Source organism: Rhodococcus sp. NPDC057135 (genome assembly GCF_042670865.1).
GTDB lineage: Bacteria > Actinomycetota > Actinomycetes > Mycobacteriales > Mycobacteriaceae > Rhodococcus_F.
The window spans coordinates 1-114,768 of the sequence record NZ_JBHUUU010000013.1 but is presented as its reverse complement, the minus strand read 5'-3'; the positions used below and the strand labels follow the sequence as shown (position 1 = coordinate 114,768).

Annotated in this window: 110 protein-coding genes and 1 pseudogene (1 of these 111 only partly in view); 69 read left to right on the top strand and 42 right to left on the bottom strand. The window is 62.1% G+C overall.

The genetic code is table 11. From position 1 onward, the window contains the following. The 5 genes in view from ACFT1A_RS23335 to ACFT1A_RS23315 are tightly spaced (at most 46 nt apart) and all read right to left on the bottom strand, a layout consistent with a single transcriptional unit that may run on beyond the window. Positions 1-767 carry the 5' portion of an ROK family protein gene (locus ACFT1A_RS23335; RefSeq protein ID WP_378448963.1) on the bottom strand. The gene continues 163 nt to the left of window position 1, outside the view, so only the first 767 of its 930 coding nucleotides appear in the window; the start codon lies at positions 765-767; the stop codon falls past the left edge of the window. Between the two features lies 1 nt (position 768). Further along, positions 769-1,698 carry a dihydrodipicolinate synthase family protein gene (locus ACFT1A_RS23330; protein ID WP_378448962.1) on the bottom strand — a complete coding sequence of 310 codons (930 nt, stop codon included), beginning with the start codon at positions 1,696-1,698 and terminating at the stop codon, positions 769-771. Positions 1,699-1,744: 46 nt separating this feature from the next. Continuing rightward, positions 1,745-2,803: a Gfo/Idh/MocA family protein gene (locus tag ACFT1A_RS23325; protein WP_378448961.1), complete on the bottom strand. Its 1,059-nt coding sequence runs from the start codon at positions 2,801-2,803 to the stop codon at positions 1,745-1,747. Beyond that, positions 2,800-3,795 carry a Gfo/Idh/MocA family protein gene (locus ACFT1A_RS23320; protein ID WP_378448960.1) on the bottom strand — a complete coding sequence of 332 codons (996 nt, stop codon included), beginning with the start codon at positions 3,793-3,795 and terminating at the stop codon, positions 2,800-2,802. Before ACFT1A_RS23320 ends, ACFT1A_RS23325 begins: the two co-directional genes overlap by 4 nt. After that, positions 3,792-4,850, bottom strand: coding sequence for a Gfo/Idh/MocA family protein (locus ACFT1A_RS23315; RefSeq protein ID WP_378448959.1), 1,059 nt, complete (start codon positions 4,848-4,850; stop codon positions 3,792-3,794). The genes ACFT1A_RS23320 and ACFT1A_RS23315 overlap by 4 nt, the downstream gene beginning before the upstream one ends. Before the next feature lie 275 nt (positions 4,851-5,125). Between ACFT1A_RS23315 and ACFT1A_RS23310 the strand changes: the two genes are divergently transcribed. The 6 genes from ACFT1A_RS23310 (at position 5,126) to ACFT1A_RS23285 (ending at position 11,668) form a co-directional block, all read left to right on the top strand. Beyond that, the gene (locus ACFT1A_RS23310) at positions 5,126-6,751 is read left to right on the top strand and encodes an ABC transporter substrate-binding protein (RefSeq protein WP_378448958.1); all 1,626 of its coding nucleotides are present in this window, start codon (positions 5,126-5,128) and stop codon (positions 6,749-6,751) included. 43 nt (positions 6,752-6,794) lie between these two features. After that, complete coding sequence (locus ACFT1A_RS23305) at positions 6,795-7,754, top strand: ABC transporter permease (protein ID WP_020906304.1); 960 nt, start codon at positions 6,795-6,797, stop codon at positions 7,752-7,754. After that, a complete protein-coding gene (locus tag ACFT1A_RS23300; RefSeq protein ID WP_378448996.1) occupies positions 7,754-9,832 on the top strand; it encodes a dipeptide/oligopeptide/nickel ABC transporter permease/ATP-binding protein in 2,079 nt (692 codons plus the stop codon). Before ACFT1A_RS23305 ends, ACFT1A_RS23300 begins: the two co-directional genes overlap by 1 nt. Then, positions 9,829-10,647, top strand: a complete 819-nt coding sequence (locus ACFT1A_RS23295; protein ID WP_378448957.1) for an ABC transporter ATP-binding protein — start codon at positions 9,829-9,831, stop codon at positions 10,645-10,647. The genes ACFT1A_RS23300 and ACFT1A_RS23295 overlap by 4 nt, the downstream gene beginning before the upstream one ends. A gap of 60 nt (positions 10,648-10,707) precedes the next feature. Then, a complete protein-coding gene (locus tag ACFT1A_RS23290; protein WP_007734278.1) occupies positions 10,708-11,445 on the top strand; it encodes a FadR/GntR family transcriptional regulator in 738 nt (245 codons plus the stop codon). A 67-nt stretch (positions 11,446-11,512) separates the two neighbouring features. After that, on the top strand, positions 11,513-11,668 hold the full coding sequence (locus ACFT1A_RS23285; RefSeq protein WP_230814877.1) for a hypothetical protein: 156 nt from the start codon (positions 11,513-11,515) through the stop codon (positions 11,666-11,668). A 55-nt stretch (positions 11,669-11,723) separates the two neighbouring features. On the opposite strand, the gene ACFT1A_RS23280 is transcribed toward ACFT1A_RS23285, so the two are convergent. Together ACFT1A_RS23280 and ACFT1A_RS23275 are read right to left on the bottom strand one after the other, a co-directional pair. Further along, positions 11,724-12,839: a nitronate monooxygenase family protein gene (locus tag ACFT1A_RS23280; protein WP_003945863.1), complete on the bottom strand. Its 1,116-nt coding sequence runs from the start codon at positions 12,837-12,839 to the stop codon at positions 11,724-11,726. Further along, entirely contained in the window at positions 12,839-14,512 is a 1,674-nt protein-coding gene (locus ACFT1A_RS23275; RefSeq protein WP_378448956.1) for an acyl-CoA synthetase, read from the bottom strand. The genes ACFT1A_RS23280 and ACFT1A_RS23275 overlap by 1 nt, the downstream gene beginning before the upstream one ends. Positions 14,513-14,591: 79 nt before the next feature. Here ACFT1A_RS23275 and ACFT1A_RS23270 point away from each other — a divergent pair, with 79 nt between their 5' ends. Continuing rightward, positions 14,592-15,416, top strand: a complete 825-nt coding sequence (locus ACFT1A_RS23270; RefSeq protein ID WP_007734275.1) for a crotonase/enoyl-CoA hydratase family protein — start codon at positions 14,592-14,594, stop codon at positions 15,414-15,416. Between the two features lie 120 nt (positions 15,417-15,536). Here ACFT1A_RS23270 and ACFT1A_RS23265 read toward each other — a convergent pair whose 3' ends face one another. Both ACFT1A_RS23265 and ACFT1A_RS23260 read right to left on the bottom strand, forming a co-directional pair. Beyond that, positions 15,537-16,511, bottom strand: coding sequence for a hypothetical protein (locus tag ACFT1A_RS23265; protein ID WP_378448955.1), 975 nt, complete (start codon positions 16,509-16,511; stop codon positions 15,537-15,539). Between the two features lie 169 nt (positions 16,512-16,680). Continuing rightward, positions 16,681-17,718, bottom strand: coding sequence for an LLM class F420-dependent oxidoreductase (locus tag ACFT1A_RS23260; protein ID WP_378448954.1), 1,038 nt, complete (start codon positions 17,716-17,718; stop codon positions 16,681-16,683). Positions 17,719-17,791: 73 nt separating this feature from the next. Between ACFT1A_RS23260 and ACFT1A_RS23255 the strand changes: the two genes are divergently transcribed. The 6 genes from ACFT1A_RS23255 to ACFT1A_RS23230 all read left to right on the top strand — a co-directional run bounded on the left by ACFT1A_RS23255 (position 17,792) and on the right by ACFT1A_RS23230 (position 22,903). Continuing rightward, positions 17,792-18,769: a Zn-ribbon domain-containing OB-fold protein gene (locus ACFT1A_RS23255; RefSeq protein ID WP_378448953.1), complete on the top strand. Its 978-nt coding sequence runs from the start codon at positions 17,792-17,794 to the stop codon at positions 18,767-18,769. Between the two features lie 10 nt (positions 18,770-18,779). Next, the gene (locus ACFT1A_RS23250; RefSeq protein WP_317551508.1) at positions 18,780-19,850 is read left to right on the top strand and encodes a thiolase domain-containing protein; all 1,071 of its coding nucleotides are present in this window, start codon (positions 18,780-18,782) and stop codon (positions 19,848-19,850) included. Continuing rightward, on the top strand, positions 19,850-21,031 hold the full coding sequence (locus ACFT1A_RS23245) for a thiolase domain-containing protein (protein WP_378448952.1): 1,182 nt from the start codon (positions 19,850-19,852) through the stop codon (positions 21,029-21,031). The genes ACFT1A_RS23250 and ACFT1A_RS23245 overlap by 1 nt, the downstream gene beginning before the upstream one ends. Before the next feature lie 35 nt (positions 21,032-21,066). Further along, complete coding sequence (locus tag ACFT1A_RS23240; protein WP_283307026.1) at positions 21,067-21,930, top strand: TIGR03619 family F420-dependent LLM class oxidoreductase; 864 nt, start codon at positions 21,067-21,069, stop codon at positions 21,928-21,930. A 9-nt stretch (positions 21,931-21,939) separates the two neighbouring features. Beyond that, positions 21,940-22,350: a nuclear transport factor 2 family protein gene (locus ACFT1A_RS23235; RefSeq protein ID WP_007734269.1), complete on the top strand. Its 411-nt coding sequence runs from the start codon at positions 21,940-21,942 to the stop codon at positions 22,348-22,350. A 172-nt stretch (positions 22,351-22,522) separates the two neighbouring features. Beyond that, positions 22,523-22,903, top strand: coding sequence for a VOC family protein (locus ACFT1A_RS23230; protein WP_378448951.1), 381 nt, complete (start codon positions 22,523-22,525; stop codon positions 22,901-22,903). 194 nt (positions 22,904-23,097) lie between these two features. On the opposite strand, the gene ACFT1A_RS23225 is transcribed toward ACFT1A_RS23230, so the two are convergent. Beyond that, positions 23,098-24,348 (bottom strand): cytochrome P450, encoded by a 1,251-nt coding sequence (locus ACFT1A_RS23225; RefSeq protein ID WP_003945573.1) that lies wholly within the window; start codon positions 24,346-24,348, stop codon positions 23,098-23,100. A gap of 174 nt (positions 24,349-24,522) precedes the next feature. On the opposite strand from ACFT1A_RS23225, the gene ACFT1A_RS23220 reads away from it, so the two are divergent. From ACFT1A_RS23220 to ACFT1A_RS23205, 4 genes are all read left to right on the top strand, one after another. Then, entirely contained in the window at positions 24,523-25,686 is a 1,164-nt protein-coding gene (locus ACFT1A_RS23220; protein WP_095970996.1) for a steroid 3-ketoacyl-CoA thiolase, read from the top strand. 1 nt (position 25,687) lies between these two features. Continuing rightward, positions 25,688-26,176, top strand: coding sequence for a nitroreductase family deazaflavin-dependent oxidoreductase (locus ACFT1A_RS23215; protein ID WP_378448950.1), 489 nt, complete (start codon positions 25,688-25,690; stop codon positions 26,174-26,176). 57 nt (positions 26,177-26,233) lie between these two features. Next, on the top strand, positions 26,234-26,647 hold the full coding sequence (locus ACFT1A_RS23210) for a DNA-binding protein (RefSeq protein WP_378448949.1): 414 nt from the start codon (positions 26,234-26,236) through the stop codon (positions 26,645-26,647). A 94-nt stretch (positions 26,648-26,741) separates the two neighbouring features. Further along, the gene (locus tag ACFT1A_RS23205; protein ID WP_378448948.1) at positions 26,742-27,413 is read left to right on the top strand and encodes a GNAT family N-acetyltransferase; all 672 of its coding nucleotides are present in this window, start codon (positions 26,742-26,744) and stop codon (positions 27,411-27,413) included. A gap of 67 nt (positions 27,414-27,480) precedes the next feature. Here ACFT1A_RS23205 and ACFT1A_RS23200 read toward each other — a convergent pair whose 3' ends face one another. Continuing rightward, positions 27,481-28,395 carry an SDR family oxidoreductase gene (locus ACFT1A_RS23200; protein ID WP_378448947.1) on the bottom strand — a complete coding sequence of 305 codons (915 nt, stop codon included), beginning with the start codon at positions 28,393-28,395 and terminating at the stop codon, positions 27,481-27,483. A 102-nt stretch (positions 28,396-28,497) separates the two neighbouring features. Here ACFT1A_RS23200 and echA20 point away from each other — a divergent pair, with 102 nt between their 5' ends. From echA20 to ACFT1A_RS23180, 4 genes are read left to right on the top strand one after another with little or no spacing between them, the layout of a single operon-like run. Beyond that, positions 28,498-29,274: a (7aS)-7a-methyl-1,5-dioxo-2,3,5,6,7,7a-hexahydro-1H-indene-carboxyl-CoA hydrolase gene (gene echA20, locus ACFT1A_RS23195; RefSeq protein WP_003945611.1), complete on the top strand. Its 777-nt coding sequence runs from the start codon at positions 28,498-28,500 to the stop codon at positions 29,272-29,274. A 7-nt stretch (positions 29,275-29,281) separates the two neighbouring features. Next, on the top strand, positions 29,282-30,190 hold the full coding sequence (gene ipdA / locus ACFT1A_RS23190) for a cholesterol ring-cleaving hydrolase subunit IpdA (protein ID WP_378448946.1): 909 nt from the start codon (positions 29,282-29,284) through the stop codon (positions 30,188-30,190). Continuing rightward, complete coding sequence (locus tag ACFT1A_RS23185; RefSeq protein ID WP_378448945.1) at positions 30,187-30,942, top strand: CoA-transferase subunit beta; 756 nt, start codon at positions 30,187-30,189, stop codon at positions 30,940-30,942. Before ipdA ends, ACFT1A_RS23185 begins: the two co-directional genes overlap by 4 nt. Beyond that, positions 30,939-32,000, top strand: a complete 1,062-nt coding sequence (locus ACFT1A_RS23180; protein ID WP_378448944.1) for an NAD(P)H-dependent flavin oxidoreductase — start codon at positions 30,939-30,941, stop codon at positions 31,998-32,000. Before ACFT1A_RS23185 ends, ACFT1A_RS23180 begins: the two co-directional genes overlap by 4 nt. A 77-nt stretch (positions 32,001-32,077) precedes the next feature. Here the strand turns inward: ACFT1A_RS23180 and ACFT1A_RS23175 are convergent, their stop codons facing one another. Continuing rightward, the gene (locus ACFT1A_RS23175; protein ID WP_378448943.1) at positions 32,078-32,743 is read right to left on the bottom strand and encodes an IclR family transcriptional regulator; all 666 of its coding nucleotides are present in this window, start codon (positions 32,741-32,743) and stop codon (positions 32,078-32,080) included. Positions 32,744-33,038: 295 nt separating this feature from the next. Between ACFT1A_RS23175 and ACFT1A_RS23170 the strand changes: the two genes are divergently transcribed. After that, complete coding sequence (locus ACFT1A_RS23170; protein ID WP_378448942.1) at positions 33,039-34,193, top strand: Rieske 2Fe-2S domain-containing protein; 1,155 nt, start codon at positions 33,039-33,041, stop codon at positions 34,191-34,193. A 246-nt stretch (positions 34,194-34,439) separates the two neighbouring features. Here the strand turns inward: ACFT1A_RS23170 and ACFT1A_RS23165 are convergent, their stop codons facing one another. Both ACFT1A_RS23165 and ACFT1A_RS23160 read right to left on the bottom strand, forming a co-directional pair. Next, positions 34,440-35,645 (bottom strand): winged helix-turn-helix domain-containing protein, encoded by a 1,206-nt coding sequence (locus ACFT1A_RS23165; protein ID WP_378448941.1) that lies wholly within the window; start codon positions 35,643-35,645, stop codon positions 34,440-34,442. Between the two features lie 34 nt (positions 35,646-35,679). Continuing rightward, positions 35,680-36,942, bottom strand: a complete 1,263-nt coding sequence (locus ACFT1A_RS23160) for a TetR/AcrR family transcriptional regulator (protein WP_378448940.1) — start codon at positions 36,940-36,942, stop codon at positions 35,680-35,682. A gap of 538 nt (positions 36,943-37,480) precedes the next feature. Between ACFT1A_RS23160 and ACFT1A_RS23155 the strand changes: the two genes are divergently transcribed. The 11 genes and pseudogenes from ACFT1A_RS23155 to ACFT1A_RS23105 all read left to right on the top strand — a co-directional run. After that, on the top strand, positions 37,481-38,290 hold the full coding sequence (locus tag ACFT1A_RS23155; protein WP_230814857.1) for an ABC transporter permease: 810 nt from the start codon (positions 37,481-37,483) through the stop codon (positions 38,288-38,290). After that, positions 38,290-39,147, top strand: a complete 858-nt coding sequence (locus ACFT1A_RS23150; protein ID WP_095970985.1) for an ABC transporter permease — start codon at positions 38,290-38,292, stop codon at positions 39,145-39,147. Before ACFT1A_RS23155 ends, ACFT1A_RS23150 begins: the two co-directional genes overlap by 1 nt. Positions 39,148-39,150: 3 nt before the next feature. Next, positions 39,151-40,374 (top strand): MCE family protein, encoded by a 1,224-nt coding sequence (locus ACFT1A_RS23145; RefSeq protein WP_378448939.1) that lies wholly within the window; start codon positions 39,151-39,153, stop codon positions 40,372-40,374. Next, positions 40,371-41,402, top strand: coding sequence for an MCE family protein (locus ACFT1A_RS23140; protein WP_378448938.1), 1,032 nt, complete (start codon positions 40,371-40,373; stop codon positions 41,400-41,402). The genes ACFT1A_RS23145 and ACFT1A_RS23140 overlap by 4 nt, the downstream gene beginning before the upstream one ends. Next, positions 41,402-42,457 (top strand): MCE family protein, encoded by a 1,056-nt coding sequence (locus ACFT1A_RS23135; protein WP_378448995.1) that lies wholly within the window; start codon positions 41,402-41,404, stop codon positions 42,455-42,457. Before ACFT1A_RS23140 ends, ACFT1A_RS23135 begins: the two co-directional genes overlap by 1 nt. After that, on the top strand, positions 42,454-43,551 hold the full coding sequence (locus ACFT1A_RS23130; RefSeq protein WP_378448937.1) for an MCE family protein: 1,098 nt from the start codon (positions 42,454-42,456) through the stop codon (positions 43,549-43,551). Before ACFT1A_RS23135 ends, ACFT1A_RS23130 begins: the two co-directional genes overlap by 4 nt. Then, entirely contained in the window at positions 43,548-44,612 is a 1,065-nt protein-coding gene (locus ACFT1A_RS23125; protein ID WP_378448936.1) for an MCE family protein, read from the top strand. The genes ACFT1A_RS23130 and ACFT1A_RS23125 overlap by 4 nt, the downstream gene beginning before the upstream one ends. Next, positions 44,609-45,829, top strand: coding sequence for an MlaD family protein (locus tag ACFT1A_RS23120; RefSeq protein ID WP_378448935.1), 1,221 nt, complete (start codon positions 44,609-44,611; stop codon positions 45,827-45,829). The genes ACFT1A_RS23125 and ACFT1A_RS23120 overlap by 4 nt, the downstream gene beginning before the upstream one ends. Then, entirely contained in the window at positions 45,816-46,373 is a 558-nt protein-coding gene (locus tag ACFT1A_RS23115) for a mce associated protein mas1a (protein WP_378448934.1), read from the top strand. The genes ACFT1A_RS23120 and ACFT1A_RS23115 overlap by 14 nt, the downstream gene beginning before the upstream one ends. 24 nt (positions 46,374-46,397) lie before the next feature. Next, positions 46,398-47,303 carry an oxygenase MpaB family protein gene (locus tag ACFT1A_RS23110; RefSeq protein WP_378448933.1) on the top strand — a complete coding sequence of 302 codons (906 nt, stop codon included), beginning with the start codon at positions 46,398-46,400 and terminating at the stop codon, positions 47,301-47,303. A gap of 489 nt (positions 47,304-47,792) precedes the next feature. Further along, positions 47,793-48,119, top strand: a pseudogene (locus ACFT1A_RS23105) (transglycosylase family protein); the annotation flags it as partial. Positions 48,120-48,486: 367 nt separating this feature from the next. Here ACFT1A_RS23105 and ACFT1A_RS23100 read toward each other — a convergent pair. After that, a complete protein-coding gene (locus tag ACFT1A_RS23100) occupies positions 48,487-48,978 on the bottom strand; it encodes an NUDIX domain-containing protein (RefSeq protein WP_378448932.1) in 492 nt (163 codons plus the stop codon). Between the two features lie 101 nt (positions 48,979-49,079). Further along, the gene (locus tag ACFT1A_RS23095) at positions 49,080-49,667 is read right to left on the bottom strand and encodes a hypothetical protein (RefSeq protein ID WP_378448931.1); all 588 of its coding nucleotides are present in this window, start codon (positions 49,665-49,667) and stop codon (positions 49,080-49,082) included. Between the two features lie 89 nt (positions 49,668-49,756). On the opposite strand from ACFT1A_RS23095, the gene ACFT1A_RS23090 reads away from it, so the two are divergent. Next, on the top strand, positions 49,757-50,713 hold the full coding sequence (locus ACFT1A_RS23090; protein ID WP_378448930.1) for an SMI1/KNR4 family protein: 957 nt from the start codon (positions 49,757-49,759) through the stop codon (positions 50,711-50,713). Positions 50,714-50,947: 234 nt separating this feature from the next. Here the strand turns inward: ACFT1A_RS23090 and ACFT1A_RS23085 are convergent, their stop codons facing one another. Both ACFT1A_RS23085 and ACFT1A_RS23080 read right to left on the bottom strand, forming a co-directional pair. Beyond that, positions 50,948-52,369, bottom strand: a complete 1,422-nt coding sequence (locus ACFT1A_RS23085) for an alpha/beta hydrolase (protein WP_378448929.1) — start codon at positions 52,367-52,369, stop codon at positions 50,948-50,950. A 5-nt stretch (positions 52,370-52,374) separates the two neighbouring features. After that, entirely contained in the window at positions 52,375-52,647 is a 273-nt protein-coding gene (locus tag ACFT1A_RS23080) for a DUF2277 domain-containing protein (RefSeq protein ID WP_003945457.1), read from the bottom strand. Between the two features lie 132 nt (positions 52,648-52,779). On the opposite strand from ACFT1A_RS23080, the gene ACFT1A_RS23075 reads away from it, so the two are divergent. Together ACFT1A_RS23075 and ACFT1A_RS23070 are read left to right on the top strand one after the other, a co-directional pair. Next, a complete protein-coding gene (locus ACFT1A_RS23075; protein ID WP_378448928.1) occupies positions 52,780-53,658 on the top strand; it encodes a bile acid:sodium symporter family protein in 879 nt (292 codons plus the stop codon). Positions 53,659-53,739: 81 nt separating this feature from the next. Next, positions 53,740-54,750, top strand: a complete 1,011-nt coding sequence (locus tag ACFT1A_RS23070; RefSeq protein WP_378448927.1) for an ABC transporter substrate-binding protein — start codon at positions 53,740-53,742, stop codon at positions 54,748-54,750. Positions 54,751-54,798: 48 nt separating this feature from the next. On the opposite strand, the gene ACFT1A_RS23065 is transcribed toward ACFT1A_RS23070, so the two are convergent. Beyond that, the gene (locus ACFT1A_RS23065; RefSeq protein WP_214886909.1) at positions 54,799-55,386 is read right to left on the bottom strand and encodes a TetR/AcrR family transcriptional regulator; all 588 of its coding nucleotides are present in this window, start codon (positions 55,384-55,386) and stop codon (positions 54,799-54,801) included. Positions 55,387-55,481: 95 nt separating this feature from the next. On the opposite strand from ACFT1A_RS23065, the gene ACFT1A_RS23060 reads away from it, so the two are divergent. Together ACFT1A_RS23060 and ACFT1A_RS23055 are read left to right on the top strand one after the other, a co-directional pair. After that, positions 55,482-56,882 carry a cytochrome P450 gene (locus ACFT1A_RS23060; RefSeq protein WP_378448926.1) on the top strand — a complete coding sequence of 467 codons (1,401 nt, stop codon included), beginning with the start codon at positions 55,482-55,484 and terminating at the stop codon, positions 56,880-56,882. A gap of 97 nt (positions 56,883-56,979) precedes the next feature. Continuing rightward, positions 56,980-57,297: a DUF4333 domain-containing protein gene (locus tag ACFT1A_RS23055; protein WP_378448925.1), complete on the top strand. Its 318-nt coding sequence runs from the start codon at positions 56,980-56,982 to the stop codon at positions 57,295-57,297. 54 nt (positions 57,298-57,351) lie between these two features. Here the strand turns inward: ACFT1A_RS23055 and ACFT1A_RS23050 are convergent, their stop codons facing one another. The 4 genes from ACFT1A_RS23050 to ACFT1A_RS23035 all read right to left on the bottom strand — a co-directional run bounded on the left by ACFT1A_RS23050 (position 57,352) and on the right by ACFT1A_RS23035 (position 61,284). Then, entirely contained in the window at positions 57,352-58,500 is a 1,149-nt protein-coding gene (locus tag ACFT1A_RS23050) for an acetyl-CoA C-acetyltransferase (protein ID WP_378448924.1), read from the bottom strand. Positions 58,501-58,511: 11 nt separating this feature from the next. Further along, positions 58,512-59,168: a TetR/AcrR family transcriptional regulator gene (locus ACFT1A_RS23045; protein ID WP_378448923.1), complete on the bottom strand. Its 657-nt coding sequence runs from the start codon at positions 59,166-59,168 to the stop codon at positions 58,512-58,514. A 74-nt stretch (positions 59,169-59,242) separates the two neighbouring features. Then, positions 59,243-60,055, bottom strand: coding sequence for an SDR family oxidoreductase (locus ACFT1A_RS23040; RefSeq protein ID WP_003945582.1), 813 nt, complete (start codon positions 60,053-60,055; stop codon positions 59,243-59,245). Continuing rightward, positions 60,055-61,284 carry an acyl-CoA dehydrogenase family protein gene (locus ACFT1A_RS23035; RefSeq protein ID WP_378448922.1) on the bottom strand — a complete coding sequence of 410 codons (1,230 nt, stop codon included), beginning with the start codon at positions 61,282-61,284 and terminating at the stop codon, positions 60,055-60,057. Before ACFT1A_RS23035 ends, ACFT1A_RS23040 begins: the two co-directional genes overlap by 1 nt. A gap of 55 nt (positions 61,285-61,339) precedes the next feature. On the opposite strand from ACFT1A_RS23035, the gene ACFT1A_RS23030 reads away from it, so the two are divergent. From ACFT1A_RS23030 to ACFT1A_RS23010, 5 genes are read left to right on the top strand one after another with little or no spacing between them, the layout of a single operon-like run. Beyond that, a complete protein-coding gene (locus ACFT1A_RS23030; protein WP_378448921.1) occupies positions 61,340-62,881 on the top strand; it encodes a FadD3 family acyl-CoA ligase in 1,542 nt (513 codons plus the stop codon). Then, positions 62,878-63,750, top strand: coding sequence for an enoyl-CoA hydratase (locus ACFT1A_RS23025; protein WP_230814834.1), 873 nt, complete (start codon positions 62,878-62,880; stop codon positions 63,748-63,750). The genes ACFT1A_RS23030 and ACFT1A_RS23025 overlap by 4 nt, the downstream gene beginning before the upstream one ends. Then, positions 63,750-64,910: an acyl-CoA dehydrogenase family protein gene (locus ACFT1A_RS23020; RefSeq protein WP_378448920.1), complete on the top strand. Its 1,161-nt coding sequence runs from the start codon at positions 63,750-63,752 to the stop codon at positions 64,908-64,910. The genes ACFT1A_RS23025 and ACFT1A_RS23020 overlap by 1 nt, the downstream gene beginning before the upstream one ends. Beyond that, positions 64,907-65,872: an acyl-CoA dehydrogenase family protein gene (locus ACFT1A_RS23015; protein ID WP_378448919.1), complete on the top strand. Its 966-nt coding sequence runs from the start codon at positions 64,907-64,909 to the stop codon at positions 65,870-65,872. Before ACFT1A_RS23020 ends, ACFT1A_RS23015 begins: the two co-directional genes overlap by 4 nt. Next, complete coding sequence (locus tag ACFT1A_RS23010; RefSeq protein ID WP_378448918.1) at positions 65,869-66,921, top strand: acyl-CoA dehydrogenase family protein; 1,053 nt, start codon at positions 65,869-65,871, stop codon at positions 66,919-66,921. The genes ACFT1A_RS23015 and ACFT1A_RS23010 overlap by 4 nt, the downstream gene beginning before the upstream one ends. A 70-nt stretch (positions 66,922-66,991) precedes the next feature. Here ACFT1A_RS23010 and ACFT1A_RS23005 read toward each other — a convergent pair whose 3' ends face one another. After that, positions 66,992-67,861, bottom strand: coding sequence for a hypothetical protein (locus tag ACFT1A_RS23005; protein ID WP_378448917.1), 870 nt, complete (start codon positions 67,859-67,861; stop codon positions 66,992-66,994). Between the two features lie 194 nt (positions 67,862-68,055). Between ACFT1A_RS23005 and ACFT1A_RS23000 the strand changes: the two genes are divergently transcribed. The 3 genes from ACFT1A_RS23000 (at position 68,056) to ACFT1A_RS22990 (ending at position 70,665) form a co-directional block, all read left to right on the top strand. Next, positions 68,056-68,820: an SDR family NAD(P)-dependent oxidoreductase gene (locus tag ACFT1A_RS23000; protein WP_003945543.1), complete on the top strand. Its 765-nt coding sequence runs from the start codon at positions 68,056-68,058 to the stop codon at positions 68,818-68,820. Positions 68,821-68,887: 67 nt separating this feature from the next. Then, the gene (locus tag ACFT1A_RS22995; RefSeq protein WP_378448916.1) at positions 68,888-69,553 is read left to right on the top strand and encodes a hypothetical protein; all 666 of its coding nucleotides are present in this window, start codon (positions 68,888-68,890) and stop codon (positions 69,551-69,553) included. Between the two features lie 224 nt (positions 69,554-69,777). After that, complete coding sequence (locus tag ACFT1A_RS22990) at positions 69,778-70,665, top strand: alpha/beta fold hydrolase (RefSeq protein WP_003945464.1); 888 nt, start codon at positions 69,778-69,780, stop codon at positions 70,663-70,665. Position 70,666: 1 nt separating this feature from the next. Here ACFT1A_RS22990 and ACFT1A_RS22985 read toward each other — a convergent pair whose 3' ends face one another. Both ACFT1A_RS22985 and ACFT1A_RS22980 read right to left on the bottom strand, forming a co-directional pair. Continuing rightward, positions 70,667-71,485 (bottom strand): HAD family hydrolase, encoded by an 819-nt coding sequence (locus ACFT1A_RS22985; RefSeq protein WP_378448915.1) that lies wholly within the window; start codon positions 71,483-71,485, stop codon positions 70,667-70,669. Positions 71,486-71,547: 62 nt separating this feature from the next. After that, positions 71,548-72,018 carry a MarR family winged helix-turn-helix transcriptional regulator gene (locus ACFT1A_RS22980; protein ID WP_378448914.1) on the bottom strand — a complete coding sequence of 157 codons (471 nt, stop codon included), beginning with the start codon at positions 72,016-72,018 and terminating at the stop codon, positions 71,548-71,550. A 147-nt stretch (positions 72,019-72,165) separates the two neighbouring features. Here ACFT1A_RS22980 and ACFT1A_RS22975 point away from each other — a divergent pair, with 147 nt between their 5' ends. From ACFT1A_RS22975 to ACFT1A_RS22965, 3 genes are read left to right on the top strand one after another with little or no spacing between them, the layout of a single operon-like run. Beyond that, a complete protein-coding gene (locus ACFT1A_RS22975) occupies positions 72,166-72,663 on the top strand; it encodes a VOC family protein (RefSeq protein WP_378448994.1) in 498 nt (165 codons plus the stop codon). A 36-nt stretch (positions 72,664-72,699) separates the two neighbouring features. Continuing rightward, the gene (locus tag ACFT1A_RS22970; protein ID WP_378448913.1) at positions 72,700-73,488 is read left to right on the top strand and encodes a pirin family protein; all 789 of its coding nucleotides are present in this window, start codon (positions 72,700-72,702) and stop codon (positions 73,486-73,488) included. A gap of 1 nt (position 73,489) precedes the next feature. Continuing rightward, the gene (locus tag ACFT1A_RS22965) at positions 73,490-74,554 is read left to right on the top strand and encodes a maleylacetate reductase (RefSeq protein ID WP_378448912.1); all 1,065 of its coding nucleotides are present in this window, start codon (positions 73,490-73,492) and stop codon (positions 74,552-74,554) included. Positions 74,555-74,573: 19 nt separating this feature from the next. On the opposite strand, the gene ACFT1A_RS22960 is transcribed toward ACFT1A_RS22965, so the two are convergent. Next, a complete protein-coding gene (locus ACFT1A_RS22960; RefSeq protein ID WP_378448911.1) occupies positions 74,574-75,095 on the bottom strand; it encodes an Lrp/AsnC family transcriptional regulator in 522 nt (173 codons plus the stop codon). Between the two features lie 109 nt (positions 75,096-75,204). Here ACFT1A_RS22960 and ald point away from each other — a divergent pair, with 109 nt between their 5' ends. Both ald and ACFT1A_RS22950 read left to right on the top strand, forming a co-directional pair. Beyond that, positions 75,205-76,305, top strand: coding sequence for an alanine dehydrogenase (gene ald / locus ACFT1A_RS22955; RefSeq protein ID WP_378448910.1), 1,101 nt, complete (start codon positions 75,205-75,207; stop codon positions 76,303-76,305). A gap of 38 nt (positions 76,306-76,343) precedes the next feature. Beyond that, on the top strand, positions 76,344-77,219 hold the full coding sequence (locus tag ACFT1A_RS22950) for an aldo/keto reductase (protein WP_378448909.1): 876 nt from the start codon (positions 76,344-76,346) through the stop codon (positions 77,217-77,219). On the opposite strand, the gene ACFT1A_RS22945 is transcribed toward ACFT1A_RS22950, so the two are convergent. From ACFT1A_RS22945 to ACFT1A_RS22935, 3 genes are all read right to left on the bottom strand, one after another. Continuing rightward, complete coding sequence (locus ACFT1A_RS22945; RefSeq protein WP_378448908.1) at positions 77,220-78,470, bottom strand: NADH:flavin oxidoreductase/NADH oxidase family protein; 1,251 nt, start codon at positions 78,468-78,470, stop codon at positions 77,220-77,222. It abuts the gene before it with no gap. Positions 78,471-78,501: 31 nt separating this feature from the next. Continuing rightward, positions 78,502-79,005 (bottom strand): SRPBCC family protein, encoded by a 504-nt coding sequence (locus ACFT1A_RS22940; RefSeq protein ID WP_378448907.1) that lies wholly within the window; start codon positions 79,003-79,005, stop codon positions 78,502-78,504. 72 nt (positions 79,006-79,077) lie between these two features. Further along, positions 79,078-79,653, bottom strand: coding sequence for a TetR/AcrR family transcriptional regulator (locus ACFT1A_RS22935; protein WP_378448906.1), 576 nt, complete (start codon positions 79,651-79,653; stop codon positions 79,078-79,080). 85 nt (positions 79,654-79,738) lie between these two features. Between ACFT1A_RS22935 and ACFT1A_RS22930 the strand changes: the two genes are divergently transcribed. Beyond that, on the top strand, positions 79,739-80,197 hold the full coding sequence (locus tag ACFT1A_RS22930; protein ID WP_378448905.1) for a PaaI family thioesterase: 459 nt from the start codon (positions 79,739-79,741) through the stop codon (positions 80,195-80,197). Between the two features lie 257 nt (positions 80,198-80,454). Next, positions 80,455-81,756, top strand: coding sequence for a TrpB-like pyridoxal phosphate-dependent enzyme (locus tag ACFT1A_RS22925; protein WP_378448904.1), 1,302 nt, complete (start codon positions 80,455-80,457; stop codon positions 81,754-81,756). Between the two features lie 64 nt (positions 81,757-81,820). Here the strand turns inward: ACFT1A_RS22925 and ACFT1A_RS22920 are convergent, their stop codons facing one another. Together ACFT1A_RS22920 and ACFT1A_RS22915 are read right to left on the bottom strand one after the other, a co-directional pair. Further along, positions 81,821-82,942, bottom strand: a complete 1,122-nt coding sequence (locus tag ACFT1A_RS22920; protein ID WP_378448903.1) for a CU044_5270 family protein — start codon at positions 82,940-82,942, stop codon at positions 81,821-81,823. After that, positions 82,942-83,541, bottom strand: a complete 600-nt coding sequence (locus ACFT1A_RS22915; protein ID WP_378448902.1) for an RNA polymerase sigma factor — start codon at positions 83,539-83,541, stop codon at positions 82,942-82,944. The genes ACFT1A_RS22920 and ACFT1A_RS22915 overlap by 1 nt, the downstream gene beginning before the upstream one ends. A gap of 252 nt (positions 83,542-83,793) precedes the next feature. On the opposite strand from ACFT1A_RS22915, the gene ACFT1A_RS22910 reads away from it, so the two are divergent. The 3 genes from ACFT1A_RS22910 to ACFT1A_RS22900 all read left to right on the top strand — a co-directional run bounded on the left by ACFT1A_RS22910 (position 83,794) and on the right by ACFT1A_RS22900 (position 85,821). Continuing rightward, on the top strand, positions 83,794-84,213 hold the full coding sequence (locus ACFT1A_RS22910; protein WP_378448901.1) for a hypothetical protein: 420 nt from the start codon (positions 83,794-83,796) through the stop codon (positions 84,211-84,213). 81 nt (positions 84,214-84,294) lie between these two features. Next, complete coding sequence (locus ACFT1A_RS22905; protein ID WP_378448900.1) at positions 84,295-85,218, top strand: PQQ-binding-like beta-propeller repeat protein; 924 nt, start codon at positions 84,295-84,297, stop codon at positions 85,216-85,218. A 258-nt stretch (positions 85,219-85,476) separates the two neighbouring features. Next, entirely contained in the window at positions 85,477-85,821 is a 345-nt protein-coding gene (locus tag ACFT1A_RS22900; protein WP_378448899.1) for a hypothetical protein, read from the top strand. A gap of 40 nt (positions 85,822-85,861) precedes the next feature. Here ACFT1A_RS22900 and ACFT1A_RS22895 read toward each other — a convergent pair whose 3' ends face one another. Then, positions 85,862-87,079 (bottom strand): PucR family transcriptional regulator, encoded by a 1,218-nt coding sequence (locus ACFT1A_RS22895; RefSeq protein WP_378448898.1) that lies wholly within the window; start codon positions 87,077-87,079, stop codon positions 85,862-85,864. Positions 87,080-87,497: 418 nt separating this feature from the next. Here ACFT1A_RS22895 and ACFT1A_RS22890 point away from each other — a divergent pair, with 418 nt between their 5' ends. Next, complete coding sequence (locus ACFT1A_RS22890; RefSeq protein WP_378448897.1) at positions 87,498-88,838, top strand: MFS transporter; 1,341 nt, start codon at positions 87,498-87,500, stop codon at positions 88,836-88,838. A 252-nt stretch (positions 88,839-89,090) separates the two neighbouring features. Beyond that, a complete protein-coding gene (locus tag ACFT1A_RS22885; protein ID WP_378448896.1) occupies positions 89,091-90,401 on the top strand; it encodes an NAD(P)/FAD-dependent oxidoreductase in 1,311 nt (436 codons plus the stop codon). 165 nt (positions 90,402-90,566) lie between these two features. On the opposite strand, the gene ACFT1A_RS22880 is transcribed toward ACFT1A_RS22885, so the two are convergent. Beyond that, on the bottom strand, positions 90,567-91,439 hold the full coding sequence (locus tag ACFT1A_RS22880; protein ID WP_378448895.1) for an alpha/beta hydrolase: 873 nt from the start codon (positions 91,437-91,439) through the stop codon (positions 90,567-90,569). Next, positions 91,436-92,662: an amidohydrolase family protein gene (locus tag ACFT1A_RS22875; RefSeq protein ID WP_378448894.1), complete on the bottom strand. Its 1,227-nt coding sequence runs from the start codon at positions 92,660-92,662 to the stop codon at positions 91,436-91,438. The genes ACFT1A_RS22880 and ACFT1A_RS22875 overlap by 4 nt, the downstream gene beginning before the upstream one ends. Positions 92,663-92,760: 98 nt before the next feature. On the opposite strand from ACFT1A_RS22875, the gene ACFT1A_RS22870 reads away from it, so the two are divergent. Together ACFT1A_RS22870 and ACFT1A_RS22865 are read left to right on the top strand one after the other, a co-directional pair. Next, positions 92,761-93,324, top strand: coding sequence for a TetR/AcrR family transcriptional regulator (locus ACFT1A_RS22870; protein ID WP_378448893.1), 564 nt, complete (start codon positions 92,761-92,763; stop codon positions 93,322-93,324). A 250-nt stretch (positions 93,325-93,574) separates the two neighbouring features. Next, positions 93,575-93,943, top strand: a complete 369-nt coding sequence (locus ACFT1A_RS22865) for a cupin domain-containing protein (protein WP_378448892.1) — start codon at positions 93,575-93,577, stop codon at positions 93,941-93,943. Positions 93,944-93,969: 26 nt separating this feature from the next. Here the strand turns inward: ACFT1A_RS22865 and recD are convergent, their stop codons facing one another. Genes recD through recC form a run of 3 tightly spaced genes read right to left on the bottom strand, consistent with a single transcriptional unit; the run spans position 93,970 to position 102,437 of the window. Next, the gene (gene recD / locus ACFT1A_RS22860) at positions 93,970-95,838 is read right to left on the bottom strand and encodes an exodeoxyribonuclease V subunit alpha (RefSeq protein ID WP_378448891.1); all 1,869 of its coding nucleotides are present in this window, start codon (positions 95,836-95,838) and stop codon (positions 93,970-93,972) included. Next, the gene (locus ACFT1A_RS22855; protein ID WP_378448890.1) at positions 95,835-99,152 is read right to left on the bottom strand and encodes a UvrD-helicase domain-containing protein; all 3,318 of its coding nucleotides are present in this window, start codon (positions 99,150-99,152) and stop codon (positions 95,835-95,837) included. The genes recD and ACFT1A_RS22855 overlap by 4 nt, the downstream gene beginning before the upstream one ends. Before the next feature lie 3 nt (positions 99,153-99,155). Continuing rightward, positions 99,156-102,437: an exodeoxyribonuclease V subunit gamma gene (recC, locus tag ACFT1A_RS22850; protein ID WP_378448889.1), complete on the bottom strand. Its 3,282-nt coding sequence runs from the start codon at positions 102,435-102,437 to the stop codon at positions 99,156-99,158. A gap of 97 nt (positions 102,438-102,534) precedes the next feature. On the opposite strand from recC, the gene ACFT1A_RS22845 reads away from it, so the two are divergent. The 4 genes from ACFT1A_RS22845 to ACFT1A_RS22830 all read left to right on the top strand — a co-directional run bounded on the left by ACFT1A_RS22845 (position 102,535) and on the right by ACFT1A_RS22830 (position 106,150). Further along, positions 102,535-103,368: an ABC transporter ATP-binding protein gene (locus tag ACFT1A_RS22845; RefSeq protein ID WP_378448888.1), complete on the top strand. Its 834-nt coding sequence runs from the start codon at positions 102,535-102,537 to the stop codon at positions 103,366-103,368. Beyond that, entirely contained in the window at positions 103,365-104,195 is an 831-nt protein-coding gene (locus ACFT1A_RS22840) for an ABC transporter permease (RefSeq protein ID WP_378448887.1), read from the top strand. The genes ACFT1A_RS22845 and ACFT1A_RS22840 overlap by 4 nt, the downstream gene beginning before the upstream one ends. Further along, positions 104,192-104,989, top strand: coding sequence for an ABC transporter permease (locus tag ACFT1A_RS22835; RefSeq protein WP_378448886.1), 798 nt, complete (start codon positions 104,192-104,194; stop codon positions 104,987-104,989). Before ACFT1A_RS22840 ends, ACFT1A_RS22835 begins: the two co-directional genes overlap by 4 nt. Before the next feature lie 78 nt (positions 104,990-105,067). Beyond that, complete coding sequence (locus ACFT1A_RS22830) at positions 105,068-106,150, top strand: ABC transporter substrate-binding protein (protein WP_020968444.1); 1,083 nt, start codon at positions 105,068-105,070, stop codon at positions 106,148-106,150. Between the two features lie 12 nt (positions 106,151-106,162). Here ACFT1A_RS22830 and ACFT1A_RS22825 read toward each other — a convergent pair whose 3' ends face one another. Beyond that, complete coding sequence (locus tag ACFT1A_RS22825; protein WP_378448885.1) at positions 106,163-106,762, bottom strand: TetR/AcrR family transcriptional regulator; 600 nt, start codon at positions 106,760-106,762, stop codon at positions 106,163-106,165. Positions 106,763-106,880: 118 nt separating this feature from the next. Here ACFT1A_RS22825 and ACFT1A_RS22820 point away from each other — a divergent pair, with 118 nt between their 5' ends. Continuing rightward, a complete protein-coding gene (locus ACFT1A_RS22820) occupies positions 106,881-107,825 on the top strand; it encodes an alpha/beta hydrolase family protein (RefSeq protein WP_378448884.1) in 945 nt (314 codons plus the stop codon). Positions 107,826-107,842: 17 nt separating this feature from the next. On the opposite strand, the gene ACFT1A_RS22815 is transcribed toward ACFT1A_RS22820, so the two are convergent. Next, positions 107,843-108,199 carry a hypothetical protein gene (locus tag ACFT1A_RS22815; RefSeq protein ID WP_039973407.1) on the bottom strand — a complete coding sequence of 119 codons (357 nt, stop codon included), beginning with the start codon at positions 108,197-108,199 and terminating at the stop codon, positions 107,843-107,845. Between the two features lie 125 nt (positions 108,200-108,324). On the opposite strand from ACFT1A_RS22815, the gene ACFT1A_RS22810 reads away from it, so the two are divergent. Further along, positions 108,325-108,759, top strand: a complete 435-nt coding sequence (locus ACFT1A_RS22810; RefSeq protein ID WP_230814803.1) for a cupin — start codon at positions 108,325-108,327, stop codon at positions 108,757-108,759. On the opposite strand, the gene ACFT1A_RS22805 is transcribed toward ACFT1A_RS22810, so the two are convergent. Then, positions 108,748-109,953 carry a cytochrome P450 gene (locus ACFT1A_RS22805; RefSeq protein WP_378448883.1) on the bottom strand — a complete coding sequence of 402 codons (1,206 nt, stop codon included), beginning with the start codon at positions 109,951-109,953 and terminating at the stop codon, positions 108,748-108,750. The two genes, ACFT1A_RS22810 and ACFT1A_RS22805, sit on opposite strands and share 12 nt — an antisense overlap. A gap of 139 nt (positions 109,954-110,092) precedes the next feature. Here ACFT1A_RS22805 and ACFT1A_RS22800 point away from each other — a divergent pair, with 139 nt between their 5' ends. The 3 genes from ACFT1A_RS22800 to ACFT1A_RS22790 all read left to right on the top strand — a co-directional run bounded on the left by ACFT1A_RS22800 (position 110,093) and on the right by ACFT1A_RS22790 (position 113,831). After that, a complete protein-coding gene (locus tag ACFT1A_RS22800) occupies positions 110,093-110,953 on the top strand; it encodes an SDR family oxidoreductase (RefSeq protein ID WP_214886874.1) in 861 nt (286 codons plus the stop codon). Continuing rightward, positions 110,950-111,678, top strand: a complete 729-nt coding sequence (locus ACFT1A_RS22795) for an acetoacetate decarboxylase family protein (protein WP_378448882.1) — start codon at positions 110,950-110,952, stop codon at positions 111,676-111,678. Before ACFT1A_RS22800 ends, ACFT1A_RS22795 begins: the two co-directional genes overlap by 4 nt. Positions 111,679-111,773: 95 nt before the next feature. After that, the gene (locus ACFT1A_RS22790) at positions 111,774-113,831 is read left to right on the top strand and encodes a neutral/alkaline ceramidase (protein ID WP_378448881.1); all 2,058 of its coding nucleotides are present in this window, start codon (positions 111,774-111,776) and stop codon (positions 113,829-113,831) included. An 81-nt stretch (positions 113,832-113,912) separates the two neighbouring features. Here ACFT1A_RS22790 and ACFT1A_RS22785 read toward each other — a convergent pair. Next, a partial coding sequence (locus tag ACFT1A_RS22785; RefSeq protein ID WP_378448880.1) for an MFS transporter occupies positions 113,913-114,768 on the bottom strand: 856 nt, incomplete at its 5' end.

Below are 114,768 nucleotides of genomic sequence, written 5' to 3'. Positions count from 1 at the left end.
TGAGCTGCGCCGCCGCCGACGACGATCACCTCGGGATCGAATGCAGTGGCGACCCCGGCCAGAACGCGACCCAGCAGAGTACCGGCGTCGGTGATCACGGCACGGGCGATCGGATCGCCGGAGTGCATGAGTGCCACTACTTTCTGCAACGGTTGAATGGGCACACCCGCCCGCGCTGCGTACTCGGCTGCCATCGCCGGGCCAGACGCGACTGCCTCGAGGTGATCGGTTCGGCCGCAACCGCAACCTATCGCCCCGGAGACCGGAACCAACAGATGGGCAAGCTCTCCGGCTGTTCCGTGGGCACCGTGGTACAGCTGACCGCCCACGGTCAACGCGCCACCGATTCCGGTACCGATCGAGACGAACAGTGCAGAAGTTCGACCGCGACCGGCGCCGATCATGTTCTCGCCGTGGGCCATCGCGCGCACGTCGTTGTCCACCGTCACCGGTAGGCCTGAGTGCGCCTCGAGTTCGCCGCGAACCTCGGCGCCACTCCATCCGGACAGAATGTCGGAGGCGAAGACGACGCGGCCACGCACCCGATCGATGATTCCCGGTGCACCGACTCCGATTCCGGCTACCGTGTGATTCGCCCTCAGGCGATCGACCAAGGCGGTGGCGGTCCCGAGAACGGCTTCCCTACCCGCTGTCGGTGTTGCCGCACGAACCGTGTCGATCACGTCTCCGTCGGACGTCACCACCGCAGCAGCGACTTTGGTGCCGCCGATGTCGATGCCGATCCATCGCTTCTGCCCAGATGTCATGTCAGAGGAGCCCGGACCGTTCGAGAACGACCTTGATCGTTGCGGTCTCGGACTCGTCGAGCGAAAGCATCGGGGCGCACATCGTGTTGCCGGTGATGACGCCGCGCAGGGCCAGAGCCGTCTTGAATGCGCCCAGACCGGCGGCACCGGCGCTGACGCGACCCGGCGTCGGCGCCTCGACGATGGAGAACAGATCGGTGAGTCGATCCTGTTCGGCCTTCGCTGCGGCCCAGTCTCCTGCCTGCGCAGCGCGCCACAGTCGCACGTAGCCGTGCGGGTCCACGTTGGCCAGGCCGGGTACAGCGCCCGAAGCACCCATCAGCAGGCATCCGTCGACGACTACCTCGTGCCCGGTGAAGACGGCGAAGTTCTCGAGCCCGGCCGACTGACGAAGCAACATACGGAAACTGACGTCGTCGCCGCTCGAATCCTTCACGCCGGCGATGACTCCCTCGCGGCCGAGCTCGACCAGCATTGCCGGGTTGAGCTTGCTGTGGACGCGAACCGGAACGTCGTAGGCGAACAGCGGAAGATCCACTGCGGCATGGATGGAGCGGAAATGTGTTGCTGTCTCGGCTGCGTCGGTGATCGCGTAGAAGGGCGCCGTCGCGACGATGGCATCCGCGCCCGCTTCACGCGCCTGCTCGGCAACGGCGATGACCCGGTTGGTGGTCATGTCGTTCACTCCGACGAGGACCGGTACCTGGCCGCCGACATGCCCGATCGCAGTCTGCACCACCTGGGCACGCTGAGCGTCGGTGAGGTAACCGACCTCGCCCGAGGAACCGAGGACGAACAAGCCGTCGACTCCGGCTTCGATCTGCAGTGAGAGCAGACGTTCGAGAGACTTGGTGTCGACCTCGCCCTCGAGCGTCAGGGGTGTGACGATCGGAGGGATGATTCCGCTGAAAGTGGTGGTATCCGTGCTCATGGGGTCTCCATTTGTTGGTTGTCGGATTGAGTTGTGGGTGCGGCGGTCAGAGAGAAACGGATACCGGTTGCCCACACGAGGCAGACCGATAAGCAGCGTCGATCACGCGCATCGACGCACGAGCGTCTGCCACGGTGTAGTCGGGTTCGGTCCGTGTCGGAAGTCGATCGAGCACATGAGAGAGGAAACTCGACACCGCGTTGTCCGATCCATAGCCGCCGATGGGTAGTGCTGTCACGTCTCCCGAGGCCGCGAAGTGTGTCACCGCGGGTTTGTCGTCGTCCGAACTCGCGTATCCGTGGGAGCCGAGGACCCGAACCGTCGCGGTGTTTGCGCCGAAACCCGGTGCTGCGGAGATTCTTCCGACGGTCACCGTCGCGGTAACGCCGTTTTCCAGGGCGAGCGAGATCAATGCTGTGTCTTCGACACCGAACTGCTCGTGGGCCCCGCCGTAGAGAGTGCTCGTCTCGGCGTACACCTCGGTGACATCCAAGCCGGTGAGGTACCTGAGGTAGTCGGCAGCGTAACCGGCGAAGTTCACTACTTCTCCCCCACCGGACAGCGCGGGATCCACCACCAGTTCGGGACGCTCCACCGAGGTGGCGAAATGTGTTCCGCTTGCGAGGAACTCGATGTCCACGTGGCGCGGCAGTCCGAGGTTCCCGGCATCGATCCAGCGGCGCAGTCGCCGTAACGCAGGTGAATGAGTGCGGTTCACCACCGTACAGACTCGTCCGTTCGACCGTGCAGCTTCCTGAACCGCCGCGGCCTCCGCCTCGTCGACACCCACCGGCTTGTCCACCAGGACGTCGAGCCCTGCGTTCAAAGCTGCAATCGCAAGCCGCGCATGCCTGGTCGGCTCACTGCAGATGATCGCCAGGTCTATCCGTTCGGGATCGAGTAGCTCGCCGAATTCGTCGAACCACTCGATGTCTGCGGCCTTTGCCATTGCGATTCCGTCCTCACGAATCCAATCGGGGACCGAGGATTCGTCGGAGGCGCCGACTAGGTGCACTCGTGGGTCGGAGCGCAATAGCTCCGCATAGGAGCCGGCATGCCTTACGCCGCTGACAAATCCGACGCGGATCGAACCGGTGCCGGTCATCGGTGCTCTCCGATCGCGATCGCGCGGCCCGTGTCGAGTGATTGTTGTGCAGCGACGGCAGTCGCAAGAGCTGCACGAACCTGCCAGTTCTCGACTATCGGGGTCGCGGAACCGTCGAGAGTGGCGATCCAGTGGCGCATCTGATGCGCCATCGCATCTTCGATCGACGACGGCGGCGCGTTGGTCGTGTCCGTCATCAGTCCCGGGTCGTCGCCGGTGTCGTGCGCGAGCGTGCCGGTAGTCCCGGACACCACGATCCGGCGCACCATCTTTCCCGATTGTGGTAGTGCGTATGCCAATTCGATGAGCGCCAGTGATCCGTCCTCGAAGCGGACAGTCAGATGGAAGCTGTCGTGCACGGGCATCCCCGCCGCGAAAGTCGGGAAACTACGAGCGAAAACGCGGATCGGACGACGACCGATCAGCCACGTCACCAAGTCGAGTGCGTGAGTTCCGTTGTGAACGGGGTGACCACCCGAGCGTGCCTTGTCGTGTTGCCAGCCTCGCCACCCTCCGGGCCAGACGTGGCCGGTGTACCAACTGAGGTGGATCAACCGGGGGTCGCCGATGGCGCCTCGAGCAACCGAGTTTCCGATCGAGGTGATCGACGGCTGGAATCGTACGGTCTGTCCGACCATCAGTGAGGTGCCGCCACCTTCGGTGGCCTCGACCATGGCGTCGAAGTCCGCGACTGTCAGCGCGGCCGGTTTCTCCACGTGTACATGCTTTCCCGCGCGACCGGCGGCGATCGTCACCGGCGCGTGGTCGGGAGTGGCCCCGACGACGTTGACCGCGTGGACCGTCGGGTCTGCGAGAATCTTCGCCAGATCGGTACTGGCCTTCGCGCCTGGAGCCAACGCCGCGACCGATGCCGCCCGGTCCATGTCACTGCCGAATACGTAGGCGAGCTCGACCGACGGAATGCGCGCCAGAGCGCTGACGTGGTCCCGCGCGATTCCTCCGCTGCCGATGACGGCTACGCGCACGGTCACTTCGCACGTCCCGACAACGCTGCCGGTTCGCCGCCACCGAGTCGTACCTGTTCGGCGACGACGAGTGCGCGTTCGCGTGCGTATGTCAACGGTGAGTGGGGATCAGCCTTGCCGTCGAGAACTGCTGCCATCTCGTCGATTTCGTGGCGAATCGCAGCCTGCATCCACAGCGAGGATCCGCCGTTGCCCGAGTTGTACTTTTGCGTCCTGCTGGCGGAGTCGATCAAGGATTGGTTCTCGGCGTCGACGTCGAAGATCGGCCACGACTCTTCGACCTGTCCCCCGCGCAGTCGGCTGACCCGGCCGGTGTGGAAGTCCGCGTGGACCGAGCCTTCGGCGGCATTGACCGTCAGCTCCCAGGACGAGGTGTGTGAACGCGTGGAGATGGTGTGTCTGCCGATCGCGCCGCCGGCAAACGAGACCACAGTGTTGCGGAAGCCGTCATCCGCCGTGGCGATGCTCGACACGGCAGTCACCTCGCCGCCGAGCCAGCACATCAGGTCCAGTTCGTGAATTTCGTGAGTCAGTTCTCCACCTGTTCGACTCTTGTCGAGCTTCCACCACTGTGGATCTGCGCCGCCGGTGTCGATCCATCGTGAGCGCGACGTTTCGATGGCAGCGACCTCCCCGAGTTCCCCCGAAGTCAGCAGGTCCGCCAGCCGTCGTACACCCGGCATCATCCGCATGATGTGCCCGACCATCAACGGTGAACCGCTCGCATCGGCGCTCGCGATCATGTTGTGCGCATCGACCAGTTCGACGGCGAGTGGCTTTTCGACAAAAACTGCCTTGCCGTGTTCGAGTGCTGCGATGGCAGGTTCTGCGTGCGCGTGATTGGGCGTCGCGACGACAACGAGGTCCACGTCCGGGTGGGCAGCCACCGCGTCGTGATCGTCTGTCGGGATTGCCGAGAACTCCGCGGCGACGTCCTTTGCCCGCTCGAAGTCGCGGTCACACAGCATCGCCAGTTCGAAACGTGGATGGGCAGCAAGCTCGCGAGCGAGGGAACTACCGAAGAATCCGCAACCGACCACACCGACTTTGTATCGGGTCATGAAGTCTCCAAAGATTGGATGAGGGATGTCCTATGTTATACGGCCAGCGTCATCGGCCGTCAATTCGAGGCCAGTAACACAGTCTTCATCTATGCAGGTAGAAGCAGTATTTCCGCGTCGAAACCCACCGAAAGGCGAAGTTGGACGACGCGAGTTCCGAAGATTCTCTAGACGCTTTCTGATCCACAATGTAAGTTACGCAACATCGGACGTCGAACATAGGACATCCCCTATCCACTCCCCTTGATGTCCCGCTCCCCGCCTTGGAGGCCGCCTTGAAGAACGAACGACCGCTGAGCTCCGCGTTCACCCGCCGAGACCTGTTCCGGTACACCGGGCTGTTGGGAGCTGCAGCAGGTATCACCGCGACTCTCGCAGCCTGTGGCGGCGGCCCGTCGTCGACTTCGGTTGTCGGCGGTTCCGCGAGCACCGGCGATCTGACCACCGCCATCGGATACGGAAACGACCAGAGCTTCGACCCGATGCAGACTGCATCCGGTTTCCTCATGGCAGCCGTCAACCACGTCTACGAGGGCTTGCTCGAAAACGATCCCGGCACCGGTGAGACGTATGCGGCGCTCGCACAGGCAGTCCCGACCGACGCCACCGCCTCGAGCTGGACCATGAAGATCCGCGAAGGCGCAACCTGGCACGACGGCACTCCCGTCACCTCGGACGACGTCGTCTTCACCTTCGATCGCATCCTCGATCCGCAGCAGAACGTACTGATCCGCTCCTTCTTCTCCTCCTGGTTGCAGTCCGTCACCAAGGTCGACGACCAGACGGTGACCCTGAACTTCAACTATCCGTTCAGCGCTGCCGCACAGCGTCTCTCGATCGCCAAGATCATGCCCAAGCACGTCTTCGACGGGCATTGGGACGAGGCCAAGTCCGGGGCGCTGGTCGTCGGTTCCGGTCCGTACAAGCTCAAGAGCCATACCCCCAAGAGCAACACCGCTTTCGAGGCTTTCGAGGCGTACAACGGGCCGCGTCCGGCCAACTTCGCGACCATGAACTGGCTGTCCATCGTCGACACCTCCTCACGCATCGCACGAGTCTCGGGCAACAATGCCGGTGCACAACTCGCCGACAACATTCCTGTCGCCAACGTCCCCACCCTCACCTCCGGTGGGCGCACCGTCGAGGGCAACCCGGGCATGAACCTCATGTACCTGCTCTTCGACACCACCCAGGCACCGTTCGACGACGTTCGCGTTCGCCAGGCGATGTTCTACGCGATCAACACCCCGAAGATGATCGAGATCGCCCTCGGCGGCAAGGCAGCACCGGCCTCGAGCTACCTGTACGAGCGCAACCCCGACTACGCGCGTGCGTCGACGGTCTACTCCTACGATCCGGACAAGGCGCGCTCGCTCCTCGCTGCCGCCGGCGTCAGTGGTCTCGACCTGACACTGCTCTCCACCAACGTCAGCTGGCTGGCCGACTGCTTGCCGACCATCAAAGAGTCTTGGGACGCAGTCGGATTCAACACGACGCTCGAACCGCAGGACACCAGCGCCATGGTCAGCAAGCTCAACAGCGGCCAGAAGTTCCAGATCGCCGCCGGTACGTCCAACCCGCAGGCATTCGGCAGCGACGTCGACCTGCTGGTCCGCTACACGTACAGCAAGGGCGGCCTGTGGACGAAGACCTACGCCAAGTGGGACGACACCCCCGAGGCGCAGAAGATCTACGCCACCATGGACGAGGCCACCCGCGAGACCGACCCGGCCAAGCGCAGCACACTCGTGCAGTCGTACCTGAACCAGATCGCCGAAAACGCTGTCTACTACCCGGTTCTCCATCAGGAACTCCTGACGGCGTGGGATCCGAAGAAGATCGCCGACGTCACTCCGCTGCCGTATCCCGGCGTCAACTTGCTTCAGGCGAAGCCGGCCTGACACCCGTGCGCTCGGCCGTTTCCCACAACTGAGAGATCCCCCGATGGCAAGAGTCCTCCCCATGCTGATCAGGCGATTACTGATACTGATCCCCCTGATCCTCGGCATCATCGCTTTCGTCTTCATCGTGATGCAGTTCGCGCCTACCGATCCCGCAACCGCGGCGTTCAACGGCGGCAACCCGACTGCGGAGCAGTTGCAGCAGTTCAAAGAAGAGAACGGTCTGCTCGATCCGCTTCCGCTGCAATACGTTCACTTCGTGACCGATCTGGTCAGCGGCAACATGGGTGACAGTCTGATTTCCGGTACCCCGGTGTTGGATTCGATCTCCACCGCTCTGCCACTGACCATTCAGCTCACGGTTCTCGGACTGGTGATCGCCATCGTGCTCTCACTGATCTTCGGTGTCACCAGTGCACTGTTCCGCGATCGTTGGCCGGATCAGGTCATCCGAGTGATCTCACTCGGTGGTGTGGCTGCACCGTCATTCTGGTTGGCACTGCTGATGATTCAGTATCTGGCCGTCCAGCTCGGATGGTTCCCCACCGGTGGCTACGTCAATCCGAGCGACTCCGTCACCGACTGGCTCTGGTACATGGCACTCCCCGCCCTGTCCCTGTCACTGCCCGTCGCAGCACAACTCACGCGCATCATCCGTACGTCCATGGTCGAGGAGTTGGACAAGGACTACGTCCGAACCGCGATCGGCAGCGGCCTGCCCTATCACGTGGTGATCGGCCGAAACGTGTTGCGTAACGCGCTGATCAACCCGCTCACCGTCCTGGGTCTACGGGTCGGATACCTCCTCGGCGGCGCTGTGGTCATCGAGCAGATCTTCGGCCTACCCGGCATGGGTCAGCTCATGATCAACGGCGTCACCAACGGTGACCCCGCAGTCGTTCAGGGTGTTGTGATCGTCATCGCGGTCGGCTTCGTCGTCGTCAACCTCGCCGTCGACATCCTCTACCTGCTCGTCAATCCACGACTTCGGAGCGCAGCATGATGAGAAGAAAACTCACCGAGAAGCTTTCGCGACCCGGCATCACCTTTTCTCGCTTCCCCCTCTCGGCTTGGCTCTCGATGGCCGTTCTCGCGATCATCGTGCTCGCCTGCCTGTTCGCGCCGCTGATCACGCAGTACACGCCGCTCGAACAGGCGGTCGGTACCTCCGGCCCCAGCTCCGCACACTGGTTCGGACAGGACAGTCTCGGCCGAGATCTGTTCAGCCGCTTGCTCTACGGCGGACGCTGGTCACTGACCATCGGTCTCGGTTCCACTTTCCTCGCACTGTGCGCCGGCGCTCTCATCGGATCGGTGGCCGCAACGAGCCGAAAAGGCGTCGACGAGACCATCATGCGTGTGCTCGACGTGGTCATGGCGTTCCCGGGCATCGCGCTCGCTGCCGTACTCGTCGCAGCATTCGGTGGTTCCATCCCGGTTCTGATCGTCACTATCGCGTTCCTGTACACGCCGATGGTTGCCCGCGTCGTTCGGGCGAACGTTCTCGCTCAGTACGGCGAGGATTACGTCGCGGCCGAAAAGGTCATCGGCGCAAGAACTTCGCACATCGTCGTCAAGCACGTCGTGGCCAACTGTGCTGCGCCCGTTCTCGTCTTCTGCACTGTCATGGTCGCCGACGCCATCGTGCTCGAGGCCAGTCTGTCGTTCATCGGCGCCGGTGTCCGTCCCCCGGATCCGTCGTGGGGCTCGGTGATCGCCGACGGCAAGAACATGGTCCTTCTCGGTGGTTGGTGGGCAACGGTGTTCCCCGGACTGCTCATTCTGCTGACGGTGCTCTCCCTCAACGTGCTCGCCGAGGGGCTCACCGACGCGATGGCCGACCCGAGCCTGAAGAAGACCAAGAAGACGCCCTCTGCACTGGAAGCAGCGCAGACCGCCGCAGCGGAGGAGACCTCCAACGAACTCATTCTGGAGGACGAAGCGGCACTGAGCGCCGACAGCGCGGAGTCGTCCGACGACTTCGCCGACCCGAGCGTCGTGAAAGATGCTCTCGAGCCGGCCGCCGAGCCGACGCCTCTCGAAACTCACCTGAAGATCCTGGCGGAAACCGAGCGGTCTCGCTCCGATCGTCTTGTGTACGAGGGCGATGCAGCGCCACTCCTCGAGGTCCGCAATCTCACGATCCGGTTCCCGGAACGCTACGGAGACACGGCGATCGTCGACAACGTGAGCTTCACCGTCCGCCCGAACGAGACGATGGCGCTCGTCGGCGAGTCCGGTTGCGGAAAGTCGCTCACCTCGCTGGCGATCATGGGCCTGCTACCCAAGACGGCAGTGGTGACCGGCGAGATCCTGTTCGACGGAGTCAACGTCCTCGAGCTGAACAACCGGGAGCGAAACAAGCTGCGCGGGCACGACATGGCCATGATCTACCAGGATGCGCTGAGTTCGCTCAATCCCGCGATGCTGATCCGCGCCCAGTTCAAGCAGCTCACCAAGCGTGGCGGTACCCGCACGGCCGAGGAACTGCTCGAACTCGTCGGACTCGATCCGGTACGCACTCTCGCCAGCTACCCGCACGAGTTGTCCGGCGGTCAGCGTCAGCGCGTCCTGATCGCCATGTCGCTCACCCGTAGTCCGCGGTTGATCGTCGCGGACGAGCCCACCACTGCTCTCGACGTCACCGTCCAGGCCCAGGTCGTGGACTTGCTCAACGACCTTCGGGAAAAGCTGGGTTTTGCGATGGTCTTCGTCAGCCACGACCTGGCACTGGTTGCCTCGCTGGCCCACAAGATCACGGTGATGTATGCCGGTCAGGTCGTCGAATCGGCCCCGACAAGCGATCTGCTCGTCGATCCCCGCCACGAATACACCCAGGGCCTTCTCGGTGCCGTTCTCTCGATCGAGGACGAAGCGCCGCGACTGCATCAGATTCAGGGAACTGTGCCCTCACCCGGAAACTTCGCGCCGGGAGACCGTTTCGCCGAGCGTTCCACTCGCCCGGACTCCGATCCCCTGCGAAAGCCGGAGATGGTCCGTATCGACGGGACCGAGCATTGGTTCGCCAACCAGTCCGCGACTCCCGCACATGCAGAATCGGAATTGGAGAGCGTGCGATGACTACAACTGAAGCACCCATCCTGGAACTGAAGAACATTCACGTCGTCCACAAGACCCGTTCGGGATCACTTTTCAAACCCGGCACGGTTCACGCGGTCAACGATGTCAGTATCGACGTACGACGAGGGACGACGATCGGCATCGTGGGCGAGTCGGGTTGTGGCAAGTCCACTCTGGCGAAAGTCATGGTCGGACTGCAGAAACCGACGTCGGGCGACGTGGTCTTCCGCGGCCGAAGCGCTCTGACCCGGTCGGCGGGCGTGCGCAAAGAGTTCGGGCGGGCGATCTCGATAGTCTTCCAGGATCCGGCTACCGCGCTCAATCCGCGAATGACGGTGGCCGACATCCTCACCGATCCGCTCGACGTCCACGGCATCGGGAACCGCGCGAGCCGGACCGCCCGAGTTCGCGAGCTGGTCGGTTTGGTCGGGCTCCCCCAATCTGCACTCGAAGTCATCCCGAGCCAGATCTCCGGCGGTCAGCGTCAACGTGTCGCGATCGCACGGGCACTCGCGCTCGAACCTGACGTGATCGTGGCCGACGAGCCGACGTCGGCTCTCGACGTCTCGGTGCGCGCGCAGATCCTGAACCTGCTCAGCGACATCAAGGCTCGGTTGGGGCTCGGCATGGTGTTCATCTCGCACGACATACAGACGGTGCGGTACGTCTCCGACACCATCGTCGTCATGAACGCCGGGCGGATCGTCGAGCAGGGAACGGCGCAGGAAGTATTCGACAACCCGTCGGATGCGTACACGGCCAAACTGCTGGGTGCGGCGCCCAGTCTCCTGCAACGCACCGTTGACGTGGGTTGACCAATGGAGCGGATGACCGGACATAGGATGAAGGACGTTCGTATCAGAAAAGGGGAATCGATGTCTGTCCGGAGTGGCACACAGGGCGCTCGTTTCAGCGCGCAAAACCGCATGCGCGCACTTCAGACGGACATCATGAACTTGATCCTCGAACGCAGACTCTCCCCCGGCGACCCGATGCCCACCGAGGCCGAACTGTCCGAGGAATTGGGAATCGGCCGGAACACGCTCCGGGAGGCGCTCAAGGTTCTGCAGGCCTTGGGCGTCGTCGAGATCCGTCACGGCTTCGGAATGTTCGTCGCCCCGAGCAACTTCGACGCTCTCGCCGACGGTCTGACCTTCCGTGGCCGGTTGTCCTTGCAGGGCACCGGGCACGAGGCGATGGAACTGGTCGACATTCGTCAAGCACTCGAGACCGGACTGATCGGTGCGGCGATGGCCGAGATGACGTCGGCCGACCATGCTGACCTCGACGAACTCGTCACCGGTATGGAGGTCCGTGCCGCCGCGGGGAAGAACTTCTCCGACATCGACGCGACCTTCCACTCCCGCCTGTACTCCCCGCTCGACAACCAGGTCCTCGCTCAGTTGATGGACGTCTTCTGGCAGGTGTACAGCGAGATCCAGCAGGCCATCGGGCATTCGGATACGCCACTGATCGACATCGCGTCGAAGCATCGTGCGATTCTCGACGCGATCCGTACGGGTGATGCAGTCGAGGCGGCGCACACTCTCGATGTGCACTTCGGTGGCCTGCGCGAGCGGATCGCCAGTCTTCATGCGTCCGAAGCGCAGTAATCTCGAAACACGTGATTTTGCTCCGCTGTCTCACCATCGCGCCCGTTCTTCCGGCAAAATTACGGGTATGAAGAACCCGAACCTGACGCCTTCGCGCGTTCTCGCAGTTGTCCTCGCTGCCGCCTTGGTCATTTTCGTGATCGCACGTCGCCGCGACGACGGCGTTCTCAGCCGCGGAGAATGGTTGTCGGACAGCGTCGGACCGGACGACCTCGCCGGCTGAAACGACGTATGCCCTCGACCGAAACTCGGCCGAGGGCATACGTACGTGTCATCTACTACTTCATCGAATCCAGTCGGGTTCGCGCGTCCTCGAACCCTGACACCAGCTCGGCCATCACCTCGGCGACCGGGCGGATTTCGTTCATCCGTCCCACGATCTGACCGACGGGCATTGCCACAACTTCCGGGTTCTCCGATGCAGCGATTCTCTGATGAGCGTCGCTGACCAGTAGGTTCTGCAGCGGCATCGGCAAGGGCGCCGGTGCTCCCGGGTTCGACCAGGCTTCCGTCCACTTGGTCTTGAGCAACCGAGCGGGCTTACCCGAGTAGATGCGCGAACGTACGGTGTCGGCCGACGTCGCGCCCAACAGTGCACGCTGAATAGCGGACGGGCCTTCGCCCGACGCACTGCCGAGTTTGTATTCGGACGTGGTGAGCCAGTACGAGCCCATCCACACTCCGGACGCACCGAGCGCGAGTGCAGCAGCCACCTGACGGCCGCTGCCGATACCGCCGGCAGCCAGCACGGCAGCCGAATCGCCTAGTGCGTCAACGATTTCCGGAACCAGAACCATCGACGCAATCTCGCCGGTGTGACCGCCGGCCTCGTAGCCCTGCGCAATCACGATGTCGACGCCGTTCTCGACGTGACGACGTGCATGCTCGACGGCGCCGGCCAGTGCTGCTACCGGCACGCCCTTCTCGTGTGCCTGATCGATCACGTCCTTCGGCGGCGATCCCAGTGCATTCGCGATCAACGCAATCCGATGTCCCAGAGCAACATCGACGTGAGATCGCGCCACCGAGTGAAGCCATCCCAGTACGCCGGTCGCATGCTCGACGTCGTCGGAAAGCGGCGGCACACCCAACTCGTCGAGTGTGCGATTGACGAAGGCGCGGTGCTCCTCCGGAATGAGCTTGTCGAGGTCGACGGCACCGCCCTCGGTCGGCACCTTGGCCGGCATGACGATGTCGACGCCGTACGGCTTACCGTCGGTGTTCTCGTCCATCCACGTCAGCGCGGCTTCGAGTTCTTCCGGGTCGTTGAACCGGACGCAACCGAGAACACCAAGACCGCCCGCGCGACTGATGGCGGCCGCGACGTGCTCGGAGGGAGTGAATCCGAAGATCGGGTATTCGATGCCGAACTTGTCGGCGAGATCCGAACGCATCAGGCTTCCACGCTTTCTGCCGGTGACGCCACAGGAGCGCCGTTTCCGTTGTGATCGTCAGCCTCGCGCGATTCCGTCTCGGCTTTCGCCCAGCGGTAGTCGGGCTTGCCTGCCGGGTTGCGCTTGATCTGGTCCACGAACCACACGCTGCGCGGAACCTTGTATCCGGCAATCTCTTTGCGCGCTGCGGTCGCGATGTCGTGCAGCGTCGGCGACGTGCCTTCGCGTACCTGAACCACTGCGGCAACGCGCTGACCGAACCGGTCGTCGGGGATACCGACCACCAGCACGTCGAAGATGTCCGGGTGCGCCTTCAAAGCGCCCTCGACCTCTTCCGGGTACACCTTCTCGCCGCCGCTGTTGATGGACACGGAACCGCGGCCGAGCATCGTGACTGTGCCGTCGGCTTCGACCTGCGCGTAGTCGCCGGGGATCGAGTAACGAACACCGTTGATCGTGCGGAAGGTTTCGGCCGTCTTGACCTCGTCCTTGTAGTAACCGAGCGGGATGTTGCCCCTGCGAGCGAGCATGCCGCGCTTGCCCGAACCTGGCTCGACCTCGTTACCGTCGTCGTCGAGAACCGTTGTGGAGGCGTCGATCTTGACCGTCGGACCGCCGGTGTGCTTCTGGCCCTTGCTCAGCACGGCGAGTCCGCCGAAGCCGGTCTCGGACGCGCCGATGGAGTCCGTCAGCAGGCGGTTGGGCAGCAGTTCGAGGAACTGCTCCTGGATGCTCGGCGAGAAGAGGGCAGCACTGCTGGCCATCACGTAGAGCGTCGAAAGATCGTACGGCTCACCGGTCTCCGGGTTTCCGGCGATCAGTGCGTCGAGCATCGGGCGGCCCATTGCATCGCCCGTGATGAAGATCAGATTGACCTTGTGCTTGTCGATGTTCTGCCACACCTCGTGGGCGTCGAACTCCGGGTGCATCAAACAGGTTCCGCCGCCGAAGAGGCTGTGGAACACCGCCGACTGGGAGCCGCCGTGAATCATCGGGGGGATCGGGTAGCGGATCATGCTCGGGTTGGCAGCGCCGACCTTCGCCATCTCGTACTCGTCCTCGACCGGGACTCCGGTGACGAAGTTGATGCCGCCGCCGAGCACACGCCACCAGTCCTCGTGACGCCACATGACGCCCTTGGGGCTACCGGTCGTGCCGCCGGTGTAGAGCATGAAGATGTCGTCGTTGCTGCGATCTTCGAAATCGCGCTCACCCGAACTCTGTGCGAGTGCGTCCTCGTAGCCGATGCCGAAAGCACTGAAGTCCAGATCGGTGCCGTCCTCGACCACGATGACGGACTTGACCTTGGGAGTGTTCGGCAGGACGTTCGCGACCTTGTCCGAGTAGCGGCGCTCGTGAATGAGCGCAACCATGTCGGAGTTGTCGAAGATGTACTGCAACTCGTTCTCGACGTACCGGTAGTTGATGTTGACCATCACGGCCCGGACTTTGAAAACGGCGACCATGGCCTCGATCGCCTCGATGACGTTCCGGCAGTAGATGCCGACCTTGTCACCCGGCTGAACGCCATGTTCACGCAGGTAGTGACCGAGGCGATTCGCCCGGTCCTCCAACTGCGCATAAGTCGACTCGCGATTGTCCGAGACCAGCGCAACGCGGTCCGGAACGAGGTCGATTGCGTGCTCTACGAAGTCTGCGATGTTAAGGGCCACGAGATCAAAGTAGAACGTGTTACCGTTTCTGGCAAGACCCAATTTGAGAGCCAGCTCACAGACCCGCCAGGAGCCATCAGTGTCCACTTCGACGACCGAAAAATCAGACATTTCGGAAACCGCGCCGCATTGCCTCGTGGAGAAGCGCGGTCACGTCCTCATCGTGACCATGAACCGCCCCGAGCGTAAGAACGCCATCACCGGCGAGATGATGGCGATCATGGTCGATGCCTGGGACCAGGTCGACAACGACCCCGAGATCCGCGTCGCCATCCTCACCGGGGCGGGCGGCGACTTCTGCGCCGGCGCCGACCTCAAGAACATGTCCGCCAAGCCGCCGGGAGATTCCTTCGCGGGCGGTGGCGTCGACATGTCCAAGATCGAAGGCCTCCTCAAGGGTCGTAGGTTGACCAAGCCGCTGATCGCCGCCGTCGAGGGTGCAGCCATCGCCGGCGGAACCGAAATCCTGCAGGGAACCGACATTCGCGTTGCGGGTGAGAGCGCCAAGTTCGGCGTCTCCGAAGCCAAGTGGGGGCTCTTCCCGCTCGGTGGATCCGCAGTGCGTCTGGTGCGCCAGATTCCGTACACGATCGCAGCCGACATCCTGCTCACCGGCCGTCACATCAAGGCTCCGGAGGCCAAGGAGATCGGACTCATCGGCCACGTCGTCCCGGACGGCCAAGCACTCGACAAGGCACTGGAGCTCGCCGACCTGATCAGTGCCAACGGCCCTCTCGCCGTCCAGGCGATCCTCAAGACCATCCGCGACACCGAGGGCATGCACGAGGAAGAGGCCTTCCAGATCGACGCACAACTCGGCATGAAGGTGTTCATGAGCGCCGACGCCAAGGAGGGCCCGCGGGCATTCGGAGAGAAGCGAGCGCCCCAGTTCAAGGGCGTCTGACCCACCCCTTCCCTCCCCCTTCTCGGCACACCCTCTCGGTGCACCCTCTCGGTCCCACCCACCCCCTTTCCGAGCGAACGTACCTTTCGGCGCCTTCAGTGCGCCGAAAGGCACTTTCGCTCAGCCGGTTTCGTCCAGTTTCACCCACCTAGACCTCACCGACACCTGCGGCCGGGGCCGTGACTGCGCCAATCTGTAGTGCGCACGAAGGTCCTCGATCACGCGATCGGGGTCCGTTCGAAGTGCACTGGGCACCGTCGGCAACACGATGATTCCCGCGTTCTGCATACGCGTCCGGCGTTCCACCGTGCGTTTGTAGTCCGTCGGCGCCGCATGCCATTCCAATGAGTCGATGTCCCACGCGAAGGCAACCGAATCGATCCATCCGTCCGGAATTGCGATGAAGTCTCCCTTCGCATCCCGGATCTCATGGTTGAACAACATTTCCGGCAGCCCGCTCCGCTGCCACAGTTTTCGCGCGTGAACCTCAGGCACCGAATGGACGTTCGCGTTCACTTCGCGCAACACGACCCGAGGTAGCGCGGAACCCCGACTGCTACCGGCGTCGAGTTCCTTCGCAAGTTCGCGCACCGAGACATCGCCGCGCTGAACAGCCTCGGCGACGAGTGCCCGTGTGGGATCGAGCGCCTTGCATCGCCTCGCAGCGTCGAGTAACGCTCGCGGCAGCGGCGCACAGCGCAGACCGTTCCGAATCTCCGGCTCAGGCAATCGAACTGTGCGCTCTACCGTGACGAACCCGACCGATTGAACTCGACGGTCGATGGGGATGAGCACTCGCACATCCCCCGAGTGCGTGCGATATCCGTACTCCGACATGGCAGATCGCCCAGTCAGCAGGGACTCGTCACCGCTCAACATGAGCGCCGCGATCGAGCGTTGACGTGGCGTCGGTTGACCGTTCCTGAGCAGGATGACCCCCGGCAATATGCGCTGCCACGGTCCACCCACCCGACACCGGGTGTGCACTGCGGAGTTGGATACGCCCAATCGCGCCAACTCCGCCGTTCGGATCACTCCGCTTCGACTGACGCGGTATATCGCGTCCAGATCATCGCCCCACGTTCCACGCCGCATGGTTGCAGCATGGCTCGAGCAGCAGCGCGGGCCCTGGCGGCGACCTGGGGTTTCGGTGTGCCTGTGGATAACTTTGGGCGAGCGAAAGGTACGTTGATCGCCTCAGATGCGCTGAACGTGCCGTTCGCTCGAAAAAAGGGGGGACCGCTCGAGAAAGGGCAGGCCCCGCTCAACCACCCACCGCAGCCGCGAGCTCACGCACATGGTCGGCGTCGCGGCAGGTCACCAGCAGCATCGTGACTCCGGCTTCCTCCCAACGCTTCACGTCGGCGCGCACCTCGTCGACGTTGCCGATGATCATGGTCTCGGTGACCATCTCGTCGGGGACGACGGCAGCGGCTTCGTCCTTGCGGCCCGACATGAAGAGCCGGCCGATCTCGTCGACCTCCTTCTCGTAACCCATCCGCTTGTAGACCTGCGCGTGAAAGTTCAACTCCGGGGCACCCATTCCGCCGACGTAGAGGGCGGTCATCGGCTTGAGAGCGGCGATGGCGGCAGCACGGTCGTCGGTCACGATGACCTGACACGTGGCGGCCACCTCGAAGTCTTCGCGGCTACGACGGGCCCCGGCGCGCGCGAACCCTTCGTCGAGCCACTTGTTGTACATCGGGGCCAGGCGCGGGGTGTAGTAGATCGCCAGCCATCCGTCTGCGATTTCGCCGGCGAGCGCGACGTTCTTCGGCCCTTCGGCGCCGAGCCAGATCGGAATGTCCGCACGCAACGGGTGCGTAATGGCCTTGAGCGGCTTGCCAAGTCCCGAACTGCCCGGTCCCGCATACGGCAGAGGGTAGTGCGGTCCGGGGCTGGTGACGGGCGCTTCACGGGCAAGAACCTGGCGCACGATCGAGACGTACTCGCGAGTGCGAGCCAGCGGCTTCTCGAAAGGCTGCCCGTACCAACCTTCGACGACCTGGGGTCCGGATACGCCGAGTCCGAGGATCGTTCGTCCGCCGTTGAGGTGGTCGAGAGTGAGCGCGTGCATGGCGCAACTGGTCGGTGTTCGCGCGGAAATCTGTACGACGGACGTACCGAGCCGAACCTTCTCGGTGCGCGATCCCCACCAGGCGAGCGGGGTGAATGCGTCCGAGCCCCACGACTCCGCCGCGAAGACCGCGTCGAATCCCGCACCTTCGGCGGCTTCGATCAGTTCCGGGGCGTTTGCCGGCGGCTGCGCGCCCCAGTATCCGAGTTGCAACCCAAGCTTCATCGCACGCCTCCACATTGCCGGTGATCAGAAGTGACTCTTGCCACAATCTCTAGAACCTGTTCTACTCGATCTTGTGACCATCGGAAAGAGCGGGGTGGCCGACAAGCCCCTGAGCGCACCATTGAATCTCCATTTCGACTACACCAGATCGACGGGACCGACCATCGGCGCGTTCGTGACTGCCCTGCGTGATCGCAAGGTGATCGGCGCCCGTGGGTCGAACGGTCGTGTCTTCGTGCCGCCACCGGAATTCGATCCGGACACGGCCGAACCACTGACCGACTTCGTCGGGGTCTCCGACGGCGGAACGGTCGTGAGTTGGACGTGGATGCCCGAACCCATCGAGGGGCAACCCCTGACGAAACCCTTCGCGTGGGCCCTGATCAAACTCGACGGCGCGGACACGTCCATGCTCCACGCGGTCGACGTCGACTCCCCCGACGACATCAGCACCGGCCTGCGGGTCCGTGCTCGCTGGGCGTCGGAGCGGATCGGGCAGATCAAGGACATCGAGTGCTTCGAACCAGGTGAGAGCGAAAATGGAATCGCGACAGTCGATTCCAACGCCGATCCTGTCACCATGATCACGACGCCCGTCGACCTGCACTTCATGCATTCCGCTTCGGCCGAGGAGAGTTTCTACCTCCGTGGTCTCGCACAGGGCAAGCTGATCGGTGGTCGCAGCGGACCCGAAGACAAGATCTACATCCCTCCGCGCGGCGCCAATCCCACCAACGGGAAGCCGACGAGCGAGCAGATCGAACTGCCGGACAAGGGAATTGTCACCACCTTCTGCATCGTCAACGTCCCGTTCCTCGGGCAGCGGATCAAACCTCCCTACGTTGCCGCCTATGTGCTCCTCGACGGGGCCGACATTCCGTTCCTGCACTTGATCCTCGAATGTGATGCCGCGGACGTACGGATGGGCATGCGTGTCGAAGCCAAGTGGAAGCCTCGCGAAGAGTGGGGTTACACCCTCGAGAACATCGAATACTTCCGGCCGACAGGTGAACCCGACGCCGAGTACTCCACCTTCCAACACCACCTGTGAGGCTCCTGAAATGACTTCTGCAGACATCGCAGTCGTGGGCTTTGCTCAGGCACCCCACGTCCGCGAAACCAACGGCACCACCAACGGCGTCGAGATGCTCGTCCCGTGCTTCCAGCAGCTCTACAGCGATCTGGGAATCACCAAGTCCGACATCGGCTTCTGGTGCTCCGGATCTTCCGACTACCTGGCCGGACGTGCGTTCTCCTTCATCTCGGCCATCGACTCCATCGGAGCGGTACCGCCGATCAACGAATCTCACGTCGAGATGGACGCCGCGTGGGCGTTCTACGAAGCGTGGATCAAGATCTTGACCGGCGAAGTCGAGACCGCGCTGGTGTACGGCTTCGGCAAATCCTCCGCCGGGCACCTGCGCAAGATCCTGTCCATGCAGCTCGATCCGTACCTCGTCACGCCGCTGTGGCCGGACTCCGTCTCGATCGCCGGACTTCAAGCCCGGCTCGGACTCGACGCGGGTAAATGGACGCAAGAGGACATGGCGGAGGTTGCCGCTCGTAGCCGTCGCCACGCGCTGAGCAATCCGAAGGCTCAGCTCGCAGGCGAGGTCGACATCGAGGCCCTGCTTGCAAGTCCATTCCTTGCAGATCCGTTGCGCGCACACGATTGTGCGCCCATCACCGACGGCGCGGCAGCAATCGTCCTGGCCTCGGGTACCCGTGCGCGAGACCTGTGCGAGCGGCCGGCGTGGATCACCGGACTCGAGCATCGCATCGACTCCCCCAACCTGGGCGCACGTGACCTGACGACGTCGCCGTCCACAACGTCGGCAGCCAAGGCGGCAACGGGCGGCGAGGTCGGCAACATCGACGTCGCCGAACTGCATGCCCCGTTCACTCACCAGGAATTGATCCTGAAGGAAGCGATCGGTCTGACCGACGCCACCACGATCAACCCGTCCGGCGGCCCGCTCAGCGGCAACCCACTTTTCGCCGGTGGTCTGGAACGAATCGGCCACGCCGCCAAGGCAATCTTCGACGGTCAGGCGAATCGCGCGCTGGCCCATGCAACAAGCGGCCCTGTGCTGCAGCAGAACCTGGTAGCAGTCTTGGAGGGACGGAACTGATGGCCGGAACGCCTCAACTCGCGGCCGTGCTCGGCACCGGCCAAACTCACTACGTCGCAAAGCGTCACGACGTCTCGATGGCGGGCTTGGTCCGTGAAGCCATCGACGCCGCGATGCTCGACGCCAACGTCGGCTGGGACGACATCGACGCCGTGGTGATCGGAAAGGCCCCCGACTTGTTCGAGGGTTCGATGATGCCGGAACTCGCCATGTCGGATGCACTGGGCGCCAACGGAAAGCCGTTGCTGCGTGTTCACACAGCCGGCTCGGTGGGCGGTTCGACGGCTATCGTTGCCTCGAGCCTGGTCAAATCCGGTGTCCACAAGCGGGTTCTGACGGTTTCCTGGGAGAAGCAGTCCGAGTCGAACGCGATGTGGGCGCTGTCCGTACCGGTTCCGTTCAACATGCCCGTCGGCGCCGGTGCCGGTGGATATTTCGCCCCGCACGTCCGTTCGTACATTCGTCGATCGGGCGCACCGGAGCACATCGGCTACCTCGTCGCGGTGAAGGATCGGCTCAACGGCAGCCTCAATCCCTATGCGCATCTGCGGCAGCCGGACATCACCTTCGAATCGGTGCAGGCATCTCAGATGCTCTGGGACCCGATCCGCTACGACGAGACCTGCCCGTCCTCGGACGGTGCTTGCGCGCTGGTGATCGGCAACGAAGAGGCCGCCGCACAGGTGGAGGCCGAAGGCCGTTCCGTCGCCTGGATCCACGCGACGGCCATGCGCACCGAGCCGACGTTCTACGCCGGACGCGATCAGGTCAATCCTCAGGCCGGACGTGATGCCGCGGCCGCGCTGTGGAAGTCCGCGGGAATCACCGATCCGCTCAACGAAATCGACTGCGCCGAAATCTATGTCCCGTTCTCGTGGTTCGAGCCGATGTGGCTCGAGAACCTCGGGTTCGCGGAGGAAGGCCAGGGATGGAAGCTGACCGAGGCCGGCGAAACCGCGATCGGCGGCAAGCTCCCGGTCAATGCCTCGGGCGGCGTTCTCTCTTCCAACCCGATCGGCGCCTCGGGCATGATCCGCTTCGCCGAGTCGGCGATGCAGGTCATGCACCGCGCCGGCGATCACCAGGTGGCCGACGCTCGCAAGGCTCTCGGCCATGCCTACGGCGGTGGCTCGCAGTACTTCTCGATGTGGGTCGTCGGCTCCGAACGTCCCACCACGTAACAGCAGCACACACGCCGATCAGGAAGAGGCCGAAGATGAAGTACACCGTCGGGGTTGCCATGAACCCCTTGGACCAGTTAGCCGGTATCGCCAAAACGGCCGAAGAATGCGGCTTTTCGTCGATCGCTCTCCCCGATTCACTGTTCTTCATGGAAACGCAGGCGGCGGATTACCCGTACACCCCGGACGGGTCTCGGATGTGGAATGCCGAGACCCCCTGGGTCGATCCGCTGATCGCCGCAGCCGCAATGGGCGCGGTGACCGAGAAGATCGAGTTCTACACCCAGGTACTCAAGCTCGGTAGCCGCAATCCGGTCCTGCTCGCGCGGCAGGTCGGATCAGTAGCGGCACTGACGAACAACCGTTTCGGCTTCGGTGTCGGAATCGGTTGGGCTCCGGAAGAGTTCGAGTGGTGCGGCGCGCCGTACAAGCGTCGCGGCGCCCGAGTGGACGAGATGATCGACGTCCTCAAACTGATTCTGGGCGGCGGCATGGTCGAGTATCACGGCGAGTTCTTCGATTTCGATCGCCTGCAGATGAGTCCGGCTCCCACCAAGCCGGTTCCGTTCTACGTCGGCGGCCACACCGAGGTCGCACTCAAGCGGGCTGCGCGCGTGGGCGACGGTTGGACGTCGGCGATGATCAAGTTCGACGATCTGGTCGGTGTCATCGCACGACTGCGTGAACTGCGTGCCGAGTACGGCCGCGAGAACGAGCCGTTCGAAATCCAGACGGTATGCATCGACCGTTTCGGCAAGGACGGCTACGCCGAACTCGAAGACGCCGGCGTCACGGACATCATCACCGTGCCTTGGGTTTTCGACGGAATCGGATTCGATGCCCCGCTGGAGGCAAAGCAGGAATCGATGCGCAAGTTCGCCGAGCAGTACATCAACTGAGGAGCCGCGATGACTGACGAACACCCCGCCCGCGTCGCGGGTAACGCTTCGCGCGCTGCAGCGAGTGGCAAGAACAAGGAAGCCTGGCTGGACCTCTTCGCCGAGGACGGTTGGGTGGAGGATCCGGTCGGGCCGTCGGGCTTCGATCCCGAAGGCAAAGGGCATCACGGGCGCGAAGCGATCTCGAAGTTCTACGACATGACGATCGCCAACGCGGACAAGCTCGAATTTCTGATCGACGATTCCCTGGTGTGCGGCAACGAGAACGTCAACATCGGCAAGATTCGGACCACCATCGGCGGCTCGATCATCGACGCCGAGGGCGTGTTCGTCTACCGGGTGAACGACGACGGCAAGATCGCGTCGCTTCGAGCATTCTGGGAAGTGGACCGCGCGATGAAGACGGCACGCAAAGCCTGAGAACCCCGATACGAGAGCGGCCCCGGTCAGTGACCGGGGCCGCTCTCGTCGCAATCGAATTCGGCAGTGGTACTTGCACCGAGAACCTCGAAATGGTTTCCTGGTTCCCAACGTCGCGTGTCGATGACGGACTGCGTCAGGCATGGAGGCGTCGTACTGCAAGGGGTCACTTATGACCATTTCGTTCAATCACACCATCATCGCCGCAAGAGACCGACAAGAGTCGGCGTGGTTCTTCACTCACATGTTCGGTCTACCGGGCCCTGTCGAAGCCGGCTACTTTCTCGGTGTCGAACTCGAGCACGGCGTGACGCTGGATTTCGCACAGGTGGAAGAGGGCGCCGAGGTGCCGTCTCAGCACTACGCCTTCCTCGTCTCCGAGGACGACTTCGACGGCATCTACCAGCGCATACAAGCCTTGAAACTTGATCACTGGGCCGATCCGCGCCAGTCGAGTACGGGCTTCAACACCAACGACGGTGGGCGTGGGGTCTACTTCCTCGACCCGTCGGGCCACTTCCTCGAAGCGATCACCAAACCATACGGCGGCTGAATCAGAGATTGAACTACAAACGGCGGCGCCTACGGGAGATGAGGGATCCCGCAGACGCCGCCGCAGTTCCAGGTTGCCAGCTAGTGGCCCCCCGGAACGTCTACTGTAGTTCTGCGTGTTCGAGAGTGCAGAGGCAACTCCCGAAAAGCTACACAGAACCTACTCGCCGGTTATCAGGTCAGTATAAGTCCGGATCAGTGTTTGACCGGGCAGCCCGATGTCTTGTAATCAACCTGAAACTCTTTGATGCCGTTGAGCCAGCCCGAGCGCAGGCGACGGGGATCGCCGAGCCTGGTGATGTCGGGTAGGTGATCGGCGATCGCGTTGAAGATCAGATCGATTTCGAGACGAGCCAAGTTCGCGCCGATGCAGAAGTGCGCACCGGTGCCGCCGAATCCGAGGTGCGGATTGGGGTCACGCATGATGTCGAACTTCGTGGGGTTCTCGAAGACGTCTTCGTCGAAGTTGGCCGACGCGTACATCATCACGACGCGATCGCCCTTCTTGATCTTCTGTCCGCCGAGTTCGGTGTCTTCGAGCGCGGTGCGCTGGAAAGAGGTCACCGGGGTGGCCCAACGAACGATCTCGTCGGCCGCAGTCTTCGGACGTTCCTTCTTGTACAGCTCCCACTGGTCGGGATTGTCGAGGAAGGCAACCATGCCGTGTGTGATGGCATTGCGAGTGGTCTCGTTACCCGCGACCGCAAGCAGGATCACGAAGAAGCCGAATTCCTCTGGGGAGAGCTCATTTCCGTCGATGTCAGCTTCGATGAGCTTGGTGACGATGTCATCGGCGGGACACTTCTTGCGCTGATCCGCCATCTGGTACGCGTATCCCAGAATCTCCATCGACGCCGCCTGCGGGTCGATGTCGAACTCGGGGTCGTCGTAGGACGTCATCTGGTTGGACCAGTCGAAGAGCTTCATTCGATCTTCCTGCGGCACACCGAGGAGCTCGGCGATTGCCTGCAGCGGAAGTTCGGACGCGACCTGAACCACGAAGTCTCCGGCACCACCGGCAGCCGCAGTCTTGACGATCTTTTCGGCGCGCTCGGTCAGTTCTTCGCGCAGGCTGTTGATGGCTCGCGGGGTGAATCCACGCGAAACCAGCTTGCGAAGCTTGGTGTGCTCCGGAGCGTCCTTGTTGATGAGGATGAAGCGCTGCATCTCGACGTTCTCGCGCGGGATGTCGTCGGCGAAGCGAGGAATCGCAGTGTTCTCGTGGGTCGAGAAGATGTCGCTTCGCTGCGAGACCTCCTTGACCTCTTCATGACGGGTGACCACCCAGAAGCCCTCGTCCTGGAATCCGCCGATTTCCGGGGGCTGCGGATTCCACCACACGGGGGCCGTCTTCCGGAGTTCAGCGAACTCCTCGAACGGCATACGTTCCGCGTAGATGTCGGGGTCCGTGAAGTCGATTCCCTCGGGGAATGCGGGCTGTGCCACTGATGTCTCCTGCCCTAAGCCTTTTCATCACAGGGGTGATGGGGATCCGTGATGTGTAACACGTTCTACTCTCATTGAAACACAAGCCTGCTTACTAGGAAAGGAAACGTCGGCAGGTCTTGCTTCCCGCAGAGAACCTGTTCTACTTTTTCATTACAAGGAAAGGAGCCCGCTGTGGGCACACCAGTAATCGTCGAGGCTGTCCGTACACCGATCGGCAAGCGCGGAGGTTGGCTCGCCGGTCTGCACGCCGCCGAGATCCTCGGAGCGGCACAAAAGGGAGTTCTCGACCGGTCGGGAATCGACCCGTTGCTGATCGAGCAAGTGATCGGCGGCTGCGTCACCCAGGCCGGCGCTCAGTCCAACAACATCACGCGCACTGCTTGGTTGCATGCAGGTCTGCCGTGGCAGACCGGCGCAACGACCGTGGATTGCCAGTGCGGTTCGGCCCAGCAGGCGAACCATCTGATCGCTGGACTGATCGCCACCGGCGCCATCGATGCCGGCATCGCCTGCGGCATCGAAGCGATGAGCCAGGTTCCCCTCGGCGCCAACGTCGGCGACCAGGCCGGGCCGCGTCGGCCGGCGACATGGGACATCGACATGCCCAACCAGTTCGAGGCTGCAGAACGTATCGCCCGCCGACGCGGACTGACCCGCGACGACGTCGAAGCTCTCGGTGTCCGCTCGCAGGCACTGGCCAAGCAGGCTTGGGAGGAAGGGCGTTTCGACCGCGAGGTACTCGAACTCTCGGCGCCCCAGGTCGACAAGGAAGGAAACCTCACGGGCGAGACCAAGCTTGTCAATCGCGATCAGGGCCTGCGCGATACGACGGCCGAGTCCCTTGCCCGGTTGAAGCCCGTCCTCGAAGGCGGAATTCACACGGCCGGAACGTCTTCCCAGATCTCCGACGGTGCGGCCGCAGTCCTGCTCATGGACGAGGACAAGGCTCGCGCGCTCGGATTGAAGCCACGCGCCCGCATCATCGCTCAGGCACTGGTCGGCTCGGAACCGGAGTTCCACCTCGACGGACCGGTGCAGGCAACCAGCCGTGTTCTGGAGAAGAGCGGAATGAAGATCGGCGACCTCGACCTCTTCGAGATCAACGAAGCATTCGCATCCGTCGCACTGTCCTGGGCCCAGGTCCACGAACCCGACTTCGACAACGTCAACGTCAACGGTGGCGCACTCGCTCTGGGCCATCCGGTCGGCAGCACGGGCTCTCGACTGATCACCACCGCACTGCACGAACTGGAGCGTCGTAACGGCTCGACGGCTCTGATCACGATGTGCGCCGGCGGCGCGTTGGCCACCGGAACCATCATCGAGCGAATCTGAGATGACTACTCCCCCAGCAAAACCCAAGGGACTCGACGCCCCGGTGACGGTCAAGTTCATCAAATGGATGTCGAAGGCAAACGTCGCCATGTATCGCGCCACCGACGGGAGGCTGGGTAGCAAGTGGCGGGTCGGCAGCGCGTTCCCACGCGGGCTGCCGATCTGCCTGCTCACCACTACCGGTCGCAAATCCGGTGAGGAGCGAATCAGCCCGTTGCTGTTCCTCGAGGACGGCGAAGACGTGATTCTGGTGGCGTCGCAAGGCGGTCTTCCGAAGAATCCGATGTGGTACCTCAACATCAAGGCGGATCCGGTGGTGACGGTGCAGATCAAGTCTCGGATCCGCTCGATGAAAGCCCGCGTCGCAACCGAGGACGAGCGCGCTCGGCTGTGGCCGAAGTTGACGGCGATGTATCCGGATTTCGACAACTATCAGGCCTGGACGGACCGCGTCATTCCCGTCATCGTGTGCGAGCCACTGACAAACTGAACAATTTGTTTACAACAGAACGTTTACATCGGTCCGGGGTCGTGCCACCCTGGATTCATGACCGATGACCAGTTCAGACCGATCGATTCCGGCCGCGAACGCGCACATCGCGAGTACGCCGGACTCTTTCGGATCAGCGAGCGCCACGGCGCGACCCGAAGCCAGCGCGCGCGGCAATCTCATCCGGAGATGCTCGAGCCCTACGGCGCGGTTCGCGTCGTGGCTCGTCTGGCCGGCGGCACCGACACACCCGAGGTGAACGAACCCGAAGTCGACGACGCCGACGTCATGGCTGCGTTGACTCTTATTCCCAAGGCCCGAGCCGAAATGGAACAGCTGGAAGCACTGTTCCTCGGAATAGCCCGCGAACGGGGCATGACCTGGCAGGACATCGCTTTCGGACTCGGGCTCGGCAGTACTCAAGCCGCCCGCCAGCGCTACGAACGGCTCGTTCGCCGCACCGGAGGCTGAACACGTGCCATAACGGGCGAGTTGGAGCACTATTGACTCGTACGGTCCGCACGGCGTTTCGACAGAGCCTCGAACACAGCAAGGAGTCGCATATATGACGACGCATATTCAAGATCAAATCCTGGACCGACGCGAGATCACTTCCGCACTCGTGCGTGCGCTGGAGCGTCGCCACGAGGTGCTGGATGCAGTGGTCGACAGCAAGGACCATCAGGAGGCACTGACCACCGTCGCGGAACTCCTCGGCACGTCGGAAGCAAATGCCGAAGCAGTTCTGAGCCTCAAGTTCAGTGCGCTCACCAAGGCCGCACGCGATCGCATCCAGGGCGAACTGGAGAATCTCGACGCCACTCTCGAATGGACGACGCTTGATCGCCCCGCGAGCAGTGGGCAGAACTTCAGCCTGCGTCCGTTCAGCGACAGCGCAGAAGACAAGTCGCTGTTCACGATTCGCTCGGGTGAGCAGCTCGACGAAGACGGCAAGCCGTGGAGCGAGGATCGAATCGAAGCCGAGCGCACAGGTGGCCTCGGCCGCATCGACGACGAGAGCGCTGCCTGGTTCGTCGCCGAGGACGTCTCCGGTGACAGCCCGACGAGCGTCGGCCTGGTGTTCGGCGAACTCGACGGCCAAGAGGTCAACGTCGCGATCTGGATTGCACCCGAGTCCCGCAAGAAGGGCTACGGCACCGCCTGCGTGAAGCATTCGCGGCGCGAGCTCGCAGCAGAGTTCCCCGGCACTGTATTGGTGGTTCGGGCGCCCGCGTAGGCGGCACGCCGCCTGTGAGTGGTTGAGGAGTCCCTGCACTCCTTAACCACTCACGGGGCTGAAGGCCCTACGCCCCGTACACCGGCGTCGGAATCTCCGCCTTCTCCAACAGCGTTGCCACGACGGGCCCGATCTGCTTCGGGTCCCAACGGTCACCCTTGTCCTCGCTCGGGCCGTGACGCCAGCCTTCCGCGACGGTGATCTTTCCGCCCTCTACCTCGAATACCCGGCCCGTGACGTCCTTGGATTCGGCGCTTCCGAGCCAGACGACCAGCGGCGAGATATTCTCGGGAGCCATGGCGTCGAAGCCCTCTTCCGGAGCCGCCATCGACTCGGCCATCGCACCACCCGCACCGACGGTCATGCGCGTACGCGCAGCAGGCGCGATCGCGTTGACACTGACGCCGTAATTCTTGAGCTCGGCGGCGGCCTGAATGGTCATCTCGGCGATGCCGGCCTTCGCCGCGGCGTAGTTGCCCTGGCCGATCGAACCCTGCAGTCCTGCACCCGAACTGGTGTTGATGATGCGTGCGTCGACGGTCTTGCCTGCCTTCGCTTCGCCGCGCCAGTAGGCGGCAGCGTGACGCAGCGGCGCGAAGTGCCCCTTGAGGTGCACGCGGATTACCGCGTCCCACTCCCCTTCGCTCATGCCGACGAGCATGCGGTCACGCAGGAAGCCTGCGTTGTTCACAAGTACGTCCAGTCCGCCGAAGGTGTCGATCGCGGTCCTGATCAGATTTTCGGCACCCGCCCAGTCGGCAACGTCGTCTCCGTTGACCACTGCCTGGCCGCCCGCAGCGATGATCTCCGCGACAACCTGCTCGGCCGGACTTTCGCCGGTCTCGGAACCGTCGGCACCCGCACCGATGTCGTTGACGACAACTTTGGCGCCCTCAGCAGCAAACGCCAATGCATGCGCACGTCCGATACCCCGGCCTGCCCCGGTGATGATGACTACGCGTCCGTCGACCAATCCACTCATTTTTGTCTCCTATTGCACTCTGCTCGGGCTTGTCGGCTCCGCTTGTGTGCTAACTTACCAAGCAATCGCTTGGTTTGGTACACAGACGTAAGGAATCCCGATATGGGCATCAGCACCTCTTCCGACGGAACCGGCATCACCACGGTCACCATCGACTACGCACCGGTCAACGCAATCCCGTCCAAGGGATGGTTCGAGCTTGCCGACGCCATCCTCGACGCGGGCAAGGATCTCAACACGCACGTGGTGATCCTGCGAGCCGAGGGACGCGGATTCAACGCCGGCGTCGACATCAAGGAGATGCAGGCCACTGAGGGATTCGACGCGCTGGTCGCCGCCAACCGCGGTTGTGCCGCAGCCTTCGCAGCCGTCTACGACTGCGCTGTCCCCGTCGTCGTGGCGGTCAACGGATTCTGCGTCGGCGGTGGCATCGGACTGGTCGGCAACGCGGACGTCATCGTCGCTTCCGACGACGCGATCTTCTCCCTCCCCGAGGTCGACCGCGGCGCCCTCGGCGCTGCCACGCACCTCTCACGCCTGGTGCCGCAGCACATGATGCGCACGCTGTACTACACGGCGCAGAGCGTCGACGCGCACACGCTCAAGCAGTTCGGCAGCGTCTACGACGTGGTCCCGCGCGAGAAGCTCGACGAGTGCGCTCGCGAGATCGCCGCGAAGATCGCCGCGAAAGACACCCGCATCATCCGGTGCGCCAAGGAAGCCATCAACGGCATCGACCCGGTCGACGTCAAGGGCAGCTACCGCCTCGAACAGGGCTACACCTTCGAACTCAACCTTCTCGGTGTGTCCGACGAGCACCGCGACGAGTTCGTCGCCACCGGCAAGCCGCGCGAGAACGCAACCCAGAAGGAAGGCTGAGAAAAACATGGCTAGCAAGCGTGACAAGACGAAGTCGCTCGACGAGGTAGTCGGCGAACTCCGCAGCGGAATGACGATCGGCTTGGGCGGCTGGGGATCTCGCCGCAAGCCGATGGCCTTCGTGCGTGCAATTCTGCGTTCGGACATCAAGGACCTGACCGTGGTCACCTACGGCGGACCGGATCTCGGACTGCTGTGCTCGGCCGGCAAGGTCAAGAAGGCGTACTACGGTTTCGTGTCCCTGGACTCCGCGCCGTTCTACGACCCGTGGTTTGCCAAGGCGCGCACCGCAGGTGAGATCGAAGTCCGCGAGATGGACGAGGGCATGGTCAAGTGCGGCCTCGAAGCCGCTGCCGCTCGCCTGCCCTTCCTGCCGATCCGTGCCGGCCTGGGCTCGGACGTCCGCAACTTCTGGGGCGACGAACTCAAGACCGTCACCTCTCCGTACCCCGAGGCCGACGGCCGTTCCGAGACCTTGATCGCGATGCCTGCGCTCAACCTCGATGCGTCGTTCGTCCACCTCAATCTCGGTGACAAGCACGGCAATGCCGCCTACAACGGCGTCGACCCGTACTTCGACGACCTGTACTGCATGGCCGCCGAGAAGCGTTACGTCTCGGTCGAGCGCATCGTCGAGACCGAGGAACTGGTCAAATCCGTTCCACTGCAGAACCTTCTGCTCAACCGCATGATGGTCGACGCCGTCGTCGAGGCACCGAACGGTGCCCACTTCACGTTGGCCGGCGAAAGCTACGGCCGCGACGAGAAGTTCCAGCGTCACTACGCCGAGGCCGCCAAGACCCCCGAGTCGTGGCAGGCGTTCGTCGACACCTTCCTCTCCGGCAGCGAAGAGGACTACCAAGCCGCAGTAAAGAAGTTTGCCGATTCATCAACGGCAGGGGAGCAGGCAAAATGAGCGAATCCACCGTCACCCGCGCAGAGTACGTAGTTCTTGCGTGCGCTGAAATCTTCTCCGGTGCAGGCGAAATCATGGCCAGCCCGATGTCGACGTCGTCCACCATCGGCGCTCGCCTGGCTCGGCTCACCACCGAACCCGACCTGCTCATCACCGACGGTGAAGCCCTCATCCTCGAGGACACTCCGGCAGTCGGAACGAAGGGCCCCATCGAAGGTTGGATGCCTTTCCGCAAGGTGTTCGACGTCGTCGCTTCCGGTCGTCGTCACGTTGTGATGGGTGCCAATCAGCTCGATCGCCACGGCAACCAGAACCTCTCCGCTTTCGGCCCGCTTCAGCAGCCGAAGCGTCAGATGTTCGGCGTGCGCGGCGCCCCGGGTAACACCATCAACCATGCGACGAGCTACTTCGTCCCCAAGCACTCCAAGCGAGTGTTCGTCGACAAGGTCGACGTGGTGTGCGGTGTCGGCTACGACCAGATCGATCCCGAGAACCCCGCATACAAGTACCTGAACATCCCCCGCGTCGTCACCAACCTCGGGGTTTTCGACTTCGGCGGTCCAGGAAACACGTTCCGCGCGTTGAGTCTTCACCCCGGCGTCACGGCAGAAGAGGTTGCCGAGAACACCTCGTTCGAGGTTGCCGGACTCGCCGAGGCCGGTATCACCCGTGACCCCACCGCCGAAGAACTCCACCTCATCCGCGAGACCCTCGACCCGCGCAACCTCCGGGACCGTGAGGTCTCGGCATGACCCCCACCCTGAAGACCGCGCTGACCGAACTGGTCGGCGTGGACTACCCGATCGTGCAGACGGGTATGGGCTGGGTTTCCGGTCCCGCCCTGACGTCGGCAACGGCGAACGCAGGTGGTCTCGGCATTCTGGCTTCGGCCACGATGACGTACGACGAGCTCGAGCATGCGATCAAGAAGACGAAGCAGCTCACGGACAAGCCGTTCGGCGTCAACATGCGTGCCGACGCCACCGACGCGCCGCAACGCGCCGACCTGCTCATCCGTGAGGGCGTCAAGGTCGCGTCGTTTGCCTTGGCTCCCAAGAAGGAACTGATCACCAAGCTCAAGGATCACGGCATCGTCGTCGTGCCCTCGATCGGCGCCGCGAAGCATGCGGTCAAGGTTGCATCCTGGGGCGCGGACGCCGTCATCGTCCAGGGCGGCGAAGGTGGTGGTCACACCGGCGGTGTGGCAACAACATTGCTTCTCCCCTCGGTTCTCGACGCGGTCGATATTCCGGTCATCGCCGGTGGCGGATTCTTCGACGGCCGCGGTCTGGCTGCCGCACTGGCGTACGGCGCTGCCGGTGTCGCGATGGGAACGCGATTCCTTCTCACCAGCGACTCTTCGGTACCGGATTCCGTCAAGCAGGAGTACCTCAAGCGCGGACTGACGGATACGACGGTCTCACGCAAGGTCGACGGCATGCCTCATCGTGTGCTCAACACCGACCTGGTGAACAGCCTCGAAAGCTCCAGTTATGCAACAGGCTTGATTGCCGCGGCCAAGAATGCCACGAAGTTCAAGGCCATGACGGGTATGAAGTGGTCGACGCTCGCCAAGGACGGTCTCGCGATGAAGCGGTCAGGCGACCGCACGCTGATGCAGATCATCATGGCGGCCAACACTCCGATGTTGCTCAAGGCTGGTCTGGTCGAGGGCAACACGGAAGCCGGCGTTCTTGCTTCAGGTCAGGTTGTCGGCATGATCAACGATCTGCCCAGCTGCAAGGAATTGATCGAAAGCATCATGGAAGATGCAGTGGGGCGCATCGACGCGCTTACGGCTCTTCGCTGACACATCTTTGCCTGAGTGCGTCTCCCCCACTGCGCTTTACGCGTGGTCGGGGAGGCGCACTCACTGCGCCTGTCAGGTTATCCCGTCTTTTCCTGCCCGAACCCGTCGATCACTCCGAAATACTGGGAGATCGCCACTGCCGCCATCTGCACGGGAGCGGCGTTCCTTTTGTCTATCGTGCCGCGAATCATAGGCCCACAGATCGAGAGACCCACCTGCAAGTGGTCGAGCACCCCGATTCGTGCACCGATACAACCCATCCCGGAATTACAGATTCCGAACGCAACAGCTTGTTGGCGAACGTCATTGGTGTTTTGCAGCGACGCCACCGATCTGCGCCCGGCGCTCAACAGCGATTTCCCGATGGTCGACGATTGCGCTGGGATGCGTGAGCCTACGCGAGTCTGAAGGTCGGGGACCATCTGGCTCCCGATCTTCTGGATGTAGCGCACATGGTTCCCTTCCAAAACTCCAAGGTGCACAGCATGTCCAGTCACGAGATGCAACTGCTGAAGCAGGGGCGTCACCACTCGTTCCACTTTATGTCGATACAGCGAGAGAGCGCCCAGATCTCCTAGCTTGTCACCGATTTCGTACTCGAGCCCTTCACGGCGAAGCCAGTCCATCCTGACAAGCTTCAGAAGCATCCTGTGCACGGACGAACGCGGAATTCCTGTTCTGCGAGCCACCTCCCCCAGCGTCAGACGAGGCTTGTCACGAAAGCAGTCCACCACCGCCGACAATCTGTCGAGAGTTGACATGGGGATGGACTCTTCGGTGATCGGTCCGACCAACATTGATGTCTCCGTTCCGGTGGTCCGTCCCGTCGAGAGGGCACCGCTGAGCGATGTTTTCGCTACCGACTGCCAATCTGGGCTCAGTCGGCGCGCGCCGCCAGGGCATTTCCCATCGTGCGGGAGACAAACCCACTTGGTCTCTGCCACCTGCAGCTATACCGATCACCGGTTGCACCCGTTGAACCTGAGCACACTCCTCGCCACAGTGGCACGGACAGACCCCTGAACAGAGGACGGCGTTATGACCACAATGGACCTGGGCGAAGTCGACGAATTCCGCATCATCGAGGAAGGCGTTACCCCTGAGCGTTTTGCCCGCGGCTGGCACTGTCTCGGGCTCGCGACCGATTTTCACGACGGAAATCCACATCCGATCGAAGCCTTCGGCACCAAGCTTGTCGTATTCGCCGACAGCCACGGTGATTTGAAGATCCTCGACGCGTACTGCCGGCACATGGGCGGCGACTTGAGTCAGGGTACGGTCAAGGGCGATTCGATCGCGTGCCCCTTCCACGACTGGAGGTGGGGAGGCAACGGTAAGTGCACCGCGATTCCCTATGCCCGACGTGTCCCCCCGCTTGCCAAGACCCGCGCTTGGACTGCGCTCGAACAGGACGGACTGCTCTTCGTCTGGCACGACCCCGAAGGCAATCCGCCTCCTGCGGACGTCGCCATACCGATCATCAAGTCTGCGGAGCACGAATGGACCGATTGGGTGTGGAAGTCGATAGTCATCGATACGAACTGTCGAGAAATCGTCGACAACGTCGTTGACATGGCGCATTTCTTCTACGTGCACTTCTCGTTCCCCACCTATTTCAAGAACGTCTTCGAAGGTCACGTCGCCATCCAGGAGCAGAGTGGCATCAACCGCGACGACATCGTGACCTGGACCGACCCCGACGTGCCGAAGTTGGTATCCAACCTCTCGGTGGCCGCCTATCACGGACCGTCGTTCATGATCGACGACTTGATCTATCAGTACGAAACCTTCAAAGTGGATTCGGTTTTGATCAACTGCCACTACCCGGTCAGCCCGACCAAGTTTGTCCTGATGTACGGCATCACCGTCAAGAAGACCGACGACCTTCCCGCCGGGATCGCCGACCAAACCGTCGACGCGATGATCGGATACATCGGTGTCGGGTTCGAGCAGGACATCGAGATCTGGAAGAACAAGACCCGCATCGACAATCCGCTGCTCTGCACCGAGGACGGTCCGGTATACCAACTGAGGCGGTGGTACGAACAGTTCTACGTGGACGTCGCCGACGTCACGCCCGAGATGGTCGACCGCTTCGAATTCGAGATGGACACAAGTAAACCCATCGAGGCGTGGAAGCAGGAAGTTGCGGACAACCTTGCACGCAAGGCCGCCGCCGGAGCGCCGCAATGACCATGGAACCGCTGGACTGCGAGCGGTGTGGAACGTACGTCCTCGTGGAGAAGAACAGCTGGCATCACACGTCGACCCAGTGGCGATCAGATTCGCGCACCGCATGTTTGGAGTACCGCGACGACGCTGCATCGCCGAGAATTCGATCCGGAAGTTGTTCCGCATTGAGAAATTCCATCAATCAGGCAGCGACCGACGGACGCATAACCGTTCCCGAATGACAATCGCCCTCGCGGCCCTGAAGGCTCACGTCATGGCGGCGGACAGCTCCTGAGACAACGTGCCTTTGTTCTCCACCTCAACGGTGTCGCAGCCCTGCCAGCGCGCAGTTCTGCGAAGGAGTTCCGCCAACCGCGGCGCAGTCTCCGCGTCCGCGGTCGGTTCGGCCCACGCCGCGCGGACAAGCAGCCGAGCGTTCTGACGGTCGTTCTTGAGATCGACTCGGGCGCAGATTTTGTCGTCGATCAGGACCGGGAGCACGTAGTATCCGTGAACTCTCTTGTGTGCTGGCGTGTAGATCTCGATCCGGTAGTGAAAATCGAAGAGCCGCAACGCCCGATCGCGGGCCCACACTACCGGATCGAAGGGCGACAACAACGCTTCCGCACGGATGGACCTGGGACGCTTCGCTTGCGGATCGATCCACACCTCCCTTGCCTTGCCTCGACGCTCCCAGCCGTCCACAGATACCCGGCGCACGCTGCCGGCGTCTTCGAGTTCCTGCAATGCCGTTCGCGCTTCTGCGCTGGGCAGACGAAAGTAGTCGGCGATGTCGTCGAGTGTGCCGAGACCATGTGCCCGCACTCCCCGCAGCACCAGCTCGCGTATCGCCTCCGACCGCTCGACCCGTGCGTCGAGTATCTCGGGTGCAAGCATCTGCTCGGCCAGGCCGTAACGACGCTCGAAGCCGGCTCGACCTGCCGACACCACCTCGCCCCAACGGAACAGCGTCTCGAGGCCGACCTTCACGTCGGACCACCCCCACCACGGACCGCGTCGTGTGTTCGCTTCGTGCTCGATCTCGCTCGCCGCCATCGGACCGTTGTCGCGCAACTCCTGCCGCAACCAATCGAGGAAGACACTCCGATCGGAAGCCCATCCGCCCTTGTCGCTCAACGCCTTGGCGCGAAACTGGTCCATCCGCCAGCGGAACAGCGGCCACATGTCCACCGGTAGGAACGTAGCTTCGTGGCCCCAGTATTCGAGGTACCCCGAACCGGGGGCGAAGGCGAGCTGATCGAGCCTGGATTTGTCGTACGCGCCCAACCGAGCGTAAACCGGCAGGTAGTGGCTGCGTTCGAAGACATTGACCGAGTCGATCTGCAGCACCTGCAGCCGGTCCATCACACTGACCAGATTGCGACGCGTCACCGTTGCGGGGTGCGATCTGCCGAATCCTTGAGCGGCAAGCGCTATGCGACGGGCAGCTGCCGGAGACACGACTTCGCTCATAGCGGGTCAGAGTACGCACACCCTCCGACACGTTTCAGGAGGGCGAAGTGTGACAGCCGAACAGAACTGCCGACATGAACATCTGCAGTCTGGTCGCATTTTCTGCGGCCCCGTCGAACTTCACCATGCGTCCGACATCCGGAACCAAGTTGAGCGCAGCATGAACAACGAACTTCGCCTCTACCGCCGAAAGCTCCGGACGGATTTCGCGGAGAACTCGCGCCCATTCGACCACGTAATGCTTCTGGCGATTCTTCAGATCGCTTCGATGACTCGGCAGAAGGTTGTTCATCTCGGAGAAGTAGACCGACATCAATTCGTGCTGTGCAAACGACAACTCCACGTACATCGCCGCCAGTGCCCGGAGCACTTCTTCGTGCGATGTCGCGGAATCGAAGACCGCTGCCGTCGCCAAGTCCAAGCGATCTGCAGCTCGATAGAACACGGCGCCGAGAAGCTCGGCCTTGCTGGGAAAGTAGCGGTACATACCGGAAGCATTCAAGCCGGCGGCCGCGGCGATCTCTTCGATGCTGACGTCGTGATATCCGCGAGAGTCGAAGAGCCGCACCGCTTCCTGCAAGAGACGTTCACGTTTGTTCGTGGTCACGGTCCTAGGCAGCGAGGACTGCTCCAAGCGGCTTGCGGTGGTTGCACCCTCACCTTGATCTATCGCCAGGCACGCGTCGAGCAGAACCTGTTCCATCGCCCGCTGAGGTAGCAGCAGATTATGGACGGTGATGCTGCCGATCACGCTGAACATCGCTACCACGACCAGGGTCTCGTCCCGCGCCGTCATCGCCGGATCGGAGCGCGAAAGATTCCGGGCCACTCGACGATTGACCGCGTCGGCCTGTGCTCGAACGGATTTCCGATCGGCAGCATCGAGAAACCGGCTCTCCCAACGATAGATTCCGGCCGTGCGCCGATTGCGAATTGTCGTTCGTATCACTGCAATCAGATTTTCGCGTAATCGCCCCGCATCGGTCGCTGCTGGGGCAACCGAGACGTCATCGAGCGCACTACCGAGCGCTTCGGTCAACTCCAGTGCCGCGTGACGGAACATCGCGTACTTGTTCGGAAAGTGCCGATACAGCGCCGAACCCGAAATACCCACCGCCGACGCGATGTCATCGACACTGACAGCAGGATATCCGCGCTCACTGAACGCGATTGCCGCGGCTGCCGCGATCTGCGCCTTGCGATCCTTCGGGCGCCTCTTGACGGAGTCGGACCTCACCTGCCGAACAATCCCATTCGACGTCGGCGCGTCGACGAACTGATCGCCCAGGCTCACCATGTACCCCACCCTCCAGCCCACACGCTCGACGCACCTCGATCCGCCTGTCCACCAAACGAGAATCAGAATAAGCATGATCCCGAGAATTCATACACATTTTTCATCACTTCGCCCGCCTGCAGCAGCATCGTCGCAGTTCAAGAGACTATTGATCGGAAGAAGAAACTGCCCATCGGCTTTGATCGCTATGCTCATCGACCAGAATGTGCGTTAACAAAACGTTGCCTGTGGGCGCTGATCGTGGGTAGGGTCACCGCTCGAAGCATCCGCTGCACAACCGCGACTCAACCAGGCTGACAGATTCGGAATATTCGTAAACATACACCGGGTATGGATCCGAACAGTTCCTATACTGCCACGTCACTTGCGAGAACTCAGTCAACACCGCTCGATACGCAGCGAGAATCTTGGTTCACATAATGCTTGCTTGGACACATATATGTGTGAGATGCTTCACAGGCAGTTCGCTCGACCGTCCGCGCTCGAACAGTTCGAACTCCGTGCCGAACACTGTTGATCTGCAAAGGAATTCAATTAGATGACGTACGAGCTACCAGCCGCGAAGGGCCCGGTACGAGACGTAGCGTTACAGGGGGGCTATCTGATCGGATTTTCGGTTCAGGCACTCTTCGGCCTGTTCACGGCAATCCTCCGCAGGCGACTCTCGTTGCACGAGACGATTACTCAGACCCTGTTCATCGGTCGCGTCAGCACCGGTCCGTCGTTGCTTCTCATGATTCCGATCGGTGTTTTCATCGCCGTGTCGGTCGGTGAACTGGCCGGCCGGATCGGTGCCGGTGGATATTCCGGAGCGGTCGTGGCTTTCATCATCGTCGGTCAGGCCGCGGCACTGGTGTGCGCGTTGATGATGGCCGGAGTCGCCGGATCGGCGATCTGCACGGATCTGGGTTCACGAAAGATCCGCGAAGAAATCGACGCCATGGAAGTGATGGGCATCGACGTGATCGAGCGCCTGGTCGCACCGAGATTGGTTGCAGCAGTGATCGTCTCCCTTGCACTCTGTTCGATGGTCACCTTCGGCGGTGTGATCGCGTGCTACCTGTACCACATCTACGTCCAGCACCTTCCGGCCGGAACGTTCATGGCAACGTTCAGTCAGTACGGGCGATCTTCCGACTTCGTCATGGCTTTGGTGAAGGCTGCGATCTTCGGTCTCGCTTCGACTTTGGTCGCCACCTTCAAAGGTCTCCATGCAAAAGGCGGCCCACGCGGCGTTGCCGACGCAGTCAACGAAGCCGTCGTCATCGCTTTCGCGCTCGTCTTCATCGTGAACACTGTGTTGTCCGCGCTGTATACCGTGATCGTGCCGGCAGTCGGTGAATTCTGATGTCGCTCGTCGATCTCCGGATCCGAGCGCGGCAGGCCGGCAGACCGTTGCGGACCGCAGGCGACGGCTTGGTGTCGCTCGGTCAGCATGTCACCTTTTACATCCGCACTATCGCCTCGATCCCCTTTGCTCTCACCAAGTACCGCAAACATGTACTCGGCCAGATCAGCGAAGTCAGCTTCGGAACGAACTCGCTGTTGTCCGGCGGCGGCACTATCGGCATCGTGTTCGCGATGTCTCTTGCAGCCGCGATGATGCTGGGCGTGGAGACGCATCGCGGACTCGAACTTGTCGGGATGACCTCACTCTCCGGCATGCTGTCTGCGGTTGCCAACACCCGTGAACTTGCCCCTGTTGTCGTCGCTATCGCCTTGGCCGCCAAGGTCGGAACGGGTTTCACCGCCCAGATCGGGGCCATGCGTATCTCCGACGAGATCGACGCACTGGACTCGATGGCAATCAGATCAATTCCCTTCCTCGCGGGTACGCGGGTCATCGCTGCCATGATCTGCGTCATCCCGATCTACATGATCGGACTGCTGGCCAGCTACCTCTCGACCCGACTGGTCGTCGTGTTCTTCAACGGTGCATCGGCAGGTACCTACGACTACTTCTTCCATCTGGCGATCTCGCCGCAGGACCTCCTGTACTCGGGCCTGAAGGCAGTGGTCTTCGCCGCCGTCGTCGCGCTCGTGCACTGCGCGTACGGCTATTACGCCTCGGGCGGACCGGCGGGTGTCGGTCAGGCTGCGGGCCGCGCGCTACGGACCGCCATCCTTGCGATCGGAATCCTGGACGTGCTGATGACTTTCGGCCTGTGGGGCCTCGTCCCCCAGATCCCGGGAATGGGGATCTGAGCCGTGGACAGACTCACTACACGCACGAAGGTCGTCTACGCACTGCGTGGCGCGATCGCCGTCGTGGTGGCCGTCGTAGCAGCAGTAACGATGGTGCTGCGTGGATCCGGAAACCTCGAGCAGAGCACCGACGTGTTCGTGGCTGTTCCAGCCACGGCGGGCCTGATCAGCGGCGAGGCACCGGTCCGGTACCACGGGGTCAACATCGGCCGAATCGGCGAAATCGAATCAGGTACCACAGAATCCGTGGTGCAACTACAGATACAGACTGAGGATGCATCGAAGATTCCCGCCGACGTGATGGCTCGCGTTGTTCCACGCACGTTCTTCGGTGACATCTACATGCAGCTCGTGGACAACCCGGCGCCGCACGGCCGAACAACTCTCGTGGACGGAGACGAGATCCGCATGGACGACGGACCCGAGGCCGTCGCCCTCTATGACGTGTACACCAAGTTGGTCGGAGTCCTCACAGCAATGCAACCCGAAAAACTTCACACGGCTCTGACCGCTCTCGGTCAAGCCCTGGACGGAAACGGGGCCGAAATAGGCACCACGATAGACAATCTCAGTGCTGCTGCCGGAGTACTGGCTCCCGCTGCACACCAATTCCTGCAATCCACTCCGGAATTCCGATCTGTCATCGACGCATTGGACCGCGCAACCCCCGACATTCTCGATACCTTGGCGGCCGCTACATCCGTCTCGAACAGCATGGTCGCCAACAGAGCAAATCTCGAGACCTCGATCGGCGCGGCCGCAGTCTTCGCCGCTACCGTCGACGATTTTGTCGCAGAGAACAACAGCAACATCATCACCGTGATCGATTCCGCCGGAAAGATACTCGCAACCACCGCGGCAAATCCCGAAGGACTGCGTTCCACTCTTGCCAATGCCAGTACGTTCGGCGCCTCCGGTGCGCGAGTCTTCGCTACCGGAAAGTTCGACATCACAGCAGTTGCCACGTTCGCCGAACCGCTCCCGTACACAGGCGATGATTGCCCACAGTACGGGAACTCGCGCGGAGCACAGTGTTCCGGCTCCAACCTGACGCCTGCACAACCCGTCACTACCCCAGTCGTTGGTGGCGAAGCCGAAGCCGCCACACTGCGTTTCCTCGAAGATCGACTACTCGGCGGCTCGCCGGAGCAGTCGGACGCCCCCAACCCGGCAACAACACTGATGTTGGGGCCGATGGTCAGAGGTAACGAGGTGACCGTCCCGTGAAGGTTCGTCCTGGCCAGGTCATTCGGTTATCACTCTTCTGCATCACCGGCGTCGCCTGTGCGTCGTTCGTGGCGAACACGCTGTCGGTCCCGGTGCGCGGAAGCACTGATTCGTACTCGTTCGAGTTCACCGACGTCGAAGGACTCAACCCTGGCAACCCGGTAACGATGTCGGGTGTGCGTATCGGCCGCGTGGACTCGGTTGCGTTTGCCGACAACGGCGGCGGCACGAGCAAGGCGATCGTCGAGGTCGACATCGAGTCGCAATATTCGATCGAGTCGGATGTCCGTGCCGCCGTGCGCTACGGCGACATGCTCGGTGCTCGATATCTGGCACTGACCCAGGATGACAGCGAGGCAACGGTATCCGCACAACGGCTCGAACCTGGTAGCACGATACCGCTGGCGCAGACAACACCGCCGATCAACTTGACCGCACTGATGAACGGCTTCAAACCGTTGTTCGCCGCACTGCAACCCGAGCAGGTGAACACTCTGACACGAAGTTTTGTCGAAACCTTCAACGGCCAGGGCCAGGCAATGACCACCCTGCTCGACCAGATCGCGACCATGAGCTCCGGCCTGGTCGACCGTCAGGACGTCTTCGCGCAACTACTCACGAACATGAACACTCTTCTCACTTCCGTCGACGAGCGTCAACCCGAATTGGTCGGTCTACTGGACGGTTTGAACAGCCTGAGCACCTCCGTCGTCGGGCAGAACGATCAACTGGTCTCGCTGTTGGATCAGGGAAACCGCACTGTCTCGTCGCTGGCTCAGATCATGGCCGGGTCGAACGGCGCATTCGGTCAGACCGTACAACAACTCGAAAGTGTCACCGGCAGTTGGATTGCGAGCACCGACGAGTTCAACAGACTTCTCGCCAACCTTCCCCAGTTCGCCGACGCCGCCAACCGTATCGGAAGTTACGGAAGTTTCATCAGCCTGTATCTGTGTAATTTCACTCTGAAGGCAGGCGACATGGAAGCCAACATCTTCGGGCCGACGCATTCGCCGGTGTGCTCATGATGTTTCTGGTCAAGCTGATCGACGTGTTCGTCGGCATCATGCTCTTCCTGTTCAAAGGGGATCGCCGACGCAGCGGTAGCGGCACTGCTCTCGCTCTGGGTAGTCTCGGAATCTTCGTTCTGGTGGTGGGACTCGCAGCAGCACTGGGTATTCCGAAACTCTGGTACAACGTCCGCACGTCGGCGTACATAGCCGAGTTCGCCAATGCCAGCGGGCTTTCCGATACCGATCCCGTCTACGTGGCCGGAGTTCCCGCGGGCCGCGTGGATTCGATCGACCTTGCCGGCGACCACGTGGTCGTCAACTTCCGCCTGGACAAAGATCAGCCCTTGGGAAACCAGAGCACGGCGACGGTCAGGCTCAAGACGGTCTTGGGCAAGCGCTACCTCGAGATCGTGCCGGCCGGAGTGGTCGACGACTCCGATGGGCGGGTCATTCCGCTTTCCCGCACTACGGTGCCGTACAGCCTCGATGACGTCAGCAGTGATGCCACCAACGCGGCCACCGGCGTCGACCTACAGGCGATGGAGTCCATGATGAACACCCTTTCGCAGGTGATTCCGACGGATTCCGATCAAGTCGGGCGGGCTCTGGCCGGAATCAGTGGAGCCTCGGCGGCTTTCGCGCAGAATGGTGAACAGATCGACCAGATCATCACGATGTCCCGCGAGCTGTCCGACATGGCAGTGGCACAAACCGATTCGATTGTCGGCACCGCCGCAAACGCTCAGACGATCGTGCGTACTCTGGCCGTCCGCAAGGACGCGTTGACTCAGTTGGTCGACAACCTGACAATCATCATCTCGAAGCTCTCGACGACGTTCACAGACCGTCAGGACGAGTTCGGAGCAATGACCGACAACCTCGTCGCAGTCACCACCACGCTGAAGAACAACGCCGATCAGATCGACCTGCTGTTGACTCGTCTTCCGTCCGCTCTGCGTTCGGTCACCGACTCCACCGGCACCGGCAATTGGACCGATGTCAACGCCCCGGCAGCCGTGATCCCGGACAATCTGCTCTGCGCGCTCGGCATCATGGAGGGCTGCAAGTGAATACACGAAAAGCCGTCACCGCCATGCTGGTCGTGACCCTGGCGATCGCCCTGCCCGGTTGGTACATCTTCGGACGAACCGATCAGTCCAAGACTGTCTACGCCGATTTCAGTTACGTCGGTGGAATTTACGAGGGAAGTAAGGTCACCGTCCTCGGGGTCGGCGTCGGGACGGTCACGTCGGTGGAACCTCGCGGAACTTCTGTTCGAGTAGCGATGTCGATGCCCAACTCCGTCGATCTGCCCGCCGACGCTTCGGCCTATGTTCTCAATCCGTCGGTGATCAGCGATCGCCACATCGAACTCGGCCCGGCTTACACCGGTGGAGAGACGCTCAAAGACGGCGACGAGATTCCGATCGAACGTGCCCACTCCCCCATAGATTTCGACGGGTTGATGGGAAGCGTCAGCACCTTGGCCGACGCATTTGCCGGGGACGGTGGCAATCTCGGCGATCTCGTGAGCCGCGGCGCCGCCGGGTGGCAGGGTCAGGGCGATCAATTCAACACCGCCATTCGCAACCTCAGCACGGCCACCGGCGTTGTCGGCGCTCGGTCGGAAGACATCGGTGCACTCGTCGACAATCTCAATACCTTGATGAATGCGTTGGACACTCGGCAGGTCAGCTTGGACGAACTTGTCGGTGACCTCGGCGAATTGGGCGATCAGTGGGCGAGCCAGAACATGGACATCTCCCAACCGCTGCAGGATCTGCAGGTCGTCTTCGATCAACTGAACGGCTTCATGACAACTCACGGCGACGATGTCGGTGCCATAGCCGACAACGTGAGAGTTCTCGGTGACACTCTGGCTGCCAAACAACCTGGCCTCGCCGAGTTCATGGACCTGGTGCCGTTGATGATGCAGAACCTCTCCCAAACTATCGGCCCTGATCAGCGCGGACGCATTCGGCTCAATGTCTCGACTGCATTGACTCAGTTCGCCGTCGCCAAGCCACTGTGCGACGCGTACAAGTTGCCGATCTGCACCGGTGCCGGGTTCACGAATCCGATTTCCTTCCCCCTCAGCACTTCTGATCCGCTCGGCATCGCCTCCGCGATTTCCGGCGGCGCCGTCCCCGGAGGTGGCAATTGACGAGGCAATCGGTTCGGATAGTCGCCGGCGTCGCGATCATCGGTATGGGTTGTGCGGCTGTGTTCGCCTTCGGCGGCTGCAGCGCAGGCATTCAGGACCTTCCGCTGGGTCGTTCGGCCGACGGTGACGCGTACACCGTGTCGCTACAACTGGCCGGCGCTGACGGCCTGGTGTTGGGAGCAGACGTCCGCAGCGGCCAGAAAGTCATCGGTCGAGTATCCGCACTGTCAGCCGACGTCGTCGGAGCCGACGTGACACTGAGTCTGGACGCTGCGACGCAGTTGCCGGACAACGTCGAGGCCTCCGTCGAACTCCCGTCCGCACTGGGAAACCCGTTCATTCGACTGCTGCTGCCGGAGGTTCCGTCCGGTTCTACGCTGAGCGACGGCGATACAATTCCGGAGTCTCGCACCGAGATCGGTCCGCAGGTCGAAAGTGCACTTGCCACCCTCGGTACGGTTCTGACCGGCAGCGGCATCGATCAACTCGATACCGTCGTACGCGAACTGAACACCGCGTTTTCCGGGCGCTCAGGTGAAGTTCGTTCTCTGACCGACACCCTGACCTCGCTCATGGCAGAGGCAAGCAGTCACCGAAGTGAGTTCGACGAGGCCGTCGACCTCGCTGCCCGGGTCTCCTCGCAGTTGGCCGGGCAACAAGAAGTCGTCGACAACTACCTCGATTCCGTTCCACAGGTGGTGTCGATTCTCGTGGGGCAGAAGGATCAGATTGCGAGCCTCTTGAACTCGACCGTTCAGCTCGCCACCAACGCAAACACCATTCTCGACTCCTCACCCAACGGGCTCGACACGATGCTGCACGATGCGTCGACCGTTGTGGGGACTCTGGATTCGTTCAACTCGGAGATCGGTCAGACGCTGGCGAACATGAACGGGCTGCTCGAAAACTTCACCGGCGCAGTCCAAGGCGACTACCTCGTTTTTGACGGCGCCCTCGATATTCCGGGAACGATCGACAAACTCTGGACCGGTGGCATGGCCGGACAATCGATCGCGCCGGCGGGAACTCTCACCGATCTACTTCAGGGAGGTCCACGTTGAGTCGCCTTGCGCTTGTTCAACTTGTCCTGTTCGCTCTGATCGCAGTTGTCGTCATCCCTTTCGGAATCGTGTACGTGGTGGGCCCTCAAGGTTTTGGTGGTCAGATCAGATTGCACGCCAACATGTCCGACGCCTTCGGATTGACCAAGGGCACAGTCGTCACGTATCGCGGAGTGCAGGTCGGCAAAGTCGGTGAAGTTGTCCTCGATTCGAGCACCCGATCCGCTCGCGTGGAACTCTCACTCAACGACAAGACCGAAATACCCACCGACAGCGTCGCCAAGGTGACGATGGGAACTGCCGCGGGAATCCAGAATGTCGACATCTACCCCAACACCGATCACGGCCCGTATCTTCGGGACGGCGACGAGATCGCCATGCCCGCAGATCAGCAGCCAGTTCAGATGAGCCAGTTGATGCTTCAGGCGTCCGGCGTCTTGGAAGGGATTGATCCGCAGGCGATCAGCGACATCGGGACCGAACTGGGGAATTCGTTCAACGGGCTCGGTCCGAGCTTGGCGACGATGATCGACAACGGCGGGACCATGTCGGCGCAGTTGAACGACCAGTCGGCCGAACTCGCCGCGCTGCTGTCGCGGACCTCCACGCTGATGGACTCCATGGCGACACAATCGGATTCGTTCGTCCGAGGAATGGCGGCAGCGAAGAACTTCACCGAACAACTCGAGTCCAACGCCCCGGTGCTGATTTATCTCACCGACCATTCACCCGCCGCCCTCAATAGCGCCCAGCAGTTGTTCGACAAGTACCACAACACTTTCGGGGCGGTGCTGGCCAATCTCGTCACGGTCGCTCCGATCATCTCCGACCGCACGGACGCCCTGGAAGCCGGACTGGTCACGATCCCCGAAGGTCTCGCCAAGCTGGCATCCATCGTCAAAGGCGATCGAGCTGATTTCGCCTTGGTCGCCACGCAGGGGCCGGTGTGCAACTACGACACCCCCAGACGAGAGGTAGGCGATCTCTCCCCCACCAGTCCGAGTCTGGCGATGTACTGCCCACCCGCCGACGACCTGGTCCAACGCGGAGCACAGAATGCTCCGCGGCCGAACGACCTCGGATTGCAGAACTCGACTGTCCCCGGCACTCCGATCGGACCGCCGGTCGTCGCGGATCCGATTCTGATTCCGACCGGAGTCGACGCCTTGAACTACTGGAGATTGATGTTGGAAGGACTGGGAAATGGCACACGGTGAGAGCGCACTCCTCGACGAAGCAGAAACCGAGGTGACCGAACATCCGACTCCCCCGTCGTTCTTTCGTCGGCTGAAAGAGCCTCGCAACGCACTGATCTCGCTGTTTGCGGTAGCACTGGCCACAGCATTGGTGGTGCTCGGATTTCACATGTATTCGGTGAATGAGGAGGACACGTTGCGACAGGAAGCGCTGGACACCGCGCAGGATTACTCGACCATCATGTCCTCCTTCGACTATCAGAACTTGGACGCCAACAAGGACACCATCGCGTCGATGTCGACCGACGAGTTTGCCGGCACCTACCGAACGATGGTGGATTCACTGCGCGAGGTTGTCGCTGGAGGCCAAGGTCAGGCGAGTGCGACGGCAACAGACGTCGGCATCGAATCGCTGGACAATTCGTCGGCCAAGGTGCTCGTGTTCGTCGACCAACAGGCCAAGAATGTCGCCGCGCCAGAGGGAAACACACAGAAGTACCGGATGGTCGTGTCCCTGGTTCGTTCGGACGACCGCTGGCTCGTGAGCAACGTCGAGACCAAGTAATTCACCGCGCACGGAGGAAGATCGATGCCCACTCACTACCTGGATTCGGGAAAGTCCGAGTCGTCTCTTCGAACCGATCAGACACGCATCACCATCACGGCCGAGCCTAAGCGGTGGGCCCGCAAACCCGCACACATCACCGACGCACTCGATTTCTGGTCATTCGCAGGGGCCGCCGCCAATGTCATCCTGCAACTCGGTTGGCCCGAGGTGGCGTACGGCGTCATGGAAAGCAAAGTCGAATCGGGTGCCCTGACCGCGCATCCATGGAAGCGCGCACGGACCACAACGCAGTACCTCACTGTCGCGATCCTGGGCAACGAGGAAGAGCGAAAGGCCTACCGCGAGGCTGTGAACTCGGTGCACCGGCAGGTGAAGTCCGATGCGAACAGCCCGGTCAAATACAACGCCTTCAATCGCGAACTCCAATTATGGGTTGCCGCTTGCCTGTTCATCGGCTTCGAAGACAGCCATCAGTTGTTGCACGGCAAGATGTCCGAAGAGCAGGCGGAATCATTTTATCAGTCCGCGTCAACTTTGGGAACGACACTGCAGGTCACCGAAGAGATGTGGCCGGCCACCCGCGCAGACTTCGAGCGCTACTGGAATCTCGGTTGCGAACGCGTCGTCATCGACGAACGCACCAAGCAATATCTGATCGACCTGGTCAATCTACAGATGATCGCGTGGCCGATACGCCTGGTGTTCCGAAACTTGTTGCGGTTCCTGACGGTCGGATTCCTTCCGCCGATCTACCGCGACCAACTCGACCTCGAGTGGACCGAAGACGACCGCCGTCGATTCGAGCACCTCTTCATCTTCGTGTCGTTCGTCAACAGGTTCATCCCACGCTCCATCCGTCAGGCCGGAAACACCATTCAGATGCGCGACATCCGCCGTCGGATCAAGGCGAGCAAGAATCTCGTCTGATCGTAGAGCCGACAACTCGATACTCGTATCAATTCTGCTGCCCCACAGGTAAATCGGGGCGGTCGGTCGACAACACATCAAGCCTCGATTTGAGCTCCAGCGCGACCATAACCGGGGTCGAAAAGTCGGCAAAACGAGCCAATCGGGCGACATATTCGCTGTATATCGACGCCTTTACGGCGCCTTATCGGTGACTTGCATCACACATTATCTCGATTATGTAACGCCGAGCGAGGTGGCATATCGCCGGACGACCTGGGGAAACACTCTTTGATGCATTTCTGTTGCACGAACCTGTGTCGACACGCCGACCCGTGACCAATCCGTAATCATCTCCTATGGTTGGTGACAGCCCGATCAACCGGGCATTACCGAATCGCCACCGCCAGTCCCACCCCGCGGTTCGGATTCGACAACTTTCCTAGTGGTGGGAGCGGAGCTGAGACGGTCACCGTCCTCCGCCGGCGTGACTCGAGAGGATTTACCCAAATGACCAAGACCACCGTTACCCGCGCCCTTGCTTCTGTCGCCGCAGCCGGAGCCCTCGCAGCCGGAGCCATTGGACTGAGCGCAGGCACCGCATCCGCAGCCACCCACGACTGGTCGGGTGTCGCTGAGTGCGAATCCTCGGGCAACTGGGCTGCGAACACCGGAAACGGCTACTACGGCGGGCTCCAGTTCAGCCAGAGCACGTGGGAAGCCTACGGCGGAGCGGGCACCGCAGCCAACGCCAGCCAGGCAGAACAGGTCCGCGTCGCGGAGAACGTCCTTGCAGGTCAGGGCGTCGGTGCGTGGCCGGTTTGCGGACAGTACCTCCGCTGACCCCAGCTCATATAGTGCGTCGCTGCCCGGTGCTCGTCGAAATTTCGACAGCTACCGGGCAGTGTTGTACACCGATACCTACTTCCCACCACCACTACTGTTGAAAGATGTTACGGCGGTGCGTGATCCGTCGGGATGACGCGGAGCGAGCGAGGTATATCGACTCGCCTTCCGATCCCCCATCATCCCGCGAAGAATCATCGACAACCTTTGGAGCATCCTTCTGGACCGGCCGCGAGAACTGACCGGGGCTGCCGTAGACGCGTACGGGATGGGTTCCTTGCGCACGTAGTGCTCCATAAGCCCAGCGTAGCCACCTTTCGGCGCTGAAATGCTCGATTAGGGGAATGCCTCGCAGCCCTCACAGTGTCCGAACAAATCGATCCGGCGAACTCGGCGGTCCATCCTTGACCAGGCGTGCGAATCGGTCGGGTAAATCGCGTGGCCCGAACACTTCTCGACCGCAGTGTGACAGAAGGCGGTCAACGCTCCACCACTCGAAGTGCTCGACCAACTCCGCGGCTAGCGCTTCGCGCCCCAACGATCCACAAGGATCGAATGCGACCGGTACCGGCACGAGGAAATAGTCATTGACCGCCCCGTCCCAATCCGGCAATATCGTCGGATCACGGATCTCCTCATGCCACACGTGTGTGGCGGCGCCGTAGTCGCGCAATCCGATCTCCTCGTCCAACTCGCGCGCGAGCGCCTCAGCCGGGGTTTCGTCTCTTTCCAAGCCGCCGCCTGGAGGACACCAGACCGTCAGCCCGCCCCCTGGCGCGATGAATCGGTAGAGCAGAAGACGGGACTGGTCGTCAACGACCAACCCCCTGGCCGAATGCCTCAGACGCATGAGAACACTGTAAAACCCGGCTCGCGCCCTGGAACGGCGGATGTGCAGAACTCCCATCAGCATCCAATCACCGTCGCGCTCCACGCTCGTAAGTCGTGAGCCTAGGGGAAATCCCAACTCAACCAGCCCTGGTCGACACTCGGAATCCAACCGCCGCATGGCTGTCCGTGCTCCAGCGCGAAAACAACGTCCTCCAACAGCCTGGCGACAGAGGGCCAGGCTGTCCCTTGGTCGGCGCTGTCCCCGAGGAATTCGCGTACACATCCGCTCGCTTGTCCGGCCCGCGTATCGACGAACAACAGATCGCCCCGAATGTTGGCGGCTATGGGTATGTACGCCGCCAAGAACGTGTCAGCCACCGTTCCCGCGGGCTGATCAAGCAAAGCAATGCCGCCGACGGCTGTTGTCGTCTCTCCCCACTCTGTCGTCATCGATTCCCACACAGACGCGACATGATCCAAAGGCAACGGTTGAAACTCCGGAAATATCAGGGCGGAGTGCCCTCCGTCGGGGTTTCCGTTCTGCAAGCCGAACCACGTCCGTAGCTCGGTCGGCCACGTCCTGCCCGTAAATGTTTCCACGGATTTCAGGACGTCCACTGGCGCGGGCGGGTCGATAGCGGCAGCCGTTACCGGAGCTTCCCGCTGACACCAACCGTTGAGCCTGCGCCAGTGCTCTTCAACGCTCATGAATGCACGCTATCCCGGCCTCACTGATCCAGGACATCTGACGGCCGCGTTCGATCTCGTAGTGGGATTTCTGTCGATAAATTAAAGCCATGACTCTTACCGACGCATGGCTCGCCTACATGGAGGTACTCCGCGACCGTGCACCGGTCACCGCCGCGGCGGTGCGTCCGCCTCGGACTCGGTCCGATCGGGAAACCGCCGAACGCGCCACTAATCCATGGCCGGAGGAGCTACGCGAGTTCTTTGCCCTGCATGACGGCCAGCCCTTCCGCTCCGACGACAACCAGTTCGTCGGCGAAGCCCTACCGGGAGTGGAACTGCTTTCACTGGACCATGTGGTTTCCACGCACAGACTCTGCCGTGAACAATTGCATCCCGTCGACTACCTCGGACCCGACTGGCCCATCACAGTTCGAGCACAACACGCAGGTGAAACTGCAGAGATGTTCCTCCCTACCTACATTCCGTTCGCCGAGGACGGGGCCGGCGATTTTCTCTACGTCGACACCCGAAGTGGCCGACACCACGGCTGCATCCGCTATTTCGCCGCCGAAGCCGCCGACGAAGGCGGCTTCCTTTTCGTCTCTCTGGCCGACTACGTGGATTCAGTTCGTTGGAGTATCGAGTCAGGATCCGAGCACTCGTACTTGATGCCGACAGTCACTGACGGCGTGCTGGCCTGGGACGTCGACTTTTCGGATCAGCCGATCCCACATCCCCAGCCGAGCCCGATACCGCTGCACCTTCCGTTTCCGCTGAAGGACTTTCAGCCTTCGCTGGTCAATTCAGATGACGACCTCATCGACCTCGACGCGGTCCGCAAGTCTGTCCTCGACACTGCGCAGTCCCTCCACCCCGGTTCGCATGTGCAGGGCGGCGAAACGATATTTCGGCAGGTTCCGCGCCAGCGCGGGGTGACCGTGAACTCCTATGTCCAGATAGACGGAGTGCCCAGGTTTTACCTGACGATCGTGACCGGAGTCGAGAACGACGTCATCGTCCACGAAATGCCTCCAGGAGGATTCGAACTCATAGTCGACGACTGACTTCTCTTGGCACGTAAGGCGATTCCTTGTCATAGAGACTCTGCTGAGTTGACCTAAATGATCGGCACTTGTCCCACGTTGTTGCGCTTATTCGATCCAGGCGCGCAGTTCCGGGTCGACGTGGGACGCCAAAGTACGGCGAGCGACGCCGATGTGGTCGGGGTCGGCGTATCGGACAGATCTCTACACACGAAATAGTTCCAGTCGATTCATGCGGTCGCTCAGTTGGCACGATCAATCAATAACAGCAAGCTCCGGAAGTCCGGCAACCACAACCGCGAGGTTGTAACCCGACATCCGCAGTTCTCCGTTGTCTCCGGTCCTCGCGTACTCCGCATGCCCGAACGCCCGCTCGTGCTTCACTCCGTCCGGGGTGATCCCTTCGGCCGTGGACAACCGATGGAACTCGGTGCGCGTCGGATCGCCGCCGAAACGGCCGAACCCCGCGATACTGTCGCCTTCCGCTTTCATGACGTAGACATGACGGTCGGCGATACCGAGGTCTGACTCCACCTTGGCCCGCACTCCGGGTGAACCGTAGAAGACCACGTCGTCGACTGCGGCGCTGGCACCACGTTGCAACGCAAGAGAAGTCGCAAGCGAACCGTAAGAGTGCCCCAACGCGGTGATATGGACGCGTTCGTTGACCGACGCAGAACGAAGACCGTGAAAAAAGCTACCCAATGCGTCGGCGGCTATGCCTGCCTTCGACGATCGACTGACGTCGAAGCTGGCGCGACCGATGTCGAATTTTCCCGGCCCGATGACCTGTGGCGCGTCGTATCCGATCCAGGCGATCGTTGCCACGCTTTCCTTTCGACCGGCCAGATCGAGTTGGCGCATTGCCTCGGCTCGCAATCGTGTTGCCTCGCCGACCATTCCGCGCATCGAGTCCTTGACGTTGGTGTTCAATCCGGGAATCGTCACGGAGATGTGATCCGCTGTGTCCGGATCACCGATCGCAATCGCGGCAAATCCTCGTTCACCCGAGCGCATGTCCATGAGCAGTAACCGTCGACAAGGTTCGGCGTGAAACAACTCGTCGAGCGCGTCCAAATCCTCGAGTTTACGTTCGGCATACCACTGGCCCGCCCCGGTGTTACTCAGCCTGCCACCGAAGAACTCACGGTGAAGTTCTTGCGAGATTCGCACCGAATCATCTTGCAGCCGTGCTCGTTCTGATTGAATCCGATCGAGATTAGCGGGACTTCGCACCGCTGCGGGAATGCCGTCGAGGTTGGCAATCAGACTGGGTGCATGGCGCAACATCTGACGCTGCCGATCAGGGCTGAATGCTCGCCACTCCTCTCCCACGCGCACAGCCTTGTCACGGAGGTCGGTGCCGACCTGGGACCGAAGCGACAACGCATGATGAAGATCCGCGCTGACCAGCAGTGCCTCACCGATCAGTTCGCGAACGGCAACCTCGAGCAGTTGGGCGTGCACGTGGAGCGGGTGTCCGTCCGCGATGGGCGCAACCGCAGAGACGGTTCCGTCCTGGCGAATATGCAAGTCGTCGGCGACGGCTTCTTTGCGCAGCGTATTCAGCCGTCGACGGATGTCGCGGACGCGATGAGCGACCAGAACGCCTTCGAGCCCAGCGGACAGCTGATCCAAAGCTTCGACGTCCCATACGTCGATATCTGTGAGATCCACTCGAGTCAGGACGAGCGAGCTGCGATCCGAGCCTGTACTTCCGGACGACGCAACGGCGGGACCGTCTGAGGTGGCTGCCTACGAGGCGGCAGGGCGCTGAGCAGGCGCGTCGTCGTTTCGGTTACCTCACGCACTGCCTGTTCGAAGGCATCTCGGTTGGCGTCGGACACCTTGGCTATTCCGCTCACCTTACGTACGTATTGGCGAGAGGCTGCCTCGATTTCCTCCGGCGTAGCTGCGGGCTCGAGTCCACGAAGTTCAGTGATGTTTCGGCACATAATTCGACGATAACCCTGCTCACCGACGCCGTCACGGTTCGATACATCAATGTATCCAAACTGCCACGCAGATCCGGGCATCACGGTAGTTTCAGTGAAATTCCCCCAGTGACTGGAAGTAGCCACTAACTCATGGACTCAGCACTCACCTCGGTCGGTCTCCCCGCCGCACTCGCCATCATCATGTTCGGCCTCGGGCTTTCCCTGACAGTCGGAGATTTTGCCCGCGTGGCAAAAGCGCCCAAGGCCGTCTCGATCGCTCTGATCTGTCAATTGCTGTTGCTGCCGGCCGCAGCCTTCGGCTTGGTCACCTTGTTCGACCTCGACCCACTACTCGCCGTCGGCATGATGCTCCTCGCCGCATCACCGGGCGGCACCACGGCAAACCTGTTCAGCCACCTGTTTCGCGGCGACGTTGCCCTCAATGTGACACTGACTGCGGTCAATTCGGTGATCGCGGTGGTAACCCTTCCGTTGATCACCAACTTCGCGTTGGGTTACTTCGAACCCGAGGACGCGGACGGCACTCTCGGACTTCAGTTCACGAAGGTCCTCCAGGTCTTTGCCGTCGTCCTGATTCCGGTCGCCCTCGGAATGTGGGTTCGGTTGCGCTCGAGCGCCTTTGCCGAGCGCATGGACAAGCCCGTCCGCATCGGATCCGCGATTGTTCTCGCGCTGGTGATCGTCGGAACGGTTGTATCCGAGCGCGACAACATCGCGGACTATCTCGTCGACATCGGCGTCGTCGCTGCGCTGTTCTGCCTGCTGAGCCTCTCGATCGGTTACATCGTTCCCCGAATCTTCGGCATCGAGGACCGTCAGGCCATCGCCAGTTCCATGGAGATCGGCATCCACAACAGCACGTTGGCGATCACCATCGCCGTCAGTCTTCTCGACAACGTGCAATTGGCAGTACCGGCCGCGGTGTACGGCGTTCTCATGTTCCCGCTCGCCGCTGCCTTCGGCGCCACCATCACCCGCAAGTCACGGACGATGGCCGAAATCGACTAATATCAGGCGGTTTTCGATATAGGTGATCTGGTATCGCCAACCCTACGATCGATACGGACTCAGACCGAAGGGTATCGAAGAATGCTGACCACCACACCCACCGTGCCGGACGAACGCGCCTGGCAAGAGCTAGTCGATGCACTGACCCGTCGCCAATTCGGCATCGGAGCCGGGATGGCAGCAGTCGCAACTATTCTGCCGTCCTGCACTTCCAGCGACAGTTCGGGTGCATCCGACGGCGCTCAAATGCGCACCGTCACCACACCGTTGGGAACCTACGACATCCCGACCAACCCCAAGCGGGTCCTGGCGATCGACGCCCGAACCGACCTCGAGCTCGCCATTGCCTTGGAACTACCGGTCTTCGGATACAACATCTCACCCGCCACCGAGTGGGTGCCTGTCGACGGCTCGGCCGAATACCTCAGCGACAAGCCCAATCTGGAGCAGATACTGGCACTCGCACCAGATCTCATCATCTGCGTCAACGCCGACAACGAGTACTGGCCCGCTGCAAAACTCCAAGCCATCGCTCCGGTCTTGACCACGGAATCGAAGCAGACGTGGCGGGAGAACCTGACCCGGCTCTCCGATTGGCTGGGCCGAACACCCACCATGGATCGCCTGATCACCGATTACGACGCTCTGATCACGGACATTCGCTCTCGACACGCTTCGGCGATCGCGGGAAAGACCGTCGCGAGCTTGTCCTACAGTCCGGACAAAGCCACGATCTACATCGACAGCCTGCCCGTATCGGAGGAAACGGGTAAGAAGAATCGTCAACCCACCGACATGACGCTCGCCGATATCGGCGGAAGAACACTGAACACAACCGGTTTCGACAATCAGGGGCGATTGAGCATCGAGGAGATGGATCGACTGCGAGGTTGTGACGCGTTCATGGTTTCCGTCACCGACAGCAGCGACACCACCTTCGATCAACTCTCGGACAACAAGTTGTGGCAACGACTTCCGGCTGTGCAGGCCGGGAATGTCACCGTTTTGCAAGGAAGTACGTACTACGGGTCCATCTACACCAACATGTACGTAGCCAAGGGCTGGGACGAACTCTATTCGACGCTCGACTGATCAGACTTGTCCCTGAAAATGCCGACCGCTCCCACGCGGTCGGCATTTTCACGTTTCGAGGTCGATGCCCAACGCTCCGGAGAGGGTTCTCAGACAGATCACCCTCAACTCCTCATGCGGTATGGAAGGTTGGTCGAGCCAGTCGAGACACACGGCCCGGACGAATGCGATCCATCCCCGCACCGCGACGGCGGCGATCTGTCTTTCTTCGCCCTCGAATCCGAGTGCGTCGAGGATCCGAATCTGTTGCTGTTCGAGTTCCCGTTCGACGATCGCTCGGATACCGGCCTCAGCCGAGAGCGTCCCGACGTTGATGGCGCGCACTCCCCTGCTGTGCGACTTCACGTACGCGAAGTAGGCATCCAACCCGGCTGCCACCTGTTCGCGCACCGGTAGCGTCGCGTCCGGGGCGGTCACCTCGAGCAAGTGCTGCGATTCGCGCTCGACGATTGCCGCGAAGAAGTCTCGTTTGGTCGGGAAATAGTGGTACATCAACCCGCGCGAGACGCCTGCGATCTCGGCAACCTCTTCGATCCAGACGTCCTCGTACGAGCGATCGGCAAAAAGTTGCGCGCCGATGTCGAGCAACTGCGTGCGCCGCTGCTCTCGGTCCAGGCGTTTTCGTGGTGCAACCATAGGCAAGTCAGATTACTACTTGACACCGATTCAGTAAGGCGTACTTTGCGTACTAGACACCAATTCAGTAAGCGATCTCACCCGGGGGACACATCATGAGCGTCGACACCACTCCAGAGGCGACGACCGATGCTCGGATCCCGCATCCGGCGTGGCGCCTGCCAGTCCTAGGCGACGTCCTCGGGATCAACATTCGGACGCCACTGCAGAACTCCGTGAGCATCGGCCGCGAACTCGGCCCGATCTTCGAAAGAAACGTCCTGGGCAATCGCTTCGTCTTCGCCTCGGGCGCAGACATGGTGGCAGAACTGTCCGACGAGTCCCGGTTCGCGAAACACCTTGCACCCGGAGTGAAGGCGCTACGCGGAATCGGCGGCGACGGACTGTTCACTGCCTACAACCACGAGCCCAACTGGGGCAAGGCGCACAATCTCCTGGCACCGGCGTTCAGCCAGACTGCGATGCGCTCGTACCACCGCACGATGCTCGACGTGGCCGGCGAGTTGGTCGACCATTGGGACAGCCGTGGCAGCGACTCCCCCATCGACGTCTCCGCAGACATGACCAAGCTGACGTTGGAGACCATCGGACGCACGGGATTCAGCTACTCGTTCGACTCTTTCGAACGCGAAGAGCAGCATCCGTTCGTCAAGGCAATGGTCGGAGCGCTCTCCCATTCACAGCGCACGACGTTCCTGAAGTCGACTGCCCTGGGGCGAGTCCTCGCACGCCGCGCCGATCAACGTGACGAGGTCCGAAAGGCGTACATGGCCGAGGTTGTGGACGAGGTGATCCGTGCCCGGCGCACAAGTACCGAGCCGGGGCCCGAAGATCTACTCGAACTGATGCTGCGGGCGGCTCGCGAAAACGATCCCAACCGTATCGACGAACTGAACATCCGCCATCAGGTCGTGACGTTCCTCGTCGCCGGGCACGAAACAACTTCCGGCGCTTTGTCGTTCGCACTGTATTACCTCTCGCAAAACCCTGACGTACTGGCCAAGGCGCAAGCTGAGGTCGACAAGGTCTGGGAGGGCGAGGAGCCCGCATTCGAGAAGATCGCGAAACTTCGATACGTACGACGCGTCCTCGACGAATCATTGCGTCTGTGGCCGACAGCACCGGCATACGGCCGCGCGGCACTCGAAGACACCACGCTCGTCGGCAGGTATCCCATGAAGAAGGGCGATTGGATGCTCGTGCTCATCCCGTCACTTCATCGTGATCCGGTGTGGGGCAACAATCCCGAGGCTTTCGATCCGGATCGCTTCCTGCCTGCCAACATCAAGGCCAGGCCGGCGCACGTGTACAAGCCGTTCGGAACGGGTGAACGTGCCTGCATCGGAAGACAATTCGCCATTCACGAAGCGGTTCTCGTGTTGGGCACCATTTTGCAGAAATACACGATCGAGGCCGATCAGGATTACGAACTGAAGGTGGCCGAACGGCTCACCCTCATGCCCGAAGGCTTCAACTTGACGGTCCGTCGACGGTGACCTCGAAAAACTGCGTCGAGTAAGTCGGTTGAACAGTCCCAAATGCGGTAATCCCAGAGCTGGCAGCAGCGAGCACCGGCGCACCCTGGGAGTTCACATGACAAAGAGGCCTGCATTGGGAATCGTCTTACTCTCGGTGGCATTGGCCACGGGAGCGTGCTCGGCGAGCGTCGGGACGCCGCAAGTGGACAAGTCCGAAGTCGCGAGTCAGATCTCCACTCAACTCGCGGAGAAGATCGGCGAGCCACCCGACGACGTGACGTGTCCGGAGAACCTTGACGCCGAAGTCGGCGCGACGATCACCTGCCTCCTGACCGAAGAGGGCACCGAATACGACGTCACAGCTACTGTGACCAGCGTTGACGGTGAAAGCGCCAACTTCGACATCAAGGTTGCGGATGTGCCGAACAACTAACTGCTGTGCGCCTTTATTAACCGCCGGCGGTTAATAAAGGCGCACAGCAAGGAGTCAGAGACGCTCGATAATCGTCGCGTTTGCGGTGCCGCCACCTTCACAGATGGTCAGCAGGCCGTAACGGCCGCCGGTCCGCTCGAGTTCGTTGAGCAGGGTTGCCATCAACTTGGTGCCGGTGGCGCCGAGCGGGTGGCCGAGTGCGATCGCGCCGCCGTTGACGTTGACCTTGGCCGGATCTGCACCGATTTCCTTGATCCAGGCCAGGACGACCGGGGCGAAAGCTTCGTTGATCTCGACGATGTCGATGTCCTCGATGCTCAGACCGGCCTTCGCGAGAGCATGCTTCGTGGCCGGGATCGGCGCGCTGAGCATGAAGATCGGGTCGTCGCCGCGTGCGCTGAGGTGATGAATCCGGGCGCGGGGCTTGAGGTTGTACTTCTCCACCGCTTCCGCCGACGCCAGCAGCAGCGCACTCGCGCCGTCGGAGATCTGGCTTGCCACTGCTGCGGTCATGCGACCGTCTTCGACGAGAACCTTGAGCGTCGCCATCTTCTCGAGGCTGGTCTCGCGAGGTCCTTCGTCGACGGTCGCGTCACCCATGGCGACGATCTCGTTGTCGAAACGACCCGCGGCAATCGCAGCCTTGGCGCGCGCATGGCTCTGCAGTGCCCACTTCTCGAGCTCTTCGCGGCTGATGTCCCACTTCTCGGCGATCATCTCGGCGCCCTTGAACTGCGAGACTTCCTGGTCACCGTAACGCTCGGTCCAACCGACCGAACCCGAAGTCGGCGTGTCGAATCCGTACTGCTGGCCGACGATCATCGCTGCCGAGATCGGAATCTGGCTCATGTTCTGAACGCCGCCGGCGACGATCAGATCCGCGGTGCCCGACAGGATGGCCTGAGCGCCGAAGTGCACTGCCTGCTGACTCGAACCGCACTGACGGTCGACGGTCACACCGGGAACGTGCTCCGGGAATCCCGCTGCGAGCCAGGACATACGGGCGATGTTGCCGGCCTGGCCGCCGATGGCGTCGACGCAACCGAAGATCACGTCATCGACGTCACTGGGGTCGATACCGGTGCGCTCGACCAGTGCCTTGACGACGTGCGCACCGAGATCGATGGGGTGCACGCCGGACAGCGCGCCGCCCCTCTTGCCGATCGGTGTGCGAATGGCGTCGACGATGTAAACCTCGGACATAGCGTTAGCTCCTAGTTTCGTTGTGCAGCAATAATTCTTGAAGTTTTTCCAACAGTTGCCGGATCGGAGAGCCCGTCGAGCACGATCGCGAGATATTGAGCCGCGACGGCGTGAGCGGAGAGGGATCCACCCGGGCGATACCAGCGAACCGCGACCCACACGGTGTCGCGCATGAATCGGAAGACCAATTCGACGTCGATGTCGGAACGGAAGGTCCCGTCCGCGACGCCGGCCTCGAGGACGCCGACCCACAGGTCCCGGAACTCGGTGTTGCGCTCGGCCAGGTACGCGAAGCGCTCGTTCCCGACGAGGTGCTTGACCTCGTCCTGGTAGATCGCAACGGCCGAGTGCGAGGCGTCGATGGCCTCGTACGACGTCACGACCAGCGCTTCGAGCGTCGCGCGACTGTCCAACCCCGCCGCAACGATCTCGCGGTATTTCCCGAAGAGTTCGTCGAGGAACTGGTGCAGGATCTCGTCGACCATCGACTCCTTGGAATCGAAATGGTGATACAGACTCCCGGAGAGGATCCCGGCGGCGTCGGCGATGTCGCGGACGGTCGTCGCGTGCACTCCGCGATCGGCGAACAGCCCGGCCGCGATCTCGAGCAGCTCGTCGCGGCGCCCGGACTTGCCGTTGGATTCGTCGGAATTTCGAGGTGGCGTCATGTATTCAATCCTATCCAGGGCCCTCCCCTGTGCGCGGTCAGCGAGTCCAGGGACTCCTCAACCGCGCACGGGGGTCAAGCCCTCTGTGAAGACACGGAGACGATCTCACCGGTCATGTAGGTGGAGTAATCGCTGGCGAGCATCGCGATGACCGTTGCGATCTCCCAGACCTCCGCGGCGCGGCCGTAGGCCTCACCGGAAGCCAACTGGTCCAGCAGTTCCTCACTGGTGACCTTCGCCAGGAACGCGTGACGCGCAATGGAGGGCGAGACCGCGTTGATACGGACTCCGTACTCCGCTGCTTCGATTGCGCTGCACCGAGTCAGCGCCATGACACCGGCCTTGGCTGCGGCGTAGTGCGCCTGGGAATGCTGCGCCCGCCAACCGAGAACGGACGCGTTGTTCACCAGAACACCGCCGTGGGGAACGCTCTTGAAGTAACGCAGCGCGGCGCGCGTCGAACGGAAAGTGCTGTTGAGGGTGATGTCGAGAACGCGATCCCACTGATCATCCGTCATGTCGACGACGGGAGTCTCGCCGCCCAGGCCGGCGTTGTTGACGACGATGTCGATGCGCCCCAACTTCTCGGCTGCGCCGACGAACAGCGCGTCGACCTGCTCAGTGCTCGACACGTCGCAGATGATCGATTCGACCTGCTGACCGGGGAATTCGGCCTTCAGCTTCTCCACCGTCTCACCAAGACGACGCTCGTGGAAGTCGGAGACGAGAACGTCGCCGCCTTCGAGAAGCACCCGGCGCGCAGTAGAGAAACCGATGCCGGTTCCGGCCGCGGCGGTGATGATTGCCTTCTTGCCCGCGAGCAGTCCGTGACCCGGCGTTTCCTCGGGCGCAACGGAAAGCGGGGACGCGGCTTTGGTGTCAGACATTAACGAGCCTCTCGGGGAAGACCGAGCACGCGCTCGGAAATGATGTTGCGCTGAATTTCGTTGGATCCGCCGTAAATCGTGTCGGCGCGGGTGAAGAGGAAGAGGCGTTGCCACTCGTCGAGCTCGAGATGTTCGGGGTCGGTGATGTCCGAGGCATTGCCCTCGGAATCAGCCCAAGGCGCAACCAACGACGACGCACCTTGCACATCCATCGCCAGCTGTCCCAGATCACGATGCCAGTTGGCCCACAACAGTTTTGCGACGGACGCTTCTCCGCCACCGGTTCCGGCGTCGACCGCGTCGAGAGTACGCATCGCGTGGGCGCGCATCACGCGCAGACCGACCCAGGCGCGCGCGATCTTTTCGCGGATGTACGGATCCTGGTCACTGCCATTGGCTTTCGCCAGGTCGACGACGCCTTGGAGCTCGCGGGCAAATCCGATCTGCTGTCCGAGCGTGGATACACCGCGCTCGAAGGTGAGCAGCCCCATCGCGATCTTCCAGCCCTCACCAGGTTCGCCGACCACCAGGTCGGCGTCGGTCACGGCGTCGTCGAAGAAGACCTCGTTGAACTCCGACGTACCGGTGAGCTGCTGGATGGGCCGAACTGTCACACCGGGCTGATCCAACGGGACCAGCAGGAAGCTCAAGCCCTGATGACGCTTGGAGCCCACTTCGGTGCGGCAGACCACGAAACACCATTGCGCGACGTGGGCCAGCGAGGTCCACACCTTCTGGCCGTTGATGATCCACTTGCCGTCTTCGAGGCGTGCGGTGGTGGAGACGTTCGCGAGGTCGGAACCGGCGCCGGGCTCGGAGTAGCCCTGCGACCACAGTTCACTGACCGTGTTGATGCCCGGAAGGAATCGACGCTTCTGCTCATCGGTGCCGTACGCGATCAGCGTCGGGCCGAGCAGCTCTTCACCGATGTGGCTGACGCGAGCGGGCGCGCCGGCCTTCGCGTACTCCTGATGGAAGATGACCTGCTGAGAGATGCTTGCTCCCCGTCCGCCGAATTCCTTCGGCCACCCGAGGCACGTCCATCCGGCGGCTGCGAGGTGCTTGTCCCACTCGAGTCGTTGCTCGAAGAACTCGTGCTCGCTGCCGGGGCCGCCCTTACCCTTGAGCTGGGCGAATTTGCCCGTCAAGTTCTCGGCCAACCACTGCGCGACCGTGGTCGCAAACTCGTCGTCCGTCATCTGCCCGTCCGGGCTCTCGCTCTGGTCCACATATGTAAGATAACCTACCAAGCACTTGCTAGGTAGCGTGTCAGGTAGGAGTCCAGTGACCGAACAACCGAGAACCATCCCATCAGCCCTCATCCGGGCCGCCGAGGAGTTCGGTGAGCGCACGGCTATCGCCGATGGCGACACCCGACTGACCTTCGCACAGCTGCACCAGCGTGTCCGCGATTTCGCCGGCGCACTGATCAACCGTGGGGTGAAGGCAGGCGACCGCGTCGTCATCTGGGCGCCCAACACATACCACTGGGTGATCGCCCTGCTCGGCGCTCAGTACGCCGGCGCAGCCATCATTCCGATCAACACTCGATACACCGGCACCGAAGCTCTCGACATCATCGAGCGCGTCGACGCCGCGGCTCTGGTCATCGTCGGCACGTTCCTCAAGGCCGATCGGTACCAGCAGTTGCTCGACGCCAACCCGAGCCTGTCGATCCCCACCGTCATCCAGATACCGATCGACGGAAACGACGACCGTGACGGCGTCATCGAGTTCGAGGACTTCCTCGCGCTCGCCACCGACGCCGCCCGCACCGAGGCCGACGCCCGCGCTGCGAAGGTGCAGCCCGACGACGTCAGCGACATCCTCTTCACCTCCGGCACCACGGGACGCAGCAAGGGCGCGATCACCGCGCATCGTCAGTCCATCGCCGTTGCCAAGTCGTGGGGCGAATGCGCCGAGGTCACCGCTGACGACAACTTCCTCATCATCAGCCCGTTCTTCCACACCTTCGGGTACAAGGCCGGAATCCTGGTCTGTCTGTTGAACGGTGCGACGATCGTGCCGGTGTCCGTCTTCAACATCGACGACACCCTCGCGCTGGTCAACAGCGAGAAGATCAGCATCCTGCCCGGCGCCCCGACGATCTACCAGACCATCCTCGACCACCCCCGCCGCAGCGAGTACGACCTGTCCTCGCTCCGCATCGCGATCACCGGCGCCGCACCCGTTCCGGTTGCTCTCGTCGAGCGCATGCAGGCAGAGCTTTTCGACGCCGTCCTCACGGCATACGGCCTGACCGAGGCGGTCGTTGCGACGATGTGCCGCACCGACGACGATCCGGTCACCGTCTCCACCAGTTCCGGCCGCGCGACAGCCGATTTCGAGGTCAAGATCGGCGACCAGGGCGAGATCCTGCTTCGTGGACCGAACGTCATGCTCGGGTACCTCGACGACCCGGAATCCACCGCCAAGGCAATCGACGCCGACGGCTGGCTGCACACCGGAGACATCGGAACCCTCGACGAGCGTGGATATCTCGACATCACCGACCGTCTCAAGGACATGTACGTCAGCGGCGGTTTCAACGTCTACCCCGCCGAGATCGAGGGCATGTTGGCTCGCCTGCCCGGTGTCCACGAATCGGCTGCCATCGGCATCCCCGATCACCGGATGGGAGAGGTGGGCCGCGTCTACATCGCCCAACTCGACGGCGCCGGCCTCACCGAAGAATCGGTGATCGCCTTCCTCAAGGAGAAGATCGCCGGCTTCAAGGTGCCCCGCGAGGTGCGCTTCGTCGATCACCTGCCCCGAAATCCCTCGGGCAAGGTCCTCAAAACGGTTCTGCGCGAGGAACAGTCATGACCGTTCCTTTCGAAGCCGACGTCGTGACCTACGAGGTTCGCGACTCGGTCGCCGTCGTGACCTTGAATCGTCCGGATTACCGCAACGCCCAGAACTCGGTCGTGACGTATGCCCTCGACGCGGCATTCCAGCGCGCCGTCGAAGACGACGACGTGAAGGTGATCGTCCTGGCAGGCAACGGACCTCACTTCAGTGCCGGTCACGACCTGGGGACCCCGGGACGCGACCATCACGTCGAGTACGAGAACAAGGCCACCATGTGGTGGGATCACGTCGACAAGCCAGGCGGTGACCAGCGTTTCGCCCGCGAGATGGAGGTCTACCTGGGCATGTGCCGTCGGTGGCGGGAGATCCCCAAACCCACCATCGCGATGGTGCAAGGCGCCTGCATTGCCGGCGGGCTCATGCTCGCCTGGGTCTGCGACATGATCGTCGCGTCTGATGACGCCTTCTTCTCCGATCCCGTTGTCCGCATGGGCATCCCGGGCGTCGAATACTTCGCGCACCCGTGGATGGTCGGTTCACGATTCGCCAAGGAAATGCTCTTCACCGGCGATCGGTTCACCGCGCAACGTGCCTACGAAATCGGCATGGTGAACCGCGTCGTCGCCCGCAAGCACCTCGAGAAGGAGACGTTCGAGCTCGCTGGACGTATCGCCGAGATGCCGCGCTTCGGACTGGCATTGACCAAGAAAGCCGTCAATCAGTGCGAGGACCAGATGGGGATGCGTAACGGCATCGATTCCGTCTTCGGTCTGCATCACTTCGCTCACGCTCACAACGCCGAGGTAGGCAAAGACTCGCTTGGTGGTCTCGACGCCAAAGCTATGGCTGCCAGTGCTCGCACACCGCAGGAAGGAACAAACTAGTGGATCTCGTATTCGACGACGCCACAACCGCATTCCGTGACGAGGTCCGCTCGTTCCTGGAGGCGAACGTCCCCGCCACTCCGCTCAAGTCCATGGACACGGCCGAGGGCTTCGAAGAACATCGGCAGTGGGAACACACCCTCGCCGACGCCGGTTACGCCGTCGTCTCCTGGCCCAAGGAACTCGGTGGCCGCGACGCGTCCCTGCTCGAATGGGTCGTCTTCGAGGAGGAATACTACCGCTCGGGTGCGCCCGGTCGCGTGAGCCAGAACGGCATCTTCCTGTTGGCTCCCACACTGTTCGAGCATGCAAATGCCGAGCAGTTGGCTCGCATCATGCCGCGTATGGCTCGTGCCGACGACATCTGGGCACAGGCTTGGTCCGAGCCCGAGTCCGGTTCCGACCTCGCGAGCCTGCGTTCGAGCGCCAAGAAGGTCGACGGCGGCTGGCTGCTCAACGGCCAGAAGACGTGGAGTTCGCGTGCCAGCTACGCAGACTGGGGCTTCGGCTTGTTCCGCTCCGATCCGGATGCGCAGCGCCACAAGGGCATCACGTATTTCATGTTCGACCTCCGCTCGAAGGGTGTCACCGTTCGCCCGATCGATCAGCTCGACGGTGAGCCCGGCTTCGCCGAGATCTTCCTCGAGGACGTCTTCGTTCCGGACGACCCGTCCAACCCCGGCGAGTCGGGTGTGATCGGAAACGTCAACGAAGGTTGGCGCGTCGCGATGAGCACCGCAAGCAACGAGCGTGGTCTCTCGCTGCGCAGCCCCGGCCGCTTCCTCGCGACAGTCGACCGCCTGCTCGAGCTGTACAAGTCCAGCGGACGCACTGACGACAGCGCTCTGCGCAACCAGGTCGCCGACGCCTGGATCGGCGCTCGCGCTTACCAACTCAACACATTCGGCACCGTCACCCGTCTGGCCGACGGTGGACAGCTCGGCGCCGAGTCCTCGATCAACAAAGTCTTCTGGTCCGAGTGGGACATCGCCACCCACGAGACTGCTCTCGAACTTCAGGGCCCTGAAGCCGAGTTGGCCGACAACTGGATGGACGGATACCTGTTCTCCCTGTCCGGCCCGATCTACGCAGGCACCAACGAGATTCAGAAAAACGTCATCGCTGAGCGTCTGCTCGGCCTACCGAAGGCGGACCGATGAGATTCGCGCTCGACTCCTCCCACCAGGACTTCGCTGCAAGCATCGATGCACTGCTGACCAAGTCCGACATGCCCGCCGTCATCCGTTCGTGGAACGACGGTGACACCGAGCCGGGCAAGAAGCTCTGGCAGCGCCTTGCCGAGACCGGCGTCAACGGCCTCGTCATCTCCGAAGAGCACGACGGGCTCGGCGCCGACGCCGTCGACCTGGTCGTTGCGCTCGAACAGCTCGGTCGCCACGCAGTACCCGGACCGGTCGTCGAAACGATCGCCGTGGCGCCGACGCTCCTGGCTTCCGTTGCACCGGAACGTCTCTCTGCTCTCGCTGAGGGGTCACTGGCAACCGTCGCCGCTCCCCCGCACACACCGTTTGCGCTCGACGCCAATGCAGTGGACCTGGTGCTACTTGCACAGGACGGTGCCGTCTCACTCGGCGTCCCCGGCGAGGCCAAGGCGTCGGTGGATCTCTCCCGCAAGCTCAACGAGGTTTCCGCCGGCGAATCGCTGGGCTCCGCCGACTTCTCGGCAGCCTTCGACATGGGCGCTCTTGCCACTGCCGCCCAGTTGCAGGGTCTCGGCCAGACACTGCTCGAGGTCAGCACCGAATACGCTAAGCAGCGCAAGCAGTTCGGCAAGGTCATCGGACAGTTCCAGGCCATGAAGCACCACCTGGCCGAGGTTGCCGTCTCCCTCGAGATGGCTCGTCCCCTGCTGCACGGTGCCGCACTGTCGGTTCGCGATCAGTCGGCCGACGCCTCGCGTGACATTTCAGCCGCCAAGGTCGCGTGTGGGGATGCTGCGTACAAGGCCGCCCGCGTCGGACTCCAGGTTCACGGCGCCATCGGCTACACGATGGAACATGATCTCTCCCTGTGGCTCACCAAGGTACGAGCATTGCTCACCGCCTGGGGCACACCGTCCGAGCATCGTGCGCGCGTCGTCGAAGCACTGGTTGCGTCATGAGCATCGACACCGAAGACCAGGCAGCATTGCGTGCGTCGGTACGCGATCTCCTGAGCAAGCATTCCGACTCCGCTGCCGTCCGCGCTGCCATCAACACCGAGATCGGCTACGACACCGCGTTGTGGAGCAAGCTGTGCGAGCAGATCGGCGTCGCCGCGCTGGCGATTCCCGAGGAGTTCGACGGCGTCGGAGCAGGTTTGGGCGAAGTACACGTGGTCCAGGAGGAACTGGGCCGCACGCTGACACCCTCACCGATGTTGGGTTCCGCAATTCTTGCCGCACAGGCACTGCTGCTTTCCGGTGACAACGACGCATGCTCGCGACTGCTGCCCGGTGTCGCGGCCGGTGAGAGCACGCTCGCCCTGTGCTGGGCGAGTGCCGCTGGTTGGAGCACCTTCGGCGTCGAGGCAACCGAGGATGCGTTGACCGGCACGGCGTCGTACGTCCTCGACGGGCACGTCGCAGACACCCTGCTAGTTCTGACTGCCGACGGGTTCTACGAAGTGGATCCCGCGGCCGAGGGCGTCTCCCGCCGACGCGTCCCCACCATGGATCCGACACGAACGCTGGCGGAGGTCACGTTCTCCGGTGTTCGCGGTCGACCACTGCAGTGGTCAGAAGATCTGGTCGATCGAATCCGAACCGTCGTCCTGATCGCGTTGTCTGCAGAGCAGGTCGGCGCAGCCGCAGCGATCGTCGAACAGACCGTCGAATACACCAAGTCGCGCAAGCAGTTCGGTCGCGCGATCGGTTCTTTCCAGGCACTCAAGCACCGGATGGCTGACATGTACACGTTGGTCGAGACGGCGCGGTCGATGACCTACGCCGCAGTGGCGACGCAGTCGGCCGACGACGCTGCGGTGGCGAAGGTCTACTGCTCGGAAGCGTTGCAGCAGATCACCTCCGAAGCGGTTCAGTTGCACGGCGGAATCGCGATCACCTGGGAGCACGACGCTCAGCTGTACTTCAAGCGTGCACACGGCAGCGCTCAGCTCTTCGGCCGGCCGAGCACCTATCTGCCGAGCCTCGCGCAGGCAGCGGGTTTGTAGGACACGTCGGTGCTTGTTCGCTCGGGATTGCGAGCGAACAAGCACCGCCTTGGTCGGTCTCAATCAGACTTCAGTTTCCTACAGATTCGACCAACCTGTTCTCGGGTATCGACAGTCCTGAAGGTGAGACGTCCCGAAACTGCATGTTCCGCCTCAGTTCGTTTGCAATCCGTTCCCGTGAGCCGGCCGAAAGCTGCTTTTCTATCAGCTTGTTCAGTCTCACAGGATCCGGCTCGACCCGTTCGGCTTCTTCGCGTGCTCGCCAAGTCGTACTATCCCCTGGATCTGCGAAGGTGACGACCCCAATCCCGTGCGAACTGGCAACTGTGCGCACTTCCCGAAGCGGTCTCTTGAGGGCCTCGGTGAGGTACGCGGGGATGTGAAACGCAACGACGGCGTGGGTCGAGGCCCGTCGATGCGCAAGCGCCTCGTACACCGCAGTGACATTGACTTGATCGAATGGCTTCACTTCAACGGTCGTGGCCTCCAGAAAGATTCCGGGAACGTAGTCGAATCTACGCACCGAGACGGTCACGAGATCTGAGCGCGACCACGTCCCGCCGGTACTTCGCTTACCTTGATTAGCCACGTCGTCGACCGTCAGCGGAGCCACGCCGGATTTGCGGAGTGGAAACTCCCGAAGCACATCGACCATCGGCGCATAGAGGTTCAATTCTCGGACCCTGAAGGGCACGGTCAGCGTCGTAACTGACTCGTCGTCGTCCGAGTCCTTCGTCGAAGATTCTCGAACCACGCTGCCACCCCGGCCACCGGCTTTGCGGACCAAGTTCTTGTCCACCAAGGAATTTGCAGCAGTACGATATCGCTCTTTGCCGAAACTTGCCTTCTGCCTGAGCTTGCCGTTGCCAAGGGTATCTCCGTTCGAAGAAAGCAATTCGAGCAGAAGAGCCTCGTCCAAAGTCAACTGCGGAAGTGACACTTGTTTCCTCGATTCTCACGTTCAATTGACCGCTCTATTGCGACCGGTCTGAATGTATTCGACCGACCGCCTGTGGAGAAGGTCATCAGCAAGTCGGAGGCACCCACTGAGCGGAACATTTTGCTCACCAATCCCACTCGGTAGCGCAGAATCGAAACCAGACAGCTGTCCATCCCACAGACCGGAGTTTTCTCGTGAATCGATTCGACGACAAGCGCGTCCTCATCAGCGGCGCAGGATCCGGAATCGGCCAGGCCACCGTTGCCCGCATCCTGGCAGAAGGTGGCACCGTCGTCGCCGCCGACATTTCCGAGACCGGCCTCGAACAAACGCTGAACGCAGCGAAGGACGCAGGCCATTCCGATCGCCTCACCACGGTGAAGGTCGACATCTCCAGCGAAGAGTCTGTTCGCGAACAGGTCGGCGCTGCGATCAAGGCTCTGGGCGGTCTCGACGTGTTGGTCAACGCGGCGGGCATTCTGCGCTCCGCGCACACCCACGAGATGACACTCGATTTCTGGAACACCGTCATCGGGGTCAACCTCACCGGAACGTTCCTCATGACGAGGGAGTCCCTGCCGGCACTGCTCGAAAGTGGAGCAGGCGTCGTGGTCAACTTCAGTTCCACATCGGCGACATTCGCCCACCCCTACATGACGGCGTACGCAGCGTCGAAGGGTGGAATCCAATCCTTCACGCACGCACTCGCTCTCGAGTACAGCAAGCAGGGCCTCCGCGCCGTGGCCGTCGCACCCGGCAGCATCGCGTCGGGCATGACGTCCGATCCCGGATTCCCGGCCGACATCGACTTCACGCTGCTCGGCAAGCTGGCCCCGGCGATCGGTGAGGGTTTCGCTCCCCCGTCCGCGGTCGCCGGCGTGATCGCGATGCTCGCTTCCGAGGACGGCTCCTTTGTCACCGGAACGGAAATCCGCATCGACGGCGGCACGCATATGTGACCACCTGCTGTACTTGTCTGGTCGCTCGGAACCGGTCCGGCGGTACGACGTGCGGTGGGAGCCAGCGGTGAGCGAGTCAACAGGCAGTACGAACCTCGAGCCCGTGCTGATCAGTCCCGTCGTCGGCGGAATGATTCGCACGTGGTCCGAGGACGAGACCCGCCTGTGGAGTGTCGACGAACCCGAGGCGCTCGGCGCGCTGCTCGGACGCGGAGCTGTTTCCCGTACTGCTCTGCCGGACAACAAGTTCCGAGAAGTTGTATTTTTCGACGACCAGATGCAGACCCTCACTGTGCAGCCGCGCTTCGCTTCCCCGGACAGCACTGCCCTCGCCGCACCGTTCAAGCTCACCGATGCGTCGGCCCCGACCGCCGACGCTTGGGAAGATCTCGAGTCGACACTCGCCTCGATCGCGATCTCCGCTGCTGGACGCGGCGAATTCTGGCTCGCGGAACTCGGCGGGTGGGATTCTCCCCACGAGCCGAATTGCCTCTTCACGACCGTCGACGAATCGGGCCTGGCAAATGCAGTCATGGAGGCCACCCCGGCACCCGTGGGCACAGGCGTCTGGCCGGAGGTTCCGAACGGCCAAACCGGTGTTTCGGTCTCGGCGCCAGCCTCGCAAGACACCATCGAGGCCGCCGGAATCTTCGCAGTATCAGCTATCGAGACCTGGGGCGTCACACCGTGGGACATCAACCTCACCTTCGGCAAACTGGTTGATTTCGCCTGATCAACCGCCCGACAAGCGGCGGTGAGTTGTACGTCTCCCCTCAGCCGACGGCTCACGGTTCGTCACAACACGCCCAATGGCGACGACATCGGGCCCCTCGGTGGGCATACTGAGGGAACTGGGGTTACTCCCGGTCACAAATACCCGTGGATCCGCGTCGGGGCGGGTGCGGTCCGACAACACGCGAGCAGCCACAGACACTGGCGGCTCCGAAAGGTTCAATCATGGCAACCGACCAATTACAGACGGTTGTATTGCACGGCGACCAGCTCAAGTACGTCGACCAAGGCAGTGGCCCCGTTGTGGTGCTCATTCACGGCCTGCTGGGCGCGCACTCCAACTGGGAGCCGCAGATCGAGACGCTCTCACGCCACTACCGCGTCATAGCTCCTGATCTCTTCGGACACGGTGCGTCGGACAAGCCTGCCGGCGACTACTCGCTCAGCGCTCACGCAGCCACTGTGCGCGATCTTCTCGAAGCCCTCGACATTCCGTCGGCCACCCTGGTCGGTCACTCACTCGGCGGCGGGATCGCGATGCAGACGCTGTATCTGTTCCCCGACCGCGTGGAACGGCTGTGCCTGGTGGCCAGCGGCGGACTCGGCCCCGAGGTCAGCCCTCTCCTGCGGGCGGCGACTCTGCCCGGCAGCGAACTGGTGCTTCCCGTCCTCGCATCCAGGACTCTGACCGACGTGACCGACAAAGCGCTCGGACTTTTCAACAAGATCGGACTGTTCAAGCTCGGCGCCAGCGCGAGTGAGGCCCGTAAGAGCTTTGCTTCGGTATCGGACGCGTCGACACGTCAGGCATTTCTGGCGACCGCGCGATCGGTCATCAACTACAACGGCCAAACCGTCAATGCCACTCCGCATTTCGCCAACTTCAAGAACTTGCAAGCACTACTGGTATGGGGCGAGGAAGACACCATCATCCCCAATGCCCACACCGAGAACGCTCGCGCCGAGCTACCGCTCGGGCGGGTCGAGATCTTCAAGCGCGCCGGACACTTCCCCCACCTGGACTACCCGGATCGCTTCGACCGTGTCTTCTCCGAATTCATGACGGACTGCGGAGTCGGTATCGGCACCGGCCCCAAGGCCGTCAGCAGCTGAACTAGCTCCCCGCAACCAACTCTTCGAGGTAGCTTGCCACTCCGTCCTCGTCGTTCGTGGGCAGAATTCGGTCGGCAAGTTCGATGACCTCAGCTCGGGCGTTGGCCGGCGCCAGAGCCGTTCCGGCCCAGGTCAGCATGGCAACGTCGTTGAACGCGTCACCTGCTGCCGCAACTTCCGACGCGTCGATGCCGTCGATCGCGCACAATTGCGCGAGAGCGCTGGCCTTCGAGACGCCCGCCGCAGCCATTTCCATGTACGGAGCGCCGGAGTGGGTCAACTCCACACCCTCGATGCCCGCAGCGACCGCAGTTCGGTACAGGTCGGCGCTGGGAACTTCCGCATGCCGAGCCACGATCTTGACCATCGGCTCGACGTCGAGCGGCAAGGTGTCGGCCAGCACCATCTCGTGCAGGTGCCGGTGATGGTCCGCGAACTCACACAGAGCGGCATACTCCGGCTCGGCAAAGAACTGAGTGGGTCCGACGTTCGCGAACACGACGCCTGGGACCAGTGCGCGAACTTGCTCCATAGCCGTTGCCGCCAAGGACATTTCGATCGAAACGGTGTCGACGATCTCCGGAGTACCATCGGCGAGGTCGAGAATGACAGCTCCGTTGGCACACACAGCTTTACCGCGAAATCCGCACGAGCTCGCCAACGTATGTACCGAATGTCGAGCGCGGGCCGTCGCCCACACAACTTCGATACCCGCCAGCCGCGCGTTCTCCATGGCTTGCGCGGTGCGCGTCGAAATCGTTCGGTCGGAGCGCAGCAGGGTGCCGTCGAGGTCGGTCGCGAACATACGAATGCGGGTCACCAGACCATGATGGCAGTCCGTTCGCAGTCCTCACCAACTACATGACATTGACCGTTGCTCTGTCAATTACCTGGCTGCCCCTCGAGAAGGTGGCGGCGCATCTCACCGAACACCACACCGAGACGCTCGACGTCTCGCGGGCTCAGCAGATCGAACATGTTCTCCCGTACTGCGGCGACGTGGGCCGGGCTTGCCGACGCCAATTTCTCGGCGCCCTGGTCGGTCAGCTCCGCATTGGCGCCACGCTTGTCGTCGACACACTCGACCCTGCGCACCCAACCGACGCCGACCAGTCGATTGACCGCCCTGGTCACGCCACTACGGGTTGCCATCACGGCGTCAGCGAGCTCACTCATGCGCAATTGTCGCCCGGGCGCCTCGGCCAGCGCGACCAGCAGTTCGAAATCCGTGAAGGAAATATCGGAGTCGTGCACCAACTGTTGATCGAGGACGCGCTGAAGCAGGCGGGTCGAATCCAGGTACGCCCGCCAGGCCGTTTGCTCCGAGTCGGTCAACCATCGCGTTGATTCCATCACGCCAGCATATCCGAAGTAGTTGACAACGAAATCAAATGAGCTATTCTCAATGTAGTTGATCAGTCAACTACTTGTTCGAAGTGAAGATTCAACCGGGAGGCGGGCGCCATGAGCGACGACAACGCAGTGCAGGTCGACAAAGCAATGCAGGCCGACAACGCAGTGCAGTTCGAGGAACGCCGTGCCGAGATAAGGGATCGGCATCTGATCCCTGCCGACAAACGACCGTCGTCGATGGCACGCGGTCTGCACCATACGGCCCTGATCAGCAGTGACGTCGAGCGAACCGTGAAGTTCTATCAGGATCTCCTCGGCTTCCCTCTCACCGAACTGATCGAGAACCGTGACTATCCCGGGTCTTCGCACTTCTTCTTCGACATCGGCAACGGCAACCTCCTGGCCTTCTTCGACTTCCCGGGCCTCGATGTGGGCCCGTACCGAGAGGTACTCGGCGGCCTCCACCACATCGCGATCAGCGTCGAGCCGGCCAAGTGGGCGACGTTGCGCACCAGACTCACCGAGGCGGGCGTCGAATTGATCGAGCACAGCGAGGTTTCGTTGTACTTCCGCGATCCCGACGGCGCTCGACTCGAATTGATCGCAGATCCCCTCGGCGAGATGTACGGCAATCACGTCCTCTGAAAACTTGCTCTCCCCCACACCATCCGGAAGGCCCCCATGACCTCCACGTTGTCTCAACCGAACTTCGACGTCCGTCGATCGGGCGATCGCTTCAAGTCCAATGCGGGCTGGCTGGACTCGAAGCACTCCTTCTCGTTCAGCAATCACTACGACCCGAAGAACACTCACCACGGCCTTCTCCTGGTCAACAACGACGACATCGTCACGCCGGGAATGGGATTCGACACCCACCCGCACCAGGACATGGAGATCGTCACCTGGGTTCTGAGAGGCTCTCTCGTGCATCAGGATTCGATGGGTCATTCGGGGGTCATCTACCCCGGACTTGCCCAACGGATGAGCGCCGGCACTGGCATCCTGCATTCCGAGAAGAACGACTCGTGGCGACTCGGTGACGTGGCCGGCAGCCATTCCGACAAGCACAGCGACCCGGTTCACTTCATCCAGATGTGGGTCATCCCCGACGAAGCCGGAATCACCCCCGGCTACGAACAGTTGGAGATCGACGCCGAATTGCTCGCCGGTGGACTGGTTCCCGTCGCCTCGGGTATGGACGCGTACGCCGATCACTCGGCAATCCGGATCAAGAACAAGTACGCCGCGATGCACGTCGCGCGTCTGCAACCCGGACAGCCCGTGACCCTGCCGGACGCACCGTTCCTCCACGTTTTTGTGGCCGACGGTCAGGCTGCCATGGAAGGCGTCGGAGTGCTCGAACAAGGTGACGCGGTACGAGTGTCCGGCGGCGGAGGCCAGCAGGTCAGTTCCGATACCGGCGCCGAGGTCATCGTCTGGGAAATGCACGCCACCGTTTCGCAGGGATGACATGAAGTCCTTCTCGTACGACGCTTCACCGGCTCGAATTGTCTTCGGCCAAGGGACGATCGGCTCGATCACCGAAGAAGTGAGACGGCTCGGCCGTAGCCGAGTGATGGTGCTGGCAAGCCGTCGACTGAACGCGCTTGCCGCCGACGTCACCGAATCTCTCGGCGACATGGCCGTCGTGCGCTTCGACGGCGCAGTGATGCACACTCCGATCGAAGTCACGACAGCCGCGCTGAAACTTGCCCAGCACCATCACGTCGACACCGTCGTCGCGATCGGCGGCGGCTCGGCAACCGGGTTGTCCAAAGCACTCGCACTGCGAGCGGGGTTCGATCAGATCATCGTTCCGACGACGTATGCGGGATCAGAAGTCACTCCAGTGTTGGGTGAAACCGAGAACGGACGCAAGACAACTCGCTCGTCACCCCGCATCAGACCCGAAACCGTCATCTACGACGTCGACCTCACTCTCGATCTGCCGCTGGACACCACCGTCACCAGCGCCGTCAACGCGATGGCTCACGCGGTTGAAGCGTTGTATTCCGCCGAATCCAATCCGATCACCGACTCGATGGCAATCGAGGCACTCTCCGGGATCGCCCGTGCTTTGCCGATCGTCGTCGATGATCGGAGAAATATGGAAGGCCGGGCCGACCTGCTGCAATCTGCCTGGTTGGCCGGAACCTGTTTGGGCACAGTCGGCATGGGACTTCATCACAAGTTGTGCCACACCCTCGGCGGCAGCTTCGGTTTGCCGCACGCCCCCACCCACACCGTTGTCCTCCCCCATGCAATGGCGTTCAACGCGGCTGCCGTCCCGGAAGTGATGTCGCGAATAGCAACGGCTCTGGGTGTATCCGATGCCGCTAGCGGCGTATTCGACCTCGTCACCGCGAGCGGCGGACCGACGTCTCTGCGAGAGGTGGGAATGAGTCACGATCAGATCGGCCGGGCAGTCGAACTCGCGACCTCCGCCGCCTATCCGAATCCGCGTGAGATCACCGCGCCGGGCCTGAGCGAACTCCTCGAGAACGCCTGGTCCGGGCGTCGCCCCGCCATTTTGTGAGAACGCGGGTGAGAACGAATCAGGCAGTGCCGCCACGAGGCCTGACGTGCTCGAAGATCAGAATCGTCTCGGTCGCGGCCACCGCCGGATGGGCCGAGAGGTTGTTGACGACGAAGTCCCGCAACTGCGCCGAATCCGTCGTTGCGACGTGCAACATGTAGTCGTCGACACCGGCCACGAAATACACGTTGAGCACGGAGTCCAGCTTGGCGAAGTCGTCACCGAGTCGGTTGAGGTGCGACCTCGCGTTGGCCTGCAGTCGAACTGCGATCATCGCCTGCAGATCCATTCCGAGAGCAGCGGGGTCGATGTCCGCGTGGAATCCCCTGATCACGCCGTTGTCGACCAAGGCACGCACACGGCCGAGGCACGTCGACGGCGCAATTCCTGCGATCGCGGCCAGCGCATTGTTCGGAATCCTCGCGTCTTTCGCCAGCTCTTCGAGCAGAACCCGGTCGACCTCGTCCAACTTCATAGCTGCCCGAACATGCTTCGGCGAGGCAGCCGTCTGGATACCGATTTTTGAACTTTCGCGCACCATGAATACAGCATAGAGAATTATCTTCACTTCTCTTCACTATCTGGTGACGAAACTTCATGCTTGGCACCTGCCATTCGAAGAAACAACAGACTCAGTTCGGAGCCGTGTCATGAAGGTCGGAATCCCCCGCGAAATCAAAAACCACGAGTACCGCGTGGCCATCAGCCCAGCAGGCGTGCACGAACTGGTCGGCCGAGGGCACGAGGTCGTCATCGAAACGGGTGCAGGCGTCGGCTCCTCGTTCAGTGACGAGGATTTCAAGGCTGCGGGCGCACAGATCCTCGGGTCCGCGGATCAGGTCTGGGCGGACGCAGATCTGCTCCTCAAGGTCAAAGAACCTATTGCAGAGGAGTATTCGCGGCTCCGTAAGGATCAGGTGCTCTTCACCTACCTTCACCTGGCGGCGTCGAAGGAATGCACCGACGCACTCCTGGCGTCGAAGACCACCTCCATCGCCTACGAAACCGTTGTCGGTTCCGACGGTTCACTGCCCCTCCTCGCCCCGATGAGCGAAGTAGCCGGACGCCTTGCACCGCAGGCCGGCGCCTACCACTTGATGCGTCACGGCGGCGGACGCGGAGTGCTGATGGGCGGCGTGCCGGGAGTACGTCCTGCCAAGGTCGTGGTGATCGGTGCGGGAGTCTCCGGCAAGAACGCCATCGCCGTGGCCTACGGCATGCAGGCCGACGTCACCGTTCTCGATCTGTCGATCGCGCGTCTGCGGGAAATCGACGAGCTGTACCACGGCCAGGTCAAGACCATCACGTCCAACAGCCTCGAACTGGAACAGGCAGTTCTCGACGCCGATCTCGTCATCGGCGCAGTGCTGGTCCCAGGGGCGAAGGCTCCCACTCTCGTGTCCAACAGCCTGGTCGCGCGCATGAAGCCGGGTTCGGTACTGGTCGACATCGCCATCGACCAGGGCGGCTGCTTCGAGGACTCGCACGCGACCACCCACGCCGATCCGACGTACCAGGTTCACGGTTCGGTCTTCTACTGCGTTGCGAACATGCCCGGCGCCGTTCCCCGCACATCGACGTACGCGCTCACCAACGCGACACTTCCGTACGTCGTCGCATTGGCCGACAAGGGATGGAAGGACGCCGTCGCGACTGTTCCCGGTCTGGAATCGGGACTGAGTACACACGACGGTCTGCTCTTGTCGGACAGTGTCGCGGCAGCACATGGGTACTCGGCTGCCACCCTCTGACCCCGGCGAGGAGGGCTGGAGATCGCTAGCCTTGATCCATGAGCAATCCTGACATCACGCTGAATTCCGGAACCACGATCCCGCAACTCGGCCTCGGAGTCTGGCAGGCCACCAACGACGAAACCGAGCATGCAGTGCGGTTCGCACTCGACGAGGCCGGCTACCGGCACATCGACACTGCAGCCGCGTACGGAAACGAAGAGGGCGTCGGACGAGGTATCGCCAACTCGTCCGTCGCGCGAGAGGACATCTTCCTCACCACGAAGCTGTGGAACGCGGACCAGGGCTACGAGCCGGCGTTGAACGCTTTCGACACCAGTATCGACAAGCTTGGCGTCGACTACGTCGATCTCTACCTGATCCACTGGCCGCTGCAGGACAACGACCGCCTTCTCCGCACTTGGGAGGCGCTCGAAAAGATCGCGGAATCGGGCCGCGCCAAGGCAATCGGGGTGTGCAACTTCGAGCCGCACCATCTGCAGCTTCTTGTCGATCGCGGCGGAATGCTGCCCGCCGTCGATCAGGTGGAACTGCATCCACACCTCACGCAACACGCGATCCGGGACAAGGCCGCCGAGCACGGGATCAAGGTCGAATCGTGGAGCCCACTCGGCGGCACCAGCAACGCAGGTTGGGGTAAGGCTTCGAAGCCCAACACGCTGCTCACCGATCCGATCATCACTCGAATCGGTGACCGCCACAGCAAGACTGCCGCACAGGTCCTCATCCGCTGGCACCTTCAGAACGGCCTGATCGTCATCCCGAAATCAGTGCACGACGCTCGGATCGCTCAGAACATCGACGTATTCGACTTCGAACTCACTGATCTCGATCTGAGCGAAATCGACACTCTCGACGACGGCACGCGCGTCGGCGCGCATCCCGATGAACTCAATATCGGTGCGCCGAGCTGATCAAGCCGCTCGTTTGGTGGGGCGAAGCGCATCGATTCCGTTTCGCCTCACCATGGTTCCGAGGGTCTTCCACCACGGACGAGCTGGATCCGGCTCGTTGCCGTCGCCCATTCTGTGCAACTGATCGGTGTGCCACTGCAAGTCGAGTGCACCGTCGAGCATCGAGATGTCGGCAACCTTCCCCAACAATTTTCGCGCTCCAAACTCGACAGTCGGGACGTTCAATCGTTCCCGATCCGATTCCAGAAGAACGGTTGCCGCGTCGGGAATGGTGATCGTCGGCCGGCCGAGGCCGATCACGTCGCACGCGCCGGAAGCGAGTGCCTCGACCATCGCCGATCGCGAGCGGAAGCCGCCTGTGACTGCCAACGGAATATCGCCGGCGATCGCCCGGACAGTCTCGGCATATTCGAGAAAATATGCTTCTCGGTCACGAGTGCTCTGCTTCTGCGCTTTACCCATCATGGCCGGCGACTCGTAGCTGCCACCGCTGATCTCGATGAGATCCACCGACTCTTCGGTCAACGCGCGCACTACTTCTCGCGACTCGTCTTCGGAGAACCCACCGCGCTGAAAATCAGCCGAGTTGAGTTTGACCGAGACCGCGAATCCGGGCGCGACCGCCGAACGTATGCGCCGAACGATCTCGATCAGAAAGCGTCGGCGACGCTCGGGATCTCCACCCCACTCGTCCGTGCGCTGATTGGCCAACGGCGAAAGGAACTGCGCAACAAGATAACCGTGCGCTGCGTGGATCTGTACGCCTCCGAATCCCGAGGACTCGGCGACGCGAGCGGTTTCCGCGAACCTGTTGATGATGTCTTCGATCTCGGCGGTCGAGAGTTCTCGCGGCGCAGCCATTCCCGGGATCTTCAGCGCGATCGGACTCGGGCCGACCGGGTGGCCCCTGCTGGCAATCGGGTTGGATTGTCGCCCTGGGTGGTTCAGCTGCATCCAGATCTCGGCACCGCCGTTCTTGGCAGTCTTGGCCCAAGCCGTCAGTGCTTCGGCGTCTCGATCGTCGTCGACCACGACGTTGCCCGGTTCGGCGATCTGAGATCGATCGACCATGACATTGCCGGTGATCAGCAACCCGAACCCGCCGCTGCCCCAACGACCGTACAGAGTTTCCAGTCGGGCGGACGGTCCATGTGTCCGGTCCCCCAGAGCCTCGCTGAGCGCAGCTTTCATGGTCCGATTTCGCAGTATCTGCCCACAGGGCAAAGTCAGCGATTCTCCGAGCGTGGTCATGAATACCTCTCGCGTGAATGGGGGAAGAAGGTCAACGGCGGGGCGCAGAACCGAAGTGCCGCTTGGTATCGCGCACGAAGCTCGAGAAGATCAGTGAGTTGACCGGCAGACCGCCGCGTACCGCGAGCGACAGCTTCGGATGCGGTGAGAATGCAAAGGTCCACTGCAGTCTCGAGCCCACTGCAAGTTCGTCGACGCGGTAGTCCTCGGCAAAGGATTGGAACAGTGGAACATTCGACTGCTCGACGTAGAACGAGTGCCGACGTGTTTCGTCGTCCCAGGTGATGAACTTTTCGCGCATCTGCATCGCACCACCGCCCACCTCCGCGATTCGCCGCGTGCCGACACCGTACGGGCGAGGCGAGGTGTAGTGAACTTTCGTGAGCAGCCGGCACCACGACAACGGTTCGTCCGCAGTCAGACCGGCCCAGACGTCATCCGGTTCGGCGGCGAGATCGATCGAGTACGTGAAGATATGCGGTGCCGTGTCGAAGAAATCGACACCGACCGGTTCGAGGTCGAACCAATGTGTCATCGCCCGCTCCTGCCCAATTAGCCGTTACATGAAGTTACGGATACTCGACGACCGAAGTCAACCCCCGAGCGCTCAGCTCGACCACGCTTGCGAACGCGAAAGCCCCTGCAGCGAAGCGATGACCTGTTCGAGCGGTTCGATACTTCGAGTCGTCTGGCATACAGCCACGGCACCTTCGACCGACGTGATCGTCAAATTTGCCATCGATTTTGCTTGCACTGCAGGATAACCCGCGGTTTCGAGTTGTGATTCGATCAACTTCTGCCATCCCAGCAAGACTTCAGCTGCCACTTCCGCGACCTCCGGTTCACTGGCACGAGCCAATCCGCCGGCAATCACCGGACAGCCGATCGCGAAGTCCGAGCGCGTGAGATTGAGTCGCCAGATGTCGCCGACCGCTTCGATCACGTCGGCAGTGGAACCGTTAGCCGCAGCCGAGCTGATCCGTCTGGTGATGATCGCACCGGCCGCGCGCACGGCTTCGACCATCAACTCGGTCTTACCGCCAGGAAAGTGGTGGTAGATCGACCCACGGGGTGCGCCGCTGTGCTTGATGACGTCACTGAAGGACGTCGCGTCGACACCGTTGCGGCTGATCAGTTCAACCGCACTGCGAATCATGCGATCACGTGAGCTCAGCTCTGCCATGCCACAGATCCTTCGGCCGTCGGTACACCTGTCGACTCATACGCTACGTTATGTATGACGACCTACATAGTGATGGGATGAAACAATGAGTGACGAGACAACAGCGACCGTCGATCCGGCGCAGATGACAGGCCTCGAACTTCTCCGCTGGATGGGGACACAGGTCAACGATCGCCCGAGCATCGGGCGCCTCCTCGGAATGGAGATGCGCGAGGTCAACGAAGGATCCGTGAGCTTCGCTCTGACGCCGCGCGCTGATTTCAGCAATCCCCTCGGCACGGTCCACGGCGGCATCTGCGCAACGCTGCTCGACTCGGTCATGGGCTGCGCTGTGCACACCATGCTTCCGGCCGGCGTCGGATATACGACCCTCGAACTCAAGCTCAACTACATCCGCACCGTGCCTCTCGACGGCGATGAACTGACCGCACACGGCAGTGTCATTCACGTGGGTGGGCGTACCGCGACCGCAGAGGGCAAGGTACTCGACAAGGACGGCAAGTTGGTGGCGCATGGAACCACGACGTGCATGATTTTTCGCTGAGCCGACGAAGGATGGCGAGAATGTAGCTGCGCCCGACGTGAGCAGGGCGCGAGTGTCGATGTACGATCGGCTCGTGACCCTGCTCACTGCGCACCTCTGGTGGCCCGACCGCTGACGGTCAGCCGCAACTGCGTGCTGCCCGGACCGATATCGGGTGGTCCAGCAGGCTCCTCTCAGGATCCCCGATCCGGCAAATGCCGTACGCGTCGTCGCTGCGACCGCCAAGATCAGGTACCGAATCCACGAAGGAGAGTTAGTTGACCACCACCCCACTCAACCGTTCGCTCGAGCCTTTGGGCGTTTCTGTCCCGTCGAAAGTGCCGACGCACTGGTACAACTTGGCGGCCGACCTCCCCGAGCCTGTTCCTCCGCACCTGCATCCGGGCACGCGTGAGCCGCTCGGCCCCGAGGACTTGGCGCCGCTGTTTCCGATGAATCTCATTGCGCAGGAAGTCACAACCGAGCGCTACATCGAGATCCCGGAGACGGTTCGCGAGATCTACGGCATGTGGAGGCCCTCTCCCCTGTTCCGTGCACACCGACTCGAGCGCGCTCTGGGCACACCCGCCCGCATCTACTACAAGTACGAAGGCGTGAGCCCGGTCGGTTCACACAAGCCGAATACTGCTGTCGCGCAGGCTTACTACAACGCAATCGAGGGAACCACCAAGCTCACCACCGAAACCGGTGCGGGCCAGTGGGGTGCGTCGCTGTCGTTCGCGGGCGCGCTGCTCGGACTCGAGGTCGAGGTATGGCAGGTTCGCTCCTCCTTCGATTCGAAGCCGTACCGCCGCATCCAGATGGAGGCGTACGGCGGAATCTGTCACCCGTCGCCTTCCGACCTGACGGAAGCCGGACGCGCACTGCTGAAGTCGCATCCAGACACCACCGGCTCACTTGGCATGGCCATCAGTGAGGCCGTCGAGGTCGCCGCGCAGGATCCGAACACGCACTACTCACTCGGTAGCGTGCTGAACCACGTCATGCTGCACCAGACCGTGATCGGTCAGGAAGCAATGGTCCAGCTCGAAGAAGCCGGCGACGCCATCCCCGACACCGTGTTCGGTTGCGCCGGTGGCGGTTCCAACCTCGCCGGACTCACCTTCCCGTTCCTGGGACGAAACCTTCGCGAAGGCACCAAGACTCGTCTGGTCGCCTGCGAGCCTTCGGCATGCCCGTCCCTCACCCAGGGCGAGTACCGCTACGACTTCGGTGACGTCGCCGGTCTGACGCCGCTGCTCAAGATGCACACTCTCGGCAAGGACTTCGTTCCCCCTGCGATCCATGCCGGCGGCCTCCGCTACCACGGTATGTCGCCGATGGTCTCGCATGCGGTCAACCTCGGACTCATGGATGCGATTGCCGTCGATCAGGACGACGCACTCCAGGCCGGTCTGATCTTCGCCCGCGCCGAAGGAATCATCCCGGCTCCGGAATCGACCCACGCAGTTGCCGGCGCCATCGCTCACGCTCGTGCTGTCACCGAACCCGAGGTGATCGTTATCGGTCTTTCGGGCAACGGTCAGTTGGATCTCCCGGCGTACTCGCCCTACGTCTGACGCCGCCGGTGTGGTGGTCTCGTGTGTACGAGGCCACCACACTTCGTCACACCGAGCACGTTCTCTATTCGTATCCCAGCTCGTCGACGGACCGGACAGTGATCGAACTTGTCCCCAACACGGTACCGGGGGCTATCCAAGGATCTTCCGGAGCGGCGCCCGCGACCCGTCGTTCGCCGATGAACTCGCCGGTACCCGGATCGATGATCAAGTCGCGACGCTCGTGAACGCCGTTGAGCCCGAGTGCGATTCCGACCCGACCGTCGAGCGTGGTCTGTTCCACGGTCTCCACACCATCGATTCCGGCGATCGCGCGATACCACTGCGCTTTAACATCTGGCGGCATCATGCCGGCTCTCAGTATTTCAATCGCGATGTGGAACATCGCTTCCGGCGTCGAACCGCGCGGCGCCGTGTAGTCGCGCAACCATTGAAGCAACCCCTCGGGGTCAGCGGGCAGCGACCGATAGAAGTTGGGGTCGTCCCAGTCGTCCGGAACGCAGTTGATGTTGTCGCGATTGTCGTCGAAGAATCTGCCGCAGCGGGCACGCCATTCCCCGTTTCGGGTTTCGTCGATGTACAGAGCTGATTCACTCTCCGGCGTCGTGCCGCCGAGCCACCGCGACTGGCCAGTTGACCGCCGCTCGAGCCATTCTTGTGTTTCGTCTGCCGGAATCCATAGCTGCGAACGGGTTTCGAGCAGGTAGGTGTAGCCGTTGCGTGGAGCGTCGGGACCTGCTTCGTAGGGAGATCCGTACTCCATCCCCTGTTGGACCCACGCGTGCTCCTCGACGAGTCGAAACGGTCCCTGTCGAGCGGAGGTCATCTCGATCGATTCGAGGGAGCGCGCGGCTTGTTGTAGGACGTGTTCGGCGGAGGCGAGTTCGATGGAAGGCACCGGCAGCGACGTACCACCCGTAGTGCCTGTCTGCTCTGCAGGTGTGAACTGCACCAGCACCGCAGCCAGGCAGACGGCCATGAGCACCGCGGCACCGGCGTAGACCGAAGCGGGCACGCGCCCCAGAGCAAACCTGCGACTGGGTACCGGCGGAGAACTTTCGGCCGCTTCCGCGTCGGCGAGGACCCGATTCCGGATCGCTGCCAACGCGTCGACGTCCGGCTTGTCGAGCGCATCGCGGAGTTCGAGCAACGTGTCGTCCAGGGGATCGGTCCGAGGATTCGGCATCAGTTCTCTCCCGAGGCTTGTTGGAGGTTTTCGGAGTCGAGCAGCAAAGTCCGCAGGCGAGTACGCGTGCGGTGCAGCCTGGACCGGACAGTGCTGGCCGGCACGGACAGGATCTCCGCGATCTCTGCCGGTTCGAGATGGGCCCAGGATGAGAGGAGGAGCACGTCGCGTTCGTCCTCGGTCAGCTCGGCGAGGGCCGACGCGATCACCTCGAGGCGACGGGACGCGTCCACCCGAGCCGTGACAAGGTCTTCCGGCGCAGTCTCGGACACGACGCGTTCGCCATGTACCCGCGCGAATGCGCGTTCGGCGCGATCCTGGGAACGAAAGTGTGCCCGGAGCAGGGTGTGGGTAATGCCGAACAACCAAGCTCGAACGGGAGCCCGACCAGCGTCGTAGGTGGATCGACGATCGATTGCGACGGCAAAAGCCTCAGCGACGAGGTCGTCGGCGTGATGTTCGCCGGCTCGAGCGCACACGTACCGGCGAAGATCTGCGGCATGGGCGTCGAAGAGCTGAGCGAAGACCTCCGCCACGCGCGGGCCGTGCAGGTCCGGGCCCGGTGTGGCGCGATCACCGGGCGGGTTCGAAGATGTCACGGTGATACTTGGTCGGTGCGGCCCGTAGCGTCCCCGGGGTGGCGGAACGGGTAGCGATGACGACCCACGATCCGCACTTTCCCCCGAGCTTTCACCATGCGCAGCAGTCGGTCCTCAGCCTCTTGGGTCGGAGACCAGACGCTACCCGGCACTGACGCGAGGTAGGCCGTGGGAGCGATCTCGCGGCCAGGATCAAGCCCGGCGGGCAGCGAAACGAACCGTTCAGTTTGCTCGATCGGTTACGGTCTTTCGATGCAGCTTCGGTTGAAGGAACACTGGAAACTGGTCGCCCTCGGGTTGGCGTTGATCGTGGCGATCGCGTTCATCGTCGTATCGGCACTCTCCGACTCCAGTGAGGCGGCCTCGCCGAAGCAGAAGTCAGGCGGTCCGATCGTCGAGCAGGGCGTTGTCGACGTGGACCTCTCCGTTCCTCCGCAACAAGCCTGGGAACTCGATGTCCGTACGCTCACGGACAACTCCGGCGACGTGTTGTTGTCGATGCCTTCCGGCCTCGATCGCTACTACGGCTACGGAAACACGTACCAGGTCGGTGACGTGCTGGTGGCCGCGACGGCTTATCCCCTGCCCAAAACCGACGAGTCTTCGTCGGGCCAGGGAGTCGGTGACGTCTCACTGGTCGGTGTGAATCCCGACGACGGAAGTCCGCTGTAGAAAACACGAATCGGCGGAGTCATCGGCCAGTGCAGCCAACAGAACGAGTCCACGATCATCGCGTGCTGGGGCGATCGACGAATGATCTTTGTCGATACCGCGACCGGAACTCTGTTGTCCGACCTCGGAACCGACTTCGATCTCAGTGGTGCCGCCATCACCGGAGACACTGTGTACACGTCCGGTGAGAGAGTGGACGGAACCGTTCGCACACGAATTCTTGCCAGTGGCAACACCACCAATGTGACGGCCAACTTCGTTCGCACCTTCGAACCAAGTGAAAAGTTCGGATCGGTCTACACGATCCCGAGCACCAACACGGTCATTGCGATGGAACAGGGCGATGGCGGGGACCCACAGTACCGCTATCGAATCTACGATCTGGATTCCGGCGCAGAACGATTCAGATTCGAGGGTGATTCGCTCGTCCCTGCCTGGAACGGATTGTTCCTCACCAGTGTCGGCGGCAGATCAGGCTATGTAGGAACCCAAAACCTTTTGGCTTCCGACGGATCCACGATTCGTGCGATACCGATTCCCTCTTCCTCATCGTCGTCCTACCCGAGTAAGCCCTCGACAGCGGTGCCGATGTTTCTCGGCGACGGCGCCTACGACCCGGAGTCCGGTGACGAACTTTGGCGCAGTTCACAAATCGTCAATACCGAGATGGCCGGGACGGGAAGCGCCATTGCCGCAGTGGTAGGAAAGACAATCCTGGTCACCTCACCGGAGACCCGCACAATCTCGGGTCTCGACGTCGAGAGTGGTCGACAGCTGTGGCAGACACCCTGGCAAGACGCGTACTGGGTTCGAAACGGAGCGACCGATGGCGACCACTTCGTCTTCAGCGACTACACCGGCATGCACGCAATCCGGGCTCGCGACGGAAAGATGATGTGGTCGGTTCCCCTTCCGCCAGAGGTTGATCCGCGCGGGGTCGTCGTCTCGAATGCCGGCAAAAACGTGTCGTTCTCCTGGCAGAACCATTTCACCGTTTGGCGATAGGCCGGCAACATCACCGATACCGTGTCGTACTGACCAGCCTGCTCACCAACAAGCAAGTGGATAGACGTGCAGCAATCAAAGTCCACAATCCAATCTTGCGCATTTGTTCAATATCGGGGGAACGATCTCGGACAACTGCATATATCTCCGCGACTCCAACTTCGGAAAGATCAGACCAGACCTGCAGTGAAGGGGTGCGTACACATCGCACCGACTCAGGCGCCTGATCCACTCCAACAATAAAGGGAGCCAACGGGAATGGATGCGAAATCCTCTGTTCGCAGTCGGCAACAAATAGTCCAGTTTGCGCGCAAACATCTGCGTACCGAGGGACCGGACTCGGAACAAATACGTCGTCATTTCGGTTTGCAAAAACGCGCGTTCTTCACACAGCTTGACACCCATCTCGACGATTCTGCACTTTCAATGCCCGAAAAAGTTGCACTCCGCCGCATCTGCCGACAAGAAAATAGAAGATGCCCGATCAAACGTATGAACATCTCAGCAGGTCAAGCCGACCCATCCCGGCCGATGAACGACGCGCTGCCTTTCCCACCCCCTGAACCATCCCGCTTGACGATCGAGAGCAGCCAACTACGTTGAGCCGCTGGATTTTTCCGCAGTCCCTCTTCTCTGATCGGGATCATCGGAGATCTAACAGCCGCGCGACTTTCAGGCTCAAATGCAAGGCCAACCGGTCGTCTCCGTTTGCCAGGTCTGCGCGTGTTATCTCCTGAATTCGCCGCAAACGATAGTACAAGCTCCCTCGATGCACACAGAGCGCCTCGGACGTTCGCTTTACGTCACCGGCATTGTCCAAAAAGCTCTCCAGCGTCGCGAGAAGGGCCTCACTCTTGGTGTCCTCATGGCTGAGCAAGGACTGCAGCCCAGAATGAATACTGTTCTCGAGCCGATCCTCCGACAGTTCGGCCAGAAGGCCGTAGACACCGAGATCCCGATACCGCACAACATTTCCGAGCACCTTGACGACCTGCGCCACATCTGCGGAACGCCTGGACTCTTCGTAGGATTCGCGCACGTCTGCAACCGAGGTTCGCGATTCACCGATACCAACCCAACATTCCAGGTTCTGACGCCCACTTTCAGACAAGATTCGCTTTTGGGCTGCAACGATCAGCGAGTCCAGATGGGTATGCGTCGAGCGTTCGGCCACCGATACGATGAGCAGACTGTGGTCGGGGCGGTCGAGTTGGATTGCACTGTTCCGCGGGAGCCTCCGCCGAAGCTGATCGACGCCGACGGCGACACTCAGACGATCTCTTTCGGTCAATGTCGACCGGTCGACAGGACGGAGCAACATAGTGACCACGACTGCTGGACCCGCAGCCAACAAGCCCTCCTCGGCCAACCTGTTTGCCGCGTCCTCGCGCAGCGACCGCTCGCCGGAAAGTACGTCACGAGTAAGTTCCCGCTCCCGACTTCGAGACAACTCGTCCAGTAACTGTTCTCGGTGAAGGATCGTTGCTGCCGCGTCAGCCGTGCGCCTCAAGACCTCGGCTTGATCCTCGTCAACGTCGCCCTCCGAAGTCAACAGCCAGACGAAGCCCAGCAGCGCATTGCGGTACCGGATCGGCATCCCGACCCGGCCAAGGGTCAGTCCTAGTTCCTCGTTGACTGGAACAATGAAGACATCAAGGGCTTCACGGCCCCCGCTCGAGAAAATGAAGTCTACGATCTCACGTGAAACATTCCGCTGTAGAACGGAATTCATTCTGACGGGATCAACGGCACTGTCATGGGAGTTGTACGCGAGTAGACGGATCTGTGCATCATCGATCGCAACGGAACGGTCGAGTCGGCGCCCGGTGGTGTCCACCAAATGCTGTAGTTCTCCGGCCATGGTCGAACTGTACGAGTTGCGCTCTCCTTTTTGCAACAAATGACCAAATTTATCGTCGGCATTTTGCACAAATGCCAGTGATGCAACTAACTTTCGCACCATAAGCTCGCTTCATGCCGAAGCACTCGAGACCCGGAACGTCTTCACTCGGTCTGCGACCCGGCAGACGTGGCATCGAGAGGTCGGACGTTCAGCAGCGACGAGATCTGTTGCAGCCGTGTGATTTGCAAAGTTGAGCCCGAGGCCCGCCGGCACGAACTCCCTCAGGCAAAGTCGCCACCGACCCGAAATCGACAACGACCTACGTTCACCAGTTCAATGTCGGATCCCACCGACCTCTTTCAATTTCGAATACCTCGAATGACGACTGTGACGTCACAAAAACGTTGCCATTCAGCATATCCCGAGAGGAATCAGTATGACCGGCACAGCAAATGCTCCTGTAGAGCAGGAGACCGCGACTTCACCGGAACGTCGATCGGCGCGCCGTAGGGCCCTGATTGCCGGCGCGACAGGCAACATCGTCGAATGGTTCGATTTCACGATCTACGGATTCACTGCCGCAGTTCTCGCGACAGTGTTCTTCCCTCCGGAGTTCGGCAGTGGCGCACTGCTTGCCACCTTCGCTCTTTACGGAGTCGCATTCTTGGCCAGACCTGCCGGCGGCATCTTCTTCGGACGACTGGGTGACCGTCTCGGCCGACGGAGATCATTGTCCCTGGCAATTACGCTCATGGGCTGCTCGACGGCGGCTATCGGTCTCCTACCGACGTACGCTTCGATCGGTGTTGCCGCACCGCTGTTGCTGCTGCTGTGCCGATTGGTTCAAGGATTCTCGGCCGGGGGCGAATACACCGGAGCTGCCACCTTCGTCGTCGAGCATGCGCCGTCCCACCGCCGAGGCTTGTACGCAGGGATAATCAGTTCTTCGTCGTTCGTCGGCAGCATCTTGGCCACGGTCACAGTCTTGTCATTCAGCTCGGTCGGCGCTGAGCACTTCGCCGACGGAGGATGGCGTTGGCCGTTCATCATCGGAGGCGTTGTCGCCATGGTGGGTCTGTTCATGAGGCTTGCCGTCGAGGAGACTCCGGCGTTCAAGGAAATGCAAGAAAACGATTCCCTTCCAACCCGCCCACTGGCAGATCTGTTCCGCAATCACTGGCGGACTCTGCTCACGTCCTTCGTGTACTTCGCCTCGCTCGGTGTCGTTACTCATATGCTGCTCGGCTACATGCCGACATTTCTGGTTCTCTCAGCCGATGTTCCGAGCACGGTTGCACTGCTGATGACAACCGGCGCTTTGGTTCTCGCAGTCCCGCTGTTCATCTTCTTCGGCGCCACAGTCGACCGAATCGGCCGGAGGCCACTCGTCAGAATCGGGATGGTGGTGTCAGTTTTCGTATCGGTGCCCAGCTACATGCTCATCGGCACCGGGAATGCTTTCGCGATTGCCGTTGCCCTGGCCGCTCTGGTCGTCGCGCTCTCCTTGCTTGCTTCCGCTTTGCTCGTAATTCTCGAAATGATGCCGACGCATGCGCGATTCACCGGCACGGCAATCCCTTACAACGTCGCGTATGCACTCTTTGCAGGAACTGCGCCTCTGGTGTGCGCATCGTTGGTCAACGCCACAGGAAGCAATCTGTCCCCGGCCTTCTACGCAACCGCCATCGCTTTGATCGCGCTTCCCATTCTGTGGCGAGGGATTCCGGAAACGAAAGACCGGTCAGCCACGCAGAGCAGTTCGACGAAACAGTTCTGACAACGGGCGCGCCATGGTTGCGATTTTTTGCGCAGCTGTCGATAGCGTTCCGCGTGCCGCCGAGCGAGAGTTGAGGATGACGATCTTCTGGGCCTTCGGGTGCGAAATCAGGCAAGGCAGAGCCCATTCCGAGAAGTCGGGGTGCGGCTCTCCAGAGGAGGTCGAAGCCGTCAGGCTTACCAAGAACCCAAGCTCGCCAGTCGAAGAGATGCGCTTTCGATCTGGCGAAGCCACAAGAAGGAGGGGCCGAAAGTGCCTAACAACAAGACCGACGCAGTTGTCGTCGGAGCTGGAGTAATCGGTAGCTCCATCGCCTATGAACTGGCCGCTCGAGGTTACGAAGTCCTGGTCATCGACAAGTCTGGCGGTCCGGGCTACGGCTCGACCAGTGCATCCAGTGCGGTTATCCGGTTCAACTACTCCACATTCGACGGTATGGCTGCAGCTTGGGAGTCGCTGCATTGCTGGCAAAACTGGAACGAGCATCTCAACGCGACAGTCGACGGCGCGCTTGCGAAGTTTCGGCAATGCGGAATGGCACTGCTCGACGTCGACGTCGCACCCCACGCGCGCACGATTGGATTATTCGAGAAGATCGGAATCGACTACCAGCTCTGGGACGCAACGACACTCGTCGAGAAGATTCCCGGTATCGACGCAGGTAAATACTATCCACCCAAGCCAGTCGACTCGGAGTCATTCTTCGCAGATGCGGAAACCACGCTCGGAGCGCTGTACACACCTCAGGCGGGGTTCGTCGACGACCCGCAACTGGCCGCCGCGAATCTTGCTGCGGCAGCACGTTCGCACGGTGCGATTTTCGCGTACAACACGCGTGTGGTGGCAGTCGAGCAGTTGCCTGACGGCATCTGGCAGTTAGGGCTCCACGACGGGGAAAGTGTGAAATCCAAGATTGTCGTCAACGCTGCCGGCCCCTGGTCGGGAGAGTTCAACAAGCTGTCGAATGTCGGGTCCGACTTCAAGGTTTCGGTTCGGCCCTTGCGTCAGGAGGTCCATCACGTCACCGCACCCACTGGGTACAACGACGACGAGATCCTCGGCCCGATGATCGCCGATTTGGATCTCGGAACCTACATGCGAGCTGAACCTGGGAACGGTTTCCTTGTCGGCGGGACCGAACCGGATTGCGATCCGCTCGAGTGGATCGACGATCCTGATACCGCGAACCCGAATCGCACTGTTGCCCGGTTCGAAGCGCAAGTTTTCCGCGCCGCCAGACGTTTCCCCAGCTTGGAAGTCCCGTCACAACCGAAAGGTATTGCCGGCGTGTACGACGCAGCATCTGATTGGACCCCAATCTACGACAAGACAGATAAACGAGGTTTCTACGTCGCTATGGGCACCAGCGGAAACCAATTCAAGAATGCGCCCATCGCCGGGCGCCTCATGTCCAGGATCATCGACAAGGTGGAAGCTGGACACGATCACGACGCTGATCCGCTGACCTATGTCGGGATGCACACCGGGCTCGAAATCGACCTCGGCGCTTTCTCCCGCCTGCGGGCACCCAATGCCGAGTCGACCGGGACCGTCATGGGTTAGAAGTGTTGTCCGGCTTGGAGAATCGATAGCCTCGACAACTGAATAGACACGGCTGTGGGTGTCCACCACGTGGTGGACACCCACAGCCGACTTCTCCTTCAACGGCGTCTACGGAAAATCGGCCGTCGAACGTGTCGGCGTGCACATCGTCGCCTGGACGAACAGCTACCGTGCATGGCATTTTTTCAAATAGCTCAGGAACGATGCCTGCAGCCCGGTGACATGCGTCTCGTGCAACAACGCGGTCGAAACATCCTGCGACCACCCTGTGCCGTGCAACTGCTCCACGACAGCGAGAACGTTACGTGCCAGTCCGCGATAGATCGGAATGGGCCCTGTCAGTTCGGCTTCGTTCAGCGTGACGTGCAATTGCGGCACAACTGAGCCCACGCCGCGCTCCGGCCGGGCCTCGACCATTGTGTGGATCTGGCTGTCAGCGTTCACAACTCCGGGACTACCCGCACCGAAGGTCGCGAAGGGGGCCGCGTCGCTCAGCCATGCGTAGATGGCGAAAAGTCCTCCGTACGAGTACCCGAAGAGTCCGTGCCCGGACTCGCTGACACGTAGCTCCGACGAGTACAGGCGAGGGTGGAGTTCGTTGGTCAGGAAGTCGAGGAAGACGTCCGCATGGGTGTCTGCCAGCTCCTCGAGGTAGGCGTCCACATACTCCTGGGTCATTGCACCCGAGTCGCGAGCAGCGGCAAGAGTAGCCATCATTTCGTCGCCTACCGGTTCCCCGGGCGGCACGAGATCGCGGTTGCGTAGCCGTGCCCAGTTGGCGGCTTCCTCACCGGCATAACCGACGCTGACCTGGATGTACGGGGCGATCGTCAGATACGGGTCTGCCTGCGTGACGATGAGCGGGGCGGTAAGACCTACAGCCCAGTTGCCGTCCATCACGTAGATCAGCCGTAAGGGATCCGTGGAGTCCGCGTAGCCGGGAGGTGTTGTCACCCAGACGCCGTAGCTGTGCCCCGACTTCGCCGTTATTTCGAAGTACTCCGTGTCTGCAAAACATCCGTGCAGCATTGCGCTCATCGAACCTCTCCCTTCACTACGCGGCCGGACTTCACGACGAGAACAGCCATGTCCGGATCGGCGAACACCTTGGCGTCGTGGAGCGGGTCTTGCTGCCAGGCGACCATGTCCGCCTGCATTCCGACGCGGATAGTTCCGACGGTTTCCCCGATACCGAGGATGTCGGCGTTGACGCTGGTGGCCGATACGAGAGCATGCATCGGCGACTCCAACTCGGCCCGCAAGCGCAACTCCTCGCCTCGGCGCTGCTGGTGCGGCCCGATGAGGTCCGAGCCCAGGCCGATCCTCAGGCCTGCTGCGCGAGAGACCGCGAGTGCCGAGGCCATGCGCTGACGGACTCCGGCGGCGCGGTCTCGTATTGCGGGGTCCAGGTCCATGCTCTCGGTGTCCGTCAACTGCTCGACCACGGCGAAGGTGGGGACCAGAGCCACGTCGTGCTCGCGCATCAACTGAGCAGTCTCTTCGTCGATGTCGGTGCCATGTTCCACGCACCGGACACCGGCCCGCACTGCGTTGCGAATGCCCGCATTGTTGTGCGCGTGCACCGTGACGTAGGTGCCGCGCGACGCTGCTTCTTCCACTGCCACGGAGATTTCCTCGACGGTGAACTGTGTGTCGGTGAGGTGGTCATGGCCTCCGACGACACCGCCGGTGACGCACAGTTTCAGGAAGGTTGCGCCTCGGCGGAACGACTCGCGCACATTGCGTCGTAGCTCGTCGGCATTACCCGACATCAAGGACAGGGCGCAGAGCCCTGGAATGTGGTGCATGTTCCACAGCTCGGTCGGCTCCCATGCGGCCCCGTAGTAGCCGTGTCCACCGGTCTGGCACTGCACAGGACCACACGAGAGGACACGCGGACCACGCACCTTGCCGCTCGCAACAACGTCGACTACTCCGCCGTCGATGCCACCGACGTCTCGCACCGTGGTAAAGCCCGCGTCGAGGGCATGGCCCGCGCTTGCGAAGATGCCAGCAGCCAGTTCGGCTGCCGAGAGCTCGAACCCGAATTGCCTTCGGATCGGACTCGAAATGCCGAGGTGGACATGGGCATCGATGAGTCCCGGAGTCAGAAGCATGCCGTCCAAGTCAACTGTGGCCGAACCCGACGGCGCCTGTCCGATCGCGGTGACAATGCCGTCGCTCACGCACACGTCGACTTCGGCCGGGTCGGTACCCGATCCATCCGCGACCATGCCGCCGGCAAACCAAACGTCAGTCAAAGGGACCTCCCGAGCATTAGAAACCACTCTCCTAAACACTGGTGAATTCGATATGCGGTACCGTACTCAACAGTGGTGAACCCGTCAATGGAGGTAGCGTGAGATCGCCGGTTGGGGAGGGTCGCGAGCGACTGTTACAGGCACTGTTCGACGAGTTCGGTGAAACCGGCCCAAGTCCGAAGCTGTCGATGCGCCAAGTAGCGGAGCGCCTCGGAGTGCACCACACGCTGCTGACCTATCACTTCGGATCACGACCGGGTCTCCTCAGCGCCGTGCTGTCGGAAGCTCGCCGCCGTGACAACCTCGTCATCGCCGCGATGGGCAAAGATCTCGGGTTCGCAGCCCTGTGCAAGGCGATCTGGAGCTTCTACTCGAACGCCGAGCACGAAGATCGAAGCCGCACCTTTTTTCACCTGGCCGGACTTGCGGTCTACGAGCACAAAGCATTTCAAGATTTCGCCGCCGACCTCGACGATTTGGCGCACCTCCTCGAAGCGGCAGCCCTTCGCGAAGGATTCACAGTGGTGGATGCACAGCAGCAGAGCATCATCGCAACCGCATGCCTGCGAGGACTGTTGCTGCAGAGGTTGCTCACCCCCGACGCCGAGGTCGACGCGGCAGCCGAGCGCTTCATCACCTCGTTGACAGCGTCCACCACGTAAGCCCCTCACACACAATCGATCACTCCGTTCGAGATCACCGACGCGGGGGCGTTTCACCATGGGCTCGGGCATGTTTCGGCGCGAGATGGTTCCTTGAACCTCGGTTGAATGGTGGTCGATCGCACTTTCGACATCTGTACGAGCGAACTGTCGAAAGATGCGACAAGTGAATGTATCCCGGCTCAGCAGACACACGACATCATCGACATGTCCGATGATTCACGTGAGTTTCGAAAGTCAGGATTGAATTGTGACCGTTACCTTCCGAGCCGCAGAGCTGAACAGCGCAAGCGGGAACTTTCAGCAAGCACTGCTCGGCCAACCCAGTGCAGAGCCACTCGGCGGAGACATCATCACCCGTGCAGACGTCGAGTTCACCAGCGATGACGGGCGCATTCAATCCGGAGTCTGGGAGAGCGAACCAGGAAAGTCGCGGTGGGAGTTCCTCACCCGCGGCGAGATCATCACCATCGTCTCCGGCGCCATGACCGTGGAGGAGGACGACGGCGATCCCGTACATCTCATTGCCGGAACGAGTGCAATCTTCCCAATCGGATGGAAGGGTACGTGGACGGTCACCGAGACCGTGCGCAAGGTGTTCGTCGTATACAACGTATGACCAAGAGAATCAGCAAGATCCAACTTTCACGGCCCGTCGTACGGACGGATCTCACGACGCAGTCCACTTGCCCTGAGCACCTGCCGCTGAACTCCCGCCCTCACGGAATCCTCGGTGCCGATCACTCTCACATGGTTTCTGGCACGAGTGATCGCCGTGTACAGCAACTCCCGGGTCAGCAGTGACGACGCTTCGGCCGGCAACATCACCGATACCGTGTCGTACTGGCTGCCCTGGCTCCGGTGAATCGTCATCGCGTAGACGGTCTGCACCGACGAGAGTTGGCTCGGGTGAAGCAGAAACGCATCGCTACCCCGCTGGAAGGCGGCAATGGGAACGCCATCCTCACGCTGCACGATCACCCCGGCGTCCCCGTTGTAGATCTTGGCCTCGTAGTCGTTGGCCGTCACGAGCAGCGGCTGGCCCGGATACCACCGCGTCGGGTCCAGGAATTGTCCGGATGCCGTGCCGACCCACTCCATCGCCTGTTGCGCCCACCGCCCGACACCGTACGGCCCGTCACGATGGGCGCACAGAAGGCGGTGCGATTCCAGGCCTTTCAGTGCGCCGATCGCATTACCCACCTCGGCCGACGCCGTCACCACCTCTGAACTCGCGACGATGTCGGCGCGCAGTGCGTCAACGTCCTCGGGCGAATGGAAGGAGACGGCGGGATCGCCCCTACGTAGGATCCGCAGAACCTCAGCGGAATCTCCCGCTCGAACTGCCCGGGCCAACAGGGCGATAGTTCCGTCGAAGCGGCGTCCACGGGAGAGTTGAATGATCCCGCCCCGCAGACGATCCTGCTCATCCGTACTCAGCACCTCTTCGGAACCAGTGGCCGTGAGATCGTCACCCACCAACTGCGTCAGCGCCGGATTTCCACTGACTTCTACCGGGCGGGCGACAAGATCAGCAAGAACAGCGCCCGCATCGACGGAGGTCAACTGATCGGGATCGCCGACGAGCAGTAGCCGGGCATCGGGGCGAACGGCCTCGAGCAGGCGCGCCATCAACGTGAGCGAGACCATCGACGTCTCGTCGACGACGACCACGTCGTAGGGAAGCCTGTTGGTGGCATTGTATTTGAAGCGGCTCGAACTCCCCCGCTGCCAACCGAGCAACCGATGCAACGTCATGGCCGCAAGTTCTTTGGGAAGGCCAAGGCTCGCCGTCTGCTCACGAACGGACTCCTGCAGCCGTGCTGCGGCCTTACCCGTCGGTGCGGCCAGTCCGATGCGGGCGTTCGATCCCAGCTCTGCCGACAGAAGCGCGAGAATACGTGCGACCGTATGGGTTTTGCCGGTTCCGGGCCCACCGGCGATAACCGTGGTCCACTGTGTCGCGGCGAGAGCAGCGGCTATCCGTTGACGATCAGGTGCGGTGGTCGGACCGTTCTCGTCGGCGAACAACGAATCCAGTCGCGCTCGGACGGCTTTCACGTCGGCGGGTGGCCAGGTGGACGCACGCTCACCGAGGACTCGCCGAATCGTCTGCTCCTGCAGAAAGTATCGATCGAGGTAGAGAAGCTCGCCGTCATCCGTGTCGACCAACCGGAGCGGCCTGAGCGGGCCGGCGTTGCCGCCGATCACCAGAGGGCTCAGGCGAAGGGCAGCAACGATCTCCGACGGTTCGGGCCACGGCAACGAGGTAAGTTCTTCTTCCGTCGCGTTGTCGACGCTCACATCACGCATCCGTCGCAGATCGAGGCACACCGAACCTGATCGCACGGCACGGACCGCCAACGCTGCGGCCAGCATCACCTCGTCCGACGTTTCACCGCCCAGGCTGCACACTCGCGTCGCGACATGGACATCGGCGGCAACCAGCACCCCAGCTTCGTTGAAGATCCGCACAATCCCTTTGGCGCGCTGCGCCAGTTGCGCCTCGGTCATCGAGCCCTCTCCCCTGCTGTGTGGGACGCATCAAGACCGGCCAACAGATCCGACAGTTCGACTGTCAACTGAGCAGGCGGCTTCCATTCGAAGACACCGCATTCCGGCGGGCTCTCCGGGCCGAGCATCCCACGCACGAATTGATACTGAGCGCCGCCGAGATGACGATGCGGATCGTAGTCGGGCAGTCGCCAGCGCAGATACCGATGCAGTGCAACCGAATACAGCAGTGCTTGCAGCGGATAGTGAGAGCGCATCATCTCTGTCGCCATGAGTTCGCGCGTGTAGTTGGCAGCCGTCAGATCACCGCGGCCGAGCCGGTTGGTCTTGTAATCGACGATCACGAACGACGGGCCCGGGATCCGCAATACGGCGTCGATACTGCCCGTCAGGAATCCGCGCATCGGGGACGTCTCGACACGGTCCAGATAGTCGGCGTACGACGCCAGAATGTCGTCCGTAGGAAGGTGGCGCCTCAACAGTTCCGACACTCCGCGAAGTGTGACGTTCATCGACACCGGATCATCGCCGCCGGCCAGTGGGAGTTCGAAATCGAGTTCGGGAAGACGATCTTTCGGCGCGATCGTGGCCAAGGTTCCGAATCCCAAGGGAGTCTGCATCACCAGATACAGCGCATCCGCGAGTGCTTCCGAGTCCACCTCGGCCGCCCGAATCGAGACCGCCTCGGCGCAGCGCATCCCGAGTTCCGCTCTCAGATCTGCCGCAGCCGTGTCCACCACCTCGAGCACTTCATGCACCAGCGTGCCGAATGCGGCGCCCGCAGGAAGACCGTTCATCGGTGAAGGCAACGCCTCCAGTGGGGAGGGGGCGACAGTCCCGATGTCTACGGAATCGTCCGGCTCGTCGTCCTTTTCGGGATCCTCGACTTCACTGTCGGTGGTCGTGACCGCGTGGTGAGCTCCGGCGGTGAGTGCCGAGTACGACGTACGACGCCACAGGGTGTCCAGGTCTCGATCGAAACGCGCCGCGGCCAGTTCGGACACATCCGCGGCTGCTCTGGACCACTGGACGGGCGAGGGCGGATGTGGACCAACAGGTTCCACCGAGATCACGTCGGAAGCTGCTGCCGGCCAGGTTGCGAGACGTGCTGCGGTTGTACCGTCGTCGAGCACCTTCACTACCCGAGCGGGTTCGGCGATGCCGGGTGTACGTCCGAGCATCAACCGGTGCAGTGGCGAGCGCGAGGTCCCGTAGCTCGGCGCCCACCAGAGCACTAGTTGGCACTGCGCCCGGGTCAGCGCCACGTACAGCAGCCGCAGTTCTTCGCCCGCTTCTTCGGCCTCCGCAACAGTCTTTCTGGCGTTGTACCCCGGTCCTTCCTGCCCGCCGACGTCGAGGATGCGGCGTCCCTCCGGGTCGTGCAACAGTTGCGTCGGCGAGTTGAAGCCGCCCACGCTCTCCCAACTGAACGGGACGTAGACGATCGGGAACTCGAGCCCTTTGGTGGCGTGCACCGTCGCGATTTGCACTGCGGCAGCGTCACTGTCGAGGCGACGGCTTCGGTCGGTGGCACTCCCGGACGTCGGGTCTTTGATCCGGTCGGAAAGCCAGCGAACCAGTGCGCTCAACCCGAACGCCTCATCGGTGGCGACGCGACCGAGAAGTTGTGCGACGTGCCGCAGATCGGTGAAATCTCGTTCGCCGGAAGGAGCCGCGAGTACACGCTTCTCCAGATTTGTTTCGGCAGAGATCCTTTCGAACACAGCCGCGAACCCGACGCGCGCAAACAACCCGGAGTAGGAGCGCAGTTGACCCGCGAGTTCCGCGACGACGTTGTCGCCGTCCGCGTCCAGTTCTTCGGAGGTGCGCCCGAAAATCGGGGAGAGGGCCGTCAACCGGACACGATCGGAGCGATGGGGCTGCTCGATCGCCTGCAGCAGCCACAGCCACTGCGTCGCACTGGGTGTCGCGAAAACACTGGACCCGCCGGTCAACACGGAAGGTACACCTACGGCATCGAGAGCATCGCGAATCATCGCCACGTGCTTGTGCGTGCGTACCAACACCGCGACGTCTCCCGGTTCGACCGGGCGTGGATCACCGTCGACGGCCAATCGGGCATCGCTGCCCAACAGACCGACCACGTCTGCTGCGACGTCGTCGGCGACGCGACTGCGAAGTCTGCCGACGGCCGGAAATCCCGATCGATTGAGTGGGCCAGCTCCGGTTCGCGGTAGATGGCGCACACGCATCGGCACCGGGCCGGACAACCGAGACTTCTTGTGAGACGCCTCCACCGGATGCACGACGATGCCCTCGTTACCGAGTGCGGCGCCGCCGTAGAGGTGTTCGAGTGCCGCCAACAACCCTGGGTCGCTACGCCAATTGGTGGACAACTCCTGGTGCGCATCCGCCTGATCGACCGCATCGAGATAACTCAGGACTTCTGCCCCGCGGAACGCATAGATGGCTTGTTTGGGATCACCGACCAGGACCAGGGTGGTGTGTCCGTGGAAGGCCAACCGCAGAATGTCCCACTGCAACGGATCGGTGTCCTGGAACTCGTCGATCAGCACGACCTTGAACTTCTCGCGCACCCGACGGCACGCGACGGGGCCGTATTCCGGATCCGTCAATACACCGTGCAACAGCGTCAGCAGATCGTTGAAGTCGCGAATTCCTTTGGTCCGCTTACGTCGTTCGACCTCGACACGAGCAGCAGCCGCGAACAGGACGCGCTGGCCGGGTGCGGTCTCCTCCTCGCCATCGGGTTCGAGAATTGCCTGACCATCGCCGACTGCGCTTCGCGCAATGGCGAGCGCATCCTTCGTGGAGAACGGTGGAGACGAGTCCGTCCGGCTGTAGCGGCTGAGGTACAAATCCGAGACAACCTCACTGATCAGGTCGTCGACCGATTCCACAAAAGTTGTATCCGGCTCACGTTCCCCGGCGATGCCGAGACCGTCGAGCATCCGCTGGCAGAAACTGTGGGTAGTCGTGATGGTGCCGGCGTCGAACTCCGCGAGAGCGCGCAGGAGTCGGCGACGCCGCACGCCGATCTCCTCGTCGTCAGCGGTGGCGAGGTATGCCACCAGATCATCTTCCGACTGCCGTGCCGCCACTGGGTCAGCCAGTGCTGCAGACACTCCGGCGAACCTCTCCCTGGCACGCTCACGAAGTTCCTGAGTGGCGGCCCTGCTGAATGTCACCAGCAGAACTTGCGATATGTCAGCGAGACCTTCGGCAACACAACGGGTCGCGAGTCCGACGATCGCGTAGGTCTTGCCAGTTCCGGCGCTCGCTTCCAACACCGTGGTACCGGTAGGCAGTGGCCCCAAAAGATCGAAGTCCACGGGTTACTCCGCTCTTTCGTTGGTCAGCAACGGATCCCACAGTCGTCGGGCGAGAACTCCGAACCGAGTCGGTTCCTCGGCCCAGACGAACTCGTCGTCCGATGGCGGGTCCGCCGCCAGCTCCGCAAGTGTTCGTGCTTCACCGAAAACGTAAGCGTTGCTTGGATCGATCATCTCGCCGTACTGTCCGGTCCACTGGGTGTCCGCTCCGTTTGTCGCATCGTCGACCGACTCGCCGCCGAAGCGTCGGCGCGCGTATTCGGCTGACGTGGCGGCCCACATCGGCAACGGTCGCAGAAGTCCCCGCTCGCGAAGGTCCACCAGCTGCTTCAGGAGTTCGACGGCGTTACCTGGCGCATCTAGCACTGATCGCGCCGCTGCTATCTTTCCCCGACCCCTTCCGATGGACACTGCATCAAGCGCACCGGGTCGTCCGTGAGCTTTCAGGGCGAGCAGGTTGATCCAGGCCGTCATCCGATGTTTGGGCGCCAGTGAGGAATACGACGCCCGAACCACTGAATTACCGTGCACCCCGGTCACGGTTCCGGTGAGTCGGCGCCCGTCCCCGAGATCAATGTCGACGTCGACGGCCTCGGCGTCGCCGCCGAGGTGCGGCAATGCAAGACCGGCAAGTTGGTCTACTACCCACTCGACGTTGCCCAGAACCGTGGCGCCCAGGTTGTACGGAGGCAAAGTACCGCGGCGCCACTCGGCTGCACGGAAATCTGCGGAGCTGCGACCAGCCAAGCGCGAGAGAAGCATTCGATCACCCAGAGCCCAGGTGGACAGCGGATCGAGCTCGGTTGCCAGCGAATCCGCGATGTCGTCGTCGAGTTCCGGTACCCGGACGCCGAGGCGTTGGCGCAGAAAACCACGGGCGGGGTGTACGAGGAAGTTCACCAGGTCGGCGAGGTTCACCTCCTTGGTTTCTACCGGCGGCAGCTCCGTCGACAGAACTGTCGGCAATTCGACGGGTATTCCGGCGGCAGCCCTCGCACCGGCCAGGGCTGCCGTGTCAAAGCTGAACGGCTTGTCCGGTGAGAAGTTTCGATTGTCGAACGACTGCAACGGATGCCGTGTCAGCACTCCGTTCATCGCGTCGGGACCCACCGTCGCGCTGAGTACGTCGAGGAGACCACTGAGGGGGATCGCCGGTGGTCTGACGACACCGGTGACCGGATCGGCACCGGTATACAACAGCAACAGGTGCTCGCCCGCAGACATCACGGCATCGAGAAGCAGTTGCCTGTCTTCACTGCGCAGATCACGCTCCCCCACAACGGGATCACGGGACAAGATGTCGTCACCGTCGACTCCACCGGTTCGAGGGAAGACCTCGTCGTCGAGCCCGATCAGCACGACGACGCGATGCGGCACCGAACGCATCGGAACCATCGTGCACACCGTCAGTTCGCCGGTTCGGAAATTGGCACGCGTAGGTCTGCCCGCGAGGCTGCGCGAGAGCATCGCGCGAACATCGGCCAGACGTAACACCGTCTCTCCGCCGAATTCGACAGCAGCTACCAACTCGCGGTGTGCCCCCGCGCTCTGCCAGGAATCGGCGGGTACTGTGTCGGTCAGCAGATCCAGAGCCCGCATCAGCACGCGAAGCCATTCGGCCGGCGAATGCGGGCCGGCGAGGTCGCGAAGCGAGACGGCCAGGCGATCGACGAATTCTGCGAAACGTCCACTCAGATCGATGTCGGTGCCGTCCACGTCATCGAGTGGCAGCGCGAGATCCAACCAGGCGTTTTCCGACTCGTCCGCGCTGACCCCCAACAAGATTCGGTCCATGGCGGTGTTGAAGGTGTTCTGCGGAAACGCGTCGAGACCGAACGTGGCACGCTGCCGACTACCGATTCCCCAGCGAGCACCCGCTTCCGTCGTCCACTCCCGCAATCTTTCCAACTCGTCGTCACCCCACGAGAAGCGCGTGCGGACAGGCTGAGTCGCAGCAAGGTCGAGAACCTCACTGGCTGTGGCCCTGCCGTCGGCCAATTCGAGCAGAGACCCGAGAACTGCCAGGACCGGATTGGTCTGACGTAATCCGCGGTCTGCCAGACGAACTCGCAGAAGATGCCCGGGGTGGCCATGGACACCCTGCCCGAATGCCGCACGAACCAAAGGTGAGTAAGTTTCGACGTCCGGGCACATCACGAGTACGTCGCGCGGCTGCAATGTCGGGTCGTCCTCGAACAATCGGAGCAGACATTCGCGGAGCACCTCGACCTGCCGTGCCGGCCCGTGGCAAGCGTGGACCTGAACTGTCCCATCGGGTTCCGCTGAAGCGCTGGGAGCACGATCTGCGATGACGTCGGCTTTGACCGTCGCCAGGAGGGATTTCGGGCCGGCTGGTTCGGGAAGATGCACCGACTCGAAGTCGGCGGCGCCGAGGCTGATCTGAAGCTCCCGAACGTCGCGAGCAAGACTCGACAGCAACGGATTGGCGGATATCAGGGCCGACCCGTCTTCCGAACGTCGAATCGCACTCCCACTTCGAGGCTGCATGCGCGAGCTCATCTTGGTCCACAAGGACGGGCTCGGATGCGGGAGCCAGACGTGCACGTCCCGATGCGCGCTCAGGGCGCTCAAGATCATTCGCTGATCGACCGGCAGACGTGTCGGCCCGAAGACCGACAGGCGTTCCGGCAGGTCGACCAAGGCCGGATCCTCGACAAGAGCGCGGCTTACCTGCCCCAATCGCTCTGCGGGTCCCGGCAGGTCGATCCTGTCCGCGACGATGCACCACAGACGTGCCTGCCACTCGAAATCCTCCGAGAGCGGTAACCCGTGTCCGTCCGTCAACCGCCCGACTGCCCAGTCGATCAGCATCTGCGGGCGTTGCGCGGCATAGCTGCGGAAGAGTTCGGTGACGTGCGTAGCGGAGGCGAACCGTCGACCTTCACGATGGCCTTCGAGATGCTTCGCCAGGACGCCGCACCAGGGCTCGCCGAGGGACTCGTCGATCACTTCGAGAACCGTCCACACCAATCGTGTCGGCGACCACGGGTCGTCGTCAGCCGTGATTCCACTGACGGCGGCCACGGACTCTGCGACCAGGCGCGCGGGTGAAGGAAACGCGATGTTCGCAGAAATTCCGTCCACCGCTGACGGCCCGGACGTGCCTAGCTGGGAGGAGAGCCGCTGATTGAGCCAACGCTCGACGCCCTTGGCCGGCACTGCGACAGTTTCGCGGGCGAATGGATCCGACAACGGTGTCCGGAGGAGCGTGGCCAGCGCCGAGACCAACGTGTCCGAACGTTCGGCCCGGTACAACTTCAGCAATCTTCGCTCCCCTCACTCCGTCCAGAGGTCCATCTCACCACGACGCTGTGACAGGACATGCCGAACCAGCCTCACGCAGCGGTGACGCGCAGGCAACATGACCGCAACCGGACGTTCGTACTGTGCGGGAATGACCAGTCCCACCGCCACACCTCGCCCCGCTGGAACCGGTCTCGACATCTCCGGCCTCGGCAAGACCTTCGAGATGGGTCGTCGGTCGGTGACCGCGCTGACCGACGTGTCCCTTCAAACCAGCGAAGGCTCGTTTCTGTCTCTGCTCGGGCCGTCCGGTTGCGGGAAGTCCACCGTTCTCCGCATTCTCGCGGGCCTCGATACTCCGACGTCGGGAACGGCCCTTGTCAACGGGCAGTCCCCCGCCGAGTTGCGCAAGCGTCGCGAACTCGGAATCGCCTTCCAGGATTCGGCTTTACTGCCGTGGCGGACGGTGACCTCCAACATCAAACTGCCGCTTCAGGTTGCCGGCATCGATCCCGACCCCGACCAGATCGCCGACCTGATCGCTCTTGTCGGCCTGGAAGGTTTCGAGAAGGCCAAGCCCGCTCAATTGTCCGGCGGTATGCGTCAGCGTGTGTCGATCGCACGATCACTCGTCGTCAAGCCGAGCGTCCTACTACTCGACGAGCCGTTCGGCGCGCTCGACGACATGACCAGACAACGGCTCAACATCGAATTGCTCAGAATCTGGACCGAGAAGCCGGCCACCACGTTGATGGTGACGCACGGTATCGCCGAGGCTGTGTTCCTCTCGGACGTCGTCGCTGTCATGACGCCGCGGCCCGGACGCGTCCTCGAAGTCGTGCCAATCGACCTGCCGCGCCCGCGGACGCCCGAGATGATGCGGACACCCGAGTTCCACGAGATCCACGACTACCTCTCCGGACTGCTCTTCGGAAAAGCAGGCGTCGCATGACCATTACCGATATCGAGAACGTCGCGGCCGCGGCGGCGCAGCCATCAGCACCGCGCCGGATCCGATTGAAGCGTCCGACATGGTTCGGCGGTGCAGTCGGCATCTGCGGACTGATCGCTCTCTGGTGGATTCTCGCCGCCGCCGGTGTTGCGGGAGGCACGATTCCGACGCCGTGGGTGGTTGTGTCGACGATGTTCGACGACGGCTGGTCGCTGTACGGACCCAATTTCACCGTCACGGCTTCCGGTGCGCTACAGGGCTTTCTCTGGGGAAACCTGCTGGCGATCACGCTTGCCGTGCTTGTCGTTCTCATTCCACCCATCGAGGGGTTGGCCACGCAATTGGCAATCCTGAGCTACTGCACACCGTTGTTGGCGCTCGGCCCGATCATCCTGGTGGTCTTCGGCGGCCGGACCCCCACGATCTTTCTCGCCGCGATGTACTGCTTCTTCACCACGATGGTCGGCACGCTTGCGGGCCTGAGATCGGCAGACAAGACGAGCCTCGATCTCGTCGCCGCCTACGGCGGTGGGCGTTGGCAGAAGTTCACCAAAGTTCAACTTGTGAGCGCACTTCCGAGCACCTTTGCTGCCCTCAAGATTGCTGCACCTTCGGCCGTACTGGGTGCAATTCTCGGTGAGTATCTCGGCGGGGTGGACAGCGGGATCGGCGTCGCACTCACGGCCGCTCAGACGTCGTACAACGTCCCGCGAACCTGGGGTATGGCTATCGCCGCCGCCTTGCTCGCCGGCCTGGGATACGCCGTCGTCGCAGCGATCGCCCGACTCGTCACGCCATGGACCAGCGCTCCGGGAGCACAGAAATGACCGCGGTACGAGGAACATTGAGATTCCTGGCTCCCATTGCCATTGCCTCGGCGCTGTTGCTTGTCATTTGGGTCGTCTTTCTCAACGCCTTCCCCCAGGTGGGGCCTCGTGTAGGAAAGACGCCGGCCGACGTCTGGGAGTATCTGTTCTCCGGACCGAAATCTGCCGATGCGCGTTCGGGCATCGTCGACAACCTGTTCATCACTCTGCGCGACGCCGGTGTCGGCTTTGCCGTCGGAATGACTGCTGCGCTCGTGGTCGCATCCATTTTTGTCGTTTCGCGCACTGTCGAACAGACTTTCATGCCCGTTGCGATGCTTCTACGATCTGTTCCTCTCGTTGCGATGACCCCGATCATCGTCCTGATATTCGGGCGCGGAATCGTGGGTGTGACGGTCATGGTTGCGATTGTGGTGTTCTTTCCAGCCCTCGTCATGATCATGGTCGGTCTGCGCGCCGCTCCGGCTCAGGCACAAGACCTCATTGCCGCGTACGGCGGGAGTCGTTGGACGGCGCTGCGAATGGTGTCCGTACCGTCCGCACTTCCGGCGGTGTTCGCCGCCGCTAGGGTGTCCGTACCCGGCGCCTTGATCGGAGCACTGATCGGCGAATGGCTCGGTAGCGGCCAAGGTTTGGGTTCGAGCATGATCAAAGCCATTCCGCGCTATCAGTACAACGAACTGTGGGCATCGATCGTGGTGATCACCGTGGTGTCGATCATCCTCTACGCCGTGGTCGGAATCTTCGAAAGCATCGCTCTGTCTCGTTTCGGCCCCTCGGCGGGCAAGTCGTGACATCTGTTAACACGACCTCAACAAACTCTCTCTCCCAAGCAAACTGAACGAAACCGACTAGCCCTAGTGTTCCGATTCATGACGCCATTCAAGCCCGTCCGACAGCTGGACCGCAGGGCCTTCTTCCGCTACTCCGCGCTGACCGGCATCGCAGTCGCCGGTAGTGCGTCATTGCTCGCGTGTAGCAGTGACTCCAGCAGTTCGAGTGGCGGAACCACGGACGACGGTTCCGAATTCGGAACAGTTGCAGTGCAGTTGTCCTGGATCAAGAACATCGAGTTCGCCGGTGAGTACTTCGCTCTCGACAAGGGGTACTACAAGGATGCCGGCTTCGGAAATGTCGACCTGGTGGCAGGCGGCGCAGCCGGCACCGGCGTCGAAGCCGGCTTGGACACCGGCAAGGTGTGGATCGGAATGTCCGCACCGCAGCTCACGGCCCCCGCCGTACTCGACGGACTGGAGGCAAAGATCGTCGGGGCGACATTCCAGAAGAACCCGTTTGCGATTGTCAGTTCCGCTGCGGCACCGATCAACTCACCACAGGACATGATCGGCAAGAAGATCGGCGTCCAGGATTCCAATCAGCTCGTCTTCGGAGCTCTCCTGGCAGCAAACGGCCTGACCGAAAGCCAGATGACGATCGTGCCCGCGCAGTTCGATCCGAGCCCCTTGGCGAACGGCGAGGTGGACGGCTGGGTCTCCTACGTGACCAACGAGCCGATCACACTGGCCGCCAAAGGTTTCCCCAACGCCCACTTCCTCTTCGCGGACTACAACCTGCCGTTGGTCGCCGAATCGTTCACGGTTCTCCAGTCCACCATCGACAACGAGAGGGACAAACTCAAGGCATTTCTCAAGGCCGAGATCCAGGGATGGAAGGACGCGGTCGCCGATCCGGCAGAGTCGGCACGGCTTGCCGTCGAGGTCTACGGCAAGGACCAGAACCTCGAACTCGAAGAGCAAATCAAGGAAGCCACCGCACAGAACGATCTGGTGGTGTCGGCAGATACCAAAGCCAACGGGTTGTTCACGATGACACCACAACTGATCGAGCAGAACATCGCGGCACTGTCGAAAGCGGGACTGGAGATTACAGCGGACCAACTGTTCGACATGTCGATCCTCGAAGAGGTGTACGCAGAGAATCCGGAGCTGATCTGACTGAGCCGAGCGTCAGCGAACCTCTCGCGCGAGTACGCCCGAGATGAATAGTTGTACAAGGACCTCTGCCTTGTACCGGTCTTCGGACCCAGCACCAATACAAAGGTTCCCGATGCCTTTGAGCACGTTGTACGCATCGACCCGCGAAGCAGTGCCAACGGACTCGAGCGCCGCCTCGAGGAGGGAGTCACATACCGGGACGAGGCGGTCGACGAAGTAGGTGTGCAGAGCGTCGGACCCGGCGCTGTCTCCTTGCAGTGCGCCGGCGAGCCCATGCTTGGTGACCAGGAACTCCACGAACAAAGCCACCCATGCCCGCAAAGCCGCCTCGGGCGTTGCACTCTCCGCGAGCATCTGTGGGCCCGCGTCCGCACACGCCTCGACTTGGTGTCGGTATACGGCGACCACCAACTCGGGGCGCGTCGGGAAGTGGCGGTAGATCGTCCCCATGCCGACGCCGGCCTTCGCCGCAATCTCCCGCACCGGAGCGTCGACCCCGGACTCTACGAACACTGCTGCCGCCGCGTCGAGCAGCGCCTGCTCGCTCCGACGTGGGCGACCGACTTGCTTGGGAGACGCGACGCGCGACTGCTCGTCCTGCGCATCAGCCATGTGCACTCCTCGCTGACTCACGACATATGTTTGCATTACGGAACAACGCTCCGTAATGTTGCGGAGCGACGCTCCGATAACCAGTATCGCAGGGTGCAGCCTCAGCAAGGAACTTGCCATGACCTCATCAATGATCGACACGCTGAACGGCATCATCGGCGCCGGCACCCCGGTCGTCTCCGTTGCCCCCGTCGAGTTGTTCGCCCCCGATCGACCAGTCCCGCTGGAAGTACGTGTGTCTGCTCCGGCAGCAGGCACGAACCTCCCCGTTGTGGTGTTCTCCCACGGCAACGGCTGGAACCTCGATGGATACTCGCCACTCACGGCATTCTGGGCATCCCACGGATTCGTGGTGATCCAGCCGACACATCTGGACTCGCGCCGGAACGGTTTCGGGTTCGATCACCCGGTGTTCCCGACGATCTGGACCGAGAGGATCGCGGATCTCACGCGCATCCTTGATCAGCTCGACACCATCGAATTTGCCGTGCCCGGACTTGCCGGCCGCATCGACCGCAGTCGAGTTGCCGCCACGGGTCATTCCTGGGGTGGGCAAACCGCTCAGTCGCTCCTCGGAGCACGGATCTTCGACGAGGCCGGCCAGGTCGGCCAGGACATGTCCGACAGTCGCGTCACCGCGGGAATCCTGTTCGCAGCAACCGGTCTCGGCGGCGCGAACCTGCATCCGTTCGCGCAGGCGAACTTCCCGTTCATGCGCCCCTCGTTCCAGGAACTGAGGACGCCGACACTCGTCGTCGCGGGCGACCACGACCAGTCCAAGATGTCCAGCCGCGGACCTGACTGGTTCACCGACGCCTACACGCACAGCCCCGGAGCTACCGACCTCCTGACCTTCTACGGTGCCGAGCACGCACTCGGTGGAATCGTCGGATACGAAGTCGCCGAGACCACTGACGAGAACCCAGAGCGGGTCGCCACCATCCAACGGATGAGTACTGCCTACCTTCGGACCGCGTTGCGCATCGATGAGACCAGCTGGCCAGCGGCCCGGGCCGCATTCAGCGACAACTCCGACCCGATCGGCCGAGTCGACACCAAGTAATGCGGCAGTGATCCAACTTATTGGCCGAAGTTGAACCTGAGATTCGCATTTATCAAGGTGTTGAGCCGCTTTCGCATGCTGACAACCTCTGCCTCGGGCGGTATCGGATCGTCCAAGAAGAGCGTCCAACGCAGCATCGTGCTGTTTCCGACCGCCTCGATGTCGAACCGGATGACGGCGTCGGGGCGGTCCGGCCAGATCGACGACCAGATCACCAGCTCCGGTTCTTCAGCCCTGACGATCTCCGGTGCGATCTCGCTCTCGAGAAGTTCCAGCCAGTGCCGGGCGGGCTGGCGGTACGGATCGATCAATGCCTCGAACATGAAGCGCGCAGGCGGCGGCTGGCTCCGGCGCCTCGTCGCGACTTGCTGCATGGCACGAGCGTAACCGCCTCTCCAGGGCATACCTCTGCCTTCGCAGTGCTGGATCCACGAAAACTGGGATAAACCGGGCATCGACGGAGGACACTCAGGAGCACATCCGTCTGGGAGGGCCGCTCATGCGTAAACGTCATCAGGTTCTGCTTGCAGTGTCCGCAGCGATCGGGCTGTCTCTGACGCCGATCAATGCGTCGGCAACACCGAGCACGGGGGTGCACGGTGAAATCCTCGGGCAGGTGACTTTCGACGGCAAGGATTACATCCTGCGCCAGATCACCATCGACCCAGGCGGTTCCACCGGTTGGCACTTCCACGACGGGACTCTCTACGCACTGATCGCGCAGGGCACGCTGAGCCACTACCGATCCGATTGCTCCGTCGACGGGATCTACAGCGCCGGAAATACATTGATCGAACCCAGCGGTTCTGATCATGTGCACATCGGAAACAACTCTCAGACAACACCACTGGTTCTCGAGGTCATTTACGTCAATCCGGCGGGGAGCCCCCTCTCCGAAGACGCTGCGCCTCCCAACTGCCAACTACCCGGCTGACGGCGCCGAAGCCGTAAACCGCACCGGCATCGATTCGAGTCCGGACACGAAGTTTGCGGCGCGCCGCTGCAACGGCGCGTCGGTGGCAAGTGCCATGTCCGCCAGCCTGGCGAACAGTTGCTCGAACATGATCCGTCCCTCCAACCTGGCCAGCTGATTCCCCAGGCAGAAATGAGTTCCGAAGCCGAAGGCCACGTGTGGGTTCGGCGTGCGGCCGATATCGAACTGTTCGGCATTCAGGAACACAGACTCGTCGAAATTTGCCGATTCGAAGAGCAGCAGCATCTTCTCTCCGGCCCTCAGCTGCGCACCGAAGAAATCGGTGTCACGGGTCAGGGTTCGAGCCATGTTCTTGATGGGCGACGACCACCGCAGCATCTCCTCCATCGCCAACGGAATGGCATCGGGATCGTCGACCAGTGCTCGATGCTGGTCCGGATGGCGCAGCAACTGTTCCATGCCGCCGCTGAGCACGTGCCGTGTGGTCTCGTCACCGCCGATCAGGATCAGCAGGGATTCGTTGACGATTTCCTGATCGGAGAGGGCCTCGCCGTCGACCTCACTGTGAATCAACGTGCTCACCAAATCGTCGGCCGGGTCGCTCCTCCGCTCGGCGATGGTTCGCATCATGTACGCGGTGAAATCGACATACGCAGCCATCATGGCCTGCAGTTGCTCCTGGGAAGCGTTGCTTCCCAATGCCTTCACCAGATCGTCCGACCACCGCAGAAACATCGCGCGTTCGTCCGGACGAACACCCAACATGTCACCGATGACGGCCATCGGCAGCGGTGCTGCCAGGTCTGCGACGAAGTCGGCTTCTCCCTTTTCACAGACGGCGTCGATCAGTTGATCGCAGATCTCCCGGATACGGCCGGCCTTGGCTTCGACCTTCTTACGTGTGAAACCCGCGTTGACCAAGCGTCGACGCGTGAGGTGCTGCGGGTCGTCCATGTCGATCATCTGCGGCAACGGACCCGTCTCCGGGCGGATGCCACCGGCGTTGGAGAACAGCTCGGGATCCCGCTCGGCTGCGACGACGGCGTCGTAGCTCGCGGCCGCGGTGATGCCGTTGGCGTCGTCTCGGTACACGGGCTCGTGATCGCGCATCCACGCGTACGCGTCGCGCACATTGCCGAGGTCTCCGCTGTAGAAGCGCCCGTCGATCAAATCGAAGGTCGGTCTGGTAGCCATCACTCCGCCTCTCGCACAACCCTTGCCTCAATAAGTAGAACCTGTTCCTATATAGCGTGGGGCGTTTTCACCGAAGCCGAACCGGAAAACCTCCAGAAGCAGCACGCGAGCCCGCCGGAGCAACGACCAGGAGACACGCATGGACGACGACACCGCCTCAGCGGGCATACCCACTTTCGCCGGCACATCGATACTGGTGACCGGCGGCGGTAGTGGCATCGGTCTGGGCATCGCGCGTTCGCTGGTTGCGTCCGGCGCTCACGTCACGATCTGCGGACGAAACAAGGAGAAACTTGATGCTGCCGCCGAATCGATCCGGCAGTCGAATCCGGCAGGATCGGTCAGCGTCTCCCCTGCCGACGTCACGATCGAGACGGACGTCGTCGCCGCTGTCGCCGCGGCGGTGTCCGCCACCGGAAAGCTCGACGGAGTCGTGGCCTGCGCCGGTGGGAACGAAACCATCGCCCCGGTCACGCAACTCGACGTCGACGCGTGGCGTCGCACCGTCGACCTCAACGTCACGGGGACCATGCTGACGATCAAGCACGGTGCTCGGGCGCTGGTGGCAGGAGGCGGCGGATCCATCGTCGCGATCTCGTCGATCGCCAGCAGCAACACGCATCGCTGGTTCGGCGCGTACGGCGTCTCGAAATCCGGCGTGGACCACCTGGTGCAGTTGGCGGCAGACGAACTGGGCGCCAGCAACATTCGTGTCAATGCGATCCGCCCGGGGCTGACCCGAACGGATCTGGTATCGCTCATCACCGACGGTGGCCCCATCCTGGACGACTACCTGGCAAACACTCCGCTCGAACGCGTCGGCGAGGTCGAAGACGTCGCCGGACTCGCTTCCTTTCTCCTGGGACCGCAGTCCACCTGGATCACCGGGCAGATCATCAACGTCGACGGAGGCCAAATGCTGCGCCGCGGACCGGATTTCCGCTCGATGCTCGAACCTGTCTACGGCTCCGACGGACTCCGCGGGGTGGTAGCGCCATGAGCTACACGATTCTGGGCAAGAAGGTCGAGATGCCCGTCGAAGTTCGCACCGCATCGGCCTTCATGGCGTTGTACTCGGTACCCAGCACAACCGCGCAGTCGATCATCGACTACACCGGCTTGACCGTCCTCCAGTACCGCCCCGGCCGGGCGCTGTGCGGCCTGGTTTTTGTCGACTACATCGACGGAGATCTGGGACCGTACAACGAATTCGGAGTGACATACATGGTGCGCAGCCACACTGCGCCCCCGGACACTTCGGTGCTGGGAGATCTACGTTCGCTCGCTGCCGGGACTGCGGGGGCGCTCATCCACGAATTGCCGGTGGACGGCGAGTTCACCAAGGCCGCCGGCCGGGAGATCTGGGGATTCCCGAAGGTGCTCGCCGAGTTCGACACCGAGCACGTCGGCTCGGTCAAGCGCGGATCCGTCTCGCGCGACGGCAAACTCATCACGCAGTTGAGTGTGAAGTCCGGCGTCAGCGTGCCGGGCGGTGGAGCCAACATGTCATTGGCCGCGTACTCGCATCTCGACGGCGCCACCAGGTGCACGTCGTGGGACATGGCGCCGACCGGCGTCAAATCGCGCCCTGGTGGAGCCGAGGTTCAGCTGGGGAGCCACCCGATGGCGGCAGAGCTTCGGAAACTGGGACTCCCCCGCCGGGCACTGATGACCACGACCATCAAAAACCTGGCGATGACGTTCGGGGAGGCCACAACGATCTGAGTGTCGGCCGACGGCACCCCTTTCGGTCGCGTGTGACTCGGGCTACACTCCTGGACGGTTGACCAACTCGCGTCAGTCCGCCCGAAAGGACACTCGTGCAGATCACCCGACGCACCGTACTGGCAGGCGCTGCCGCCGCACCTGCGCTCGCCGCTCTGTCGACGAGCCAGGCCGTCGCAGCTTCGCCGGCACGCTCCGTTTCACCCGCACGCACCGACAAGTCGTCGGCGTCACTGCAGGTGGGCGTCGGAATTTCCGATGTGACCGGACCGGTCGCCGAAGTCGGCATGATGGGCTACTCGAGCTTCGATCAACGCGCCGAAGGCCTGCACCAGCGAATGCGCGCACGCGCCTTCCTCTTCGAGTCCGGCGCGTCGCGGGTCGTCTATGTCTGCGTCGACAACTGCATGATCTTCCAGTCCGTTCACGACGAGGTCCTGCGCCGACTGGCCGGGAGGTTCGGTGACATCTACACCGAGCGCAACGTCATGTTGACGGCCATCCATTCACACGCGGCGTGTGGTGGGGCCTCGCACAACTACGCGTACAACCTCGCGGTTCTCGGATTCGAATTGCAGGTGTTCGAAGCCGAGGTCAACGGCATGGTCGAGGCGATCAGCGCTGCGCACGAGAACCTGGCGCCTGGCACGGTCCGTTTCGGGCGGTCCGATCTCACCGATGCCAGCGTCAACCGATCGCGAGTGGCGTTCGACCTCAATCCAGAAGAGGACAAGGCCTACTACCCAGGCGGCAACGATCACCACATGCGTGTCATGCGGATCAGCCGGGGCAGCAAGGACATCGGAGCGATCAACTGGTTCGCCACCCACTGCGCCTCGCTCACGAACGAGAACCATCTCATCTCCGGGGACAACAAGGGCGCCGCGGCGTACTTCTGGGAGCACGACGACCAGGGTGTGCGTTACCTCGACGGCGACACCAGCTTCATTGCTGCTTTTCCGCAGACCAACAGCGGCGACATGTCACCCAACCTCTTCCTCGAGCCCGGACGCGGACCGACCGAAGACGAATTCGAGAACGCACGCATCATCGGGCTGCGCCAGGTAGCGGCAGCTCAAACTGCCTTCGACGCGGCGTCCGACACCGTCACCGGTGGCGTCGACAGTCGGATCATGTACCTGGACATGGCAAATCAGGTGGTGAGCGGAAGATTCACCCCCGACGGACGCGAGCACCGCACCGCTCCGGCCGCGATCGGTGCGGCAATGAGCGCCGGAAGCGTCGAGGACGGACCGGCAATCCCGATCTTCCCCGAGGGCACCCGAAACCCCATGATCGACGCCCTGGGCGGTATGGATGCTCCTGTGCCTCAATGGCTTCAGGATGCACAGGCACCCAAACTGGTAGTCGTTCCGGTCGGCCTGCTGCCACCGGGCGGATGGGTGCCGAACGTACTGAAGATCCAGATCCTGCGGATCGGTCAGTTCTACATCGTCGGTGGCCCTGCGGAATTCACCATCGTCTCCGGTTTACGAGTGCGTCGAACCGTCGCCGAGGAGCTTGGGGTTCCCCTCGAGAACGTCATCTTCCAGGGATACGCGAACTCGTACTCGAGCTACTGCACCACACCACAGGAATACGATTCGCAGCAGTACGAGGGCGGTTCGACGATGTTCGGCCGTTACACACTGCCGGCCTATCAGCAGGGGTACGCCGCCCTTGCAGCCGCGATGCGCGACGGCACCGAACCTCCTCGCGGCCCCGCGCCCGCCGACCTGTCCGGGTTCCAACCCAGCTTCGGACCTGGCGTCGACTTCGACGAGCCTTTGCCGGGAACACAATTCGGCGATGCAACCGTCCAGCCCGGCGACACCTCACCGGGTGGGCAGGTTGCCGTCGAGTTCGTCACCGGCCACCCCAAGAACGACACTCACCGAAACGGGACCTTCTACGAGATCCAGCGAAATACCGGCGCATCCTGGACGCGCGTGGCCGACGACAACGACTGGTCCACCAAACTGCACTGGCGCCGGGTCGGGAGCAACGGTTCCGTCGTTCGCATCACGTGGGATGTTCCGGCCGAAACTCCGGCGGGTACGTATCGAGTCCAACACTTCGGCGCATCGAAGGCTCGGGGCAGCGGCGCGATCACGCCCTTCTCCGGGGTGACCGCCGAATTCCGCCTCACCTGACCCGCGTGAACGTATCGCTCCCCTTGTTGGACAAGGGGAGCGATACGTTCACGCGATGGGGTCAGAGCGCGGTGGCCAGGTTCAGGCGGCGCTCGGGTGCAGCGAGGTGGTCGGAGCCTGCTGCTCTGACGCTGCCGGGCGGTCGATCTTCGCCGCGACGATCAAGACCAGCAGACCGGCGACGGTGACTGCCGCTCCCATCCAGATCGGGGAGGTGAAGCCGAGTCCCGCGGCGATGGTGATTCCGCCCAGCCACGCACCGAGCGCGTTGCCGACGTTGAAGGCGGCAATGTTTGCACCTGAGGCCATGGTCGGTGCTGCCGACGCGTAGTTCATGATCCGCATCTGCAGACCGGGAACCGTCGCAAAGCCGAAGGCGCCCATGAAGAACAGCGAGATCACGGTCATGACCTTGCTCTCCGCGGTGGCGGCGAACACGATCAGAACGACGGTCAGGATCGCGAGTATCCAGACCAGTGCCTTCGTCAGCGAGCGGTCGGCAGCCTTGGCGCCGAGGAAGTTACCGACGAACAGACCCGAGCCGAAGAGGATGAGCAGCCACGGAACGCTGGAGGTCGCGAATCCCGTTACCTCGGTGAGTGTGAAGGCGATGTAGGTGAAGGCTCCGAACATTCCGCCGTAGCCGAGGATGGTGATGGCGATCGAGAGCCAAACCTGCTTGTTGCGGAACGCCCCCAACTCTCCGCGCAATCCGCCGCCGGTCGTGCTTGCGGGCGTCGTCGGGACAAGTGCTGCAATTCCGATCAGGGCGATGACGCCGATGACGGTGATGGCCCAGAACGTCGAGCGCCATCCGAGTTGCTGGCCCAGCAGCGTGCCGAACGGAACGCCGAGGACATTGGCGATGGTCAGGCCCGCGAACATCATCGCGATGGCACCGGCCCGCTTGTTGGGAGCAACCATGTCGGCGGCGACC

Bases quoted from the DNA above. Each gene is read 5' to 3' on its own strand.
- ACFT1A_RS22930 (WP_378448905.1), top strand. From the start codon at position 79,739: ATGAGTGACGAGACAACAGCGACCGTCGATCCGGCGCAGATGACAGGC.
- ACFT1A_RS22840 (WP_378448887.1), top strand. From the start codon at position 103,365: ATGACCATTACCGATATCGAGAACGTCGCGGCCGCGGCGGCGCAGCCA.
- ACFT1A_RS22965 (WP_378448912.1), top strand. From the start codon at position 73,490: ATGAAGTCCTTCTCGTACGACGCTTCACCGGCTCGAATTGTCTTCGGC.
- ACFT1A_RS23110 (WP_378448933.1), top strand. From the start codon at position 46,398: ATGCCCACTCACTACCTGGATTCGGGAAAGTCCGAGTCGTCTCTTCGA.
- ACFT1A_RS23025 (WP_230814834.1), top strand. From the start codon at position 62,878: ATGACCGTTCCTTTCGAAGCCGACGTCGTGACCTACGAGGTTCGCGAC.
- ACFT1A_RS22820 (WP_378448884.1), top strand. From the start codon at position 106,881: ATGACCTCATCAATGATCGACACGCTGAACGGCATCATCGGCGCCGGC.
- ACFT1A_RS22835 (WP_378448886.1), top strand. From the start codon at position 104,192: ATGACCGCGGTACGAGGAACATTGAGATTCCTGGCTCCCATTGCCATT.
- ACFT1A_RS23280 (WP_003945863.1), bottom strand. From the start codon at position 12,839: ATGCGTTCGGATCTCGCCGACAAGTTCGGCATCGAATACCCGATCTTC.
- ACFT1A_RS22990 (WP_003945464.1), top strand. From the start codon at position 69,778: ATGGCAACCGACCAATTACAGACGGTTGTATTGCACGGCGACCAGCTC.
- ACFT1A_RS23330 (WP_378448962.1), bottom strand. From the start codon at position 1,698: ATGAGCACGGATACCACCACTTTCAGCGGAATCATCCCTCCGATCGTC.
- ACFT1A_RS23170 (WP_378448942.1), top strand. From the start codon at position 33,039: ATGACCACAATGGACCTGGGCGAAGTCGACGAATTCCGCATCATCGAG.
- ACFT1A_RS23285 (WP_230814877.1), top strand. From the start codon at position 11,513: ATGAAGAACCCGAACCTGACGCCTTCGCGCGTTCTCGCAGTTGTCCTC.
- ACFT1A_RS22935 (WP_378448906.1), bottom strand. From the start codon at position 79,653: ATGGCAGAGCTGAGCTCACGTGATCGCATGATTCGCAGTGCGGTTGAA.
- ACFT1A_RS22920 (WP_378448903.1), bottom strand. From the start codon at position 82,942: ATGCCGAATCCTCGGACCGATCCCCTGGACGACACGTTGCTCGAACTC.
- ACFT1A_RS23115 (WP_378448934.1), top strand. From the start codon at position 45,816: ATGGCACACGGTGAGAGCGCACTCCTCGACGAAGCAGAAACCGAGGTG.
- ACFT1A_RS23050 (WP_378448924.1), bottom strand. From the start codon at position 58,500: ATGTCCGAGGTTTACATCGTCGACGCCATTCGCACACCGATCGGCAAG.
- echA20 (WP_003945611.1), top strand. From the start codon at position 28,498: ATGGGCATCAGCACCTCTTCCGACGGAACCGGCATCACCACGGTCACC.
- ACFT1A_RS23300 (WP_378448996.1), top strand. From the start codon at position 7,754: ATGAGAAGAAAACTCACCGAGAAGCTTTCGCGACCCGGCATCACCTTT.
- ACFT1A_RS23160 (WP_378448940.1), bottom strand. From the start codon at position 36,942: ATGGTGAGCCTGGGCGATCAGTTCGTCGACGCGCCGACGTCGAATGGG.
- ACFT1A_RS22830 (WP_020968444.1), top strand. From the start codon at position 105,068: ATGACGCCATTCAAGCCCGTCCGACAGCTGGACCGCAGGGCCTTCTTC.
- ACFT1A_RS22895 (WP_378448898.1), bottom strand. From the start codon at position 87,079: ATGGCCGGAGAACTACAGCATTTGGTGGACACCACCGGGCGCCGACTC.
- ACFT1A_RS22950 (WP_378448909.1), top strand. From the start codon at position 76,344: ATGAGCAATCCTGACATCACGCTGAATTCCGGAACCACGATCCCGCAA.
- ACFT1A_RS23325 (WP_378448961.1), bottom strand. From the start codon at position 2,803: ATGACCGGCACCGGTTCGATCCGCGTCGGATTTGTCAGCGGCGTAAGG.
- ACFT1A_RS23240 (WP_283307026.1), top strand. From the start codon at position 21,067: ATGAAGTACACCGTCGGGGTTGCCATGAACCCCTTGGACCAGTTAGCC.
- ACFT1A_RS22905 (WP_378448900.1), top strand. From the start codon at position 84,295: ATGATCTTTGTCGATACCGCGACCGGAACTCTGTTGTCCGACCTCGGA.
- ACFT1A_RS23200 (WP_378448947.1), bottom strand. From the start codon at position 28,395: ATGAGTGGATTGGTCGACGGACGCGTAGTCATCATCACCGGGGCAGGC.
- ACFT1A_RS22980 (WP_378448914.1), bottom strand. From the start codon at position 72,018: ATGGAATCAACGCGATGGTTGACCGACTCGGAGCAAACGGCCTGGCGG.
- ACFT1A_RS22975 (WP_378448994.1), top strand. From the start codon at position 72,166: ATGCAGGCCGACAACGCAGTGCAGTTCGAGGAACGCCGTGCCGAGATA.
- ACFT1A_RS23100 (WP_378448932.1), bottom strand. From the start codon at position 48,978: ATGCGTCTGAGGCATTCGGCCAGGGGGTTGGTCGTTGACGACCAGTCC.
- ACFT1A_RS23015 (WP_378448919.1), top strand. From the start codon at position 64,907: ATGAGATTCGCGCTCGACTCCTCCCACCAGGACTTCGCTGCAAGCATC.
- ACFT1A_RS22810 (WP_230814803.1), top strand. From the start codon at position 108,325: ATGCGTAAACGTCATCAGGTTCTGCTTGCAGTGTCCGCAGCGATCGGG.
- ACFT1A_RS23290 (WP_007734278.1), top strand. From the start codon at position 10,708: ATGTCTGTCCGGAGTGGCACACAGGGCGCTCGTTTCAGCGCGCAAAAC.
- ACFT1A_RS23265 (WP_378448955.1), bottom strand. From the start codon at position 16,511: ATGCGGCGTGGAACGTGGGGCGATGATCTGGACGCGATATACCGCGTC.
- ACFT1A_RS22845 (WP_378448888.1), top strand. From the start codon at position 102,535: ATGACCGCAACCGGACGTTCGTACTGTGCGGGAATGACCAGTCCCACC.
- recD (WP_378448891.1), bottom strand. From the start codon at position 95,838: ATGACCGAGGCGCAACTGGCGCAGCGCGCCAAAGGGATTGTGCGGATC.
- ACFT1A_RS23180 (WP_378448944.1), top strand. From the start codon at position 30,939: ATGACCCCCACCCTGAAGACCGCGCTGACCGAACTGGTCGGCGTGGAC.
- ACFT1A_RS23080 (WP_003945457.1), bottom strand. From the start codon at position 52,647: ATGTGCCGAAACATCACTGAACTTCGTGGACTCGAGCCCGCAGCTACG.
- ACFT1A_RS23070 (WP_378448927.1), top strand. From the start codon at position 53,740: ATGCTGACCACCACACCCACCGTGCCGGACGAACGCGCCTGGCAAGAG.
- ACFT1A_RS22800 (WP_214886874.1), top strand. From the start codon at position 110,093: ATGGACGACGACACCGCCTCAGCGGGCATACCCACTTTCGCCGGCACA.
- ald (WP_378448910.1), top strand. From the start codon at position 75,205: ATGAAGGTCGGAATCCCCCGCGAAATCAAAAACCACGAGTACCGCGTG.
- ACFT1A_RS23060 (WP_378448926.1), top strand. From the start codon at position 55,482: ATGAGCGTCGACACCACTCCAGAGGCGACGACCGATGCTCGGATCCCG.
- ACFT1A_RS23245 (WP_378448952.1), top strand. From the start codon at position 19,850: ATGGCCGGAACGCCTCAACTCGCGGCCGTGCTCGGCACCGGCCAAACT.
- ACFT1A_RS23315 (WP_378448959.1), bottom strand. From the start codon at position 4,850: ATGACCCGATACAAAGTCGGTGTGGTCGGTTGCGGATTCTTCGGTAGT.
- ACFT1A_RS23165 (WP_378448941.1), bottom strand. From the start codon at position 35,645: ATGAGCGAAGTCGTGTCTCCGGCAGCTGCCCGTCGCATAGCGCTTGCC.
- ACFT1A_RS23150 (WP_095970985.1), top strand. From the start codon at position 38,290: ATGTCGCTCGTCGATCTCCGGATCCGAGCGCGGCAGGCCGGCAGACCG.
- ACFT1A_RS23010 (WP_378448918.1), top strand. From the start codon at position 65,869: ATGAGCATCGACACCGAAGACCAGGCAGCATTGCGTGCGTCGGTACGC.
- ACFT1A_RS22970 (WP_378448913.1), top strand. From the start codon at position 72,700: ATGACCTCCACGTTGTCTCAACCGAACTTCGACGTCCGTCGATCGGGC.
- ACFT1A_RS22805 (WP_378448883.1), bottom strand. From the start codon at position 109,953: ATGGCTACCAGACCGACCTTCGATTTGATCGACGGGCGCTTCTACAGC.
- ACFT1A_RS23205 (WP_378448948.1), top strand. From the start codon at position 26,742: ATGACGACGCATATTCAAGATCAAATCCTGGACCGACGCGAGATCACT.
- ACFT1A_RS23250 (WP_317551508.1), top strand. From the start codon at position 18,780: ATGACTTCTGCAGACATCGCAGTCGTGGGCTTTGCTCAGGCACCCCAC.
- ACFT1A_RS22945 (WP_378448908.1), bottom strand. From the start codon at position 78,470: ATGACCACGCTCGGAGAATCGCTGACTTTGCCCTGTGGGCAGATACTG.
- ACFT1A_RS23065 (WP_214886909.1), bottom strand. From the start codon at position 55,386: ATGGTTGCACCACGAAAACGCCTGGACCGAGAGCAGCGGCGCACGCAG.
- ACFT1A_RS23260 (WP_378448954.1), bottom strand. From the start codon at position 17,718: ATGAAGCTTGGGTTGCAACTCGGATACTGGGGCGCGCAGCCGCCGGCA.
- ACFT1A_RS23090 (WP_378448930.1), top strand. From the start codon at position 49,757: ATGACTCTTACCGACGCATGGCTCGCCTACATGGAGGTACTCCGCGAC.
- ACFT1A_RS22880 (WP_378448895.1), bottom strand. From the start codon at position 91,439: ATGAGCGCAATGCTGCACGGATGTTTTGCAGACACGGAGTACTTCGAA.
- ACFT1A_RS23055 (WP_378448925.1), top strand. From the start codon at position 56,980: ATGACAAAGAGGCCTGCATTGGGAATCGTCTTACTCTCGGTGGCATTG.
- ACFT1A_RS23075 (WP_378448928.1), top strand. From the start codon at position 52,780: ATGGACTCAGCACTCACCTCGGTCGGTCTCCCCGCCGCACTCGCCATC.
- ACFT1A_RS22910 (WP_378448901.1), top strand. From the start codon at position 83,794: ATGCAGCTTCGGTTGAAGGAACACTGGAAACTGGTCGCCCTCGGGTTG.
- ACFT1A_RS23210 (WP_378448949.1), top strand. From the start codon at position 26,234: ATGACCGATGACCAGTTCAGACCGATCGATTCCGGCCGCGAACGCGCA.
- ACFT1A_RS23295 (WP_378448957.1), top strand. From the start codon at position 9,829: ATGACTACAACTGAAGCACCCATCCTGGAACTGAAGAACATTCACGTC.
- ACFT1A_RS23135 (WP_378448995.1), top strand. From the start codon at position 41,402: ATGTTTCTGGTCAAGCTGATCGACGTGTTCGTCGGCATCATGCTCTTC.
- ACFT1A_RS23235 (WP_007734269.1), top strand. From the start codon at position 21,940: ATGACTGACGAACACCCCGCCCGCGTCGCGGGTAACGCTTCGCGCGCT.
- ACFT1A_RS22795 (WP_378448882.1), top strand. From the start codon at position 110,950: ATGAGCTACACGATTCTGGGCAAGAAGGTCGAGATGCCCGTCGAAGTT.
- ACFT1A_RS23230 (WP_378448951.1), top strand. From the start codon at position 22,523: ATGACCATTTCGTTCAATCACACCATCATCGCCGCAAGAGACCGACAA.
- ipdA (WP_378448946.1), top strand. From the start codon at position 29,282: ATGGCTAGCAAGCGTGACAAGACGAAGTCGCTCGACGAGGTAGTCGGC.
- ACFT1A_RS23305 (WP_020906304.1), top strand. From the start codon at position 6,795: ATGGCAAGAGTCCTCCCCATGCTGATCAGGCGATTACTGATACTGATC.
- ACFT1A_RS23185 (WP_378448945.1), top strand. From the start codon at position 30,187: ATGAGCGAATCCACCGTCACCCGCGCAGAGTACGTAGTTCTTGCGTGC.
- ACFT1A_RS23155 (WP_230814857.1), top strand. From the start codon at position 37,481: ATGACGTACGAGCTACCAGCCGCGAAGGGCCCGGTACGAGACGTAGCG.
- ACFT1A_RS23095 (WP_378448931.1), bottom strand. From the start codon at position 49,667: ATGAGCGTTGAAGAGCACTGGCGCAGGCTCAACGGTTGGTGTCAGCGG.
- ACFT1A_RS22960 (WP_378448911.1), bottom strand. From the start codon at position 75,095: ATGGTGCGCGAAAGTTCAAAAATCGGTATCCAGACGGCTGCCTCGCCG.
- ACFT1A_RS22940 (WP_378448907.1), bottom strand. From the start codon at position 79,005: ATGACACATTGGTTCGACCTCGAACCGGTCGGTGTCGATTTCTTCGAC.
- ACFT1A_RS22890 (WP_378448897.1), top strand. From the start codon at position 87,498: ATGACCGGCACAGCAAATGCTCCTGTAGAGCAGGAGACCGCGACTTCA.
- ACFT1A_RS23045 (WP_378448923.1), bottom strand. From the start codon at position 59,168: ATGACGCCACCTCGAAATTCCGACGAATCCAACGGCAAGTCCGGGCGC.
- ACFT1A_RS23215 (WP_378448950.1), top strand. From the start codon at position 25,688: ATGACTACTCCCCCAGCAAAACCCAAGGGACTCGACGCCCCGGTGACG.
- ACFT1A_RS22900 (WP_378448899.1), top strand. From the start codon at position 85,477: ATGGATGCGAAATCCTCTGTTCGCAGTCGGCAACAAATAGTCCAGTTT.
- ACFT1A_RS22815 (WP_039973407.1), bottom strand. From the start codon at position 108,199: ATGCAGCAAGTCGCGACGAGGCGCCGGAGCCAGCCGCCGCCTGCGCGC.
- ACFT1A_RS22825 (WP_378448885.1), bottom strand. From the start codon at position 106,762: ATGGCTGATGCGCAGGACGAGCAGTCGCGCGTCGCGTCTCCCAAGCAA.
- ACFT1A_RS23040 (WP_003945582.1), bottom strand. From the start codon at position 60,055: ATGTCTGACACCAAAGCCGCGTCCCCGCTTTCCGTTGCGCCCGAGGAA.